The following is a 115,343-nucleotide window of genomic DNA, read 5'->3' on the forward strand; positions in this document are numbered from 1 at the left end:
CCTCATACCCAAGTTGTCACTTGAATTCTGTTCAAATGAGCAGAGTGTTGTCTTTTAAATCTTTGTGCAACAAAGCCACTTTAATTTAATGCATTGTTTTATAAAAATACTGGAGATCGAAATTAATATTTCATTATTTTTTGTACGCATTTGCTTACGTCAATTCAGGTACTTTGCATCTATACGAGCTGCCCATCATTTCCTATGATGAAGTCATCAGGAACAGGATGTTCCATAGAAGAATAACCAGAGATAAATACAAGGAAAGTAAGGTACGACAGGAGTTATACCAAGCAAACCAACACGGAAAACCCCTGGCAGGATGCTGGGGGTTTTTCACTTTTATCTTTTTATAAAGTCCAACTCAGAACAGCAGTAACTCAAAATTATTTATCTTCAAAGCTAAAAAAAGCACCTTCAGGTGCTTTTTTTCATTGTTGGGCTAAATTATAGCGCAACGATATTGATCGCATTTGGACCTTTTTGACCATCAACTACGCTAAAAGAAACACGTTGACCTTCAAACAAAGTTTTGAAGCCAGAACTGCTGATTTCTTTAAAGTGTGCAAAAACGTCAGGACCTGATTCTTGTTGAATAAAACCAAAACCTTTAGTTTCGTTAAACCATTTTACTGTACCGGTAACTGTAGTAGACATAATATAAACCTGTTAAATTTTTAATAATTTTAGTCATCGAAATGACTATGGATAACTTGGAAAAACAACAAGAATTGAAATAAAGATCTGAAAAAACTGAGGATTATAAATAATACTGCGGCACTTAAAGAAGTTTAACTAAACAACGCTTTTTTCTAGTTAAAGACAGCATAACCTAAATCATAAAATATTCAAGTTTTTTATATTTATTATTTATTTTTCTTATAAAAAAAGACTCGAATTTTTTGCTTTTAAATTTTGTCCTGATCCGTTTGCGCTTTATGCAGAGCATTTCAGCATCAGCGAATTAAATCCCCTAAATCTATGTTGTGCTTAAGTTGTTTTATGTTAATAAAAATCATTTTTTAAGTAACAATGTTTTTATAAGTATATGTAATTTATGAATTTGGTTGACATAAGGATTTTGTGTTTAAGTTAGTTATTGTCATTGCCGAGGTATAAGAATCCACCTATATTAAAAATTAATTGGAAAAATTAACTATAAGAATTTCTTAATTTTAATTTAAAACCATAACAAGAGTGAGTCTCATGGATTACTGGAACGGTGTGTTGCTTATATCCATCATCACCATGGTTGGGCTGGCCATGATCATCCTGTTTGTCGGATGTAAAATGTGGAAAAATCTGGTGGTGACTTTGCTGATAGCCACCTTGATCGGTTTTCTGATTATGTGTGCGATCAACTTTATCTTCGGTGACCGTCTGCAATTTCTTTGGGGTGTGCCTCAAAGTCACAATAGTAATTTCATGCTGGAAATGGGTCTGATGAGCCTGTTAATCGGTGGCGTGAGTACTTTTATCATTATGCTCGGCACGCTGGTAGCAAAAAGTAACAATAGAAATCAAAGTGATGAAGACTAGTTGTTAGCAAAATAACAGATATCGGCATAAGCGGGAGTGTACCGGAAAACCCAAAAAGTATAATGAGAATGCTTACAAAATCTAAAATCAAAACAAATTATCTTCAGCCCAAAACACAGCAGCATAGGGCTACGGAGTATGAATGTAGTTTCATCTTCCGTAGCGACATAATTAACCTGTAAAAAATTAAAGTTAAGAAAAACTTAGAACATCATTCTCAGGCCTGCCCCATAGATCCAGCCTTTTTCAGAGTCAGAGCTTTGCTGCCAGTCCGTCTGTTTGTTACCTTTACTATATTCATAACCCACTTCCAGATAAGGCATGAGCTTTTTGCTCAGCTCATAACGTGTTTCCAGACCCAAGGTTGCATGACGAAGACCGGTTTTTTTCGCATTCGCTGCCTGATCATTCAGGGTGAGATCCAGCTCGATAAAAGGCTGCATAATCAGTTTCTGCGTCAATAACAGGTCACGTTCCGTTTCCAGCTTTAATCCCACAAAGTCATCTTCACCGATATACAGATAAGCATCAGTTTCAAAAAAGTAGGGAGCCAGGCCATGCAGGCCAAATACCGCATCGAAACGCTCGTTCTGTTGTCGTATTGCAGCCCCAGCTAAATTTTCCTGACGGTAACGCACACCAGCCTGTACATCCCAGAAATCAGAAATATTTCGGCTATACAACACTTTGGCATCATATTCGGCCGAATGGGATTCATATTTGTCGGCTTCTAGCTTGAGGAAAATTTTATTTTCATCCGTGCCGACTCTGGCCTGGTTCTTGGACTTGAATGCTCCATTTCCCTCTGAACTATGCTGCCATTTCTGGTCCAGAATGATCTGGCTATAAATCTGTGCGCCATGTTCTTTACGGTGATCATGTTCGCTGGCAGAGCTGACTGAATTTTTTGGTGTGCTCAGCACCTGCTGTTGATGCAATAACTTTGGTGGCAGTTGATAGGATGCTTCATCTGTAGTTTCAGTATGCTGTGCGTGGTCATCAGCCATGTTTTGCATGGCATGATGCCCGCTATGATGCTGATGTTCATTATGACCCGTATGCTCGCTAGAAGCTGCCGCAAAAATACTCAGACTGCTTAGGGTAAGCGCACTGCTGAGCACTGACTTTACCAAAAGATTAGTGATGTGCATGGCTTTCTCCTTGAGCAGCTGCTGGCTTTGACGGTATTTTTTGTGAAGAAGGGTGAGATGCTTGATCTTCGTCAACCTGTGCCACAATCAGCTTGTTCATCATGCCGGCACTCATGTGATAGAGCAGATGGCAGTGAATCACCCATTCGCCCAGTTCGTCAGCCGTGAGCAGGGTGGTCACCGTTTTCCCGGGCGGCACAATGACAGTGTGTTTATTTGGCATATTTGCAGCAGACTGACCATTTTCCAGCTGCATAAACATGCCATGCAAATGCATCGGATGGGCCATCATGCTGTCATTGATAAATTTCAGCCGGATCCGCTCGCCATATTTCACTTGAAGTGGCTCAGCATCACTGAATTTTTTACCATTAATGGTCCAGATATAGCGCTCCATGGTTCCACCCAGACGAATCACCAGTTCACGTTCTGCTGCGCGGATATCGGGTTGTGGTGTCAGGGCTTTGAGGTCTTGATATTGCAAGGCTTTGTGCCCTGCAGGCGTAGACATATTGGCCCAGCCCTCAACCGGCTGATGAGGCTGATTGGTTCCGGACATGGCACTATGACTTGCATGCATGTCGTGCTGGGCATGATCATCATGTTTAGGCGTACCTGTTGCAGATTGTGTGGTCTGACTGCTGTGTGTGTCATGTGACATATAATGCTGCTCAGCATGTCCCATATCTTCCATGGTCAATAAGGCACGAGGGCGCGGTGTTGGTAATTGAACCGGCGCTGCGGTTTTGCTTGAATCAGTTGCCTGATGCAGACTGCCAATGGCAAAGCCTGAGCGGTCGATCGATTCCGCTTCAATCTGATAATGGGTCGCAGTCGGTTCCACAATCACATCATAGGTTTCAGCGGTTCCAATCCGGAATTCATCTACAGCGACCGGCTGCACAGCTTGTCCATCGGCGCTGACCACGGTCATTTTCAGCTGGGGAATACGCACATCGAAAAACGACATGGCCGAGGCATTAATGAATCGCAGGCGGACTTTTTCATTGGGCTGGAACTGGCCACTCCAGTTCTGTTGTGGTGTTTTTCCATTGACCAGAAAGGTATAACCGGTAACATCAGACAGGTCGGTTTTCAGCATACGCATCTGGTTCCACATCTTGCGATCTGACCAGGTGGCCTTGAGGCCGTCACGTTTCACCTGCTTAAATACATCACCCACGGTTTCGCGCTGATTCTGATAATATTCGGCCGATTTTTTTAAATTTTTCTGAATCTGCTGGCTGCCCTGTTCGTGAAAATCCGACAGCATCACCACATAATCCCGCTCGGTTTGTTCATGTGCAGGTAGCGATGTCTGGGCTTTGGGGCGAATCACCAAGGCGCCATAGAGGCCGTCCTGTTCCTGACCTTTGGAATGTGCGTGATACCAATAGGTGCCGTTTTGACGAACCTTGAAACGATAAGTAAAAGACTGTTTCGGTTTGATCCCCTGAAAACCGTTAAATCCGGGGACACCATCCATCAGCCCGGGCAGGAGCAGGCCATGCCAGTGCAGCGAGGTATCCTGATTGTTCAGGTTGTTTTGTACATGAATGACTGCATCATCACCTTCTTCAAATTCCAGCAAGGGTGCAGGGAATTTTCCGTTTACAGTGATTCGCTTGACCGTCTTTCCGGTGAGATTGATCGGGCTTTCATCAATGACCAGATGATATTCTTTTACGGCTGCAAACAGGGCAGACGACGAGATGAGACCGAAGCCCAGACACAGGCTTTGACTGATTTTAAGCAACATAACTTAATCCTTAATGAATAAAAAAATTTAAAAATTCAGGATCAAGCTTTGGGGGGGCGCAGGATTTCTTGCCAGTAACCGGCAAGGTGCTGGGCATGGTAAGCAGGGAGGAGGGTTTTTTCCGGATAACCGTGATCAGGCACGCTTAACTCGGGCGCTGCAATGGGCAGGCTGGTGATCAGGCTCTGACAGGCCATGGTGCCGCAATCCAGACAGTCTGGCGAATGCTGGGTGCTGTCACAATCCGGTTGTACCAGATTCTGATCTTGATGATGATCAGTCTCATGCAGAGAATGAGAGGCGGTCGGTTTTTTCATTTCCAGACAATGACTGCTCATTTTTTCAGTCGACATGACCAGATGCATGGTGTTTGCAGATGCGACAGACACACTGCTCCAGCCTATGGTAAAAACCATAAGCATCACCAACCAGATCTGTTTGACGAGCCGTGTGAGCAAAGTACACCCTGAAAAAAATGCGCTGCATGTTTGAGCAATAAAAGCATAAACGCAGTAACTCAAATTAGCAAATTCTGGACAGAATTATTTTTTAGGTCACCTACATACTACTTTTTTCATAGGTTCAGGTTTCAGTTTCGCACTTTTCACATTTTTTACAGTCTAGCAGTATCCCGAGTTTTTCTTTACGTCCTTGCTCGGTCATCACCCATGGGCGATTTTGCCAGGGCGGGGTATGCCGTACATGCTGGCCATGTCCGCAGGCCAGCCCTGCAACCCAATGCTGTTCTTCATCCAGATGAAAACTGATAATGGCCTGTTGCATGGTATACCTCCTGTGAGTTCAATCTGCCTCAGTATTGTTCTAAAAACCTATATAAATAAGTCATGCAAAATCACCATAAACAAAAGAATCCACACAAGCTATACTCCTTGCCAAGTCATTTTTTGAAAAAGAGCAGAGACACATGCGCGTACTTGTTGTGATGGATCCCATTGAAAATGTAAACCTGAAGAAAGACTCGACCATGGCCATGCTGTGGGCAGCAGCACGTCGCGGGCATGAACTCGGTTATGCATTGCAGCAAGATTTATATATCGATCAGGGCAAGGCCTTTGGTCTGATCGCGCCGTTACAGGTATTTGAAGACTACGACCATTATTATGAACTTGGCGAAAAACAAAAAGAGTCGATCGCTGCTTATGACGTTGTCTTGATGCGTAAAGATCCGCCTTTTGATATGAACTTCGTCTATACCACTTATATTCTGGAGCAGGCAGAGCGCGAAGGGGCATGGATCATCAACAAGCCGCAAAGCCTGCGTGACTGTAATGAAAAACTGTTCGCGACCCAGTTCCCGCATCTGCAAGTTCCGACCTTGGTGACTTCGCAGCAAAGCCTGATTCGTGAATTTCTCAAAGAACAGGTCGATGTGATTGTAAAACCGCTGGATGGCATGGGCGGCACCGGGATTTTCCGCCTGTATCAGGATGGCATCAACATCGGTTCAACCATTGAAATGCTGACCAATAATGGTACCCAGCCGATCATGGCGCAGCGTTATATTCCGGAAATTGTCGAAGGCGATAAACGCATCCTGATGATTAATGGCGAGCCAGTGCCGTATTGTCTGGCCCGTATTCCGCAAAATGGTGAAGTGCGCGGTAATCTGGCCGCGGGTGGTCTGGGCGAGGCGCGCCCACTGACTGAAACTGATAAGGCCATTGCAGCAAAAGTAGGGCCGTATCTCAGAGAGAAAGGTCTGGTTTTTGTGGGGCTGGATGTGATCGGAAATTATGTCACTGAAATTAATGTAACCAGTCCAACCTGTATCCGTGAAATTGATGCCCAGTTTGGTACTTCGATTGCGGATGATCTGTTTGCTGTGCTGGAAGCAGGTCAGGCCAATCAGGTTTAAAGGCAGCATTAGGTGAAAGAAGAGTCTGCTTGCAGGCTCTTTTTATCTTTTTATTTAGGGTAACGCTTAAATAAATATGCCGTCATTACCATGCCCAGCATCGAAAGGCAGACGGTGATAATGGCAAGATTGGCCCAGTATTGGGTGGTAGATATCAGCGCAGCGCTCAGGGTCGGTATAAAAAACTGTGCGCAGGCTGAAATTTGTAAAACCAGACCCACACTGGCCGCTGCTGCATAGGCGCGTGGTGCATAATGCAGGGTAATCGCAAAAACAGTGGTCGGGATCATCCCGCCAATCAGTGAAAACAGCACGGCACTGACAACCTGCAATTCAAATGAGAGCCAGGAATTTGCGGCAAATACCAAGCAACTGCTACAGAGCATTACCACAAATCCGGTACTCAATAAGGTGCGCGGTCTATAACCCTGTTGCAGCAACATGCCTGCGCCAAAAGTACCACCCAGATTGGCCAGAACGACCATCGAGACCAGCATCCCTGCGCGTTTTAAGTCCAGCCCCTGTTCAACATACAGCGTAGGCAGGAAGCCCGTGACAGTAATCCATTGACTGGTATAACAGGCAAAAATAATCGCCAGACAGATAATGGGAGGATGAGTCAGGGTAATTTGAACAATCTGCCAGAATGAGGTGTTTTCTGTAGCTGCCTGGGAAGAGTCTGGCTGTGTTACCAGGGCAGGTTCAATATTTAAATATTGTTTGATCATGCCAGCAATGACAAGGCACAGGCAGCCCAAAATGGCCCAGATCGTTTGCCAGTCCAGATATTCAAGCAGGAGAGGAATCATCAATACGGCCAGACTGACACCGATGCCCATATAGGAACTCCAGAGTCCCATCTTGAAATTCAGTGTTTCAGCGCGGCTGGTACGTTTTAAAATTGCTGGCGCACACAAGGAGATGGTTAAAAACCCGATTCCTTCCATAAAACGCAATACATATAAAGTGGCAGGCTGCGTAATCCAGAGCCCGGCAAGACTGCTCAGCCCTAAAATGATTAAGGCCATGATCAGGCAGCGCTTTAATCCCATTTTTTCCGAGAAGGCGCCAATGCATAGCGCAAACAGCATTCCGGCGGCCTGCACCAATGCTAACGAAAAACCAGCCTGAGTAAAACTCAGGTTTAAATCCTGCTGCAACACAGGAATCACGGCCGAAAGTTTGCCCACATGGATCGCAGCCAGATAACCGGCCAAGATAATCCATACATCACGCAATGAGATTTTTGACATCTATCCGAACTGAGTCCATTTAAAGCATCTGCTTGTACATCAAGCATCATTCATATATAGATATGAATAACATGAAAGTTTTATAAAATTTATAGGTTTTAAGCCTAAGCTCATTAGTCGATGATAAGACATGGATTGACCGGGAGTGAGCTGTAAATGGTTCTAAATAAAGCCCTATCCGGGGCAAGATCATTGATAATATAATGAAAAGTGAGTTTAAAATTGATATGATATGTCACTTAAGTCGAAGGAAAAGTGCAGACCTTATAAATAAAACGAGTCCAAACTTGAAATTTGCGTGAAAAAAACAATTAAAGCCTTGTTGAAATAAAGTAAATAAACTTTCATGGCCTGAGGTTTGTGATTACAATTGATTACTTAAATCAGATTTCCTGCTCCATTTTTAGTATTGAAGAATTAAACCGTGACCGACGCTCAGCAAAAACAGCCTAAACATGTCATGATGATGGCCGCAGGTACAGGTGGACATGTGTTTCCAGCGTTAGCTGTTGCCAAAGATTTACAACAAAAAGGTATACAGGTTTCATGGTTAGCCACCCCCACAGGCATGGAAAACCGCCTGTTAAAAAACCAGAATATTCCCATTTATCACATTGATATTCAGGGTGTGCGTGGCAATGGTTTCTTACGTAAAGCCTTGGCGCCTTTTAAAATCATGAAAGCCACCTTCAGTGCCATGAAATTCATGAAACAGCTTCAGGTCGATGCCGTGGCAGGCTTTGGCGGTTATGTGGCAGGCCCGGGTGGTTTGGCCGCGCGTATCTTAGGCATTCCGGTGCTGATTCATGAACAGAATGCAGTCGCCGGTTTTACCAATACCCAATTGTCGCGTGTGGCAAAGACGGTGTGTCAGGCTTTTCCAAATACCTTTCCGGCCCAAGAAAAAGTCGTGACTACAGGTAATCCGGTACGACAAGAAATTAGTGAAATTTTAAATCCGTCCTGGCGTTATCAGGAGCGTGACAAGGCAGGACTGCCCTTACGTATTCTGATTGTTGGCGGATCTTTGGGGGCGCAAGCCTTAAATGAACGGGTTCCGAAAGCTTTAAAGCAACTCAATGTGCCATTAAGCGTCTATCATCAGTGTGGGCAAAACCATGCCGAGTCGACACGGGCACGTTATGAAAATGCACCAGCCAGTTTGCAAGTTGAAGTACAGCCCTTTATTGAAGATATGGCCAAAGCCTATTCTGATGCCGATCTGGTGATTTGCCGTGCCGGAGCTTTGACTGTAACTGAAATTGCCACTGCCGGCGTAGCTGCGATTTTTGTGCCGCTTCCAAGTGCAGTGGATGATCATCAGACGGCCAATGCCGGTTTCCTGGCCAATATCAATGCGGCAAAGATTTGCCCGCAGGCCACAATGACCCCGGAAAGTTTAAAAACATTATTAGAGCCGATGCTGAATCGCCAACTGTTAATGGAAATGGCCGTGAAAGCACGCCGACAGGCTCAACCCGATGCGACTCAACATGTGGTCCGTTTAATTCAAGAATTGTAATCCGAGTAAACTATGTCTCCAACAACCCCAGCTGAACAAGCGAAAAAGTTAATTAAAGTGCCAGAAATGCGCCGTATCAAACACATTCATTTTGTGGGGATTGGTGGCGCAGGCATGTGTGGTATTGCGGAAGTGCTGAAAAACCAGGGCTATAAAGTTTCCGGTTCAGATATCAAGACATCCAATACCACCGCACAGCTGGAAGCGAATGGCATTAAAGTCTATATCGGACATACTGCAAATAATATTAAGGGCGCCAACGTGATCGTGGTCTCTACCGCGATTGATAAGGAAAATCCGGAAATTAAAACCGCGATTGAAAACCGTATTCCTGTGGTTCGCCGTGCGGAAATGTTGGGTGAACTGATGCGTTATCGTCATGGTATTGCCGTTGCCGGCACGCATGGCAAGACCACGACCACCAGTCTGATCACCTGTATGCTGGCTGAAGAAAACATGGATCCAACCTATGTGATCGGTGGTTTGCTGAACCGTACCGGTATGAATGCAGCCTTGGGCGCCAGCCGTTATATTGTGGCCGAAGCCGATGAGTCAGATGCTTCTTTCCTGCACCTGGAACCAATGGCTGCCGTGGTGACCAATATTGATGCCGATCATATGGATACCTATGGCGGTAGCTTCGATGTCCTGAAAGATACTTTTATCCAGTTCCTGCAAAAACTGCCATTTTACGGCTTGGCCGTAGTCTGTGGTGATGATGCCAATATCCGTGAAATCATGCCGCGGATTGCACGTCCATTACTGACTTATGGCTTCAATGAAGACAATGACATCCGCGCAGTAGATGTTGATCAGGATGGCATGCAAACCCACTTTACCGTATTGCGTAAAGAGCGTGAGCCATTGCGTGTAACGGTCAACCAGCCAGGTTTGCATAATGTGCTGAATGCCTTGGCTGCGATTGGTATAGCAACTGATGAAGGCGTGTCTGATGCTTCAATCTGCCGTGCACTGGAAGGTTTTAGTGGTGTGGGTCGCCGCTTTGAAGTTCAGGGTGAGTTTGCGATTGAAGGCGGTGACGTGAAACTGGTGGATGACTATGGTCATCATCCAAAAGAAGTCGAAGCGACGATTAAAGCTGCGCGTCAGAGTCATCCGGACCGTCGTCTGGTAATGATGTTCCAGCCACACCGTTATAGCCGTACCCGTGACTGCTTTGATGATTTTGTGGAAGTACTTTCGACTGTAGACCAGTTATTGTTGCTGGATGTTTATCCTGCTGGCGAAAAACCGATTGTCGGGGCGGACAGCCGTACTTTGGCCCGCAGCATTCGTCTACGTGGTGAAGTCGAGCCAATTCTGGTCGATGCGGCGGACGGCAACCTGAATCAGATCATGAGAAAAGTATTGCAAGCAAATGACTTGTTATTAACCCAGGGCGCAGGTAATGTTGGAGCAATCTCAGTCGAACTTGCACAAAATCACTTATATATAAAATAGTCATCTTGTGTGACTGAATTGAATTGACCAGATTGAAAAAAGTTTAAGGATATAAACGTGTCAAATGCTTCAAAATTCGGAAAAGTTGCCGTGTTGCTTGGTGGTAAATCTGCAGAGCGTGAGGTTTCTTTAGACAGTGGTACGGCGGTACTTGAGGCATTAGTGCGTTCAGGGGTCAATGCGGAAGCGTTTGATCCGCAGGAGCGTAGTGTCACAGAATTGGTGAATTATGATCGTGCATTCATTGTATTGCATGGTCGTGGCGGGGAAGACGGCCAGATTCAGGGTGTGCTGGAATGGTTAGACGTACCATATACCGGTACGGGCGTACAAGGTTCTGCCATCGGCATGGACAAGGTCAAGACCAAACAGGTCTGGCAGGGCTCGGAATTGCCGACAGCACCATATCGCATTGTCATCAAAGATTCCGATGCGGCTGACATTGTTAATGCTTTAGGTTTGCCTTTGATTATCAAGCCGGTACATGAAGGTTCCAGTATCGGTATGAGCAAGGTCGAAAAAATTGAAGACTTTGCCGAAGCGATTGCCAAGGCAACTGAACACGATGCCGTGGTGATGGCAGAAAAATGGATTACCGGTCGTGAATTCACCATTGTGGTTTTAAATGGTCAGGCACTGCCGGTGATTCGTCTTGAACCGCCTCAAGATGTTGCCTTCTACGACTATGAAGCTAAATATAACCGTAATGATGTGCAATATGGCATCCCGTGTGGTTTAAGCGAAGCTGAAGAGCAGCAGTTAAAAGCCTTGAGTTTACGCGCGTTCCAGGCAGTCGGCGCCAGCGGTTGGGGCCGGATTGATGCCATGCAGGATGAACAGGGCAATTTCTGGCTGCTTGAAGTCAACACCGTGCCGGGTATGACCAGTCATTCTCTAGTGCCAAAAGCGGCAGCTGCAGTCGGATACAGTTTTGATGAGCTGTGTGTTGCGATTCTGGAACAGACTCTGACCGGTTCGGCACACTAAATATGGCTCAGCTTCCTGTTTCCATGCGCCGTAAACGTGCTGCAATTACCTCGATTCACGACAAGCCGCCAACACGCAAAGAAAAGCTGGCTAATTTTGGTGGTTGGTTATTGTTGTGTATCGCGGTGCTGGTACTGGCCGCTGGAGTATGGGGTTTATATAAAGTCATGACCAATACTGATGTAGCAGAACTGGGCGTAGTAGGTACGCGCTCGGCTGCTGAACAGCATCAGGTCATGCAATATGTATCACCGATTGTGACCGAAAACTATTTTACTTCGGATTTGGAAGCGATCCGCGACCGTACCCTGGAATTGTCCTGGGTGGACCGGGTCGTGGTTTCTCGAGCGTGGCCAAATGGTATTCGGGTCAGGGTCATGCCGCATCATGCAATTGCACGTTGGGGAACAGGGCATTTATTAAGTGACAGTGGCGTGATTTTTACGGAAGTCACACCCAAGAATTATCAGGCATTACCGTTACTACATGGGCCGGCGAGCCATGCAGAAACCATGATGCGTCGTTATAATGAAATTAATCAGTTATTTTTACCACAAGGCATTCGTCTAAAAGAATTATACCTCACCGAGCGAATGACCTGGTTTATGCAGTTTGATTCGGGTTTAAGAATAATTGTGGATAAAGATCAGACCATGAGCAAATTACAGCGTTTAAGTCAGCTATCCCAGCGTGATTTGAAGCCGGTCTGGTCTAAAATCTCGGCTATCGACCTGCGTTATCGCAATGGATTGTCGATACAGTGGAAAAATTCAATTCCGCCTAAAATTGTAAATGGACATTTTATTGTAACCATTAATGACATGGGCGTTGAGAATAATGTAACAGTAAAGCCATAATGACCGGCTTTAAAAAATAGAGGCGTTTAAAGCCATAAATCTAACAAACACGTAATGGTAGTAGTGAATAATGAGTGAAGCTGTTCCCTCGGTTGTGGCGATTGACATTGGGACACACAAAGTTTCAGTTTTGATTGGCAAGGTACACGCGCCAGACAATATCCAAGTGATTGGTATGGCCACCGCTCGTAACCGAGGCATGAGTAAAGGGAAAATTGTCAGTCTCGATAAAGTTATTACTGCAATTAAAAATGCCGTTCAAGAAGCAGAAGATATGGCAGAATGTCGAGTACATTCTGCTTGGGTTTCTATTCCAAGTGCCGAATTAAAAAGCTTTTATGCATCGGGGCGTACCTCGATCGATAATAGCGAACATGCGATTACCACCAGCGAAGTGGTACGTGCACTGGAGTTAGCCAAAGCCAGTCATTTGACTTCAGATCATTATCTGGTCAGCGCTGTGCCTCTGGGCTTTGAGCTAGATGATTCACCGGAATGGGTGCTGAATCCGATTCGGATGTCGGCACATAGCATGACCGGACATTATCATCTGATGATGCTGCCGATCAGTACCATGCAGAATATTGACCGTGCCCTGAAGGGGGCCAATATCGGCGTAGAAAAAATGGTGGTGTCGAGTCTGGCCACCGCTGAAGCCAGCCTGCTCAAAGATGAAAAAGAATATGGCGTATGTCTGGTAGATATTGGTGCCGGCACGACCAACGTTGCAGTGTATGTAGATGGCCGTCTGGCCTTAACCCATACTTTCCAGCGTGGCGGTGAACATGTAACCCGTGATATTGCAGCAGTATTGCAAACCACAACTGAAGAAGCTGAACGTCTGAAATTGCTGTACGGCTGTGTTGACCTGAAAGTGGTCAAGCCTGACCATATGATTCAGTTCCAGGGCATTGATGGACCACAGACCATCAGCCGGATCGAGCTGACCGAAATCATTATGGCGCGTTATGAAGAAATTCTCGGACTGGTGCGTGATGAGTTGGTGAAAAACGGTGCTCTCCAGGGCTTATATCATGGGGTAGTACTGACCGGGGATGCCAGTCATATTGAAGGAATGGTGAGTTTTGTCCGCCGTACCATGGGAGTCTCGGCGCATTTAGGTAATCCGCCGACTCAGGTGTATGCGGATGAACCTCATCAGGCCGCTTTGCGTCGTTCGCAATATAGCACTGTGGCTGGTTTGTTGATGTTTAGTCAGAGTGATACCCAGGACACGATAGTGGAACAGGATGATGTAGAACGGTTGTCATTGGCTCAGCGGGTTAAAAGAGCTTGGTCTGGCTTTAATGACACCCTGAAATCCATCTTTTAAGTCGATTTTTATTGTGAATATTGTTGAGAAGATGTAGTTAATCGGGCTTGTACTTGACAAGTGAACGCATGAGCAGCATTCTTAAAAACAATTTTATCAAGATTAAGGCAGTATACGGGCTTAGTGACTGCCAATTATGAATTAGGAATTTTATAGGTCATGGCCTCATTTGAATTTTTCGAAGACGATCATAGCGATAGCAATGGTCAAGCCCGTTTCACTGTATTTGGTGTAGGTGGTGCGGGTGGTAATGCTGTACAGCATATGTTGCAGTCCGATATTCAGGGTGTAAAGTTTGTTTGTGCCAATACGGACAAGCAGGCACTGGATCGCATGGAAGCTGAATTTAAAATTCAGCTGGGCGAGCAGAGTACCCGTGGTCTGGGTGCCGGTGCAAATCCGCAAGTGGGCCAGACTGCAGCGGAAGAAAGCCGTGAACTGATCCGTCAGCAGCTTGAAGGCACAGATATGGTATTTGTGACTGCAGGTATGGGGGGTGGTACCGGTACCGGTGCTGCGCCAGTCGTAGCTGAAATTGCCAAAGAAATGGGTATCCTGACTGTAGGTGTGGTAACGACGCCTTTCAACTTCGAAGGAAAACGTCGTTTACAGTCTGCTGAAAAAGGTATCGAAGCCCTTGAGCAGCATGTGGACTCGTTGATCATCATTCCAAACCAGCGTTTATTGAAAGTCTTTCGTGATATTTCAATGAAAGATGCATATAAAAAAGCGGATGATGTGCTACTGAATGCAGTACGCAGTATTTTTGATTTAGTGGTACGTCCAGGTCATATCAACCTTGACTTTGCTGACTTGAAAACCGCCATGAGCACACGTGGTTATGCCATGATGGGTGTTGGTTTGGGTCGTGGTGAAAACCGTGCCCGTCAGGCAGCTGAACAGGCGATCCGTAGTCCATTGCTCGATAACGTAACCATCATGAATGCCAAAGGTATTCTGATCAATGTAACCGGTGGCGATGATGTGACTTTTGGTGAAATTGAAGAAATCACTGATGTTGTCAATCAGATTGTCGATTTAGATGAAGGTCAGGTGTTCTACGGTACCGTTTTTGATCCGGATGCACGTGATGAAATCAGTGTGACCGTGATTGCAACAGGTCTCACCCGCCATGCAGCCGATTCAGTTGAGCCGACCAAACGTACCAATGTACAGGCAACTCGTCCAGCTGCTGCACAGGCCGTGGTTGAAGATGACGATGTGCCGGCAATTCAGCGTCAGCAGCATGAAACAGGAGCAGCAGCGAACCCGGCAGCAGCATCAGTTTCTAGCCCGCGGCCAACGCCAATGAGCATTCAGGATTATCTTAAGAATCAACAACGTAAATAACATGTAACATGATGTGTTTACTTGGATTACACAGTAAAGGTGGCTTAAAAGCCACCTTTTTGTTTTTTATCAATGGCCAAATATGCTAACGTATAGCGGTTTTATAGATGAACAGATGATAAAAGCATGTTGAAACAACGCACCCTGAAACGTATCGTGAAAGCGAGCGGAATCGGTCTTCACAGTGGGCAGAAAGTCATGATTAACTTTGTGCCGCACCATGCCGATGGGGGAATTGTGTTTCGTCGTATAGACCTGAACCCACCAGTGGACATTCCGGCTGATGCCATGCTGATTCAGGAAGCCTTTATGTGCTCGAATCTGGTTCAGGAAAATGCCAAAGTGGGTACGATTGAGCATGTCATGAGTGCGATTGCCGGTTTGGGAATTGATAATCTGATAATTGAAGTCTCTGCCTCTGAAGTACCGATTATGGATGGCAGTGCAGGTCCGTTTATTTACCTGTTAATGCAAGGTGGATTACAAGAGCTGGATGCTGCCAAAAAATTCGTCAAGATTATTAAACCGGTTGAAGCACTGATTGATGACAAGCGTGCCGTTTTTAGCCCCCATCAAGGCTTCCAGCTTAATTTCACCATCGATTTTGATCATCCTGCCTTTAAAAAAGAACATCAGTCCGCCAGCATCGATTTTTCTACTGAAACTTTTGTTTATGAAGTCAGTGAAGCACGTACCTTTGGTTTTATGAAAGATCTGGATTATCTCAAAGCCAATAATCTGGCGTTGGGAGCCAGTCTGGAAAATGCGATTGGAGTGGATGAAACCGGGGTCGTTAATGAAGAAGGCTTGCGTTTCTCGGACGAATTTGTACGGCATAAAATTCTGGATGCCGTCGGTGATTTATATCTGCTCGGACATCAGATTATTGCCAAATTTGACGGTTATAAATCTGGACATGCCTTGAATAATCAACTTTTACGCAATGTGAAAAGTGATCCAAGCTGCTATGAAATTGTAACATTTGATGACGAGTCTAATTGTCCAATCATGTATGTGAATGTGACATAAGTCATTGTGTTTGTGTCTTTATGTTTTTATTACCGCGTTAATACTGTGATACAGGTCACATAATGGTTACTTTTTAATTTATTACATTTGATTGCTATGTTACTTTTTATTGCTTGCCAAACGTAGTAAAGCTTGGCTAAGCTTAGGGTCGCTTATAAAGTCAGCCGCACTACGAAGTAATTCCTGTGTTTCTGCATTTAAGGCTCTTTCAGGTGTTACTGGAGCAGGGGGCATTTGCGAAGGATTCCGCAAGCAAACTTGAATTTTAGTGAGATCTGTTAATTCATTTATTTGAGAGAGTTGTGAGATGTATTGCTTTTGAAGATAGGCCAGTTGACTGATCATGGCCTGGTTTTCACCAGTAATCGTTAACACACCATTTTGATAGCAAACAACTTGCCAGTGTTCCGGTTGGGGCAACAGCGGTTGTACGAGTTTCGTAAGTTTCTGCCAAGCGGCAACTTGTGATGAGAGAAACGAAAAGTTTCCTGTTTTTATCTGCTTTCTTGTTTGTTGAAAAACGTTGACAGGTTCAGACATACATTGTTCCTACATATTTATGTCTTAATCTTATGCGCTTCTTTTAGTGGATATCAAGGATAGAGATCTTCAAGAAACTCGATTAAAGCAGTTTAGAGAGGTTTTTTATGCATATGCGACGTATTTTGTTGGCATTTTCTTTGTCGGCTTCAGCTGCCTCGGTAGCGTTTGCAGATTTAGTCAATCTAAATCAAGAAAATGGTTCAACAGATCGTATCGAGCAATTGACACGGACTTTGGCACAGGGTGCATATACTCATCCAGATGATATCGATATCCCAGCGCAAACCAAATTAAATGTTCAACTGCGTGAGAAACCTGTTGAGCTTAACAATCGAACACTTGCTCAGAAGTATGCCAGTACTTCCTCTAACAAAGCGGCAGCAAACAGCACTTACTCTTGGTTGATTTCCCATCCTTTACCTAATTCTCGCATAAGTTCAAGTTACGGCGGGCGTACCATGGGTGGCCGTGCTGAAAATCATTCAGGCCTTGATCTCGCTGCACCAAGCGGTACACCGATCTATGCTACTGGTCCCGGTATTGTGACCAAGTCAGGTTGGGGTACAGGTTATGGCCAATATGTTGAAATCAATCATGGCAACGGCTATTTAACACGTTATGCTCATGCTTCACGACTTATTACACGTGTGGGAGAACAGGTGCAAGCGGGTGATCATATTGCCAATGTAGGCTGTACTGGTCGCTGTACCGGTCCACACTTACATTATGAAGTAGTAAAAGACGGTCAACGTAAAAACCCATCGACTTATTTGGCCATGTTACCTTAAATATAGTCTGGGATAGCGAGATATATCTCTATACATAAATCATCTCCATTAAGCAGTTTTAAACACTTAATCTGAAAGCTCTTCAAATCAAATTGAGGGGCTTTTTATTTAATCGCTTTTAAATATCATATTATCACCAACTATTATAATGATTGTATAATAAATCGCCTTTATTGGCTGTTTTTTGTTATGTAGTGTAATTATACGTCACCAATCATTTAGTTCCTAAATAGTACTGCCAAATCGCATTCAGCTAGGGCCATACCTGCTGAGGTCTCAAATATGGTACATATAGGCTATTAGATTAGGCTTTTAGGAACTGTAGATTATGGCGTTTTATGGTGATACAGACGCGCAAGAAACCCAGGAATGGCAAGATGCATTTGATTCGGTTTTGCAGCATATGGGCACTGAGCGTGCAGCATTTTTATTAGAAAAACTTTATCAACGCGCAATCGCAAAGCATGTTCCTATTCAGCGTTTAAATACTCCCTACTTAAATACGATTTCTGTTGAAGAACAACCTGCCATGCCGGGTGATCAGGATATGGAGCGTCGTATTCGTGCGCTGATCCGCTGGAATGCTCTGGCAATGGTATTGCGTGCGAATAAAACTGGTGATGACCTCGGTGGTCACCTGGCGAGCTTTGCTTCTTCTGCGACCCTTTACGATGTCGGCTTTAACCACTTTTTCCGGGCCAACAGTGACCACTTTGGCGGTGACATGATCTATTACCAGGGCCATTGTGCACCGGGTATTTACGCGCGTTCATTTTTGGAAGGCCGACTGACCGAAGAGCATCTGAATAATTTCCGTCGAGAAGTCGGCGGTAAAGGTCTGCCATCTTATCCGCATCCTTATCTGATGCCGGACTACTGGCAGTTCCCGACGGTATCGATGGGTCTAGGTCCCATCATGTCAATTTATCAGGCGCATATTCAAAAGTACCTGATGAACCGTGGCCTGATCAAAGAAGAAGACCGTAAAGTCTGGGCTTATCTGGGCGATGGCGAGATGGATGAGCCGGAAAGCCTGGGTGCAATTTCTCTGGCCGGTCGTGAAAAGCTCGATAACCTGATCTGGGTGGTGAACTGTAACTTGCAACGTCTGGATGGTCCGGTACGTGGGAATGGCAAGATCATTCAGGAGCTTGAGTCGCTATTCCGCGGTGCAGGCTGGCGTGTAATTAAAGTCGTGTGGGGCCGTCACTGGGATCCATTACTAGCGAAAGATAAATCTGGTGCACTGAAAGCAGTAATGGAAGAAGCGGTGGATGGCGATTTCCAGCGCTACCAGGTAAAAGGTGGTGCTTATGCACGCGAAAAGTTCTTTGGTAAATATCCAGAAGCCAAAGAGCTGGTGAAAGATTTAAGTGATGAAGATATTGATAATCTGAACCGCGGTGGTCACGATCCGTACAAAGTCTTTGCGGCTTATGCCGAAGCTTGTACTGCCAAAGGTCAGCCGACGGTGATCCTGGCGAAAACCGTGAAAGGTTATGGCTTGTCGGAAGAAATCGAAGCAGTTAACAAAACGCATCAAATCAAGAAGATGCAAATTAATTCTTTGAAATATGTGCGCGACCGTTTCAATCTTCCTTTCACTGATGAACAGCTGGAAGAAGTGCCGTTCTATCGTCCAAGTGAAAACTCTCCTGAAATCAAATATATGAAGGCTCGTCGTGAAGCGCTGGGTGGTTATCTGCCTGCACGTCGCAAGGACAGCGAGCAGCTGGCAATTCCTGAGCTGTCTGTATTTGATTCGGTCCTAGCGGGTTCGAACGGCAAAGAACAGTCGACCACGATGGTGATGGTACGTTTAATCTCGGCACTTCTTAAAGAGAAAGCGATTAAAGATCGTGTTGTGCCAATCGTGCCTGATGAAGCACGTACTTTCGGTCTGGAGGGCATGTTCCGCCAGCTGGGTATTTATGCCGCGCATGGCCAGAAATATACCCCGGAAGACCAAGAACAGCTGATGCATTACCGTGAAGCCAAAGACGGTCACATGTTGCAAGAAGGGATTAACGAAGCCGGCGCCATGAGTGCATGGGCGGCATTAGGCACCAGTTATTCAACCAATAACCTGCCAATGATTCCGATGTACATGTACTACTCGATGTTTGGTTTCCAGCGTATCGGTGATATTGCATGGGCTGCAGGTGATGCACAGGCACAAGGTTTCTTGCTGGGCGCAACCGCAGGCCGTACCACACTGAACGGTGAAGGCTTGCAGCATCAGGATGGTCATTCACACATCCTGGCCAGTACCATTCCAAACTGTGTCGCTTATGACCCATGTTTCGGTTATGAGTTGGCAGTGATCGTGCATGACGGTTTACGACGTATGTATGTGAATCAGGAACGTGTGTTCTATTACCTGACCGTAATGAACGAAAACTACGAGCATCCTGAAATGCCAAAAGGTGTTGAAGAAGGTATCAAGCGCGGTATGTACCTGCTTGAAGAAGACGAGAAAGCTACCGTTCAGTTACTGGGCTCAGGTGTGATTCTGCGTGAAGTGATCAAGGCAGCGAAGATCCTGCGTGAGGAATATCAAATTCACTCAAATGTCTACAGTGTCACCAGCTTCAATGAACTGGCACGTGATGGTATGGCATGTGAAGAATACAACCGCCTGCATCCACTGGCTGAGGATGTGAAAGAAGCATGGATATCGAAACAGCTACGCGGTACCGAAGGTATTGTAGTTTCTGCAACCGATCATATGCGTGCCTATAGCGAACAGATTCGTGCCTATCTTCCAGATGGCCGCCCATTTGTGGCACTGGGTACCGATGGTTATGGCCGTTCAGATACACGTGGTAATCTACGTAGCTACTTCGGTGTCGATGCTGCCCATATTGTGGTGGCAACTCTGAAAAAACTGGCTGATGAAGGTGAAGTTGATCCACGTCTGGTTAAAGATGCGATCTCGACTTTCGAGCTTGATACCGATCGTCCAGTGGCTTGGGCACCGCAAGAAACTCCATCAGTACATGCTGTTGCTGACTACAAAGAGGAGAACTAAGCATGCAAATTACGACTCCCGATATTGGTGTAGATAAGGCAACAGTGGCCGAAATTCTGGTCAAAGTCGGTGATACGATTGCGGTCGATGACAGCATCGTATTGCTTGAATCTGATAAAGCCTCTGTTGAAGTGCCTAGCACTTCCGCCGGTGTGGTGAAAAGCATTCTGGTCAGCCAGGGTGATGAAGTGGCTGAAGGCGCGGTACTGATTGAACTGCAAGCTGAAGACGGTAGCACTGATGTGGTCGAGCCACAGCAAGCAGATGCATCACAAAAAACTTCAGAAAATACGCCAACCGCATTGCCTGATCAGGAAATCATGCAGGAAATCGCTTCACATCAACCCAAAGCTTCTGCTGCTCCTGAAGCGCAAGCAGGCTCAAAAGTGGTCGATGTGCAAGTGCCTGATATTGGTGTAGAGAAAGCCACAGTGGGTGAAATCCTGGTCGCTGTCGGTGATGAAATTGAGGTAGATCAAAGCATCGTGGTGGTGGAATCAGACAAGGCGACTGTTGAGGTGCCAAGTACGGTTTCAGGCATGGTGGAATCCATCGAGATTAAAGACGGCGACACGATCAAAGAAGGTGTAGTCATTCTGAAAGTGAAAACGGCTGTTTCGGCAGCGCAAGCACCGACAGAAGCACCTCAAGCACCAGTTGCTCAAGCGGCGACCCAAGAGAAAGCAGTCGAAGCACCACAAACGCCAGCAGTACCTGCGGGGGATATTGAAATTGCCGTGCCTGACCTGGGTGTAGACAAGGCGGCTGTGGCTGAAATTCTGGTTCAGGTCGGAGATACGGTTGAAAAAGACCAGAGCATCATCGTGGTTGAATCAGACAAGGCGACTGTTGAAGTACCAAGTACTGCGGCCGGGGTGATTAAAGCCATTCATGTTGAACTGGGTCAAAATGTCTCTCAAGGTATTGCACTGGTGACAATCGAAGCTGAAGCGCAAGCAGAAGCTGCTCCTGTTGCAGCCAAGGCAGAAGTAGCAAAAGCAGCAGAAGAATCAAAAGTGCCTGCTACAAAAGCAGCACCGACACCTGCGGCATCTTCTAATCAGGCAGTCGCGACGTCGGATAATGTCGACAAGCTGACCAAAGAGCAGAATGCGGCCAACTCGAAAGTCTATGCCGGTCCTGCTGTGCGTAAACTGGCTCGGGAGCTTGGCGTCGTGCTGGCAGATGTCAAGGCCTCTGGTCCACATGCGCGCGTCATGAAAGAAGACCTGAAAGCCTATGTCAAATCGCGTCTTACTGCGCCGCAGGCGGCTCCTGTCGCCGCTGCTGCCCAAGTCGCAGGACTGCCAAAACTGCCAGACTTTAGCGTTTTTGGTGGAGTGGAAGAGAAAACCTTGACGCGTTTGCAACAAGTGTCCATTCCACAGTTGTCGCTGAATAATTTCATTCCGCAAGTGACCCAGTTTGATGCAGCAGATATTACGGAACTGGAAGCATGGCGTAATGAACTGAAAGGCAACTTCAAGAAAGACGGCATTGGTCTGACCATTATGGCGTTCATCATCAAAGCAGTTGCGCACTTGTTAAAAGAAGAGCGAGAGTTTGCCGGTCACTTGGCTGATGATGGCAAGTCAGTATTGTTACGTAACGAGATCCATATGGGTATCGCGGTCGCAACGCCAGATGGTTTGACCGTGCCTGTGCTGCGTCATCCAGATCAGAAGTCAATTAAACAGATTGCAGTTGAGCTGGGAGAACTAAGCCAGAAAGCGCGTGACAAGAAATTGTCACCGAAAGATCTGCAAGGCGCGAACTTCACTATTACTAGCCTGGGTTCAATTGGTGGTACGGCATTTACACCGTTGGTCAACTGGCCACAAGTGGCGATTCTGGGTATTTCACCTGCAACAATGCAACCGGTCTGGAATGGTGAAGGTTTTGATCCACGCTTGATGCTGCCGCTTTCATTGTCATACGATCACCGTGTGATCAATGGTGCAGATGCTGCTCGTTTCACCAACAAGCTGACCAAGCTGCTTAAAGATATTCGTACTTTGCTCATCTAAAACCTTATCTCTAGGCCTTTGTTTTTCTCTCTGAGAGAAAGACAAAGAGGATATAAAAAACCCTGCTTCGGCAGGGTTTTTTGCTGCTGCATTGAAAAATAATCTATTTGATTATATACTTGGCGCACTTCATTGGGGAGTAGCCGCCTTTTGCGCAAAGCAGAAGGGTGATGGTCAACATATTTGCTCAACCGGGCATGGTCATCATAGCAAAGAACCAAGTCAGCTTTTCCAAGCTTTCTTTTGTTGGCAAGACCTTTGATTTACCACTCTGCAGATTTTGGCTAGCAGGAGCGGTGAGTCATTGGTATTGGATGCTAGCCAGAGAAAAACCCCATGTATGAATTCCTACTGTCGACTGCAATCGTAGCACTGGCTGAAATGGGTGATAAAACCCAATTGCTGGCATTGCTGCTTGCCGCACGCTTTCGCAAACCTGTTCCTATTTTAGTTGCCATTTTATTGGCGACGGTGATTAACCACGGTCTTTCTGCGGTATTGGGACAATGGGTCACTACAGTGATTGGGCCAGAGGTACTAATGTGGATCGTTTCGCTTGGCTTTATCGCGATGGCTATCTGGATGCTGATTCCGGATGAACTCGGGGATGAAAATGCCAGCATCAATAAATGGCAAAAATTCGGGGTATTTGGTGCGACCTTTATTCTGTTCTTTCTGGCAGAAATTGGCGATAAAACCCAGATTGCCACAGTTGCACTGGCGGCACGTTTCGACAGCGTATTCTGGGTCATGCTTGGGACCACTTTGGGTATGATGCTGGCCAATGCACCTGCGGTCTTTTTAGGTGATAAACTCGCCAACAGATTGCCAATCAGCCTGATTCATAAAATTGGTGCGGCGATTTTCCTGGTGATTGGTGTGGCAACCCTGGTTCAACATTATTTCTTTTAAAGAATAAAATAATATTTATGTGAATCCTGAGCTAAAAACTCAGGATTTTTTATGATTAAAATGCTATCGAAATGTTGATAAATAGCGTGATATGGTCAGTTCTATTGATTGTAAGTTTGATTAATTCCATATATTTTATACGGGTATAAAAGTGTCATTTTTATTATAAATTGGGGAATTTACATGGCTTTTGAACGCACCACATCGCAGGTTCTGTTTGATAACGGGACGCATAAATGCATCAGCTTTACCAGCCTGGTTAAAGGTGAAGGCGTTCAGGCAAACCAGTTTCTGATCATTGATCATGAACGTGCTGCAGTGCTCGATCCGGGGGGGGATTTAACCTATGTGCCGCTGACCATGGAACTGAATAAATACACCCGTTTGACCAATCTGGATTATGTCATGGCCTCGCATCAGGATCCGGATATTATTACCTCGATGCCACGCTGGCTGGTCTATACGGATGCCAAAGTCGTCGCATCCAAGCTCTGGGCACGTTTCTTGCCTCACTTAAACTCTGCTTTTATGAGTGACCGGATGAAAGGTAACTGGCTGGACCGCCTGGTAGAGCTTCCTGATCACGGTCAGATCGTTCCGCTCGGTCAATCTCATATTGTGGCAGTACCGGCGCATTTCCTGCATTCGGTTGGGAACTTCCAGTTTTATGATCCGGTTGCCAAAATCCTGTTTTCCGGTGATATGGGCGCGTCCATGGTTGAAGATGCCGCAAAGCCACTGGAAAACTTTGCCGCGCATATTCCGAAAATGAAAAATTTCCATCAGCGCTATATGTGCAATAACAAGGTCATTCGTCTCTGGGTGCAAATGGTGCGCGGCATGGAGATCGAGATGATCGTACCGCAGCATGGTACGCCATTTATCGGCAAAGAACAGATTACCCAGTTTCTCGACTGGATTGAAACGCTGCAATGCGGTACCGATCTGATGGATGAAACGGTTTTTACCTGTCCTGAATAGTTCATCCAAAAGATAAAATTTTTCTTGTATGGAAAAACAACATTTTTTATATTTCTTCTTCAAAAAATTTTTTTGATGACGAGAACTTATAAGAAATGTTGTCTCAAATTCCAACACCGGATGCGTGTTTAAGCTGTGGGGCGTGCTGCGCCTATTTCAGGGTTTCTTTTTATTGGGCCGAAGGAATTCATATGCCTGAGCACTATACTGAACCTGTTAATGCAGTTTATTCATGTATGGCTGGAACCAATCAAAAAAATCCACGCTGTATCGCACTGGATGGCACCATCGGCCAGCAGGTCAGCTGCGGTATGTATGAGCTGCGCAGTTCATCCTGCAAAGAAGTGCAGATTGCCGATCAGCAATGCAACAAGGCACGTGTGGCACACAATATGTTGCCCTTTGTTCAGATTGAAACTGATGAAGCCGAGAATGATGACAGTTTTGAATATGTCAGTTAAATCCATCCAAAGCAGAGCTTAGGCTCTGCTTTTTACAGTAGTCTTGAAGGATCAGGGTATATATTAAGTTAGGAAACTTGATTATTAAGCATAAGGGACTGCCCCAGAACACAAATCGCTCTGCTGGTACAACGCTTGAAGAAAAAATAATTTTGCAATTGCAATGAAATTTAAGCCGATATTTGTTTATAATAGTGCACGGAAATTACCAGTGAGACTGTTATGTTGACCATCGTTCAAGACGCGTTAACCTTCGATGATGTCCTATTACTCCCTGCCTATTCTACTGTTCTTCCAAAAGATGTCTCCCTAAAGACACGTTTAACTCGTGGCATTAACCTGAATATTCCTCTTGTGTCCGCAGCAATGGATACGGTGACTGAGTCCCGTATGGCAATTGCAATGGCGCAAAATGGTGGTATCGGTATTTTGCACAAGAACATGGATATCGCTGTTCAGGCTGCAGAAGTGCGCCGTGTGAAAAAATTCGAAGCGGGTATGGTCAAAGACCCGATTACAGTGACTCCTGAAACCACAGTACGTGAACTGATTGCGCTGACTCAAGCCAACAATATCAGTGGTGTGCCCGTTGTGAAAGACGGCAAAGTGGTGGGTATCGTGACCGGTCGTGATACACGCTTTGAAACCAATCTTGAGCAGCCAGTCAGCAATATCATGACTGGTCAGGATCGTCTGGTGACGGTTCGTGAAGGCGAATCGAAAGAAAACATTCAAGCTTTATTACAACAGCACCGTATTGAAAAAGTACTGGTGGTCAATGATCAGCAAGAGCTGAAAGGCCTGATTACGGTAACTGATTTCCGTAAAGCTGAATTGTATCCAAACAGTTGTAAAGATGATCTGGGTCGTCTACGTGTTGGTGCTGCTGTCGGTACCGGTGCAGAAACGCCAAGTCGCGTAGAAGCCCTGGTTGATGCAGGTGTGGATGTGATTGTAGTCGATACTGCACATGGCCATTCTGCGGGTGTAATCGAGCGTGTACGTTGGGTGAAAGCCAACTATCCACAAGTTCAGGTGATTGGCGGTAACATCGCCACAGGTGATGCTGCATTGGCTTTACTGGATGCAGGTGCTGATGCCGTTAAAGTCGGGATCGGTCCTGGCTCAATCTGTACCACACGTATTGTAGCTGGTATTGGCATGCCGCAAATCTCTGCCATCGATAGCGTAGCTTCTGCACTTAAAGATCAGATTCCATTGATTGCGGATGGTGGTATTCGTTTCTCTGGTGATATGGCCAAAGCGATTGGCGCCGGTGCGAGCACCATTATGGTCGGTTCATTAATGGCAGGTACTGAAGAAGCGCCTGGCGAAGTTGAATTTTTCCAGGGCCGCTACTACAAAGCTTATCGTGGTATGGGTTCATTGGGCGCGATGGCGGGTGCCACAGGTTCTGCTGACCGTTACTTCCAGGATTCCAAGGCTGGTGCCGAGAAGCTGGTTCCTGAAGGTATTGAAGGTCGCGTACCGTATAAAGGCCCAATGGGTAATATCGTACATCAGATGATGGGCGGTTTACGTTCTTCAATGGGTTATACCGGTTCTGCAACTATTCAAGACCTGCGTCAGAATGCCAAGTTTGTGAAAATCACGGCTGCTGGTATGTCGGAATCGCATGTTCATGACGTGACCATTACCAAAGAAGCACCGAACTATCGCGTGGGTTAATTTCCTGTGATTTAAGAATTTAAAAAGCCGTCATGCAAATGACGGCTTTTTTATTTTGGTGTAAAGTGTGGCACAAGGAAAAAATGGGTGATATCAATCATCCGACAAGAAGTGAGATAAAGATGAGTTATTTTGGTACAGATGGTATTCGTGGCAAGTTTGGCGAATTGCCGATTACCCCTGAGTTTGCCCTGAAACTGGGATTTGCAGCCGGAAAAGTTTTAAAACGTCATAGCAAAAAATCCAAACCGCTGGTGGTTTTAGGTAAAGACACCCGTTTGTCTGGCTATATTCTGGAAGCGGCCTTGCAGGCAGGTTTAAATGCTGCCGGTGTGTATGTTCATCTCTTGGGTCCATTACCGACACCAGCGATTGCCCATCTGACTCGTGCCCTACATGCCAGCTTGGGAATCGTCATTTCTGCGTCACATAATCCTTACTTTGACAATGGGATCAAGTTCTTTTCTGCGGAAGGCAAGAAATTGCCAGATGCTATACAAGAAGAAATTAATCAAGAACTTGATAAAGAAATGGTCATTGAGGATACTGCGAATCTGGGTAAAAGTGTCCGGGTCAAAGATGCCAACGGCCGTTATATTGAATTCTGTAAATCGACGTTCCCATATCACCTGGATCTGAATGATTTAACTATCGTGGTGGATTGTGCCAATGGCGCGGCCTATAACGTCGGACCTGCGGTGTTCCGTGAACTGGGTGCCAAGGTCATTGCCATTCATGATGAACCGACCGGTTTAAATATTAATGATAATTGCGGTTCAACCCATCCTGAAAGCTTGCAACAGGCAGTACTTGAGCATAAAGCGGATCTGGGGGTTGCGTTTGATGGCGATGCCGACCGTGTGGTCTTGGTGGATCAATACGGTAAACTGATTGATGGCGACCATATACTGTATATCTTGGCAACTCAAAGCTCGAAAAAACCGGCCGGAATTGTGGGTACCTTAATGAGCAACATGGCACTGGAACTAGCGCTAGAAAAAGCGCAAGTACCCTTATTGCGTGCCAAAGTGGGCGACCGTTATGTATTGCAGGGTCTGGAAGAAAATGGCTGGACCATTGGTGGTGAGCCTTCAGGCCACATTCTGACTTTGGACAAGAGCACCACAGGCGATGCAATTATTGCAGCATTGCAGGTCTTAACGGTGATGGTGGAACAGAAAAAAGCCCTACATGAACTGGTAGCTGACTTTAAACTGCTACCAAATGTCCTGGTCAATGTACGTTTAGATGCCATGTTTGATCCTTATTCAGTGCCGGCACTGGCAGCTGAATTTGAAAAAGCCGAACAGCAGCTGAAAGGCCGTGGCCGTTTGTTGATTCGCAAATCAGGCACAGAACCAGTCATCCGGGTGATGGTCGAAGGTGATGATCTGGCTGAAGTTACCACACTTGCAAATAGCTTGGCAGATGCTGTACGTGCCAATGCTGCTTAACGGGAGCATAAATGATGAGTGATCTGATCAAGGATCTGAGTGAGCTACGCCTGAATTATGAAAAAGGCGAGTTGCAGGAACAGCAAGTCAATCCGAATCCGCATATGCAGTTCCTGCAATGGTTTAACCATGCACTGGAAGCGAAATCGCATGAACCCTATGCCATGTCGCTGGCGACTGCCAATGCACAAGGGCGTCCGCATGTGCGTACTGTGCTGTTACGTGGTGCCACTGAAGCGGGCTATGACTTCTATACCAATTATGACAGTCAGAAGGGTCTGGATCTTGCTGAAAATCCGTATGCCGAACTGTTGTTTTACTGGCAGGATCAGGAGCGCCAGATTCGTATTTCGGGTCGTGTAATGAAAATCTCGGAAGAAGAATCCACCGATTACTATCATAAACGTCCACGTGATAGCCAGATTGCCGCACATGTCAGTACGCCGCAAAGCGGGGTGATTGGTAGCCGTGAAGAGTTGCAACAGCGTTTCTGGGATTTACATCATCAGGTTGCGAATCAGCAAGAGCTGGACAAACCGGTCTTCTGGGGTGGCTATCGTCTCGAGCCAGATTATTATGAATTCTGGCAGGGTCGTCCCAACCGTTTACATGACCGTCTGAGTTATCGTAAAAGCGATGATGGCTGGACTTTAGAGCGTTTAATGCCATAACCATGCAAAAACTGGAAATCAAACAGCGACCTTTTGTAACCCGTCCTGAAAACTTATCGGGTGTTCCTGCATTTGTAGCCGAGATTCTGGCCCGGCGTGGGGTGGCATCTGGGCAGGAGCTGGAACTCAAGCTGAAGCATCTGCTGGCACCGACCATGAAAGGATTGCCTGAAGCCATTCAACTGATTGATCAGGCGATTGATCGTGGCCAGAAAATCGTGATTGTCGGTGATTATGATGCTGATGGCGCGACCAGTACTGCTTTGATGGTGCTGGCACTTCGGGATATGGGGGCAAAGGTCGATTATCTGGTACCGGACCGTTTTAAATATGGGTATGGACTGACACCTGCAATTGCAGACCTGGCCTTTGTCAATTTTACTCCTGATTTACTGATTACCGTGGACAACGGCATTTCCAGCCATGACGGAGTAAAACAGGCGCAGGATCACGGCATGCAGGTGATCATTACCGATCATCATCTGACGACCAAGCCGACACCTGAAGCTGAAGCCGTAGTTAATCCCAATCAGCTGGGTTGCAACTTTCCAAGTAAAGCCTTGGCCGGGGTCGGGGTGGCTTTTTACGTTCTTGCTAATTTGTCCACACATCGTAAAAAACTGGGAAAATCCACCACCTCAATTATTAACTATCTTGATCTGGTGGCGCTCGGTACTTATGCCGATGTCGCGAGCCTGGACTACAACAACCGGATTCTGGTCGATGCAGGTCTGAAACGGATTCAGCAAGGACACTGTCGCGCAGGAATCAGTGCGCTACTTGATATTGCCAAACGTGACCCAGCTGGTCTAAAAGCTCAGGATTTGGGCTTTGTGCTGGGCCCGCGGATTAATGCCGCTGGACGCATGGAAACCATGGACATTGGCATCGAATGTCTGCTGGCCCCTGATCTGGCCACGGCCTATCCACTGGCTGAACAACTCAATCAGCTTAATGTCGAACGCCGTCAGGTGGAAGGAAAAATCAAGCAGGAAGCGCTGCTTGAGCTGGATAAAATTCAGTGGGATGCAACTGAACTGCCTGCTGCACTGATCATGTTTGAACAGCATTGGCATCAGGGCGTCATCGGGATTGTAGCAGGACGTTTGAAAGAGCAGTTTCATCGTCCAAGTATTGTCTTCGCTGCTGATGAAGATGGCATTCATATTAAAGGTTCGGCACGCTCGATTGAAGGTATTCACATTCGGGATAGCATTGAACGGGTTGCGGAACAGTATCCGCATCTGGTCAGCCACTTTGGTGGACATGCAGCTGCGGCAGGTTTGACGATAAAAAAACAGTACTTTTCTGAATTTAAACAGGTTTTTGAAAATCTCGTTGCACAGATGGATGAGGATTTATTCACTGCAACTTTATGGACAGATGGGGAATTGCCAAGTTCTGCTTTTCAGATTGAAACAGTCGACTTGTTGCAAAACTTAAGTCCTTGGGGGCAAAAATTTCCCCAGCCGACTTTTGAGGGTGTATTTAAAATTATGGACTATCGCTGGCTCAAAGATGTCCATCTGAAATTACGCGTGGCTTTGGAGAATGGTCAGGTGGTGGATGCGATTGCCTTCAATGCAGCGGATAAATATAGTTTTGACCCGATGAAAAATACCCGGTTGGTCTATGAGCTGGATAAAAATATCTTTAACGGCAATGTCAGCCTGCAGATGCGGATTATTCATTTAGAACAGTAGCTAATAGGCCATAAAAAACCGCTCACTAGAGCGGTTTTTTCTTTTCAAAGGAGAGATTAGAAGCGGAAAGTACCGTTAATTCCAAAAGAGTCAGCACCGTCAGTAGTCGTATAATTTACGCCAGCTGCAATAGCAGGGGTAAAGAATTTTTGTGCGCGTACTGAGAAGACAGTATCAAAATCTTCTAAAGTTGCATCGTTGATAGATACACCAACGCTTAACGTTGGATCAATATAAAGATCAGCAGCTACATCATATGCTGTTTCATCACCGAAAGCAGTTGACGCTTCAAAGTTAGCGTAGTGGTTGCCAATGAGAGTTACATATTTAGCACGTAGAGTAAAAGCAGTATCATCTGCTAATGCAGAAGCAGAGCTAAAAGTATTGATAAAGCCTTTTTTGCCTGCTTGATACGCATCGATATTTTCTTTTGAAATACCAACAGCTAAAAGTAGGCCATTAATCGGTAAATAACCAGCTTCAACAGCGTAACCTGTATTGTCATCAGACACTTTACCAAATTCATTTTCAACAGTTACTTCTGCACGGTTTAAGCTACCAGCAACGTAGAATTGCGAATCTGGAATAAAGAATTCACCATTGATGCCCACAGTATCAATTTTAAGCTCAGCGCCTTCATCGTCAGTATTCGCATGAGCATAAGCTAAACCAATATTACTTGCTCTACCTAAAAAAGCTGCTTCAGCAAGAGGTGAATTTTTAACTTGCACTCCGTTTAAATAATATTTTCCACCTATAGAAAATGTATTTACATCATCACTAAAACCATCAAGATCTGTGTTCTCATATCCAGCATTGAGTTCAGCTTGATAAGCATGTGCAGTTCCTAGGCTAGCAATAAGTGCTGTAGCAAGTGCAAGTTTCTTAAGCATTTAGATTTCTCTCTTTGTTATAAAAATATAACTGTTTGATTAACAGTTGTAACAAATTGTACGGTTTATATTTGATCCGTCAACGTGCAAAAAATACCTAAATGCCTGTTAAAAGTGCAATAAAAAAACCCATCCGAGGATGGGTTTCTTTTGAATGAAAAGTATCGTGGTTTAAATTAGAAGCGGTATTTCGCAGCTACACCAAATTTGTTGTAGTCATTATTCCCTACTTCACCAAAACCTACGCGACCTTCCAAGCTTACTTGCTGGTTAATGAACTTACGTGCACTGATACCAAATTCATTGGTATCTGCAAAACCATGATCTTTACTATAATAATCTACACCAACACTGAGAGTTTTATCGATGAAGTAGTCTGCTGCCAGATTCCATTCATCTAGATCACCAAATCCTGCACCTGCTTCCAGGTTAATATCTTTACCATTGCTTAATGTAGTCACATATTTAGCGCGAAGTGTTGGATCTACGCCATCATCGTAGTCATTATCATAACCTTTCAGACCCGCAGCAATTAATAAGCCTGGTGCTGGAAGATAACCGATTTCGGCGCCATAGACAGTTTCATCAAAATCACGGCCGTTGTCGCGTTTGATATCATCACGACCCACGTTACCACTTAAATAAAAATCGGAATTTGGTACAAAGTATTCAACGCCTACACCATAACGATGACGATCATCATCACCCACTTCATCATATTGGTATTGAGCGCTTACATTGCTAGCACGGTCAAGGAATGCCGCTTCTGCTAATGGGGCATTACGAGTTTGAACTGGATTGAAGTAATATGTACCATCAACACCGAAAGAACCGCTGGTTCCACCGTTGTCCGGATCAATTACTCCCGCTGATCCACCAATTTCAGCCTGGTAAGCATGTGCTGCTGTTCCAGTCATGGCTATTGCTGAAAGTAGTGCTGAAGCAATCGCTAATTTTTTCATGGTTAATACCCCTCAAATCGTGAGTTAAAATATTACACTTTTTGTTACAACTTTAAGTGTAGACCAATTCCAAAGATCGTCAATCACAAGAAAGTTACCGCAATGTGAATAGCGTAATCTTATGTAATTTTATCTAAATAAGTCACTGAATAATAAAAGTAAATTTATAATGTAGTGTTTTATTAAAACTGTGTAGATATTGTGGAATGTATTGAAATTGCTACTTTTTATTTTTTTTAGTATGCTTTTTAAAAAAGAAAAAAAGATCCACAGTCTTCAGAGACTAACTGAATAAATAGCAGTAAAAAATAATAGAAACCATTAAATAAAAAATAACTAATAAGGGGATTTTAGGGCGGTGCTGAGTGTTACAAAGTAAGTCCTAAGAAATAATCATTTGAACTTTTAGCCAACACTGAGGACGCGCAAACTGCAAAAAAAGACTGTGCTATAATCGCGGGCTAAATAATTTGTGCCTAATTCTGATTGAGAGTAATTCACGTGGAAATTAATCCGTATCTAAACCAATTAAAAGATTTAAACGAACGTGGTCAGACACTACGGGGGTATCTTTGACTACGATCTGAAAAAAGAGCGTTTAGAAGAGGTCCTGCGTGAATTAGAAGATCCAGCCATCTGGAATGACCAGAGTCGTGCCCAAGCCATGGCTAAAGAAAAAGGCGAGCTGGAAAACGTATTAAATGTACTGGACGGGTTAGAGACCCAGCTGGAAGATGCGCAAGCGATGCTTGATCTGGCCGTTGAAGCAGATGAAGAAGCCATGCTTGAAGATGTGCAGGCTGAGCTGAATGCTGCTGAAGAAGAGCTGGCCAAACTTGAATTCCGCCGCATGTTTAGTAATCCGATGGACCCGAATCCATGTTATGTGGAAATTCAGGCAGGTTCAGGGGGTACGGAAGCACAGGATTGGGCGTCCATGCTGCTGCGTATGTACTTGCGCTGGATCGAACGTCATGGCTTTAAAGCTGAACTGATGGAAGAGTCTGACGGCGATGTAGCCGGGATCAAGTCTGCCACGATTCGTGTAGAAGGCGAGTATGCTTATGGCTGGTTACGTACTGAATCTGGCGTACACCGTTTAGTGCGTAAGTCGCCATTTGATTCGGGTAACCGCCGTCATACTTCATTTTCTGCCGTGTTTGTGTCACCTGAAGTGGATGACAACATCGAAATTGAAATCAATCCTTCAGATGTGCGTACCGATACTTATCGTGCCTCAGGTGCCGGTGGTCAGCACATTAACAAAACTGATTCTGCGGTGCGTTTGACCCATATTCCGACCGGTATTGTGGTGGCCTGTCAGAACCAGCGTTCACAACATGCTAACCGTGACCATGCCTGGAAACAGTTACGTGCCAAGCTTTATGAGCTGGAAATGAACAAGCGTAATGAAGCTGCCCAGGCGCTGGAAGATTCCAAGTCTGATATCGGTTGGGGTAGCCAGATCCGTTCTTATGTACTGGATGATTCACGTATCAAGGATTTGCGTACTGGCGTAGAAAATTCCAATACGGGTGCCGTACTGGACGGTGATCTGGACAAATTTATTGAAGCAAGCCTGAAACAGGGCTTGTAACAAGTCGTTTAAAGCTGGCGTAACAATGCTTTAACAGTTTGTGACTTTTATATCTAAATTTATCGATATATAAATCGAAAAAATACGATATAATGATTGCAGATGCTGAATGAAGTTTCGTTGCGCCACTGATTGTGATGTGCTTATGGACCTTGATCTAATTTTTAAAGCCTTGGCCAATCCGACCCGTCGGCAGATTCTGGAATGGTTGAAATCTCCAGAACAATATCTGTCTGTGGAGGAGTGTGGCGGCTTTCAGCGTGGTGTCTGCGCGGGCCAGATTGAAAAATTAGGACAAGTTTCTCAATCCACCATGTCCAACCATTTGTCCGTGTTGCAACAGGCGGGTTTAATTACCGCCACCAAACATGGGCAATGGTCGTATTTTTCCCGCAATGAAGCTTTGATTCAGCAATTTATCGAACATTTACAACAACACCTTTAACCGGTGGGAGTAACGATGGCTGAATTAAATTCTCCTTTAACGCTCGGTGCGTTAGAACTCAAAAACCGTGTCATTATGGCGCCGCTGACCCGTAGTCGTGCTACTGCTGACCGTGTGCCAACGCCAATGATGGCTGAATACTATGCCCAGCGTGCAAGTGCAGGTCTGATCATCTCTGAAGCAACTGTTATTTCTGAAGAAGCCAATGGCTATCTGAATACGCCAGGACTGTTTAGCGATGCTCAGGTAGAAGGCTGGAAACAGGTGACAAAAGCGGTTCATGAGAAGGGCGGCCTGATTGTTGCACAGCTTTGGCATGTCGGCCGTGTATCGCACCCAGATTTGTTAAACGGTGAAACACCAGTATCGGCGAGCAGCGTACAACAGGCTGGTCACGTCAGTCTGTTACGTCCAAAACGTCCATACGTCCTACCACGCCCATTAGAAATTGCTGAAATTCAAGCAATTACCGAGCAGTATAAACAGGCTGCAATTCGTGCCAAAGCAGCCGGTTTTGATGGCGTTGAGTTGCATGCAGCCAATGGTTACCTGATTGACCAGTTCCTGCAAACCAAAACCAATAAACGTGAAGATGAATACGGCGGTTCAGTTGAAAACCGTGCGCGTTTCCTGCTAGAAGTCATGGATGCACTGATTGAAGTCTGGGGTGCTGATCGTGTGGGTGTACATCTGGCACCACGTGGCGATGAGCATGATATGGGCGATAATGATCCACGTGAAACCTTCGGTTATGTCATGGAGCAGCTGGGCAAACGTCAGATCGCATTTTTCTTTACCCGTGAGTATCTGGCAGAAGACAGTATTTCCAAGTATATGAAACAGCGCTCACATGGCGTACCGTACATTGCAAATATGCGCTTGAGCCGTGAAGATGCGATTGAACTGTTAGCGTCTGGCAAAGCTGATGCAGTATCTTTTGGCAAAGCCTATATTGCCAATCCGGATCTGTATGAGCGACTGCTTGAAGATGCACCATTGAATGAACTAAAACTGGAAAACATGATCGGCAGCCAGGCAGCTGAAGGATATATTGATTATCCAACCTTGGCTGAAGCAGAAGCTTTAAGCACCGCAGAATAATCTAAAATTGAGCCACATTGATTAACATGTTGATGTGGCTCTGCTATATTCTGCCCATTGAATCTTTGGACAGGGGCGCAAAGTGGCCACTCCATTTTGGTACAACGCAGCCTTGGCGCTGGTTAAACCCTTATATCAATCGCGTATTCGTAAACGTACGACCGAGCCGGAACAATTACAACAAGAAATGACAGAACGTTTCGGTCCATTTCAATCCCCCAAAAACCTGCATGCCATCTGGTTTCATGTAGTGTCGGTAGGTGAAACCAACGCGGCCCAACCTTTAATTGAGCATTATTTAAAACTCGGTCATCCGGTGCTCGTCACCAATACCACCAAAACCGGTCAGGCCCGGGCCAAATCGCTGTTCTTAAAGCCACCCTACTTAGATTTATTCCAGGCCGTGTATTTGCCTGCTGACCAGAAAACACTGATTCAGGATTTCTATCGGAAATATCAGCCTAAGCTACTGTTGTTAATGGAAACGGAACTCTGGCCGAATCTGATTGATCAGGCACCGGATTTTAAGGTGCCCTGTTTACTGCTGAATGCCCGACTTTCTGAAAAATCCGCCAAAGGCTATGCCAAGGTCAAAGGTCTGACCCGTGGCATGCTGAAAAATTTAACTGGCCTTTTGGCACAGGATGCGGCTACCCGGCAACGCTATATCGAACTGGGAATTGCAGCGGGGAAAACCCAGGTTTTGGGCAATATCAAGTTCGATATTACTGCGCCTGAGCACTTTATCCAGCAGGCAGATCAGTTAAAACAGCAATGGCCTTTAGCAGGTCGTCAAGTGATCACGCTGGCCAGCACCCATGCTCCTGAAGAAAAAGAAATTCTGAGTGCTTTAAAAGCTGCTTTGGAGGCTGATCCTAAATTGGTCTGTATTGTGGTGCCACGTCATCCGGAACGTTTTGATGAGGTGTTTCAGGCGACACAGTTACTAGGTTTAACAATCCGGCGCCGTAGTTTGGGGCAACATATTGAAGCAGATACCCAGGTTTATCTGGCCGACTCTATGGGTGAAATGTGGCTTTGGTATGCTCTGAGTCAGGCATGTTATGTTGGTGGTTCTTTAAATGAACCAGGTGGTGGACATAATATTCTGGAGCCGATTGCGCTGCATGTACCTACCATTTTGGGCAAGAACTATTTTAACTTCCAGACCATTGTGAATGAGTTTTTAGAAGCTCAAGCTGTAGAAGTGGTCGAAAATGCTCAACAGGCAGCGACGACTTTATTGGAGCTTTTAAATAATTCAGAAAAGGCTGAAAGTTTGAATACGGCTGCGGAAAAGATTATGCAGCAAAATCAGGGTTCACTGGCTAAGCATATTCAGGTGATTGATCAGTATCTTTAATTTACATTGATAAGTAACAGATATTGGATTTCCCAAGACGGCAGGGATGCCGTCGTTAGGCTGTGTGATACAAGGAAGTGTCATCAGCCTAACAAAAGCCTTTTGCAGCGCTGAAGGGACGTCCTGTCCCTCAGCACTGCAGGCGACATCCCTGTCGCCACCCTCTAGCCAATAGAGGGATATATCATATTTTTTGGTCTTCTTTTTTATGAACATCGTCCTGCTTGATCCCCGTCAAACCCAATCTGAGATTTGGACGATCAGTGCCAAACGTCAATTGGAACATTTGCAGACACATTTGGACATTCAAGTCGGTGATACGCTCAAAGTGGGTATCCGTGAAGGCAAGCGTTATCTTACAGAAATTGTTGAAATCTCTGAAAAATCAGTACAACTAAAACCGCTTCAAGAGGAAGCTGTTCCAGAAAAATTACCTGTGACCTTAATTGTGGCTTTGCCACGACCCAAAGTCCTGCGTCGTCTGATCATGGATGCTGTCACGATGGGAGTAGAAAAAATCATTTTACTGCACAGCTATCGGGTAGATAAAAGCTACTGGCAGACACCGTTTTTGCAGCAGCTGGATCATTATGTTGAACTGGGCCTGGAGCAGGCAGGGGATACGATCGCTCCAGAAATAGTGCTATATAAACGCTTTAAACCTTTTGTGGAAGATGTCTTGCCGGGTTTGATTAGTACGGATTGTCCAGCTTTTGTGGCTCATCCTTATGCAGAACAGCCTATGCCATTTGCGCTTCAGCATCCTTGCAGTATCGTGATTGGCCCAGAAGGTGGTTTTATTCCCTATGAGATCGATCTGCTCATAAAAAACGGCTGTCAGGCAGTGAACCTTGGCAACCGTATTCTGCGTACCGAGACGGCAATTCCTTATGTTTTAGGTCGGCTGTTTAGCGCGAGCTGAGGCATCGTCATGACCATCCCCACGATAGATCTTCACTTCCTGAACGGGATAAGGGATTGAAATACTGTGTTCTGCAAACGCCTGAATCACGCGTTCCTGCACCGCACTGATCGAAGTTCCGGTTCCGGTATCTGTGGTGTCGACCCACCATAAAGCTTTCAAGGTAATCGAGAAGTCTGCCAGTGCAATGACATTGACGCTAAAGGCAGGTTGACTCAGGATGGTTGGATCCTTATCCAGAATTGCAGTAATAATATCCTTGGCTTTCTGGATGTCATCTTCATAGCCAATACCGACCAAAAATTCACAGCGGCGACGGGTATAGGCAGTATTTACAGTCACTGCACTGGTGTAGACCGTGGCATTGGGAATGACGATACGCCGGCCATCTGGTGAGCGTAAAAAGGTCGCGCGAATCTGGATATCTTCAACTGTACCTTCCATGCCATTCACGATAATGTCATCGCCAATCTTGAAGGGTTCACTCAGTAAAATCAGTACGCCGGAAAGCAGGTTCTGGAAAATATCCTTGAAGGCGAAACCGATGGCCACTGAGCCAATCCCGAGGGCACTCATCAGCTGAGCTGGAGTAAAGCCAGGAATTGCGATCACCAGCCCGATTAATACACCGAAAAATATAATAAAAGTACTGCCTACACGGTTCAGGACCAGCACCAGATTCTGCCGGGTATAAGAGCGGTTTTCTAAAGTCTTGCGAATAAAAAACTTGAATATTTTGGAGAGTAACCAGAAAATCGAAATCACCACCAAGGCAATACAGAAATAGGGCACACGCTCCCAAAAGCCTTCTATGATCTTGTCAATGGCACTATAAGCATCATTATACTTGGCGGTATGTTCAATTACGGTCTGTGCTGTTTTTTCAGTTGCCTCGTGCAACAGCTCAGTCGTGCCTTCAGTGACCTGATTCAAAGTATTTTCTTTTTCTGCCACGAAATTTCCCGCATTTAAATTTTGCCTATTTTGCCTGATGTTCAGCAAAAAATTAACCAGGGTTTGCCAGCATGGCCAGGTATTTCTTCCAAGGCTAAAGTCAATATTAAAAATATTTTGTGGTTTTCTGCATCATTTCCGTCGGAGTCTGCGGCTGTTCTCCACCACTCATATAGCCGAATAAAGCCAGTGAACCCAACAGGCTAAGCAGAGTCAGGATAATCATCAGCCAAGCCAGGACCTTTTCCCAGAACAAGGTGATCCGTGCCGGACCATAGTGATTTATGCCACGATCACCCGAACCAAAGATTATATAAAGCCATACAAAAATGTTAACTAAGGGGAGTAATAATAACAGCACCCACCAGCCGCTCCTGTTTAAATCATGGAAACGGCGAACAGTAACGACTAAAGCAAAATACAGGTAGGCCAGAACGATGAGCAGTACACCAATGCTGCCCAAGCCTTGTAATGAAATCAGCCAGTTCGGGTCCATGGAAGGTGTGGCAATATTTACAATATCAATACTAAGGCCCAGTGCGAGGGTGCAACATAAAAAAATGAAATGTAGAAACGCCGACCAGGCAATAAAGCTCAAGCGCCCGAAACGCCCTTTCATCGACAGGGGATGATCTGCTAGAGGCAGATCAGGCGGACTAAAGTAGGGAGATTCAGGCGATGTCATAAAGAGAGTGTCCTGCTAAACCAGACCCAATGAGAGGGCAATTTTATTTTAAAGGGAATTACTACAGATCATACACAGTTGTGTAGAAAATTCTGTACTGTAAGTTGTGGTTTATTTTGATTGAATTTGTATAAATAATCTACGACGAAAGCATGATTGCCGGATTTGAAATAAGCAGGCCATACTGCCATTATGCATAAAAAACAATCAACCACGCCGCATTAACCTCTCGTGATGAGATAGAACAAAATCAAGGAAGTGAATTATGCAAGAGATCTATCCAGTACCTGAAGAATTTAAAAAAACAGCACGTACGCTCGAAGAGCAGTATTTTGAGCGTTATCAGTATTCTATAGAACAGCCAGATCAATTTTGGGCAGAGCAGGCGCAACGTCTGGACTGGATTAAACCCTTTACCCAAGTCAAAAATACCAGTTTTAACAAAGATGATTTTAAAATCGAATGGTTTGCCGATGGCCAGCTGAATGTCAGTGCCAACTGTCTGGACCGGCATCTGAAAGAACATCCCTATAAACCGGCGATTATCTGGGAAGGTGACCATCCTTCAAGGCACAAGATTATTTCCTTTGCCGAGCTGCATGATGAAACCTGCCGTTTCGCCAATGTGCTGAAGAAAAATGGCATCCAGAAAGGTGACCGGGTCATGCTGTATATGCCGATGGTTTCTGAAGCCGCGATTGCCATGCTGGCCTGTGCCCGGATCGGTGCGGTTCATTGTGTAGTATTTGGCGGTTTTTCGCCAGACTCCTTAGCCAGCCGGATTGAAGACTGTCAGGCCAAAATGGTGATTACCGCTGATTCTGGCATGCGTGGCGGTAAGGCCATTCCACTGAAAGCCAATGTCGATGAAGCACTGAAACTTGCAGGTACAGAGTCCATTCAGAATGTCATCGTGGTACATCGCACCGGTAACCCGATCGAAATGCAGGAAGGACGTGATCTGTGGTATCACATGGAAATTATGTCAGTGAATGACATCTGTCCACCCGAACCGATGAATGCCGAAGATCCGCTGTTTATCCTGTATACCTCAGGTTCTACCGGCAAGCCCAAGGGAGTATTGCATACCACTGGCGGCTATCTGACTTATGTGAACTGTACCTTCCGTGAAGCGTTCGATATCAAGCAGGATGATGTGTTCTGGTGTACTGCAGATGTCGGCTGGATTACCGGGCATTCCTATGTGCTGTATGGTCCGCTTTCAAATGGTACCACCACTGTGATGTTTGAAGGGGTTCCGCAATATCCGAGCTGGGCACGTACCGGGCATATTGTCGACAAGCATAACGTGACCATTCTCTATACCGCGCCGACAGCGATCCGTGCCATGATGCGCGAGGGGGATGCTTTTGTACGGGAAAGTGACCGTAGCAGCCTGAGAATTTTAGGATCAGTGGGTGAGCCGATTAATCCGGAAGCCTGGAACTGGTACTACAGCGTGGTCGGTGAAGGTCGCTGTCCAGTCATTGATACCTGGTGGCAGACCGAAACCGGCGGTTTCATGATTACGCCATTGCCGGGTGCGACTGCCTTAAAACCGGGTTCGGCGACACGGCCTTTCTTCGGCGTACAGCCGGCCATTGTCGATGCTGACGGCAAGGAACTGGAGGGAGAAGCTGAGGGTAATCTGGTCATTAAGGATTCCTGGCCGGGTCAGATGCGGACCATCTGGGGTGATCCCGAGCGTTTTATCGAAGCCTATTTCTCGACCTATCCAGGCACCTATTTTACCGGGGATGGGGCACGTCGTGATAAAGATGGTTATTACTGGATTACCGGCCGTGTCGATGATGTCCTGAATGTGTCCGGACATCGTCTAGGTACGGCAGAAATTGAAAGTGCGCTGGTGGCGCATGAATCGGTGGCCGAGGCTGCTGTTATTGGTATGCCACATGATATTAAAGGACAGGGAATCTGTGCCTTTGTCACTTTGCAGGCCGCTGTAGTAAGTTCAGATGAACTACGCGGTGAGTTGGTGAGCTGGGTGCGTAAGACTCTCGGTCCAGTGGCCACACCAGATGCCTTGCACTGGGCACCGGCCTTGCCAAAAACCCGCTCCGGCAAAATCATGCGCCGGATCCTGCGAAAAATCGCAGCCGATGAGCTGGACAGTCTGGGAGATACTTCAACCCTCGCTGAACCGCAGGTGGTGGAGCATCTGATCGCAGAAGTACAGCGTAATAAAGTTTAAATTCAAGCGGTTCCAATACCGGCATTCTGCCGGTATTTTTATATCAGTCATAAGCTCTGCATGCTTTCGGATATAGGTCAGTACCCTGATCTGCTAAGCTGTTTCCATGCTGAACATGAGTTAAAATAATGAATGCACAATCCCCATATTTAAATCAGTCTCCTGTCGATATTGCCCAGAAACTTGCTGAAAATTTTGCTTTGACTGCCGCAGAGCGGGACAAACAGGGGGGGAATCCCAAAGCCGAGCGTGACCTGATTCGCCAGAGTGGCTTGCTTGGCCTGTCCATTCCAAAACAGTATGGCGGTCAGGAGGCAGATTGGCAGACCATTTTTAAAACCATTCAAATTATGGCCCAAGTGGACAGTTCACTGGCGCATGTCTATGGCTTTCACCATTTGCTGATTGCGACCGTGCAATTATTTTCCCAAGCGGAACAATATGGCCCGTGGTTTGAACAGACGGCCCAAAATAATCTGTTCTGGGGTAATACTCTAAATCCGCTGGACCGTCGCACCACAGCCACAAAAGTTTCAGAAAACGAATATATTTTTCATGGAGATAAAAGCTTCTGCTCAGGTTCGATCGATTCAGATATGTTGCTGTGTTCAGGCTATAACGATGCCGGAAAATTGCTGATTGGTGTGATTCCTACCCAACGCAAAGGAGTAAGTTTTCTGGGCGACTGGAACAATATGGGCCAACGCCAGACCGACAGTGGTACCAGTCACTTTGAGCAGGTCAAAATTCATGAAAATGAACTGCTGTTAAATCCAGGTCCACTGAGTACGCCGTATTCCAGCCTACGGCCTTTGATTGCTCAACTGATTTTCGTGCATCTATTTTTGGGCGTGGCAGAAGGGGCATTTGAAACTGCCAGACAGGGTGTACAAACTCAAAAAGCCTGGTCCAAATCACTGGCAGAAGATGCGGTGAATGATCCTTTTATCCAGAAGCATTTTGCCGAGTTCTATGTACAACTAGAAGGTGTACGCTTACTGGCAGATAAAGCAGTTCAGGCTTTACAGGCAGCTTGGGAGCTTGGGAATGATTTAAGTGCCGAACAGCGCGGTGAAGTCTCGGTTGCCATTGCCACAGCCAAAATTGCCGCAACCAATACCTCTCTCTATATTACCCAGAATATTTTCCAGGTGATGGGTGCGCGGGCTACCACGGCCAAGCTCAATCTGGACCGTTACTGGCGCAATGTCCGCACCCAGACCTTGCATGATCCGATCGATTATAAGTATCAGGAAGTGGGGGAATGGGTGCTGACCGGGAAAGTGCCTGATCCAAGCTTTTATTCCTGATCTGAAAATAAAACAGCCTCTTTATCGGAGGCTGTTTTATTCGGGATGAAAAAGTTTGGTTTTAAATTTGCTTAAACGCTTCAATCGCTCTTACACGAGAGGCTTTTAAATCCACAATCGGTTTTGGATAATCCAGTGCAAGATCCGGATTTTTGGCATAAGGTTCATGAATAAATTTAGCATCCAGATGCCCCAGTTCCGGCACCCAGCGGCGAATATAATCCCCATTCGGATCAAACTTCTGTGACTGGCTGACCGGATTAAAAATCCGGAAATAGGGCACGGCATCCATGCCGGTCGAAGCACACCATTGCCAGCCGCCATTGTTCGCTGCCAGATCACCATCAATCAGCTGCTGCATGAACCATCTTTCTCCCAGACGCCAGTCTATCAGCAGGTTTTTACACAGGAACATCGCAGTAATCATGCGCACCCGGTTATGCATCCAGCCAGTGGCTCGCATTTGCCGCATGCCAGCATCGACAATCGGAATCCCGGTTTGTCCTTGTTGCCAGGCAGCCAAATCATCTGGTGCATTGCGCCACTGGATTTTATCGGTATTTTCCTTAAAAGGCCGATGTCTGGATACACGGGGAAAATCAAACAGGGTATGCAGATAAAATTCGCGCCAGAGCAGTTCATCTAGCCAAGTCTGCTGACCGATATTATCAATCTGGAAATATCCGTCCTTAAACAGGGTCTGCATACATTGACGGATCGAGAGAATACCGATATTCAGATATGGTGACAGGCGGCTGGTACCATCGACTGCAGGTAGATCTCGCTCAGTTTTATAGTGAGCCATTTTCTCCCCGATAAAATCATCGAGCAGCTCAAAGGCAGCTTGATCTTTTGCAGGCCAGAGCTGGGCAGCATGATCGACCTCATAATCAGCCGCAAATTTTTGCAGATCAAAGCTGGTCAGCTGAGCGGGTAATTCAAACGGATCTTGAGGCTGAATGGCAGGATAGCAGCCCGGTATATTCTGAATCAGTCGTTCATAGCACTTTTTCTTGAACGCGCTATAGACCTGATAGGGCTGATTGGACTGATTGCGGATACTGGTCAGTGGAAACAGGCTGCGATCATGATACAGCTCGACCCGGATCTGCTGCTGTTCCAGCATCTGCTGTACCTGTGCATCACGTTGCATTTCATTCACGCCCACTTCAATATTGGCATGTAGCGTATCAATCTGCAGTTTTTGGCACAGGCTTCGCATTTCGGCAGGCAGGTCTTGCCATAAGGGAATATTTAAAATGATTAATGGAATATTCAGCTGCGTTAACTGCTGCTTTAAGACGTCGAGGCGGCGCAGATAAAAATCGATTTTAATCCGGGCATCCTGATGCAGCTTCCATTGTTCGGGAGAGAGCACCACTACTGCTATACAGGTACCTTGCTGGGTGGCATGCCAGAGCGCGGCATGATCATGAATGCGGAGGTCTTGACGAAACCAGATCAGTTGCATTGTTAAAATTCTTGGAAAGTCGTTAGTGCAGAATTTTAAGGAATTGATGGTTTTAAACCTAGCCAGACAACAATTTTATCACATAAAAAATCCCCCAAGCCGAGCCTTGAGGGAGGGAGGGAGTCTGCTGAGATTTATTGGAATAATTATACGGGCTCAGCTTCTTCTTGCTGCACAGGCATTGCCTGTTGTGCTTCAAGCTCACGAACCAAAGGCAATACCTTCTGGCCAAAATATTCGACTTCTTCAATAAAATGCAAGAAGCCTGACAGAATCAAATCAACGCCCACTTTTTTCAGTTCAATAATCCGTTCAGCAATCTGCTGCGGTGTCCCGATCAGATTGGTGCGGAACCCGTCATTGTATTGCACCAGATCTTCAAAGGTGGATTGGGCCCAGTTGCCTTCGCCTTCCTGACTTGCTGCGCCAGCTTCACGGGTCGCTTCACTAAAAGATTTCACCGCCTGCACATTGGCCTTGCTAATAATTTCCTGCAATACAGCCTGCGCTTCTTCTTCGCTATCTCGTGCAATCACAAAGGCATTTACACCAATTTTCACCGAGTGATGATTTGCCTTGGCTTTTTTACGAATATCATCGATCTGTTTTTTCAGCTCTTCCGGGGTATTGCCATTGGTGAAGTACCAGTCAGATACACGGGATGCCATATCACGTGCTGCCCGGGAACTGCCGCCCTGAAAGATTTCTATATGAGGCTTCTGTAATGGTTTAGGACTCAAGGTATAGTCTTTGAATTGATAATATTTACCTTCAAAATTAAAGTTGTTCTGGGTCCAGACTCCTTTCAGGCTACGGATAAACTCTTCCGAACGGGCATAACGCTCGTCATGTTCCGGCCATTCTTCACCAATCGCATCAAACTCACCGCGGAACCAGCCACTGACCACATTGATCGCGATCCGGCCATTGCTCAGATGGTCAATCGTCGCCAGTTGTTTGGCGGCCAGTGCTGGCTTCCACGGACCCGGTAGAATCGCGGCAATGACTTTCAGGCGTTCAGTTTTGGCCAGAATGCCATGACTGAAGCTCACCGATTCATGCTGGTTTTCTGCGTTATAGCCGGCAGTAAAACGGATCTGGGTCAGAGCATAATCAAAGCCTGCCTGTTCAGCTGTTTGTGCCAGACGCACGTTATAGTCATAGCTCCAGTCGGTGCGCTGCTCGATGTTACTGACCACCAGCCCACCACTGACATTCGGCACCCAATAGGCAAATACGATATTTTTATCATTCGACATGCTGATTACCCTCTGCGTGCATATTTAAGCCACTTGAGCCTTTGGTGCTTTCTTGCTGTGTAAACGCGATTCTGCTGCATCCAGGCTAGGTACCACTGCAGATGGTAATACTTCTTCCTGTTCAATCTGCTTGTTAATGCCCAGATTTTGACTGGCCTGAATGGTTTTTTCTTTAATCACTTCAGCACGCTGTCCTTTGGCAGGTGCCCATTCCAGAATAGGTAATGCCCGCGCCACAGCCAGGGTAATCCGGTCACGTAGCAATTCACTGTGAATGGTATATTCAGGGGTGAAATCGCGGTCGGTGGCATAAACACCAATCGGCAAAGTCTGCGCCTGAAAGAAGCTGAATAAAGGACGCAGTTGATGTTCAAGCACCAAGGCATGACGGTCACTGCCGCCAGAAGCTGCTAACAATACTGGCACATCGACCAGTGCCGTTTGCTCGACAAAGTCAAAGAAATGCTTGAACAGGCCGGTAAATGAAGCGCGGTAAACCGGGGTGCCGACAATCAGCGCATCTGCGGCTTCTACGGCTGCCAGATCATCCTGAATGCGTTGTGGCAGTTGATTGCGGTAAATCGCGCCGCCTAGCAGTGAACCAATTTCACTAAATTTAATAAAATGTACATTGATCGGTGTGGCTTCCCCCAGTTTATCCAGAATCGCCTGAACCAGGGCTTCGGTTTTTGAAGGATGATTTAAACCGCCAGATACGGCCACAATATTTAAGGGTTTTTGCGCATTAAAATTAGACATATTTAGAACCTGAAAATAGGGTTAATCTCGGAATGTCCTTATTAATCCTGATTCAGCGCAGGACTGTAAAATAACGAAAAGCAGAAAAGTTATCTGATTTTTTGATATACAAAAAAAGCCTGATTTATAAGTAAAAAATATTTAATAAACCTATGATATTTATACTTATATTGAATAAATATAAGCTTTTTCAGTGAGGAATAAGATATATATAAAAAAGTGATGAGAATTAAATAATTATTGAAATACTGCAAAAATGGGCAGTTTAAAAAGAAAAACTGCATATTATTTTAAAAATAATAGTGTCTTGCATATCCTTAAACCGGGTTGTGTGGTTAGAATAGGGCCTACCGTGCCAAGATCTTTCTCACGTTGCCTATGAATATTTTAATCGTTGATGATCATCCACTATTTCGTCATGCCCTGATTCAGGCTGTACGTTATAGTCTGCCCCAAGCCCAGATTCATGAAACTGCGGCAGTCAATGAATTTTATGAACGTCTAGAAAATGGCCCTGAGCCTGATCTTGTACTCTTGGATTTAAACCTGCCGGGCGCATCCGGGTTTTCTGCCTTGGTGCATGTTCGCGCACAGTATCCGTCTTTACCGATTATCGTCGTGTCTGCGCATGAAGAAGTCAGCATCATCCAGCGCGCTATTGCGCATGGTGCGATGGGCTATATTCCTAAATCTGCCCACCCAAGCCATATTGGTGAAGCGATTCGCGAAGTACTGGAAGGTGAAATCTGGTTACCACCCAATCTGTCGGCCAATATGAACTTTGATCCGCGTGCTGCCGATGAAACGGCTTTGGCCGAACGGATCCAGTCTTTGACACCGCAACAGTTCCGGGTGTTGATGATGGTAGCTGAAGGTTTATTGAACAAGCAGATTGCTTATGAACTGGATGTATCCGAAGCCACCATTAAAGCCCATGTCACGGCAATTTTCCGTAAGCTGGGTGTACAGAACCGGACGCAAGCAGTATTGGCCATTAATGCGCTGAATATTGAAGACCGCAAAATGTAGGCTTCTGCTATTCGAATTGAAGAAGACCTCATTGGAGGTCTTTTTTATGGAAAAAATTAAGTGAAAAGATATAAAGATATTAGGCGATATAATCCTGTTTGCGGGTAAAATCATCACAAAACAGTGGGTTTAAGGCACATTGCAGTTCATCAATCTGCTCTTCGGTGACATAACCTTTGGATTTTAGATATTCTGCCACGCGATCATCACGCAGACTCAGGAAGGTCGCGTCATATACTCCCAGATCTACAAACAGTGCCGCGGTTTCCAGACTGTTGAAACGGTCCAGATAAACTTCATTGTCATACATCAGGAAGATGTGATCGTCCGGTGCAGTCGGGTCAACATGTAAACGCTGCGCCAGCTCATGTGGGCAAGTTTTGATAAATAACAGATCGGACAGCTCGTCGAACTGGCTGGTATCCAGGCAATCTTCTTCATTTTTGACCTTGCCCAGCCACGCTTTAAATACCAGTACTGCACCACCACGCAGTAGCATGCTCCAGATCTGATGTCGGGTTGCTGCCGGGAGATCCCTGGCTTCAACTTCAAGAGACTGAATTAATTTATCTTCCTGTTCAGCAATCTTTTCAAATAAACCCAGACCTTGTGGCTTGTAGGCATAAGGTTCAAAGACATCAAAATGTAATTCATCAAAGACTTGCAGTGCCAGCGGGACTGCACTCTGATACAGCGTTTCCAGTGCCTGATACTGGGCATCATTCAGCTTGCTGTATTTAAAAATTTGTGTCCAGTCAATGTTTGGCAATAAGGCATTGGCACCATATTGACGGTGAAACTGCTGAGTCTGATTCAAGTCATGGTTTTGATCTATGTTCATGTGAAGAACTCCGATATACAGAAAAATAGATCAGCTGCCAAAGGAATCAAGGCATGTATATGAGATGGAAACTGATCGTTTCTTTTCCTCTATTTTTAAAGCCAAGTGCAGGGGATAAAACATACGACTAAAGTTATAGGAATAAAAAATCGATCTTTAATTTTTATAAAAAACATCAGCATAAATAATTGTAACTAAGTGTACACATGACCATTAATACATTCGTCAGTTTTTGCCATAGTGAATTGAAAAATGATCATTTTGGTCAATTTATTGAGCGATATTTTCGGAGTTTTTACTGCTTTTAGCACATTGGAATAAATTTTATGCAATTAAAGTAATTCTATGTAGCAGATGAGTATAAAAAATGCCCATTTCAGGAGCTGAAATGGGCATTGATCGCGGTCAAAATCTGCTCAGGTGTCAGAAATTTTCAGTCCGGATAGCCAAGAACGTAACGAGGCCGGTTTTAGCGGCTTTTTCAGCAGAACAATGTTCAGCTCTTTGAGACGCTGTGGCAGTTCCGGATCGGAATCGGCCGTAATCAGGGCGACCGGAATATCGCTACGCCGATGTTCCAGAATAAAATCCAGACCAATTTTGTCTTGGTTAAGATGTTGATCTATCAACCAGACCTGAATATTTTCCTGTTCAATCAGCTGCTGTGCCTGTTCCGGTTCAGTAGCCTTGAAGACCTGATAGCCCCATTTACTTAATAAGGTGGACATGCCTTCGAGGATGGTTTCATCATTGTCCAGACACAGAATCCTAAAAGCTTTGCTCTTTAAAGGAACAGTCTGGATTGGTGCTGCCACAACTTTCGGTGCTTCAACCACAGGTACTTCAATCATAAAGCAGGAGCCTTTACCCAACTCGGAGAAGACATATACCGGATAGTCCAGCATGCTGGTCATACGCTGTACGATCGCCAAGCCTAAACCAAGCCCCTGTTCACCCCAAGGCGAGGTATGGCCGCAACGTTCGAATTCCTGAAACAGCTTGATGCGCTGTTCTTCAGCAATCCCCGGTCCGGTATCCCAGACGCCAATGCGGATATGATCTGGCTTGCTACCCGAACGTAACACGCCGACCACGACTTTACCTTTTGCGGTATAACGCAGGGCATTACTGACAAAGTTCTGGATAATGCGGCGAATCCATTGCGGATCGGTATCAATCCAGAACTGCACATCATGCACACTGAACTGGATGCCACGCTGTGCAGCAATCGATTTGAACTGGAGTTCCAGATCGCGCAGCAGGTCATGCAGCGGATAAGCCTGACGTTTAGGCTGAATGGTGCCGCCTTCCAGTCGGGCAATGTCCAGTAGGGCCGACAGCATGCTTTCGGCACCATGCAAGGCACGATCCAGTTGCTGCAAGGTCTTGCGGTCTTCGTCATTCTGTACACTTTGTTCAAGTGCGGTACTGAACAGTCGCGCAGCATGCATCGGCTGCAACAGGTCATGACTGGCGGCGGCAATGAAGCGGCTTTTTGACATATTGGCCTTATCTGCCTGTTCCCGTGCCAGTTGCTGCTCGGACAGGGCATCGGCGAGCTGCTGGGTACGGTCCTGAACCCGCGCTTCAAGTACGGCTTCATTTTCACGGAAAGCGGTAATATCGGCAAAAGTAGTAACGAAACCGCCCCCTTCAATCGGATTACCGCGCATCTGAATCACCCGGCCATCTTTACGAATCCGTTCAAATTCATGGGCACTACCGACCTGCATCCAGTGAATCCGCTTACGGACATGTTCTTCCACCGAACCCGGACCACATTCACCACGTTCAGCGTTATAACGAATCAAGTCGGCGATCGGACAACCGACATAGACAATATCAGTGGGATAATCAAACAGTTTCAGATACTGATTGTTCCAGGCCACCAGACACATGTTTTCATCGACCACGCTGACCCCTTGGGTCATGTGATCAATCATGGTCATGATCAGGTTCTGGTTAAAGCGTTGCCATTGTGAGGCCTGATCGAGAATATTGGCGACCTGACCCAAGGCCAGACCATTGTTGACCATGGCGGTAGTAAGCAGGGTACGTGCTGAAGCTGCCCCGATGGTTCCGGCCAGATACTGTTCAGTAAAACGCCACCACATACCATTGGCACTGCTGTTTTCATTCAGCTCAACGCTGTTTTGGGTACAGAACTGCTGGAAAGCACGTGTGGTTGGGCCTTCACCAGTAATTCGTTTGGCCAGGGTAATCAGGTCACCGACTTTTAAACGTGCGACATCCTGATGGGAATAGCTGACTTCGGTAGAAGGACTCTGTGAGGGTAAGGGCTTGGTTTCATAATAGAAGAAACTTTCCGCCTGAATCTGCTCGGCCACACTTGGACGGAAGATACGGGAAATCCAGATATACAGCAGGGTGTTTAAACCCAGCGCCCAGACCACCCCATGCGTCAGTGGGTCAAAAGATTCAAAACCGATCAGGGCTTCTGGTCGTAACCAGTTCCAGCCAAAAGGACCATGAGTGAGCAGGCTTTGGCTGAAGCCTTTATAGGCTTCAGGCAGGCTGCGCAAAATGGTTGGAAACAGCAAAGTATAGGCCCACAGGGCAAAACCAGTTAACAGTCCGGCATATACGCCCTGTTTACTGCCACCGCGCCAGTACAGGCCGCCAATCAGGGCAGGAGCGAATTGTGCCACCGCACTAAACGCCAGCAGGCCAAAAACCGAGAGCTGATCAATATCATTGAAGAAGTTGAAGAACAGAAAGCCCATCAACATTACACCCAGAATGCAGACCCGGCGGGTAAATTTCAGTACCAATGGTAAGCGCTTGTCATGCCGTGAAATCAGTTTTAAGCGCCATAATGCCGGCATAATCAGGTCATTGCTGAGCATGATCGACAGGGCTACGGAAGACACCAGTAGCATGCCGGTAGAGGCAGAAAAACCGCCCAAGAAGGCGAGTAAAGTGAGCCAGTCCTGATTATAGCTGAGTGGTAAAGACAGTACGGCTACATCCGGAATGGCCAGATATTGGGGTGCTGCATGCAATGCCCAGCTGGCAATTGGAATAATCGCCAGGGTAGTTAAAATCAAATAAACTGCGAACCAGCGCCGTGCACCGCGGATATGTTTTTCATCGCGCAGTTCCACCACCGCCACATGGAATTGGCGTGGCAGGCAGATAATTGCCAGTGCCGCCAGAAGGGTCTGAATCCAGAAGCTTTGTGGTACGCCAAACAGTTGCACCTCACGAAAAGTGGTGCTGATATCATGACTGATCTGTGCCATATTTCCTGGTGCTTCAAACATGAAGAAACAGGCCACAGCCAGTAAGGCAAAGAGCTTTACAAACGACTCAAATGCTACAGCCAGCATCAGACCGCCATGCTGTTCAGTATTGGCAATCTGACGGGTACCAAACATCATCGCCAGTATTGCCAGAACCCCGGTCAGAAACAGTACGCCATTGGTCGTGCCGGTTACACCTGCGGAAGGCTCCAGAATGACGGCGGCACTCAGGGCAATCGCACGTAACTGTAAGGCCAGATAAGGCACAATCGCCACCACCGCCAGAATGGTCACCAGCGAGGCGAGGGGGCCACTTTTACCATAGCGGGCAGCGACAAAGTCTGCGATTGAAGAAATAGCATGATGCTGCCGAACCCGTCCCAGACGGCGCCAGATGTCATAGCCGACAGCAACAAAGAGCAGCGGACCCAGATAGATCGGCAGGAAAATAATGCCTTCACGTACCGCAGCACCCGTGGCGCCGTAAAAGGTCCAGGAGGAGCAGTACACTCCTAAAGTTAAACTAAACAATAGCATGCGCCCACGGGTACTCAGCCGGCTGGCATGTTTTTCCCCGTAGAAAGCGCAGATAAAGAGTAATGCGATATAGAGGGCGAGTACCCCTATGATGAGCCAACTGTTCATATAGCCTGATGTGTACTGAGCATGCCGCTATGATAACGCATCGTGAACGCTACAGTTTAAATTGATCATTTTTTAACGACCAAAGTCTAAATTACAAGCACCTACGATTATTGTTAACTTGCAACAGTGATAATTCGAATTAAAAAATAGGCAGCCCAAGGTTGGGCTACAGGAGTAGTAATTATGGATGAGGTACAAGTAGATCGTATTCTACAAAATCCAAAATTCAAGGAAATGGTCCGCAAGAAAAGTATGCTCAGCTGGACGTTGACCGGCATTATGCTATTTGTCTATGTGGGTTTCATGTTGCTGGTTGGTTACAACAAAGAATTTCTATTGTCTTCAATTTCAGGTGGTGTGACCACGTGGGGTATTCCACTTGGTCTGGGTATCATTGTCCTGTCGTTTATCTTGTGTGGTGTGTATTCCTACATTGCCAATAACAAACTTGATCAATTGACTGAAGAAGCAATCCGTGAAGTCGAAGCGATTGCGCATGAAAAAGGACACCACTAAGATGAAATGGAATTCTCTTATTGCCCTGGCGACCACGATAGTGGCTTCAGGCGTTGCATTGGCTGGTCCTGATCTGGGTGCAGCAGAACAGCAGGCGACCAACTGGCACGCGATTATCATGTTTGTGATTTTCGTAGGTGCTACGCTGTTTATTACTAAATGGGCAGCGAAACAAACCACCAATACCAAAGACTTCTATACTGCCGGTGGCGGTATTTCCGGTTTTCAGAATGGCCTGGCGATTGCCGGTGACTATATGTCAGCCGCATCTTTCCTGGGTATTTCCGCGATGGTGTTCCTGTCCGGTTTTGATGGCTTGCTTTATTCACTGGGTTTCATGGTGGGCTGGCCGATCGTATTGTTCCTGGTGGCAGAACGTCTGCGTAACCTGGGTAAATACAACCTGTCAGACGTAGTGTCTTTCCGTCTACAGGAAAAACCGGTACGTACCTTGGCTGCTTTAAGCTCGCTGGTTGTGGTCGCGTTCTACCTGATTGCACAGATGGTGGGTGCAGGTCAGCTGATCAAACTGCTGTTCGGTCTTAACTATAATATTGCAGTGGTCATTGTGGGCTTGTTAATGATGGCCTACGTAATGTTCGGCGGCATGTTGGCGACCACTTGGGTACAGATTATCAAGGCGGTGATGTTATTGTCTGGTGCAACCTTTATGGCATTTATGGTCATGAAAGGTGTAGGCTTCAGCTTTACCAACATGTTTGAACAGGCCATTGATGTCTATGCAAAAGTGCATGACTTGAGCCTGGCAGATGCGACCAAGATCATGGGGCCAGGTAGTCTGGCGTCTAACCCGATTGATGCGATCTCTTTGGGTCTGGCATTGATGTTTGGTACGGCAGGTCTTCCACATATCCTGATGCGTTTCTTCACGGTAAAAGATGCGAAAGAAGCACGTAAATCAGTAGTGGTAGCAACAGGCTTTATTGGTTACTTCTACCTGCTGACCTTCATCATTGGTTTCGGTGCGATCCTGTATGTATCGAATAACCCGCAATTCCTTGATGTTGCGAAAATGGCAGTGACTGGCAAGCTGGAGCTGGTCGGTGGTAATAACATGGCGGCGGTTCACCTGTCTGATGCAGTCGGTGGTGACCTGTTCATGGGCTTTATTTCTGCAGTTGCATTTGCCACGATTCTTGCAGTGGTTGCAGGCTTGACTCTGTCAGGTGCCTCGGCTATTTCGCATGACTTGTATGCCAACGTCCTGAAGAAAGGCCAGACTACGCCTGCCTCTGAACTACGTATGTCTAAGATTGCGACTTTAGGTCTTGCGATCTTCGCGATGATTCTCGGGATTCTGTTCGAGAAACAGAACGTAGCCTTCATGGTAGGTCTGGCGTTCTCGGTTGCAGCATGTGCCAACTTCCCGGTACTGGTATTGTCCATGTTCTGGAAAGGTTTGACGACACGTGGTGCCGTGATTGGCGGTGTGGCAGGTCTGGTGACTGCTGTAACCTTGATTGTACTGTCTAAAGCAGTATGGGTAGATACTTTGGGTATTTCCGATACACCAGTGAATCCGTTCAATGGCCCAGCAATCTTCGCGATGCCATTGTCATTCTTCTGCTGCTGGTTGTTCTCTGTGACGGATAGCTCGGCACAGGCTCAGGCAGAACGCAAAGCCTTTGATGCCCAGTTTGTACGTTCACAAACCGGTCTTGGTATCTCCGGCGCATCGGATCACTAAGATTGGCGTTACACAAAAAAAGTCCCGTGAGGGGCTTTTTTTATGGGGGCATGATTATATTTCTTGTTAAAAGAAGTCCCGTATTGGAATGGATGAGCCAGATTTCTATAGTGTGCTATTTCAGTAATTTTCATACAAATCGCATATCTGCAAGCTGGTTTGAACATGCTATGTTAACGCTGCTTATAACAACAATGCGTTCCCTGCATGACAATAGCAACTAGAAGGTCATTATGAAGCAAACTTTACAGCAGTTCTGGAACAGCTTTACACAGCTGCCTTCTGCATGGCTGTTATGTCTGCAATTGCTGATCCTGATCTTGTCCGTTTTAAGTTATGAAAGTGTGTCTTACCGGGCGGGAACCTGGGTGCTTGGTGTGCTGGTATTACTGGTGATTGCTCGGGTCATTCGCCAGACCCCGATGTTTACTATTCTTGGACTCAGCTTTGTCGCCGGCGCGATTTTATTTTCCTCCCTGATTGTACTGGGGCTGCGTTATACCTGGATCCATGTTACCGCCAACCTGTTTGAAGCCGGGGCTTATTTCAGTGCAGCCTATGGCCTGCTGCGTTATATGTTTCATGATCGCTATCTGACCAAAGATGAACTCTTTGCTGCTGGTGCAGTATTTACCTTGCTGGCCTGGGGCTTTGCCTTCCTTTACAGTATTTGCCAGCTTCTGGTGCCCTACAGTTTTTCGGATCCTGACCTGCACGCCTATCAGCCTTGGCCGGACCTGCTTTTTCTCAGTTTCAGTGTACAGTCTGCAACAGGACTGTCCGATATGATGCCGGTCAGTCCGGTCGCCCGGATGCTGGCCATTGTCCAGATGTTTGTCGGGGTGATGTATCTGGCGCTGATTGTGTCACGCTTAATTGCCTTGCAATATATCTCGCGCCTGCCGCATAAAAATAACGTCAAAGACAGAGAGCACCCATCTGAACACTAAACCTTATATTTTTTATTTTATTTGTTACAGGAACTTAACGGCTTTATTTTTTCTAACCTCCTAAAATAACAGCAGATCTTGCTCTCATAGACTGAATCTGTTCCCGTATTTTAACTTTCTTAATAATTATTTGACGCTGTTTGTCGATCCAATTTTAAAAATGGAGGATGTATGCCTTCTGCGAAACCATCCTGGTTTGCCAATATCAATCCAAATGTTTTTATCAGTACTGTAAGTATTATTGCGATATTTCTAGCGCTGGTCATATTTGCGCCTGATGCTTTTTCACTTCTCACCCAGCAACTGAACCAGTGGATTACTACGTCCTTTAGCTGGTTCTATGTCTTGTCTGTGGCGATATTTCTGATCCTGCTCATTTATATTGCCCTGTCAGACATGGGTAAAATCAAGCTGGGACCTGACCATAGTCAGCCTAAATATAAAAATACCTCCTGGTTTGCGATGTTATTCACCGCAGGGATGGGGATTGGCCTGATGTTCTTTGGCGTAGCTGAACCGGTGATGCACTATGTCACGCCGCCGGCCGGAACGCCTGAAACGGTGCTGGCTGCACAGCAATCTATGCGGGTTACTTTTTTCCACTGGGGTCTGCATGCCTGGGCAATTTATACGCTTGTTGGCCTGTCGCTGGCTTATTTCGCTTACCGGCATCAATTACCCTTAAAAATCCGTTCGGCCCTATATCCGCTGATTGGTCAAAAAATCTATGGTCCGCTTGGAGATGGGGTCGATACGTTTGCCACCATTGGTACGGTATTTGGTGTCGCCACAACACTGGGTTTCGGGGTTACTCAGATCAATTCAGGTTTGAATTACCTGTTTGGTATTGAACAGGCACCTAGCACTCAGGTGATCCTGATCATTGTGGTGAGTGCCATGGCAGCGACTTCTGTGTTTTTTGGATTAGATAAAGGAATTAAACGCTTATCTGAACTAAATTTAGTGCTTGCACTACTGTTGCTGATCTTTGTCTTTGTGGCAGGTCCAAGTATTTACCTGTTGCAGACCACTATTCAGAATGCCGGACAGTATGTTTCAAATCTGTTCAGTATGACTTTTAACCTGTATGCCTATCAGCCAAGTGGCTGGATTGGGGGCTGGACCATCATGTACTGGGCCTGGTGGATTTCTTGGTCGCCATTTGTCGGCATGTTTATCGCCCGGGTTTCAGAAGGACGAAGTATTCGTGAGTTTATCGTTGGCGTACTGCTGATTCCCACTGGATTTACCCTGATCTGGATGGGTTTTATGGGCAATGCCGCACTGTACAGCATTATGCATGAAGCCAATACCAGCTTGCTAGAAGCAGTTCAGCGTGATTCTTCAGTTGCCCTGTTTGAGTTTCTCAGTCATCTGCCTTTCAGTTCAGTGACCAGTATCATTGCGACGGTGCTGGTGATGCTATTCTTTGTGACTTCTGCCGATTCAGGAGCATTGGTGACTGATTATCTGACAGCAAAAAGTGAAAATTCACCGACCTGGCAGCGTCTGTTCTGGACCGTACTCATGGCTTTACTGGCGATCATCCTTTTACTGGCAGGCGGCTTAGAGGCACTGCAATCGGCCACGATCATGAGTGCCTTGCCATTTACCTTCATTATGCTGCTGATGTGCTGGGGTTTAATCAAAGCTTTGCATCTGGATGTCACCAAAATGCATGCACTGCAAGCAGCACGGATCACCCCGCGTGCCATCCAGAATCCGCGTAGCTGGCAACAGCGCTTAGGTCTAATCATGCATTATGCGCATAGCCAGGGTGAAGTACGTGATTATATTGAGACCACGGTCAGCAAAGCATTTAGCAGTTTTCAGGCTGAACTGAAACGGCGGCAGATACAGGTAAAAATTGCTCAACTGGAGGACGGTCTTGAGTTGCGGGTCGATCATCAGGATGAAATGAACTTTATCTATCAGGTCATTGCTACGCAGACTGTAGTACCAAGTTTTATGCCGGATGCTGACTCTCCCCAGTCTTATCAGGCAGAAGTCTTTTTAAGAGAAGGCGGGCAGGGCTATGATGTGATGGAATGGACACAAGAAGATCTGCTTCAGGACATCATTGATCAGTATGAACGTCATCTGCATTTTTTAAGTCTGGTGCGCACACCTGAGTAAACAGCTTCATAAAACAATAAAAAGGACGCATATTGCGTCCTTTTTTACTTCAGTATCTAATCAGAAATTAGAAACGGAATTTCGCATTAAGCGCACCTAGGTGTGCATCATTCGCACCGTATTCACCATCAGCATAAACGTAGCTTGCGCCAAGTGATACTGCTGGAGTCACAAAGTAACTTGCATTCACGCCAACTGCAGAGGTCGGCACGGTAGAGCTCTTGTAGCTGCCATCTGTATAAGAAACACCTAGACCCAGTTTAGGCGTTACATAAAGATCTGTTTTCAGTTGATACATCGTATCTTCGCCAGAAACTAAACCAGCTTCAAAACCGATAGCCATGTCAGTACCATCGATTGGACCTACATATTTAGTTCGTGCGGTGACTGCATCTTTCTTTTCACGGATCGCGCGCGATTCCATAGTTGCACTCATCAGACCATTATTTAAAATGTTGAAAGTATCTAAGGATTCTGTAGCAGCAATATTGGTATAACCTACCGCCATCAGGAAGTTTGGTAAAACCATGGCACCCAGCTCTAGTGCATAACGATCGCCAGAATCATCATTTTGAATTAAAGCAGTGAAATCATTTTTAGCGTCAGTTTTAGAGTGGTTATAAGATGCGCTTGCATATACTGGCACAACACTTGTAGGAATATAGGCTTCACCCTTAATGCCATAAGTGTGTTGTTCTGCATCAAACTCTTCATTTATCGTAACTGGATTACCATTCACATTAACTGTGCGGTTAATATCGGCAGTCAGCTGGCCAAAATTGTAGCCAGCAGAAATGCTGCTTGCTTGATTCAGGAAAGCAGCTTCAGCTAATGGCCCTTTAGAAGCGTCGACATCTTTAAAATAATAAGTCCCTTGTACCCCAACGTTATAGTTACCATCGTTAAGTTCGGCATCGTAATAGCCTACAGTACCTTGTACTTCAGCTTGGTAGGCTTGGGCACCTGTCACAGCAAGTAATAATGCTGATGCTAAATAAACCTTTTTCATACGCATTCCAATTAAGTTAATGAAAAAACATTTGAATTTTCATGAATAAAAGTCAAAAGGTCAACCTTTAATCAGTAGTAAATTGCTAACAAAAAAGGACGCATATCGCGTCCTTTTTTATTTTCAGCATCTAATCAGAAATTAGAAACGGAATTTCGCATTTACACCGATCGTCTGTGTATCACGAACTTGAGCAGTTTTTGCAAGATTCGCTTCATAGTTAGCATTTACATAAGATGCGCCAACTGCAACAGCAGGGGTGATGAAGTAGTTAACGTTCGCGCCCCATGCTTTGTCTGGAGAACCCGTAAAGCTAGATTCCATATAAGAAGCACCTACGCTTAACTGCGGGTTAAGGAAAAGAGTTGTACCTAAGTTGTAGGCAGTGTCTTCGCCATAAACCAGACCGCTTTCAAAACCAACTGACATGTTGGTTCCGTCAATCGCGCCTACGTATTTAGTACGGGCAGTGATTGCATCTTGGTCTCCATTGATTGTTTGAGACTCTAAGCCTGCTTTAATAACACCGTTATTAAACATGTTGAACGCGTCATAAGACGTTTGGTCTGCGACGCTGGTATAACCAACAGCAACCAAGAAATTAGGAATCGGTAATACACCTACTTCTAATGCATAACGGTCGCCATTGTCATCCGCTTGACCACCTTTACCATCAGTAATGGTATGGCTATAAGATGCACTTGCATAAGCAGGAACAACTTGAGTCGGGATGTAAGCTTCACCTTTCACACCAAAAGTATGAGAAGTCTGGTCTTTGGCATCAGCGTCTACATCGTATTCGCCATATGTATAAGCAGCAGAAACGTTTGATGCCTGATTAAGGAAAGCAGCTTCAGCTAAAGGACCTTTAGTCGCATCAACATTTTTAAAGTAGTAAGTACCTTGAACAGCACCAGTGAAATCTTTGTCATTTACAGTATTGTCGATGAACTCTGACTGACCTTGAACTTCGAATTGATATGCTTGAGCACCGGTCATGGCTAATAATAAAGCAGTGGCTAAACCGAGTTTTTTCATGATATTTACCGTTTTGTTACAAGATGTGTACAGCTTGGAACATATTGTATTGTAACAATTTATTAAGTCAATCTGGTCTGCGATAGCTATTTTTTTAAGCTAAATAATTGTATTATTTTTGTGTAAATTTCATGTTTTTGATGAATCTCCTCTTTGTAGAAAAAATTCTTTTATAACAAAAGGTAAACTTTAAAATTAAAATCAAGTTCTAAAATTAAGGAGAAATTATGTTGATATTTTTATTTCTTAATTCAATTAAATTTAAAATTTAGATTGGTAAAATCAATTAATGGGAGGTGGAATTTTCCATAAATATGTCAACAAACTTAAACTATTCAGCTCATCAAATCTTTGATTGGGTTGATTATTTTTTAGCCTAAATAGGTCGGATGGCATGGTGGATGCCTATTTTTTAAGCCAAATAAGAATGTTTTATAATCTTGAGCGAAGCAATCGGCTTTACTTTTTTAAGAGAATTTTACATAATATAAAAATCAAGTTAGAGTTCACACTTTCAGGGTGATTTAGCCTGATTCTCCACAATTTTTTGTTTTATCGGCCCAGCTTTCCCCAAGGTTGGGCTTTTTTTTGCCCCGAATTTTTAATTTTAACGATCCTCGATTCCTGAGTTAAAACACTCAAGACAAAAGCAGATATATTAAGAATTGGATGGCACTAAAATGGTGCAATTTGAAAAGTAAAAATAGAATGAAAAAACTTAATAGTTAAAAAAAACCCCAATTTTCATAGAAAACTGGGGTTTTTTCGCCAAAATTTGCGGGTAAACTAAAATATCTGCTGAGGAATAATTTAACTCGCCCTAATGCGGTGCATTATGCACCTCTTTGTTGCATGTGTAAATAGTGCAGAAAGCAAGTTTTTATATTTTTTTAACTATAAATATTTTCTTATTTTGATATGCGTTTATGTGGGGCTGTAGATATAAAACTCTGCTGTATCGTCTGAAAGGAGCAATAGTACAGATTTTAAGAAGTTTAGATTAAAAAAATTATGAAAAACATAAGCTAACTAAGACTAAAGACTTTAAGAAAATCTGTTTTTATTTGTATAATAAACATTCTATTTGGATTTGTTTGTAATATTGGGGCGTAATACAACAGCATGAATACATTACGCTCTGAGTGGATCAGTAAACGTTTATACGGGTCGATGTCGATTATTATTTTGTGCTTACTCTGCATCTGTATTCCCTTGATCGTCAGTAGCAGTCAAAGCTATTTAAAATCCAGACAAACTTATCAACAACTTAATGCCTTGCAACAGGTCGCTGATCTGGCAAATAAAATTTCGCGTGAGCGCGCACCTGCCAATAAAGCCATGTCCAGTTCGGTGCAAGAATTTGCCAAGCATCAGCAAGAGTTAATCCGCTATCGGCAGCAGGTAGACCAGCAATTGTCCCTGACGACTGAAGTATTGGCAAAAGTCGGTTTTAACGATCTGAATCAGCAACTTTCACAGCTTGAAATCAGTCTGAAAAAAGGATGTGCACAGGTTGATGCTTATACCCGGATGCCACGTCAGCAACGTAATGCACAGGAAATGGATCAGGCAATTCTGGCGATGTTCGCTGCCTGGGAAAGTTGCCGCGAACTTTTGCGGGGTGTGGCAATGACTTCAGATAGCTCATCAACTCATCTAAAGAACTATATTAGCCAGATTCTATTTTTATCTGATTTGCGCGATCAGGCGGGGCGGGTTGCCTCGTCTGTCATGGCGCATGTGACATTTGACACCCCGCTCCCGACAGAAAATATTACCCGCTCTTTACAGACCCAGCATCAGGTGCGTTATCTGTGGTCATTAATTGATACCCTTCAACCTGCTCAAGATAAGACCGAGGAATTCATCCGTTTGCATCGGCGGGTAGAAACCGAGTTTATTCAGCAAGGTTTACCGATCGTCAGCGAGCTGATCGATGATAGTCTGGAGCAACGTGATTACCATTTAAGCGGAACCCAGCTGACTGAAGCGATCGTAGACAAATTTGCGACCGTGGTGGATCTGCAAAATTACCTGCTGCAATACAGTAGAGATGCAGCGATCCGGGAAATGAACAGCAATATGCAGCGTTTGACCTGGAGCATATTGTTGTCGTTGATTTCATTGCTGACCGCTATTTCTACCATGGTCTTTGCACGCAAACAGGTTTTTCTGCCGCTGATTCAGGCGCGTCGCCTGCTGTTGAATTTATCTAAAAATTCGGGTCGTCAAAAAATTGATATGCCGCTGCGTGACACGAGCCATTCGGATTCTCTATTTGCAGCCATTCAGAAATTGCAGCAGATGTTGCAGGAACGCGATGCCCTGGAATTTCGTTTAAAGAATATTGCCCACTCCGATTCTTTGACCGGATTATCCAACCGTTTTGCCCTGGAAGAATATATCCGCTTTCTGGAAAATCAGCCGGGTCAATTGAGCCAAACCTGTCTGATGATTATTGATATTGATCATTTTAAACAGGTAAATGATCAATATGGACATATTATTGGTGATCAGGTCATTCAGCTGGTGGCCGAGCGTTTAAAAGCCAATGTCCGTGCTACAGATTTGCTAGTGCGTTATGGGGGTGATGAGTTTCTGGTACTGATTGAAAATATCCAGATGCAGCAGGCACTGATTGTGGCTGATAAAATCCGTGCTGAAGTGGCTGAGCGTCATATTGTGACTGCAACAGGAGATGAGATTAAGGTTTCGGTCAGTATTGGCGTAGCGATTGGTGCTGGCTCTTGGATAGCTTTATTGTCAAATGCAGATGATGCTTTGTTTGCGGCAAAGGCCAAAGGACGCAATGCGGTGGCTGAGGTTTAAATACACTGAATAGAATATTTAAAATTAATGTTTTGAAAGCAATCATCCTTAGATTTGGTAATGATAAAAATAGAATAAGTATCGTCCATTTAAATGATTGAAAATTATAAAATTCAGAAAGGTTTAAAATGAGTGAAAATTGTATCTTCTGTCAGATTGTGAAAGGTGAATTACCTTGTCATCTGATCGATGAAAATGAGGATTTTTTGGCTTTCCTCAGTATTTATCCAAATACCCTGGGCGTAACAGTTGTTATTCCAAAACAGCATTATTCTAGTTATGCATTTGAACTGAGCAATCAGGTTCTGGCAAATCTGGTTCTCTACACCAAACAGGTGGCATTAAGGCTGGATCATTATTTTGAAGATGTGGGTCGAACCGGCATGGTATTTGAAGGTTTTGGTGTTGATCATGTGCATGCCAAGTTATTTCCGATGCATCAGACTCAAGGCCTGCATAAGAATTGGCAACCTGTGAATTCGTCAATCGATAAATATTTCGATGCCTATGAAGGATATATTTCATCGCATGATGCGCAAAGAGCAGATGATCAAGAACTGGCGCAATTGGCTAAAGCAATTCGTTCAATAGTCTAGTGAAAGATAAAAAACGGTGAACGAATCACCGTTTTAGCATACTTATTACCTGAATAAAAAATCTCCCTAGCCCTAAGTCCTATATGACGTCAGATAAAGAAGAAAAATCCCTCCTTTTTCAAAGGAGGGTTGGGGAGGATTTAAAAAACTAAATCACTTCAACAACGGCTTCAAGAATTTACCTGTATGTGAAGCTTTGACTTTCACTACTTCTTCAGGCGTTCCTTCCGCGACAATCATACCGCCACCCGAACCGCCTTCAGGTCCCAAATCCACCACCCAGTCGGCGGTTTTAATTACGTCCAGATTATGCTCAATCACCACGATGGTATTACCCTTGTCACGGAGCTGATGCAGGATATCCAGTAGTTTGGCAATATCATGAAAATGCAGACCCGTGGTCGGTTCATCCAGAATATACAGGGTTTTACCAGTATCACGTTTGGCCAGCTCGCGTGCCAGCTTGACCCGCTGTGCTTCACCACCAGAAAGAGTGGTAGCAGACTGACCCAGACGGATATAACCCAGACCCACCTGATTCAGCGTTTCCAGACGACGGTGAATCACCGGAATGGCATCGAAGAAATGCATAGCATCTTCAACGGTCATTTCCAGTACATCGGAAATGTTCTTGCCCTTATAGTTCACTTCCAGCGTTTCACGGTTATAACGCTTGCCATGACAGGCATCACATGGCACATACATATCCGGCAGGAAGTGCATTGCCACCTTGATCATACCGTCACCTTCACAGGCTTCACAGCGACCGCCTTTTACGTTAAACGAGAAACGACCGGCGGCATAACCGCGTGCCTTGGCTTCCTGTGTCTGTGAAAATAGTTCACGAATCGGGGTAAATAGACCGGTATAAGTCGCTGGATTGGAACGTGGGGTTCGTCCAATCGGACTCTGGTCAATATCCACAACTTTGTCGAGGAATTGCAAACCATCAATCGATTCAAACTTTTCCGAAGTTAAAGTAGTGGCACCATTGAGCTGGGTTGCCGCCAAAGGTAACAAGGTGCGGTTGATCAGGGTAGATTTACCCGAACCGGACACCCCGGTAACACAGGTCATAATACCTAAAGGAATGGTCAGATCGACTTTTTTCAGGTTATGTCCGGATGCCCCCATCAGCTTGATCTGTTCCTCAGGCTTAGGCGGTTGAATCCGTTTTTTCGGCACTTCGATTTTTAATTTGCCGGATAAATATTTTCCGGTCAGCGAGTCAGGATTCGCCAGAATTTCATCATAAGTCCCTTCGGCAATCACATGCCCGCCATGTACGCCGGCACCTGGACCAATATCAATAATATGGTCAGCGGCACGAATCGCATCTTCATCATGCTCGACCACCAAGACGGTATTGCCCAGATCACGCAGACGGATCAGGGTTTGTAACAGACGGTCGTTATCACGCTGATGCAAACCAATCGACGGTTCATCCAGCACATACATGACGCCCATCAAACCGGCACCGATCTGTGAGGCCAGACGAATCCGCTGCGCTTCACCACCAGATAAAGTTTCCGCAGAACGCGACAGGCTGAGATAGTTCAGGCCCACCGAAACCAGAAAGTGCAGACGTTCACGGATTTCCTTGAAAATCTTGTCGGCAATTTCACCCCGTGCACCTTCCAGATGAATGCCTTGATAATAGCTTTCAGCATCGCCAATCGACATGCGGGTAACGTCGGCAATGGTCTTGTCCAGAATTTTCACATTGCGTGAAATTTCATTCAGGCGTGAACCATCACAGGCATCGCAGGCGGCATTGGACAGATACTGTGCCAGATCATCACGCACATAATTACTTTCGGTTTCACGATAACGGCGTTCCAGATGCGGCAAAATTCCTTCAAAGGGAATGACCCGATTATGGCGACGGCCACGTTCATCGATATAACTCAAATCAATTTTTTCTTTGCCGGTGCCGTACAGAAATTTTTTCTTGGTATCGGCATCCAGTTCATTCCACGGCGTTTCTAGAGAAAAACCGAAATGCTCGGCGACTTTCTGGATCATGCTGTAATAATATGGACGCTGACGGTCCCAACCACGAATGGCTCCCTGACTGACGCTAATCTCAGGGTTGGGAATCAGTTTGTCGGCACTGAAATGGCTGCGGGTCCCCAGACCGTCACAGACCGGACAGGCACCAAAGGGATTGTTGAATGAAAACAGGCGTGGTTCCAGTTCAGCCACAGCACGGTCACATTGCGGGCAGGAATGCTTGGCTGAAAACACGCGATCGTTATGTTCGCCTTTCATCCAAGATAAAATCGCGATATCGCCACCGAGACGTAGCGCGGTTTCAAAACTTTCGGCAATACGGTTACCCAGATCATCACGTACTTTAAAGCGGTCGACCACCACTTCAATGGTATGTTTTTTCTTTTTATCCAGCTCAGGTGGTGGATCAATTTCCATGATCTCGCCATCCACACGGGCGCGGACAAAACCCTGACTTTGTAGCTGTTCAAACAGCGCTGTATATTCGCCCTTACGTTCGCGCACGACCGGTGCTAACAATAACAGAGCAGTGCCTTCTTCCAGTGCTTTGACTGCATCGACCATTTCAGTGACTGTTTGTGCCACCATTGGCAGGTCATGTTCCGGACAATAAGGCGTTCCGACCCGTGCATAGAGTAGACGTAAATAGTCATAAATTTCGGTAATAGTGCCTACAGTCGAACGCGGGTTATGACTGGTAGATTTCTGCTCGATCGCAATCGCTGGGCTTAAGCCTTCGATCGAATCGACTTCCGGTTTTTCCATTTGGGAGAGGAACTGGCGGGCATAGGCTGACAGCGACTCGACATAACGGCGCTGACCTTCGGCATATAAGGTATCGAAGGCCAATGAGGACTTACCTGAACCAGACAGTCCCGTAATCACCACAAACTTGTCGCGTGGTATATCAAGGTTCACATTTTTCAGGTTATGGGTACGTGCGCCTCGAATACGGATGTGGCTTTGGCTCATGCAAGAATCCTAGAATATTCATCAAAAACTCTTATATGATACCGGATGAAAAATGTTCAAGTGCAAATAAAAGTATTTTAAACGTCAAGTTATGTCGGTGATTGGTCAAAAGATCAGTATAAAAGCAACTATTTAGAAACGGATGATGTATTTTTCCATTGAAATTCTGGCCAACCTTTTTATCAAGACGTTTAAATATGGATTCGACGTCTGCAAAAGGTTGAGTGCATGGAAGTGCAGAGTATCAATCAAGATGAATATTAAAACTATTTTGCATTATTTAAAATTTTTTAGAAAAAAAGCCCTGTATTGAACAGGGCTAAATTCAGCTTAAATTAATCCAGACCAGGCCACTGGCGTTGTTCATAAGCACTGTCCCAGAATAGCCATTCCAGGCGCGCTGCATGGGTATAAGCTGTATGCATTTTTTCTAGTGTATCGGCATCGACACGCGCTGCCACCCGATCCACGGTTGCAATCACATTACGCACGGCGGTATGGAAATCTTCCCCGGCATAGGTATCAATCCAGGCCTGATAAGGATTATTTGCTGCAGCATTGTCGACAATATCCTTGCCGACTTCTGCATAAATCCAGAAACACGGCAGCAACGAAGCCAATACCACCGGATAACTTTCGGCCCAAGCCGTCGCCTGCAAATAAGAAGTATAATGATGGCATGCCAGCGTCAACGGTGTCTGCTCAAATTGCGCCTTGCTAATACCAAAATCCTGCATAAAGCCATCATGCAGGCTGCGTTCTACCACAATTGCAATTTTAGCTGCTTCACTAAACTGGATAACGTCATCTGCCTCAAAAGCTTTGGCTGCACAGACTGCCAGCGCACGACCATAGGCCAGCAGATAATGCGCATCCTGAATCACATAATGGCTAAAGGCGTCACGGCTTAAGGTGCCCTGTGCCAGCTGCTGGTTAAAAGGCAACGCCAATGTCTTCTGATAAAGTTCGAGATTACGTTGCCATACATCTTGAGAGAAACTCATACTAAAATCCTGAGCAGTTGAGGTCTAAGCATGCAGCACTATAGCAAAGAACGCCCTGTTTAAAAGATCAACAACCTGGAAAAGCAGAAAATACTCAAATATGGCTCAGGAAGTGCTTTGGTTTAGATGACAAAAGTTTCATAATTGAGACAACTTCTGGTTTTAGTATTTCCCTGTAATTAAAGAAATACATTCAATGAAATTTATCTAAGGTCGATATGTATGTTGAAACATTTTGGTTTCTCAATTGCATTTTCGATTGTGTGTCTTGGTTTGTCTGCTTATTGGGGTTATACCCACGGTCCGGAAGCGGGCCTGCAAACCATGTTCACAGCACTGACCATCACCGCTATTCTGGCGATTATGGAAGTGTCGTTATCTTTTGATAACGCGGTTGTCAATGCATCTGTCCTTCGCGGCTGGGATCATTTCTGGAAAATGCTCTTCCTGACGGTCGGAATTTTAATTGCCGTTTTCGGGATGCGTCTAATCTTCCCGGTGGCCATCGTCGCGGTAACCGCAGACATGGGCTTTATGGAAGTAGTCCAGCTGGCCCTGAATGATCCAAAAGAATATTCAGCGCGTTTGATGGCGCATCATCCTGAAATTGCGGCATTTGGTGGTGCCTTCCTGTTGATGGTATTCCTGAATTTCTTCCTGGATGAAGAAAAGGATACCCACTGGTTCAGACGAGTAGAACGCCGTTTATCCAACCTGGCCAGTGTTCCGGCGATGTCGGTCTTTATCGCCCTGGTGGCGCTGCTGATTATGGCGGCCAATGTGGTAGAGGCCAAGCGTCTGGTCGTGACGATGGCGGGGATCTGGGGTATTGTGATCTACATCGGGGTACAGGTCCTGAGCCATCTATTGGGTGGTGAGCCGGAAGTCGATGAAAATGGCAATGCAGTTCGTCATGACGAAAATGGCGTGCCTACTGGCGTGGTAAAAGCCGGTATCGGTGGCTTTCTCTACCTCGAAGTTCTGGATGCTTCCTTCAGTTTTGATGGCGTGATTGGCGCCTTTGCGATTACCTCGGATGTGGTGATTATCATGCTGGGTCTGGCGATTGGTGCGATCTTCGTGCGTTCCATGACCATTTATCTGGTCGAAAAAGGTACACTGGATGCTTATATCTATCTGGAACATGGCGCACATTATGCGATTGGTGCCTTGGCCTTTATCATGATCGCCAGCGGGACTGGCGTGCATGTGCCAGAAGTCGTGACCGGTCTGATCGGTGTGGCCTTTATTGTCTGGGCTGTGATTGCCTCGATCCAGTATAAAAAACGTCAGGCAGCTTTAGACAAATAAAATGTTGCTCTTGACTGAAAAGCGTGGCTCCGGCCGCGCTTTTTTATTTTTAGATCGGCATCATCTTTATTTCAACTAAAATTCTTGTCTTATTAATGAGCTGAATGTCCTATAATCTGGGCTCCAGATTAATTAACCCAATCGCCATAATTTATGATGAATGCTTTAGAACGTCGTTCAACCTTTGCCCTGAGCAGTATTTTTGCACTGCGCATGCTGGGGTTGTTTATGATTATCCCGGTATTTTCGGTGGCAGGGCAGGCATATCAATATGCGACACCTGCACTGATCGGTTTGGCGGTCGGGGTCTATGGTCTGACCCAGGCACTGTTACAGATTCCATTCAGCCTGATTGCGGACCGTTATAGCCGTAAGCCGCTGGTGGTTTTAGGGCTGCTTTTATTTGCATTAGGTGGGGCAATTGCCGCCATGTCGGACACCATTTATGGTGTCATTATCGGCCGTGCGATTGCTGGAGGCGGGGCAGTATCTGCTGTGGTGATGGCATTGCTGGCAGATGTGACCCGTGAAGAAAACCGTATGAAAGCCATGGCAATCATGGGGATGAGTATCGGTCTGTCTTTTGTGGTGGCCTTTAGTCTGGGGCCTTGGCTCACAGGTCTGGTCGGCATCTCGGGATTATTCTGGGTGACTACGGTGATGGGCCTGGCAGCGATTGCCATGCTGCTGATGGTGCCTAAAGTCACGCGCCATCATCAAAACTTTCAGCAGGGCTATCTGGCACAGTTGAAACAGGTACTCAAAATCGGTGATCTGAACCGGCTGCATGTATCGGTCTTTACCCTGCATTTATTGCTTACCGCCATGTTTATCTATGTGCCTTCGCAGCTGATCGAATTTGCAGATTTGCCACTAGCCAGTCATGGCTGGGTATATTTACCGCTATTGGTGCTCAGTCTGTTTTTTGCTTTTCCAAGTATTATCCTGGCAGAAAAATACCATAAAATGCGCGCGATTTTTCTGGTCGCCATTACTGGCATTATTCTGGGTTTAATGGTGATGGCATTTGGTTTTGAATCCAAATATGTCTTGCTGACCGGTCTGGGCCTGTTCTTCATCGCCTTTAATGTGATGGAAGCCCTGTTACCATCCTGGTTATCGAAAGCGGCACCGATCCAGTCCAAAGCGACGGCAATGGGCGTGAATGCCAGCAGCCAGTTTTTAGGGGCGTTCTTTGGCGGTATGATTGGCGGACAATTGCTGCTGCTCAATAATACCTCAATGGGCTGGAGTATCCTGACAGGGATCGCGATAATCTGGCTGCTGATGAGTTTTGGTCTGGCTCAGCCGCGTTATCTGTCCTCATTGGTACTGCGATTGCCGGAAAGCAGACAAACTGACGAATGGACTTCTCAGCTTTTGGCGATTCGTGGTATTGAAGAGGTCGTGGTGATGTCTGAACAGCAAGTTGCCTATGTAAAAGTCGATAAACAGCAAATAGATGATGCTTCGCGACAACAATTAACGCACTTGTTAGGTAAAGAGGTAGCCATTTAATCATAACTCTTATAAAGTAAAATACAGAAATATATAGGAAGTAGACGGCAGATGCGTGGTGTAAATAAAGTTATTTTAGTGGGTACTTTGGGTAAAGATCCGGAAACCAAAACTTTTGCAAATGGTGGTTCTCTCACTCAATTTTCGATTGCAACCAGCGATTCGTGGACAGATAAAAGTACGGGTGAGCGCAAAGAACAAACGGAATGGCACCGTATCGTGCTGCATAACCGTTTAGGTGAAATTGCACAGCAATATCTTCGCAAAGGCTCAAAAGTGTATATTGAAGGTTCATTACGTACCCGTCAGTGGACTGACCAGAATGGTCAGGAACGCTATACGACGGAAATCCGTGGTGAACAAATGCAGATGCTAGACTCTAGCCGCCCTCAAAACGATCAGGGTGAGAGCAGCTTTAATCAGCCACGGTTTAATAATAATCAGGCGAACAACAACCAGGGTGGTTATGGTAATAACCCGCAATCTGGTTATGGTTCAACGCCACAGCAAGGTGGCTTTAACAACAATAATCAAGGCGGTGGCTATGGCAACAATAATCCGAGTGGTTTTGCGCCGAAATCTGCACCTGCTCCAACAGCAGCGCCTGCAGCAGATCTAGATGATGACCTACCGTTCTAGATCAGAAGGTAAATCATCATTAAAACCCACCTGAATATGGTGGGTTTTTTATGTCTTGAATATTTGTATTAAGTTTGAATAAAGCACTGATTTATTAAAATATTAAGAAGTCTTAAAGCATGACGTTGCTTTTGATCAGAACAACTCTGCATCGAGAAAATAAATGAGATAAGCAATACCGATAGAAATTTATGATCTAAAAAAGCGATCATTTTTATAAAAACTTACGGTTTTACCTATTTGAAGATTTTTCGTATTCTAGCTTCACAACATAAGCAATCCCAGAAATAAGCGAGAGGAAACATCTCATGAGTTTAATCAATACTGAAATCAAACCGTTCAATACAACTGCTTATCACAATGGTCAGTTCATCGAAGTTTCTGAGCAGGACCTGAAAGGTAAATGGTCAGTGGTGTTTTTCTATCCTGCAGATTTTACCTTTGTTTGTCCAACAGAACTTGCAGATTTAGCTGATCAATATGCCGAATTCCAGAAAATGGGCGTAGAAATTTATTCTGTTTCTACCGACACCCATTTTACTCATAAGGCTTGGCACGATACCTCAGAGGAAATCCAAAAGATCCAATATCCAATGATCGGGGATCCGACCTGGACATTGTCTAAAAACTTTGAAGTATTGATTGAGGCTGAAGGTCTGGCAGATCGTGGTACTTTCGTGATTGATCCAGAAGGTAAAATCCAGATTGTTGAAATCAATGCGGGTGGTATCGGCCGTGATGCACAAGAACTTCTGCGTAAAGTGAAAGCAGCACAATATGTCTATGCACACCCAGGTGAAGTTTGTCCGGCAAAATGGAAAGAAGGTGAAGCAACACTTGCACCATCCATCGACCTGGTGGGTAAAATCTAATTCATACCTACTTTTTTGCAGCAAAAGATCCAGCACAAGTTGCTGGATTTTTTAATTCTTAATTCAGCTATTTGCGCCTCATTTGAAGATAAATCAAGAAAGGTAGAATTTGACTATCTGCCTTTCAAGTTACTTATTCCGGTTAATCAAGTGAGTCCAATACCACGCCACGTGATTTATAAAGTATGAAAACAAAGAAGCCTCTGCTTTCGCAGAGGCTTTAATTTAAAAGGCGCTGTAGTTTCTTGTCGTTTTAAATAATTTCGCATAAACCCATCTGAGTCTAAGCAGATAAGTTTAAGCTTTTATTATGCTGCGAATCATAGGTATTCTAAAAGTATTTGTCAACCAAAGGTTATAAAAATGGTTAACTAAATTAGTTGTTTTTAAAGTGTATTTTTATTTAATTAGGCAAAAATATGAGTAAAATCCTAGATTTGATGGAATTTTAACTAATGCAAGAAATGGATAAAAAGCAAGGTGAAATTGAACAAAAAGGCCTTTACGAAAAACATATATTCTGGAAGATTTTAATAACCTGTTTGACTGGCGCATGGTACATAATTTCTGTAGTTTTTCAATGACGGATGATCAGTTTGGATATTGCAGTAATAGGTAGTGGCATGGCCGGACTGGCTACAGCCAGAATGCTCCAAGATGCAGGGCATCACATCACGATTTTCGAAGCACTTCCTGGTCGCGGCATGGACAGTCATAGCCTTGAATTTGAAGGGGGGCTGATTGATGCACCTTTACGTGTGATGAACCCCTATCTGTGGAAAAACACCCTGAGCTTGGCCACACATCTAGGCATTAAAACTTATCCGGTGCGGACTTATATGGCCTGCAGCTGGTTATTTGAAGATAAAACTGAAACTTGGCTGACCACATCGCGCAGCCGTATTGGCAATATCCCGATTATCAACAACCGTAAAGGCTTGCAGCAGTATGGCTGGCGTTTGGTCAAAGGCCTGTTGCAGTTAAAAGTTGCATTGACTAAATTCTTTAAATCAAAAAATCAGGACATCAGCCTGGCAGAATTTATCAACCGCAACGAGATTGAAGAAGTATTTTGGCATGGTGCGGTGATGCCGGTGCTATATACCATCTGTACTTGTAATCCGAAAACTATTGGTGAATGGCCAGCTAAACCCTTGTTGATTTTCCTGCGTCAATTAACCGATGGTGATGCGTTACTGCGTCTGCAAGGCGGTACACCGGCGCTGGTCGACAAGCTGATTGAAGGCATTCAGATTGAAGACGGTTCAGCGATCACATTGGTACAAGAGCAAGGCGATCAGGTCAGAGTGGAAAATGCAGCCGGTTATTCAAAACTGTTTGACCGGGTGATTGTCGCGACCCCGACCACCAAAATTGAGGAGTTCCTGGATGCAGAACAGTTTGCCAGTGAAATTGAGTTATTGAAGAAATTCAAATTCGAACAGGGCGAACTGGTGATTCATACCGATGCCAGCGTGATGCCGCCAAAACGTAAAGACTGGGCCGTACTCAGTTATATGATGGACCGTAAATTTACCCGTCAGCAATTTACCGTGTGGCTCAACTCGATTGAGCCTTCTCTGGTTGGCAAATCGGCCGTATTTCAGACCTGGCGTCCAGTGACTGACATTGATCCGAAGAAAGTGATCAAATCGGTAATGCTGACGCGTGCAGTTGTTGATGCTAATACGGTGGCACTGAATAAAGAATTGCAGCAACGTCATCTGGAAGCCAATCGTAAGGTCTTCTTCTGTGGCTCATGGTCATGTGATGGTTTACCGATTCTGGAGTCGGCGGTGACCTCAGCGATGAAAATTGCGGAAATTTTTGGTGCACCTTTACCATTTCAAGGTTTAAAACCTGTGGTCGAGGTTGCACCGCAACTGGGTTATTAATCCATGCAATGGCTTCAGGCAATTCGTCAGCGTCTTCCCCAGCACAAGTATGCGATTGATGCCGCTACGTTGGGCGATCACGCCCAATTGGCTTGGAGCAATTTGGGGTATTGGCAAGCAGGTCAGCAGGAGTATGTGGCTGCCTGTCGAATGCTCGCCGATCACCTTGCACAATCTGTAAATTTAAATTCAAAAGATAAACTGCTGGATTTAGGCTGCGGTCAGGGTGCCAGTTTGCTGTACTGGCAACAACACTATCAGGTGCAATATCTGGCCGGGGTTGAGCTGCAAGCTGCCTGTGTAGCCAATATTCAGCAATATTTACCAGAACTGAATGCCATTTATCAGGCGTCATTTTTGCGTTTAAAAGAATTGCCATTTTCCCAGCGTTTTGATGTGGTGTTATGCCTGGATGCAGCCTATCACAGTCCTGTGCCTGTATTCTTAGAGCAGGTCCGCAGTGTTTTAAATTCAAATGCGCGGATTGGTTTCCATCATCTGGTTTTGTCCGAGCGCTGGGAAACTTTAAATGCATTACAACGACGTAAGTATCAGTTCTTATTGAAATCTGCCGATGTGAATTTAAAAGATTTAATGACAGTAGGTGCGTTATATGCCTGTCTGGATCGTTTTAAATTTAAAAATATTGAGATTCAGGATCTGTCCGAACCGGTATTTTCCGGCTTTGCTGATTATGTGCAACAGACTTTGAATTCAAAGTCATCAGATGCTCAGGCTCAAGGCTCGAAACTGGATCAATTTAAGATTCAGATGACAGCAAAACTGTGCCAGAAATTATATCAGGAAGGGATCGTTAGATATGTGCAAGTGACGGCACAATCGAAGAATGAATAAAGCGCTGCAGACCCCCACTTACTTATAAAAACCCCAGGTCCAGAAACATCAAAGCCTCACTAAAAAGCGAGGCTAAGATATGGTGCCGGCACACGGATTCGAACTGTGGACCTACTGATTACAAGTCAGTTGCTCTACCAACTGAGCTATGCCGGCATGGTGGAGTGCATTTTACAGATTTTTGATAGCCACGCAAGCCAAAAAATAACCGTTTAATCAGTTTCGGCAGAATTTGCTTATTTCAATCTGATGATTGAAAAGTTCTGTGTTTGGGCATGTGTAAGGAAATTGCCCATATATCAAAATATGGGCGAGGGTGAAATTATAGGATTTGCTATGGATATGAGTTCGTTAAAAGGGTTATCTGTTTTTCAGGATGCGATCTAATTCTTGTGCACATTCCTCTAAAGTAAAGGCCATATCAAACTGCATTTGAGGTTTGAGTTCTTGAGCGAGGCTTCTCCACTGTTCGATGAGTCTTAAGGCTTTTTGAATTTTATGTTTATTGATGTCCTTGGCAAGGGTTGGGGTATAACCGCCACGTTTTGCATTTTTAATCTGTTTTGCATAGTTTGCGCTGTTATTCATGTTCACTCTCCGAATAGCAGTGTATCTATTTTTAACTTTAACTTTGAATGGCTCGGTTCACTTATTGATTTCTTTCTATCCTGTGGTTTTTATTCTCCTTTTAGTTGATTTACCAGCAACATAACATAGCTTTGATGACAATGAAATTAAGCTATTTCTGTGCCAGTTATTTGCCTGAATACATAAATAACAGGCTGAAATGGATAAGGTATAGAAACTGTACGGTTCATTATATTTTGTAGCGGAGGGGGATGAAGATTCCAAGACCATCATTTCATTTTAAATGCTGATTCACTGTAGGCTTTTAGGAGAAAAAATATTTGTTATTTCAATAAGTTGGCTAGGATGAGTTATAGCTATATGTGATGCAAGAGCAGATAAGTTTTTGATTAATACAAGAATAATAGAAAAATTGAATACAAAAAAACCGAATCATGGGATTCGGTTTTTTAAAATTTTGGCTGAGAGAGGGAGTCATATTTGTTTTATAAGTAAATGAAATATAATTAAATAAAAATATATATTTTTAATTATACCCACATTTATACCCCCAACTATATAAGGGTGCTGTTATGTCATCTGATGGTTATTATTAAATGAACAAATAACAACCAGTTGCTATATCTGAATTATTTTATTCACACTGAATCGATTTTGGTAGTAATTGAACGTTCAGGCTATGCGGGACGAATAACCACACATGGTTTTAGATCTTTGTTCAGTACTATCGTAGTAAATGAATCGAATCTTTTTAATCCAGATGCAATTGAACGCCAGCTTGCTCATGTACCTCAGAATAGGATTCGCTCGGCCTATAACCGAGCACAGTACTGGGACGAGCGCGTAAGGATCATGGAGTGGTATGGGGAGCAGGTAGAAGGATGGATGGTTCAGTATTGAGCCTCTTCTTTCTAGTTACTTATAGTCTCTATATTCTTCATACTCCCTATTAATCAATTTTTCTAGAAGTTCTGATTCAGAAATATTGTCAATTGCTGCTAATTCTTTCAATCGAACTTTTGTATTTTTTCTTAAAGGTAAGTGGAATTTCTTTTTAAGATTATCCTTATTTTTTGATCTAAAAACATTTTGCTGCCATGATTTTTTAAGTTTGTTTAAATCATTAATGTATTTTTCTTTATTATTAATATATAGATCATCAAAGTATGCATGAATATACTCTTGATTTGATTTTTCTTGTTCAAATTGAAACTTAGGAAAAATATCATATTTGAAGTGCTTATCAATATATGATTTACTCCAATTTATGAATTCTTTATTATTAATATATCTATTTAAATTGACTTTTTCTTTTTTGATTTCCTGAAATTCAATAATATATTTTTCTAAGTCTATATTTCTCTGGTGTGGCTTATTTGCTATATTGGGGCTTAAGTAAATGAGAGCTAAAATAAATACTTTAGGGTTATTAATGTATTTTTTTGATTTTGGAAAGTTTGTTCTCTTTTGAAATTTATAATTGTTAATCAAGTTATTTTCTTTAGCGACATTGAGTTGCTTATATGCTTTTTCTTTAGTATATAATAATATATTGTAGTCGTCTAAAAATCTATTAATTAAGAACCAGTACAGTCTATTATCATTTGGAAGTGAATTAATATCTAGGTCTAAAAGGTATTCCTTCTTTTTCTCCCATAAAGTATTAATAAAATTATTTAAATTAGCTTCTTCAAGATTAGATAAAGTAATTTTGATATAACTTCTAAGCTCATCAAAAGAAGAGTTCTTATTAAAAAAATCTAACAAATATCTAGGGGTACAATTCAGGTTGCTAGCCACATTCCAAGCCACCCATACGTACTCATGCTCTTTAAAGCTTCTTAAAAGTTTGTTAATCAAAAGCTCTTTACTGATATGAGGATCCTTAGAAGTTAAGCTCATTTTGATTAATTATCCGTAGTATTGTTGGTAGTATTTACAATAGTATTTAAATGAGTATTTTTCAATACTAAAATTCTGATGGATCTATGGACATAGTAGCTTACAGCCATTTTCAATTAGTAATTACCAAGTATTACCTTAACTCTAGCTTTTTTAAGATAAGTATCTATATGAACATAGACGTAAAACAGGGAGGAAAGATTCTTAATGTGGGGAGGGGATGCTGTACTACAGGAGAAATTTAGATTCTCTAGGGCATTGGTTATTTATACTATCTTTTATTAGCTAACACTCTATTGAGAAGTAAATGTAAACATATACTGAATTCCCTATCTCTTATGTAACTATTACACACATAGGTTTAAACATGAGAGATTCAATTAATCAGGCAAAACTTACACTTGAGATTGAGAACTTTTTAAAACGCTTAAAAAGAGAACGTACAAAATGGGATGGATTCTATTCACAGCTTACTAATCTGTTATTAGACTTTGATGATATATATGACCCTGATGAGGAATACACAGGTTATCTCCAGTTCTTTGTTATCTTGATATATGACTTACAGAGAATAGACTGTGATTATTTCGGTCTTATGGATGAGCTAAAGATAATTGGATATAGAGAGATGAGAACATGGTTTTTAGATATGTCTGATGTTGTTGAAAAAGGTTATAAGACTATTGAAAAGCAAAAAGATGAAAATAAAGGAGAGTTAAGGAAATACTGTGAATCGATTATTGATAAATATAGTCGGGTATTAGTGATACGTGTGGATTTGGGTTATTTGCAAAAATATTCTAGTCGAATCAGAGTTGATGATATTTATAATGATTTGGATGTACTGCTTAATCGTATCCAGAATAAAGATGGCATATTTAAGCATGTGATTGGATTTGCATGGGGAATAGAACAAGGAGGTAGAAGTAAAGGTTTTCATTGCCATTTAGCAATTATCTATAATAGTGCCTATCGTGATGGAAGTGCAGCATATTGGGGAAATAAAATTATCGCGCTTTGGAAGGAGATTACTAGAGATTATGGTCAAGGCTATAATTGTTGGAACCGCGAACGCGTAAAGGAGCTTAGAAGTAGAGATGGGCTAGGGATCGGTTTGATTTATCGTCGCGACTCAACCCAAGTGGAAAATTTTATTAGAGCAATGGAATATATTGCTGATCATCACAAACGTACTCCTCAATACTTACGCGTTAAGCCAAAAGGACGAAGAGTATTTGGTAAAGGTCAGTTAAGAGTGCAGTATGATAGACGCTAAATGAAAATAATCTCAGATACAGCAGGTAAATAGCCACCGATTTTATAGATACCTTTTAGTTAGATATGGACTGTCACTACTCTCCTAGACAAATTTAGTCTATTCTTTTTGCATAGGAGAGAATATTGTGAGTGGGCAACGATATACTCCAGAATTTAAAGATGAAGTTGTTAAATTGATTAATGAACGTGGATATTCTGTCACTGATGTAGCATAGCGTTTAGGTGTATCACAGCACAGCATTTATAAATGGCTAAAGGCGGTACAGCCTTTACGTAACAACTCTGATGAACATGAACTAATGAACTACGCGAAGCAAAGAAAGAAATCCTACGTCTTAAAAGTCAGCTTAAATAGACTGAAGAGGAACGGGATATCTTAAAGTGAAAGCACTGCTTTCACGCCACTTTGCAAGCCTGCCCGAGTGAAGTATCAGTTTATCCTGGAATACAGCCATCAATTTAAGATTAAAACGATGTGTCGGGTCCTTAAGATCGCTCGTGCTGGTTACTATGCCTGGTTGCATGAACCCGAATCAGGCAGGACGATTGAAGATAAGCGGTTATTACAGCTCATCCATTCTTCTTATGAGGCCAGTTATGGCATCTATGGTTATCGTCGCAGTACGCGGGATCGTAAGCGTCCGCTGAGTTATTTATGGGAGGATTATCATCCAAGCAGATAAAATTATAAAGCACTGATTTAATTGCATATAACAGAAAGAATATGAAATCTGTTTTAATCTCCATATATGATGAATATCATTTAAAGCATCGTAATAAAATAGAGACTTTATTCAGCTCATTAAAAGGGTAATATAATTTAGTCCTCAGTAAAGCGAGAAGCATTGAAGTGTACTTAGCTGGAATTTATGCATCTTTATATGCTTACTAATGATGTTATCAAAATAAGCTAAACATTCGAGTAATGGAATCCTTGGCTTAAATAGGTTTCGGGTTATTTTTAGCAAGTAAATGAAAAAGTAGTTAAATGTCATCTTATTTAAATATCTGCGGCGTATGGTTCAGCCATCTTTAGATGGGTTGATGCCATGCTCGGTTCTCTTGAAAAATTCCAATTAAAAACAATCAGCGTGGTATGTATAAGTTTCAGCGCTTTATTGCTTACCGCTTGTCAAACTACTACGATAACGCGAAATCAACAAGCCAATACAGAGCAACGGCTCCAACAAGAAAAAGTCCAACAACCGAAACGTGTGGTCTTTTTTTTGGGTGATGGTATGGGCATCACCACGCTTACCGCTTCACGTATTTATGCTGTTGGTGAAGATGGTCAGTTGGCGATTGATCGGCTGCCTGAGTCTGCTTTTGTTCGTACCTTTTCTGAAGATGCGCAAGTCACGGACAGCGCACCTTCGATGGGCGCGTACATGACCGGTGTGAAGATGAAAAACGAGGTGATCTCGATGCAGACAGGGACGATTGCGGTTGAACCTGACTCAGTAGGGAATAACCAGTGCGTTAGTAACCCACAAAACAAAAATAAGCAAAACACACAGACTTTACTTGAATTAGCCAAAGCAAAGGGCTGGGGGACAGGGGTTGTGACCACAACGCGGATCACGCATGCCACACCAGCATCGACTTATGCGCATATATGCCACCGTGATGCTGAAAATGACATTGCATCACAGTTGGTCCCGAGCTCAAAAGGCGATGATTATCAACGCTATAACCTCAAACTCAAAGATGGAGTCGATGTGGTTTTAGGTGGAGGTAAGCGTCAATTTTTGCCTAAAGATGCAGGTGGAGAACGTACTGATGGGCGCAATCTAATTACCGAGATGCAAAAGGCAGGCTACCGCGTGGTTTTTGATGAAAACCAACTGTCCCAAGTGCAACTGGCGAAAAATGAAAAATTATTGGGTTTATTTAATCACAGCCATTTAAATTACGACTTGGATCGCACCAAGAAAAACTTGGCAGAGCCGAGTCTCAAGCAAATGACGCTGTCTGCTTTAGACATCCTGACGCAAAATAAAAAAGGTTTTTTCCTGATGGTGGAGGGCGGGCGTATAGATCATGCGCTGCATGACACCAATGCCAAACGTGCTTTACAAGACACGATTGCCTTAAATGATGCTTTAGAAGCAACCATTCAAAAGCTTAAACAAAGTGATCCTGAACTTAAAAATACACTGATTGTAATCACAGCCGACCATGATCACACCTTGGTTTTAAATGGTTATGCCAAGCGTACAGGAAAATACGTCGAAGGTAAGGAAACCAGTGTGCTTGGATTGGTAAAAAACTATGATCAAGCGGGCTTTGCTCAAGATATTCATGGTCAACCTTATCCGATTATCGGTTTTGGTACGGGCAAAAAACGCCCCACTCAAAACCGTATGGATGACTTGGTACTGAACTTAAAAGACACTGATGTCTGTCATCCTTTACAAGGGCCAAAGGCACCACAAGGTGAAAAATATAGTTTCACCTATCCTTTGGCTGAAACGGGTTGGTGTACGGGCACTGCTGCGGATGATTTCCAACAAGAAGCTGTGATTCAAACGGGCTATAAAGATAAAGAAACGCATGGCGGTGCAGATGTGTTTTTAGGTGCGATTGGTCAGGGAGCCGATCAGTTCTCAGGTAGCCTTGAAAATATTGAGGTCAATCACCTCATTCGTAAGATCACAGGCTTATAGCAGAGGGATATCACATGAAACATACTTTAAAAACCATCCCATACATGATGCTTCTGCTTACAGCGTCGATTTCTTCAAGTGCTTTGTATGCTGCGGACACCACAGTTACACCGACGAAAAGCGTTATATTCTTTTTAGGCGATGGCATGGGACCAACCACAGTGACGGCAAGTCGTATTTATGCTGTGGGGGAAAATGGCAAACTGGCCATGGACCGCATGAAGCACGCAGCACGGATTAAAACCTATTCTGAGGATGGTCAAACCACAGATAGCGCTCCCTCTATGGGCGCCTATATGACTGGGCAGAAAAATAAAAATGAAGTGATTGCCATGACAACAGGAACGGTTGCGGTCGAACCTGAAGAAGGAAAATTGCCGAATGGCAAAAGCTTAGCGAAAGCCATCAACCGTTGTCCAGAACAGGGCAGTAGTATGGTCGCAGGGATGCCTGCGTTAAGTATTTTAGAACTGGCAAAAAAGCAGGGTAAAGCGGTTGGCGTAGTGACGACGACCGAACTCACCCATGCCACACCTGCGGCAACCTATGCACATATCTGTCACCGTGATGCGCAATACGATATCGCGCTTCAAGCTGTTCCAAAAGGTAAAGCTTATAATCCAAACTTATTGGATGGCATTAATGTCCTTATGGGAGGCGGCTTAAATCATTGGACGCCTTATGATGCAGTCTCTAACCCCAAAGGGCGCTTGGATGGTCGTGATTTATTGGCAGAGTTTAAACAGCAGGGTTATCAAACCGTTTTAAGCCAAAGTGATTTGGCACAGACGGTCAATACTCAGAAAATTTTCGGCGTATTCTCCACACAGTCGCATTTAAATTTTGATTTGGACCGACTCAAGAAGAATATAGAGACTGAACCGAGTCTGGCGGCGATGACCAGTAAAGCGATTGATGCACTGCAAGCACAGAGTCATGGACAAGGCTATTTCTTGATGGTTGAGGGTGGGCGTATTGACCATGCGCTACATGCCAATAATGCCAAACGGGCATTGCAGGAAACCAAGGCATTTAATGATGCAATTCAAACTGCACTGGATAAAGTGGATTTGAGCAATACCTTGATTGTAGTGACGGCAGACCATGACCATGTGATGACCTTTAATGGTTATGCCGCACGAACGGGTCAAACGACGGAAACTAATCCAGGTATTTTGGGGCTGAGCTATGACTATAATATTGCAAAAGAGCAAAATGCTTACAGCAAAGTGCTGGCTGATGGCCAAGTACATAATCCATACCGCGATGTAAATGGGGCAACAGGAACGACGCTTGTTTTTGGAAATGGTACGGGTAAACGTTTAGATATTCGTGACAGTATTAGCAACGAGCAAGCCTTTGCTGACGACTATAAACAAGAAGTCGGGGTACAACTGACGAAAAGCGAAACACATGGCGGCGGAGATGTGATGCTGTTTGCTGAAGGAAAGAATTCAAATCTATTCAAAGGCACACAAGAAAATACATGGGTATTTGAGCAATTGAAAAAGGCGTTTGGATTCTAATGGATACAAGATTTATACGGCCGTTCAAATTCAAAATGAAATTCTTAGCATTGTCTTTCAGTTTGCTCAGTCCATGGGTATGGTCGGCCGATGAATATCGTATTGATTATCAGATTGAACGGTTGGATGCCAATGGGGTCACGACCATTCAAAAATACAGTGAGAAAATAATTCGAGATGAGCAAAATATTTGGATTGAACGTTTAAACACACAAACGCATGCTGACGAAGCCCAGACACATAGCAACGCTCATGTGTCTGCCAAAACAGACACCCATGAGCATGTGAGTTTTGACAGTGCAATTCAGTGGATGCAGCGCAAAGATGTAGTCGGGCAAGCAAACGTAGAAAGTCCGTTTCAGCGTTTTTATATTTTGCCAGATGAAAAAATGCGGGTGCAATTGCAGGATGTCGATCAAGAAATGCTAGGGATGAAAAACTGTTGGCGCTGTGAATATAGTTTGATTCATCCTGACATTTTAAAGCGAGCACAATTGATTCAACGTGATCCGAAGTTAGCGCGTTATCAAATAAGCAGTGCTGGGCAAACGTTGAATATTATATGGAGTGAACAAGATCAACTGGTTCAAAAATATGAATTGCTCAAACCGACCTCAGGCTATGCCAAAACCTTTACCGTGCGCAAAATTGGCCAACATGTTGCTACACCTTGGACACAAACAGAAAAATACAGCGAACGTGACTATGCGGACTTTAGTGATTAGCCGATGAGTTTTTGACTTTTAATTTCGACGTTACAATAGAAATACCCGTGATTTTTTTTGGAAAAATAAGCGCTTAGGACTGTGCCGCTTGTACAGTTAAACCACTCCAACGCTTAAACGCACGTCGAAAATTGGTCGCATCGTTAATTTGTAAATACTGAGAAATCTGTTCAGTTTTAAAACCATGTACACGATATAAAATTATGGCAGTATGCAAACGACTTTGATCGAGTTGCGCCTGAAAATGGGTCTGATGCTTTTTCAGTTTACGTTTTAAGGTGGCAGAACTCATTTGAAAATAGTCAGCGGTTTGTTCAAGTTGAATATTATTTTGAATATTCTGCATGAAGTATTGATGCAAACTGAGCAAAAAACTCTGTTGAATATTTTGAGCTGTCATTTCTTTCAGCGCATGTTGATAACTGATTGCAGCTAAGGTCGAAGAGGCATTGGGAAGTTTTTCATGGACCAAGTCACGAGGCAGGCTCATCATGTTGATCGGCCGATTAAACTCTAAAGCACTGCCTAAATGCGTCCAATATTGTTCAATATAATCCGGTTCAGAAAAATTAAATTCGAATTTCCACGCTAACTTGGTTTGATACAGTTGACGGCTAAATGCTTGTATTGCACTCATTGCGCTTTCGATTAAAAAGCGATTTTCAAGCTTGTTTTCATCTAACCAATAAATATGAATATGGCTTTGACTATACATGAGTCGAGGGCATAACCACGGTGAAACAGATGCGGAAAATGTTAAATAACGGCTAAGCGCCTCATCGAAGGTCGATGCATACAGCATGGATTTAATGGCGTCATTAAAGGGGGTGGTTAGGCTGCGTTGACCGAATAAAAAACTGATGTCCTGATTGCGAAAACACTGCTCAGCATTTTTTAAAACCTGTTGTAACTGTTGCTGGCTAATCAGCTTTTGCCCTGAAAAGATATCTTCCAAGAAAATACCGCTACCACTGAGTAGGACGTGATGTTCGACTTCATGGCTGACTGCTAAATCAATTAAAATAGACAATTGATGATGCGCAGGAATGTAGCTGTAGTCGCATTCAAAGCTCATACCATGACTCGCTTTGGTGAGTAGTATTGCTTCACTTGGAGCAATTGCTGATTTAAGGCACTCAAAAGTTGCTGAGCAGTTTGGTATTGCCCGACTGAACAGCAGGTCGTGAGTGCTTTTAAAGGAATGTGCACGGACAAATCACGTTGATAATAAGCACTGACCATAAGCATGCGCTCAAGCTGAGCTGCCATTTTTTCAGCCTGTTGTAGCTTCGTCTCTGGTAACAGCATAATAAAACGATCTCCTGCGAAGCGGCAGAGCAGGTCTTGTGGTCGTAAGTTTAAGCTAATCAATTGTGAAACATGCTGTAAAATAGATGTGCCTTCATCAAAGCCATGTGTTTGATTAATCTGATTAAAATTATGCATATCTAGCAGTATGACGGACATGTCGCTGGGTTCATGCAAGTTTTGCTCGATTGCGGCTTTGAGCTGTGTTTTAAAATAATGAGCATCGGCCAAAGGGGTGAGTGCATCGAATAAGCGATGATCCCGATAAATACGTTCTCGTTTTTGCATGTGTTTAGAAATTGCCTGTTCTTCTTGATGCCAAAAATAAACCCCGATGGTAAATAGATACAGTCCAATTGGAAAAGGAATGGACTCAAGCCATGCATCCCACATGATTTCTTTAGGCAGGCGAATAAACTCATCTAAGCTGTCCATCCACATGTGGAAAAAAATAAAGCACAGTCCATAAAAGATATAGTTGGTTACACGGCCCAAAGGACGGCTTTTAATAATAAAGAAAATCCAAATACCAATAAAAACAGTTGCTCCCCCTTCACCTAAAATATCGACCCAGTTCCATTCAGCAAATGACTTGCTCTGCCCAAGTAAGATAAACAACCAAAGGGATAAGCTACAGGCAGTCGCTACACATAATAAAGGCCAGCGGTAGTAAGCAAAGTATTTAGGCATAGCATTTTTTGAAATGATTTATTTTCGCCCAAGCTAAACAGATTTAGATGACAGTTTGATGGCAATGGCTAGGGTCAAAATAGATCAGGGTATTTTTGATTTTTGAGAATAAAAATGCTGAAAAACCCTATCTTTGAGGTGAATATGCATCATTCTGTATGCTCAGTATTTTCTCTATACAGATCAAATTAGCTCATTTTTTGCTGAAAAAGGCCAAAAACAAATAAAAAGGGCAGATCGTAAAAGGCACTGTCACATCATGTTCACATTCAATTTCTATTGTGCGTTCAAACCATGCCACTTTGGCTTGAGGGGAAGAACATAATGCAAAATAATCAGAGCCGTTTCATGAAACATAAGCGTGCGGGTTTTCAGCTCAGCACACTGGTCCTGTCAATGCTGAGCATGACGCATCTACATGCCGAAGATAACACGGTGGAATATGTACAGGTCATTGGTCAAGCTGCAAGTATGGATAAAGCACTCAAAGAACAAAAACGTGCCGACCAAATCAGCAGTGTGGTACATGCCGATGGCATTGGACAATTACCCGATGACAATGCCGCAGAAGCGTTGCAACGGATACCAGGTGTATCTACAGAGCGTGACCAAGGCGAAGGACGTTTTGTTTCCGTTCGTGGTTTAGGCGCTGACTTAAATGCAGTAACCATCAATGGTACTTTGGTTCCCGCGCCTGAAAGCGATCGCCGTGGCGTAGCATTGGATGTCTTACCTTCAGAGCTAGTACAGTCATTGGCTGTGGTGAAAACGCTGACACCAGACATGGATGCCAACTCATTAGGCGGTACGGTGCAAGTCGAAAGTTTATCGGCCTTTGACCATGACGGTTTGTTTTATACGGGAACGGTTGAAGGTGGTTATGATGAAAAACGGGAAAAATATAGCCCTAAAGCATCGGGTGCCATCAGTAACCGTTTCAGTGTTGGTGAGGGGCAAGACAACCTTGGGGTAGCGCTGGCACTGAGTTATCAAAACCGAAAATTTGGCTCGGACAATGTTGAAACGGGTGGGGCTTGGGATGGCGACGTACTTGAAGAAACCGCAATGCGTCAATATGACATCGAGCGTGAGCGCATTGGTGCGGGTTTAAACTTTGATTACCGTCCGAATGACACAGGCGAATACTATTTAAGAACTTTATATAGTCGCTTTAAAGACACTGAATCACGTCAGGAAGTGGCGGCTGAATTTTCTGATCCACAACTTGCAGGCCAGCGTGGTGATGCAGAAGTGACTCGTTCACTGAAGAGCCGTGAAGAAACACAAGAAATACAGTCTTTTGTCCTCGGTGGTAAGCAAGGTTTTGGCACGTGGACGGTGGAAGGTCAGCTCGGTTATAGCGAAGCATCGGAGGAAAATCCAGGGGGAATTTCGGGGGCAAAATACCAAGGTGATTTTAGTAATGTTGGATTTAATAGTACGCAAAAACCTGTAATTACGGCAGACCAAGATTTTTATGATGCGGCCAACTATGAGTTAGATTCGGTGTCGTGGGAAAAATCTAAAACCACCGATAAAGAATACAACGGTAAATTAGACTTTTTGAAAGACTATATGCTGGGGAATTATGCTGCTGCATTGAAGTTCGGCGGAAAAATCAGTCAACGTGAAAAAACCAACAATACCGATGAATGGAAATATGAAGATCTCAGTACGTCAAGTTCAGATTTCAATTCAAACAGCCATTATGAACTGGGTCAGTTTGGTCCAACCATTAATAAAAACGCTATTAAAGATAAAATCAGTGGATTAAATCCAAATGATTATGTGGTTGCTGACGGTTCAATCATTAATGACTTTAAGTCGAATGAAGATATACAAGCGGCTTATGTCATGAATACCGTTGATTTGGATCAACTGCGTGTGATTGCAGGCTTACGTTATGAAAATACCAACTTTGAAGCACGTGGTTTTGAGTTCAACGATGATGTGATCACTGCGACTAAATATAAAAATGACTATGATCATTGGTTGCCAAGCCTACATTTACGTTATCAATTGGCCGATAACGCTTACCTCCGTGCCGCTTGGACCAATAGTGTGGTACGTCCAAACTTTGCGCAAAGTGCACCAAGTGTTTATATCGATGACGATGAAGCTGAGTTTGGTAACCCAATGTTAAAGCCTTTAGAATCTTCTAACTTTGATTTGGGGGTGGAAAAGTATTTTGGCAAAGCCAGTATGGTGGGTTTCTACGCATTTTATAAAGATATCGATAACTTTATTTATAACACCAATATTGCAGGAACAGGGCAATGGGCTGACTTTGATGAAGCTATAACCTATAAAAATGGTAATGAAGCAAAACTGTACGGGATGGAGTTTGCCTACTCACAAAAGTTTGACCATCTAGGAGCACCATGGAACGGGTTCTTGTTGGGTTTAAATACCACCTTTAGTAAGTCAGAGGCGGATATTGATTCGATGAAAGATGGCGAACTTCTGAGCCGTCGTATTCATTTACCAAACCAGTCGGATGTGGTCGGTAATGCCATGATTGGTTGGGAAAATGAGCGCTTTGGTGTACGACTTTCAGCAAATTATAAATCGAGTTATCTGTATGAACTTGGTGACATTGATACACCTGAAAAAGATATTTATACCGATGACCAAATCTTCCTTGATTTCAGTAGTCATGTGAATTTATCTAAAAACTTGCAATTGACGTTTGATGTGCAAAACATCACCGATGAGCATTATTACAACTATGCAGGTTCTAAGGCTTATAACGCTCAATATGAAGAATATGGCCCAGCATACAAACTTGCACTGACCTACACCCATTTTTAAGTCGAATTAAATTTAGTTCTCAGGTTTGCTCAGCAAAAGCAGACCTGAGTTTCCTTGCCCAATTATGAGTGTCTCTATGAAATTTTCATCTTTTAAATTGTCTGCTTTAAGCAGTTGCTTGCTGTTATTGAGCGCATGCAGTCAGCACAGCGTGCCCCAAGCTCCGCAAAATAGCCAGTCGTTAAGCTCGGCTGAAATACCAATAGATCAGCCTATGGCAGCGAAGTTGCAATTACGTGAAGTCGACATGAATGGGGCAAAAACTGAGGATGTGCAATGGTTAAGCTTGAGTGCATGGCCTGAAGTTGCCGCACTGTTGAGCAGTAAAAATAAAGGGCTACAAATCTTAGATGATCAACAAAATGTACTACATCAAATTCAAGGTCAGTTTGGGCGTTTTGATTATCGGATTGGTTCGGAGCGTTTATTGATTGCTGCGTCAAATTTGCAACAACAGCAAATTCAACTGATGAGCATGAACTTAAAAAATAAAGCATGGGACAAACCCAGCTTTATTCCAAAGCGTTCATTTAAGTCTGAAGATGTTTGCTTATATACCGATGCTCAAGGGCTGAGTTTTGCTTTTTTAGTAGGCGAAGAGGGGCTTGGTGAACAATGGTTGGTGGCTCAGCATGAGAAGGCTTTGAGTCAACCACAGTTGGTACGCCGTCTCAGTTTTCCACCTGCTAGTAGTGTATGCAAAGTGAATGATGCCACAGCAGAGCTGTTTATTAATGAAGCGAATGTTGGCGTTTGGGCATATCCAGCTCATTCCGAAGCAGACATGGTGCGTCAGGCGGTGGATCTCGTGCAACCCTTTGGTTCGATTCAAGGTTCACCTTCTGCAATTGCGATTGTAGATGATCATGTCGCTGTACTCGATGCGGAAAAACCTTTGCTTTATCGTTATCAAAAGCAAGATAAGCAATGGAAAGCACAGCCACCTTTACAATTAGACACGGTGAAAGAAGCAGAGACTTTGAGTGTTCAAGGTAATTTAACCGATAAATCCTTGCTGATTTTAGATGATAAAACCGTAAAAGTGGCGGATGCGGAATGGGAAACTCAGACCCAGACCAAAGCTCAGAATATCATCACCATTCCAGCAGAAGTGCAGACGGAGGGTGTGCCAAGTACAGGTGACGCGGCTGATGATCCTGCGATTTGGCATAACGCTACACAACCGAGTCAATCCCGCATTTTAGCGACAGATAAACAAGGTGGTTTACAGGTTAACGATTTACAGGGCAAAACCGTGCAGTATTTGCCAGTAGGGCGATTGAATAATGTTGATGTACGCTACGGTTTTAAATGGGGCAATCAAACGGTCGATTTGGCTGTGGCATCGAACCGAGATCATAACAGTCTGCATCTCTTTGTGATTCAACCCAAAACGGGCAAGGTTTCTGTGCTCGGCGAGCTAGCAACTACATTGGATGATATTTATGGCATTTGTATGTACCGCGATGCTCAAGGGGAAATCTATGCCATTCCCAACGATAAAAACGGGACTTTTGTTCAATACCACATCACGGCTGCACAGCAAAAATTACGGGCTGAAGAAGTACAACGTTTTTCAGTTCAAACCCAACCTGAAGGCTGTGTCGTAGACGATGCCACAGGACGTATTTTCTTGGGTGAAGAAGATGTCGCGGTGTGGGTAAAAGATCTCAATCCAAAAACTCAGCTCCCTATGCAGCAGGTGATAGGTGTAGGAGAGGTGATGCATGATGACATTGAGGGAATGGGACTTTATCACGGTAAAAAGCAAAGTTATTTGGTAGTTTCAAGCCAAGGCAATGACAGCTTTGTGGTGCTTGATGCCGCAGCACCTTATACGGTTCGTGGCGCATTTCGTGTAGGCATCAATATCGACAAAGGCATTGACGCTGTGTCTGAAACAGATGGACTAGATGTGAGTTCCCTAAATTTTGGTGGCAAATGGAAGCAAGGCATGTTGGTGGTGCAAGATGGACGTAAACGGATGCCTGAAACCAATCAGAACTTTAAATATGTGCCGTGGGAAAAAATCGCTCAAGCCCTGCATTTGGACTAAATAGCGCTTTAGTACATAGGCTGGGGCAAAGAGTCACAGCCCATTTTAAAAATATACATGTACTGCACCATGCAGTAAAAAATTGGAGTGCGTTATGCAAGCAACAATGGATCAAATGTCGGTTTGGATGTTGATTAGCCATGCCAGTGTGTTGGTGAAAGTAGTGATGTTGATTTTGGTTTTATCCTCAGTCGTAAGTTGGTATTTAATCGTGCGTCACGGTATGTTACTTCGTGGACAAGAGCAGCTTTGGAACCGCTTTTTAAAGAATTTTAGACAGCAAAAAGATCTCAATCTTTTACAGCAAGATTACCAACAGCCTGAACAACAGAAAGGCGTAGTCAGCATTTTTCAACATGGGGTGGATGAATACCATCAATTGATCAAAGATGAGCAACTCACTACAAGTGATGTGATTGATGGGGTAGAACGTCGTTTGCTCAGCAGCATCAGTGAAGAAGAAGAAAAGCTTCAGCAAAATCTGACCTTTCTTGCAACAGTCGGTTCAGTCAGCCCGTATATAGGCTTATTTGGAACGGTCTGGGGCATTATGAATGCGTTTATTGGACTGTCTGCCGTTGAACAGGCAACCCTCAATACAGTTGCACCAGGGATTGCAGAAGCGCTGATTGCGACAGCTATTGGTTTATTTGCCGCTATTCCTGCGGTCGTGGCGTATAACCGCTTTTCGGCACGTGCTGACAAGCTTTCCAGTCGTTATTACGGTTTTGCCAATGAGTTGCAAACGCGTATTTATCGTTTGTTGGGGCACACTGAGCGCACTTCGCGTTAAGGAGCAAGAACCATGATTAAGCGTCCTCAAAAATTAAAACCCAATGCTGAAATGAATGTGGTTCCTTATATTGATGTCATGTTGGTGTTGTTGGTAATTTTTATGGTGACTGCACCAATGTTGACGCAAGGCATTCAAATTGATTTGCCTAAAGTGGATGCCAATGTCATGCCCGCGTCACAACAGCAGCGTATTGTAACCTTATCTATTCAAGCCAATGGCCAGTATTACTGGAATATTGGATCAGAAGTGAATACCGAGAAAGTTACGGATCAGGCCATTGATTTAGCCACTATGCAACAAAAGCTCGTTCCGATTATTCAAAAAGATAAAAGCTTACAGTTTTATGTACGTGCCGATCAGGATGCTGATTATCAACTGGTTGCACAGGCCATAGCATCCTTGCAAAAAAGTGGGGTAACGAACTTGGGGCTAGTGACAGAGGAACCACAATCATGATGACAACTGTTTCCAAAATTAGGTTTCGTGATCAAGGCCTAGCACTTTCGGTCACGGCTGGATTGCATATTGCGCTAATTGCATGGTTATGTACGGTTGAGATGCATGAAACATTGGCGGAACCCAAGCCGAAAACCATTCAATTACAATTTGTGCAAATACCCCCTCCAGCCAAACAACAACCTGAACCTAAAAAGCCTGAGCCGATAGTCGAAGAAAAACCCTTACATGAGCCTGTCAAGAAACAGCTTGAGAAACCTACTGAAGTCCAACCGAAAACCACCAAGAAGTTTGTAGAGTCACAGAGCAACAAAATTGTACCTACAGCGTCTAAACCGACACAGCAAGTCGTGACGGAAAAGCAAACGGCAGTAGCGGAATCTCAGAAAACAGTAGATACGCAGTCTCAAGCGGATATACCAACTCAGACGAAGACCCAGAAATCAGTAGAACCTAAAGCACAAACTCATCCTGAATCATTTGATGTTAAAAATTATCAACCTGTTACAAAAATAGCACCAGCTTATCCTGAACAAGCTTTGGATCGTAAGCTGGAGGGGGATTGTACGGTGGTGTATAGCGTGAACGAAAAAGGACGGGTAGAAAATCCAAAGGCACAAGGCGACTGCCATCCGATGTTTGTACGACCTTCGATTCAGGCTGCTCTCACTTTTAAATATCAGCCTCGTCTCGTCGATGGCAAACCGACCAGTGTGTCGAATGTTAAAAATACCTTCCAATATCGTATTGAAAGTTAATCTTATTCCGTGGGTGCCATAAATTCTCTTTTAAGCTCTTTTCATTTCTATATTTTTCAATTGCCCGTACTCTTCTTGCCGATAATATTTAGTAGTAAATTCAATATACTATACGATTACATGGTTATTACTGCTCAAAAAAACAGTAAAAATATCATAGAAGCTATCTTATGGAGGCTATGTACGGGTGCGACATGGCATGATATTCCTCAAGAGCTCTGCCCTTTGCAAACTGCTTACAATCGATTTCATCACAGGCAAGTTAAGATACTTTTTTAACTGTCATGATCCTGAGCAGATCCAAGAATACACGGAATTGGGTATTTTAGGTGTTGGTCGAATCCACAGAAATAATTCTAGTGAAGTAGAAAAAATGGCTAATGCTGTGCGCTATTTAGTACGGCCTGAAAAAGATGCGCAACATCTGCGTGTGAAATGCAAAGCCAAGATGCGTACATTTCAATGAGTTGAAAATAATCTCAAATATACATTATCTAGATGAAAACGAGGTTTTAAATACTTTGCAAGGCTTGCCAATCGGTGAGCCTTTGTCATTTCTAGAGGTATATATTATGAGTTTAAATTGTCCTTATTGTTTTTCGGATCAGGTTATTCAAGTGGTTAATCAGCAGGTGAGTGGATCTGATTCTACAGGTCTAGCCGCATCTGCATCGTTCGCAACTATCGGTGCAACCATTTCAAAGGGTTTACCTTTGCCTGTATCACCACTGCTTGGCGGGCTTGCAGGTGCAGTCATTGGTGGCCTATTCAGTAGTGTGTTTGATGAGCCTAAAAAGCCGATCACGCTGACCTATTATCACTGCAATCACTGTCAGCAGAATTTTCGTTGAATTAGCATAGGAGATAAGAACGATGGCACATCAAATCGAACAAATCGCCTATGTTGGCGAAACCCCTTGGCATGGTCTCGGTAATCAGCTGAGTCCGAATCAACCACTCGAAGTATGGGCACAGCAAGCCGGGATGGACTGGCGGATTGAATCCTCGAACGTCAGCTATATGGCACAAAATGAACGTGGTCAGAGCATTATCATGCCATTTGAAGAGCAGCGTGTCTTGTATCGTTCAGATACCCATGCACCTTTATCTGTAGTCAGTCAGCGTTATCAGGAAGTTCAGCCTAAAGAGATTCTGGAGCTCTACCGGGATCTGACTGAACAATCAGGCTTTGAGCTAGAAACTGCGGGGGTGCTGAAAGGTGGGAAGAAGTTCTGGGCTTTGGCACGTACCGGGCAAAGCACTGCATTAAAGTCTAAGGATGTCAGTAATGGTTATATCTTGCTGGCTACTGCGTGTGACGGCACGTTGGCAACGACGGCACAGTTCACCAGTATCCGGGTGGTCTGTAACAACACTTTAGCCATTGCTCTACGTGGACAGAGCAGTAGTGCAGGTGTAGTGAAGGTTCCACATAGTACCAAGTTTGATGCAGAGAAAGTGAAGCAGCAATTGGGTATTTCAGTTCGTGCCTGGGATGAGCACATGTATGAAATGAAACAACTCACACAGCGTAAGGTGAGTCAGCAGGAAGCCAAAGCTTACTTTGATGCCGTGTTTAATAATAGCACCATGTCAATTTCCGATCCTGAAGAAAACATCATTCAATTTTATCGTAATGTCGCGCAGCAAGTTCAGGAGAAAAAGCCTGAACCCAATGGTCGTGCCATGAATAAAGCTTTAGAGATGTTTAATGGACAAGGACGCGGTGCTGACCTGTCATCAGCGAAAGATACAGCTTATGGATTACTTTGTTCGATCACGGAATTTGTGGATCATGAACGACGTGCCATGAGTACCGACCATCGACTGGATTCAGCCTGGTTCGGTGCAGGTGCTGGTCTTAAACAAAGAGGATTGGAGCAAGCACTTGCTTTGATCGCCTGAAATTAACTGACTCACTCATGTCGAAATCAAGTCACCCCAAACAAATGCTCATCAGAGCACTCATGTAACCCCTCTCAATTAAAACAGCAAGCAAATCGCCATACCCGACCTCGTGTCGGGTATGGCTTTTTTATGCATTTCTTTTACAGAGATCAGAATTTATAAGGATAATTCCATGAATCAAATTGTATCTATTTCCCATCAGCCTACGACTGTAGGATCAAAGATCGTAGTCAATCCAACTATCACCACTAAACGCTCAACAGTAGCCAAGCGGCTGGTCAACACCAAAGATATGGCGTATCAAGATTGGCTTGAAGTCCGTAAACAAGGCATTGGCAGCAGTGATGCAGCAACAGCATGTGGCTTAAATCCATACATGTCCATGTTAGAGCTTTGGCTGATCAAAACAGGTCGTCAGACTCAATCCATTGAAGATGAAAGTTCAGGTATAGCACCTCTGTATTGGGGCAAACAGCTCGAACCTTTAGTGGCTGAGTATTACAGCATGCACACCAATAATAAGGTACGTCGAGTCAATGCCGTGTTACAGCACCCTGATCCCGATAAATACTTTATGTTAGCCAATCTGGATTACAGCGTGGTCGGCAGCGATGAAGTCCAAATTTTGGAATGCAAAACAGCAGGTGAGCATGGAGCAAAATTGTGGCGTGATGGTGTGCCTTTATATGTGCTTTGTCAGGTACAACATCAACTGGCAGTGACTGGTAAACAGGCAGCGCATGTTTGTGTCTTGATCTGTGGGCATGAAACCAAGATCTTCAAAGTGACACGATCAGAATCCGTGATTGAACATATTGTTCAAGCAGAACGATATTTCTGGGAATGCGTGGAAAAGGATACACCACCATCCGTGGATGCCAGTGAATCCGCAGCTAAAGCGATTCAACAACTTTATCCAGTGCATGTACCTTTAACCGTAGAGGATCTCTCGCAAAATGAAAATGCCAATTTGATGTTCGACCAGCTCATCAAAATGAAGGAAGAGATTCAGCATAAGCAGGAACGCTTTGACCAGCTTAAACATGAAATCCAGATGATGATGCAAGACAAGGAAAGGGCAGTCTTTGCTCATGGCTCAGTAGTCTGGAAGAAAGCCAAGGATTCTATCAGTCTCAATACCAAAGCATTGCTTCAGTACCAGCCTGAACTCATCGAGCTTTATCCACTTCAAAAGCAGGGCAGTCGTCGATTCAACATCTATTCCGACTAAGCCCTATTTACAGCACCAAATCAAAAATTCACAAAAATCGCTCCCCGCTCTCTACCCTTCGGTAGAGAGCAAATCGGTCGCGATCTCTGTAGCACTTTATCTGGCTCTACACTCTTTGGGTAACTTATTTGGTCCTTGTTCTGACCTACATACATAGACCCAAATTTGTAAGGTAATACATTAAGGAATATCAACATGATTAAAGGTTTAGCAATTACCCCACCAATCCTGGGACGGATCAGTATCGGTCGTATGATCGAAAAGAATGGCAAACGCCTACCGGAAAAAGATGATCAATTCACCATTACGTCCCAGATTCAAAGCAAAGAAGGCTGGGTTAAACATCCACTGGATGATCAGCTTCGAGCCAATACGCCTAATCAAAAGTTGCGCTCAATCCCTGTTCGCATGATCTTCAATGATCCTGATCTAAACTTACGGGCGGAATATACCTTATTTGATCGACAGACTGGCCGTCCAGTATGTGTCGGCAACGGTGAAACATGCCAGCGTTTAACCAATCAAGGCGTGGAGCAGCATCCCTGTCCATCCCCTGATTTATGTCCATTGGCTCAAGGAGGGAACTGCAAGCCCTATGGTCGTTTGCATGTGAACTTAGATGAATCGGATGAATTTGGAACTTTTATCTTTAGAACCACAGGCTTTAATAGTATTCGGACTTTGGCTGCACGGTTGAACTATTACCATGCAGCTTCAGGAGGCTTGTTGTCATGTCTACCCTTGCAATTGATATTGCGGGGCAAGAGTACGACACAGAGTTATCGTCAGCCAGTGTATTACGTGGATCTAACGTTAAGGGAGGGGATCAGTTTAAATGAAGCGATTATTCAGGCGAAGCAAATTGATGAGCAGAGTAAGCAGGCGGGGTTTTATCAGGAAGCTTTAGACTTTACCGCAAGGAAGGGTTTGGGGAATGGAAGGATGGACGTAGACATGGAGGAAGGTTTGGATGTAATTGAGGAGTTTTATCAGCCTGTTGAAGGCCAGCAGATTGAGGAGACTCAGACTGCATTTGATATTCAACAGGGATTGAAAGGATCAGTGACGGCTTTGAATTAAATCGAACAGGGTAAAACCTTACGAGATTGCCGTATCTCATGAGCGAGTTGCTCGAAATCATGAGATAGGAGTAAACATCATGAATGCATTTGTTGGTCAAACTTTCCCGATGAATCAAATCGTTAATATTAAAGATGTGGTTCAATTTACAAGTATTAGTCGAGCTAAAATCTATGAAATGATTAATGAGAAATCAAAATACTACGATCCTACTTTTCCAAAGCCTGTGCGACTAAGTGAATCTCGTATTGGCTGGTCAGCTTGGGAAATAAATCAATGGATTGAAGATAAGCTGGAAAATCGTGAATAAAAGTGGGGAGCTTCGGCTCCCTTATTTTTTGGTTTTCAGTAAACTATGGAAATGTTAAAAATCTAAAGAATAAAATGAATCAAGCCATTCACTACTACAATCAAAAGATGCTTTAAACGACATTTTCTGTCGCTGAGTGAAATCAATTCAGTGATTAATCACTATTTTTTCCAAAAGTTCAACAAAATTTCAGTAAGATAAAGGTAAGCAAGTTTTCAGTTGATGCTACTGCGTCAAATAAGAACCAGGATTTTTCAGAACACTATGACCAACAATAACTTTTCACAAATCGCTTCTTTCATCTGGTCGGTTGCCGACCTGCTGCGTGGTGACTTCAAACAATCGCAATATGGTCGCATCATTCTACCATTTACCTTGTTGCGTCGTCTGGAATGTGTACTGGAAGAAAGCAAGGCTGCGGTACTGGCAGAACATGAAAAAGTCTCCAAGCTGAATCTGCCAGAAGAAGCTCAAGAAAAGTTATTGCTGCGTGCCACCAACGGTCTAGCCTTCTTTAACACCTCCCCAATGGATCTCAGCAAAATGGGACAGAGTGACATCAAGGCCAACTTGAGCACCTATGTGCAAAGTTTCTCTAAAGATGCCCGTGAGATTTTTGAATACTTTAACTTCATCGAATTTGTGGGCCTCCTCGATGATGCCAACCTTTTGTATAAAGTCGTGCAAAAGTTTGCGACCACGGATCTGAGTCCAAAGAATGTATCCAACCATGACATGGGCTTGGTGTTTGAAGAACTGATCCGTCGTTTTGCCGAAGGTTCTAATGAAACCGCAGGGGAGCACTTTACCCCGCGTGACATCGTACGTTTGACCACTGCACTGGTGTTTATGGAAGATGATGACGTCCTGACTAAAGACGGCATTATCCGTACCATTTACGACCCGACAGCGGGGACGGGTGGCTTCCTGTCTTCAGGGATGGAATATCTGCATGAGCTGAACCCAAATGCGGTGATGCGTGCGTTTGGTCAGGAACTCAATCCGGAATCCTACGCCATCTGTAAAGCCGACATGCTGATCAAAGGCCAGGACGTGAGCCGGATTAAACTTGGCAACACGCTGTCGAATGACCAGCTTGCTGTGGATCAGTTTGACTACATGCTGTCTAACCCACCCTTTGGGGTGGACTGGAAAAAGATCGAACAGGACATCAAGGACGAACATGAACACAAGGGCTTTGATGGTCGTTTCGGTGCAGGCTTGCCACGGGTATCGGATGGTTCACTACTATTCCTAATGCACCTGATCAGCAAGATGCGTGATGCCAGCAGTACCGAGAGCGGTAGCCGCATCGGCATTATCTTGAATGGTTCACCGTTATTTACCGGTAGTGCGGGCAGTGGTGAAAGCGAGATCCGTCGCTATATTTTAGAAGCCGACTTGCTTGAAGCCATTATTGCCTTACCAAATGACATGTTCTACAACACCGGGATTGCCACCTATATCTGGGTACTCAGCAATAAAAAAGCCGCTGAACGTAAAGGCAAGGTACAGCTGATCAATGCCTCAAACCTCAGTACCAAAATGCGTAAGTCGCTGGGTTCAAAACGTAACTATCTGACTGAAGCTGAAATTGCCACCATTACCCAAAATTACGGTGACTTTGTGGCGGTAGATACCTTGGCGCAGGATGGTGAAACTGAACAGCAAAAACCATTTGCCAGCAAGATTTTTGATAGCCATGAATTTGGCTACCGTCGCGTGACCATTGAACGTCCATTACGCTTATCGGCACAGATCACAGATAGCGCGATTGCTGCATTACGTTTTGCGCCAAAACCGTTTAATGCTGTGATGCAAAGTATCGATGCGCAATTGGGCACAGCCTTTGGTGCAGCGTGGACAGCAGAAACTTATGGTCAGTTGCAGGACGTTGCGCTTGAAGTTCGTGCCCTGATTAAAGCCGAGTTCCCTGAGCTAAAAGAAAAAGACATTAAAGAGGTACTGGACAGCAAAATCTGGCTATTCCAGAAAGCCTTGATGGAAAAAGCCCAAGTGTTACAGAACGTGATAGGCACTGAGCAGTTTGATGATTTCAACCAGTTTGATGAAGTGCTGAAAAAATCCCTCAAGCAGACAGACATCAAGCTGGATGCCAAAGAGAAGAAACAGCTGTTAGATGCCATCACCTGGAAAAATCCTGAAGCAGAACCAGTGATTAACAAGGTCGTGAAACAGGCGGAAAATCCACTATATGGCCAGTTCAGCTACCAGGGTAAAGTGGTGGAGTTTGTGCAGGATGGGGATTTACGTGATGCCGAGAACATTGCACTGAATCCAAAAGTCAGCACCACAGAGTTGATTGAAGACTACTTTAAACGTGAAGTACAGCCACATGTGGCGGATGCCTGGATCAATGCCGACAAGCGCGATGAAAAAGATGGCGAGATTGGTATTGTTGGTTATGAAATTCCATTTAACCGTCATTTCTACGTGTACCAGCCGCCACGTGATTTAAGCGAGATTGATGCGGATTTGGATGCGGTGAGTGCCGAGATTATGCAACTGCTACAAGAGGTGCATTCATAATGGCAAAGTATAAAACCTATGCAGAGTATAAGGGCTCAGGTGTTGAGTGGTTAGGTGAGATTCCTTGCCATTGGGATTTAAAGCCGATCAAATATTTATTTGAAATTATAAATGGTTCAACTCCAAAATCTGGCGAAGAGGCTTTTTGGGATGGTGAAATTACATGGATAACACCATCTGATCTGAGTAAATTGCGTTCCCAGGTTATTGGGGAGTCAATTAGAACTATTACAAAGAAAGGATTAGATTCTTGTGGGACAAGTCTTGTTCCAAGTGACACGATTATTTTATCTTGCCGTGCCCCAATTGGTTCATTGGCTGTCACAAGTAAAGAGGCTTGTACGAATCAAGGGTGTAAATCTCTAGTTAAAAAATACGATTTATCTACAAAGTTTTTCTACTACTATTTAAGTATATCTACTAAACAATTGAATAACTTAGGTCGTGGTACGACATTCTTAGAGCTATCTTCAGATGAGCTTGGGAGCTATGCTTTAGGTATTCCAAATGCTGAAGAACAAACTCAAATCGCTAATTTCCTCGACCACGAAACTGCCAAAATCGATAACCTGATTCAACAACAACAACAATTGATTGAACTGCTGAAAGAAAAACGTCAGGCGGTGATTAGCCATGCCGTGACCAAAGGACTTGATCCAAATGTTCCGATGAAAGATTCGGGTGTGGAGTGGTTAGGCGAAGTGCCGGAGCATTGGATCGTTGCAGGATTTAAGAAATATTTATCATCTATCGTGGACTATAGAGGTAAAACCCCAGAAAAGGTAGATGAGGGAATATTTCTTGTCACTGCTAGAAATATTAAAAAAGGAAAAATCGATTACAGTCTTTCGCAAGAATATGTGTCTGACAATGACTATGACCAAATCATGAGTCGAGGTTCTCCTCTAATTGGCGATGTTTTATTTACAACAGAAGCGCCATTAGGAGAAGTTTCACAAGTGGATAGAACAGACATTGCACTTGCACAGAGAATTATTAAATTTCGTGGTCAGGACAACGTATTAGATAATACGTTCTTAAAATTTTTTATGATGTCTACCTCATTTCAAGATAGTTTGATGACGTTTGCTAGTGGATCGACAGCTTTAGGAATTAAAGCTGAAAGATTAGGTTATTTAAAACAATTAATTCCCCCATTAAATGAACAGCAAGAGATCGTTAAACATATTGAAAAGTGTGTACATCAATTTGATGGTTTAGAAAAAAAGATGCGTGATGCTATTTCTCTAATGCAAGAACGCCGAACCGCCCTGATCTCAGCCGCAGTCACTGGCAAAATCGACGTGCGCCACTGGCAATCGCCAACGGTTGCTGAGACAGACACGGAGTTAAGCGCATGAATCTAGACGCCACCCGTGAAAGCATTTTCCAGAACGACATCATTCAACAGATGCTGGCTCAGGGCTGGCAACTCGGTACGCCACAAGGCTATAACCGTGAAACTGCCTTGTATGAGCAGGACGTACTCGACTTTGTACAGCAGACGCAAAGCCAGGACTGGCAGAAATTCCAGCGTATCTTTCCGAATGATACCGAACGGCATTTTCTAGAAGCCGTGGTTGCCCAGTTGAAGAAAGCCGACATCAATGCCACTGATGAACAGTCACGTAGCTATGGTACTTTAGGTGTGCTGCGTCACGGAGTGAAAACCCGCAGCGCACGATTTTTCCTCTGTCAGTTTAAACCAGAACATGCGCTGAATCCCGATACCTTAGCCAATTACAAAAAGAACATCTGCCGCATTGTGCCGGAATTGGTCTATAGCCCGTATGCTACGGCTGCCGAGTTACAGGACACTGGCAAACAGGCCAAGAAATGGCGTATTGACTTGGTGCTGTTTATCAACGGCTTTCCGGTGGCAACACTGGAACTCAAGTCCGAGTTTAAGCAGGCGGTGCAGAATGCCATGTTGCAGTACAAACGCACCCGCTTGCCGAAAGATCCAGAAACCAACAAGCCTGAACCCTTGCTGATGTTTAAGCGTGGCGCATTGGTACACTTTGCCGTGAGTCAATACGAAGTCTATATGGCGACCCAATTGGCCGGAGAAGATACTTTCTTCCTGCCATTCAATAAAGGCACACATGACGGTGGCGCAGGCAATGATGTGCCAGAAGACCAGAATCAGTACGCTACGGCCTATCTGTGGAACGAAGTCCTCACGCCGGACAATTTGCTGAATATCATTGGACGTTTTGTCCATCTGCAAATTGAAGAAAAAGAAGACTGGGAAGGCCGCAAGTACAAAAAAGAACTGCTGATCTTCCCGCGTTACCACCAGTGGAATGTGGTCACCAAACTGATCAATGCCGCCTTAGAGGAGGGCACTGGACAGAAATATCTGATTCAGCACAGTGCAGGTTCAGGTAAGTCCAACTCGATTGCCTGGACAGCACATCAGTTGTCGACCCTGTACGATCAACACAATCAGAAACTGTTTGATTCGGTGATTGTGGTCACGGATCGTACCATTCTGGATGCCCAGCTACAGGACACCATCTACCAGTTTGAACATGCCGATGGCGTGGTCGGACGCATCAATAACAAAGAAGGCGATGGCTCCAAATCGGAAAAACTGGCCAAGGCACTGGAAACCTCACAGCCGATTATCATTGTGACCATCCAGACTTTCCCCTTTGTGTTGCGTGCGATTGAAAACAGTACCAACCTGAAACAGCGACGCTATGCGGTGATTGCCGATGAAGCGCATTCTTCGCAAAGCGGCTCTACGGCACGACAGCTGAAAGAAGTGTTGATGCTGGAAGAGCGCGAAGAGGATGCTGAACTGTCTTCGGAAGATATTCTGGATGCCGTGGTTGCAGCACGTAAGGGCAGTAATAACCTCAGTTACTATGCCTTTACCGCGACACCGAAAGACAAAACCCTGCAACTGTTTGGCCGTGTACCCAATCCTGAGCTACCGCCATCCAAGCAAAACAAGCCGGAAGCCTTCCATGTTTACTCCATGCGCCAAGCCATTGAAGAAGGCTTTATTCTGGATGTGCTGAAAAACTACACCAACTATAAAGTGGTGTATAAGCTCAAACAAAAAATTGAACAAGCCGACAAACAGGTCGATGCCAAAAAAGCCAAGATCAGGCTGAATCAATGGGTACGCCTGCATGACCACAACATTTCCCAGAAAGTGAAAGTCATTGTCGAGCATTTTAAAAATAACGTGATGGGCTTATTGGGTGGGCAGGCTAAAGCCATGGTGGTGACCAGTTCACGTAAAGAAGCGGTGCGTTACAAGCTGGCCTTTGACAAATACGTGACAGATCAGGGCTATAAGTCCATTCAGGCTATGGTCGCTTTCTCGGGTGAGGTTGAGTTTAATGACAAGGATACCGACAGCAGTGGTTTAGTCGGGCAGACCTTTAATGAACGCAACATGAACCCGGGGCTAAAAGGACGGGAAATGCGCAAGGCCTTTGACAGTGATGACTATCAGGTGATGCTGGTGGCTAACAAGTTCCAGACCGGCTTTGACCAACCGAAACTGTGTGCCATGTACGTAGACAAAAAGCTGGGTGGTGTTGAGTGCGTACAGACCTTGTCTCGCCTGAACCGCACCTATCCGGGCAAAGCGGAATCTGGCACCTTTGTCTTGGATTTCTTTAACGATCCTGAAGACATTCTTGGGGCCTTCCAGCCTTACTACCAAACCGCAGAACTGGCTGATGTATCGAATCCGGATCAGATCTTTGACCTGTTTGAAAAGCTGAAAGCCAGCAAGATTTTCTTGTGGACGGAAGTCGAGCAGTTTGTAGAAGCCTTCTTTACCAAGAACAAATCCAATGCTGCGATCAGTAATATCTGCAAACCCGCGGTTGAACGCTGGCAGAAACGTTATAGTCAGGCCATCGAAGCCTATAACACCACCCGTGACATGCTGGAACGCTGCAAGAAAACCAATGATGTGGTGCTGATTGCCAATGCTGACAATGCCTTTAAAGAGGCCAAGTTGGAAAAAGACAAGCTGGAAATCTTTAAAAAAGACTTGGGAAGCTTTACCCGTTTCTACGAGTTTATGTCGCAGATCGTGGACTACGATGACAAAGAACTGGAGAAGCTCAGTCTGTATGCACGTAACCTGCGTCCATTGCTGCGTGAAACCGCAACGAAAGACGATGAGGTGGATCTAAGTAATGTCAGTATGAGCCATTACCGCTTGTCCAAGATCCGTCAGCAAGACATCAAGCTGAAAGAAGATGCCGAAGATTTTAAGCTAGAACCCGGCAATGACCTCGGTGCAGCCAAGCCACGCGATAAGAAAGAAGAGTTCCTGTCACAGATTATTGAGCGTCTGAATGATGTTTTTATCACTGATAACCTAACCGATAAAGACATGCTGAACTATGCCTATACGGTACGTGACAAGCTGGCGGAAAATGAGATTGTGATGAAGCAGATTGCCAACAATACCCGTGAACAAGCCATGCTGGGTGATTTCCCGAAAGCGATGGATGATGCCATTCTTGGTAGCAGTGCCGCACATCAGGAACAGATGATGCAGTTGCTGTCTGATCCGGCGAAGGCCAGCATATTTGCACGGGTGATCTTTGATATGTTGAGCAGTCGATAATTTTTTAAACATTTTAGAATTAAATTTTTGAGTATAGGGGTGTATTGATATGTTGGCTTTTGCTGAATTTCTGCAGAATTATTTTATCATTCCTGTGGGAATGCTCATTTTTGTATTATGGATTGGGTTTAAATTCTATTCTAAATATATCAAACCTGCCAAAAAATTAAGTGGGCAATTATCAGTGCTAATTAATGACTTCAAAGGAATGGATAAAAACCCTAGTCGAAATAAGCATTCATTAGATGAAAAATTCGAAAATAATACGCCTTTAAAACATGCTTGGTTGAATTATAAAAAGTCTCTTCATGACATTTATGAAACTGTAGATGGAGAAGATGTACTAGGTTCCTCACGTGCAACAGTATCAAGTGATGTATTTTTTTCTCAATCAGTGATTGTGGATACCCCTTTAAGAGTTGAGTTTTATAAGCACTTGCCAGGTATTATCACTGGTGTAGGTATTATTGCTACATTTGCTGGCCTTCTATTTGGATTATTAGCTTTTGATCCTGCAGGTGATCCAGCAAAAGTTCAAGACAGTTTAGGCTTGTTATTAGGTGGGGTAAGTGAAGCATTCATGGCTTCTGCACTTGCGATAGGGACTGCAATGATTATCACTTGGCGCGAAAAATCGTGGTTGCGTCAGTGTTATGAACAGTTAGAAACTTTAACGACAGAAATTGATAAGCTTTTTGAAGCCGATTCTACTGGAGAAGAATATTTATCCAAGCTTGTTAAATTATCGAAATCGAGCGAAAGCACTGCCCGTCAATTAAAAGATAGTCTAGTGAATGAATTAAAAGTCATGATGACGAATTTGGTTGAAGAAAATAAAAAGAATCAGATTGCCTTTTCTGCACAGTTAAGTGAAAACTATGCGAAATCTAGTCAGGATATGGCGACTCAGATTGGTCAATCGATTACGGATACCTTGCAAGCACCTCTAGATAAAATTGCGTCTAGCGTACAACAAGTGAGTGGTGACCAAGGTTCAGCCGTCCAAGAACTCATGACTGATGTGCTTACAGCCTTTATGAGTAAATTGGAGTCTACGTTTGGCAGTCAAATGACGGGCATGAATGAGATGATGACTCAATCAGTATCCGCCATGAAGGAGATGCAATTAGGTTTTTCCCAATTACTGACAGATATGAAAATTAATAGTGAAACTTCGACGAAAACATTAGAAATACAGATGTCGAAAATGATTGAAGATATTCAACAAAAACAAAATGAGATGTCTGATCAAATGAATTTAATGGTGGATCATTTATCTCAAGGTGCCGCAAAAATTGGAGAACAAGGCCAACATGCGATTGAGCAGTTAAATGGCAAAGTCTCGGAGTTGATAGGGAATCTAGGCGGAACGATGTCTGAGTTAATGTCAGATGTCACGAAACAGCGTACGGAACAAGATCGTGTAATTCTAGAAAATCAGCAAAAATTGCACGAACAATCATCTGCATTAATTGATAATTTAGGAACTGAAATTAAAGATTTGATTGCACACAGTCAAAATGCGGTCCAAGTCTATAAAGAAAATATTCAGAAATTATCTCAAGTGACAACGGATAGTATTACGGGTATGAATAACGGCGCTGAAAAAATGCGCTTAGCTTCTGAACAGTTTAATACTGCGGGCAGTTCTTTGATTACAGTGACTGATAAGACATCACAGCTAATTGCAGAAGTAAGTACCACCTCTACGCATTTGACCAGCGCAAGCAGCAATTTAATCTCTCTATTAAAAGACTATAAAGACTCACAAGAGAGTGTTAAACAGGCAATCAGTACTTTAGACGGTTTAATTAAACAAGCTCAAGCCAAAGTTGGTATGAGCAGTGAAATGCTGAAAGATATGAATCAGATGACAACTGCACTCAATCAAGTGAAGAAAGAAATGCAGGATTATCTTGAGCAAGTCAGTGATGTGTTGGTGAAAAGCTTTGAGAGTTTTGGTTCCTCTGTAGAAACCAGCTTAAATCATTCTTTAGGTGCTTTTGATAATACACTTGATCAAGCTGTAAAACGCCTTGCAACGGGTGTAGAAGGCTTGGGTAGTTTTGTAGAAGATCTGGAAGATCTCGTACAACAAAAGAAAAACTAATTTTGGGGTACATGATTAATGTTAGGTAACAGGTACTCTAAGAAACCACGTTCTAAAGATGAAGGTGAAAAACCTTTTTGGATTTCATTTGCTGATTTAATGACAGCATTAATGACCTTGTTTTTAGTCGTAATGGCTGTGTCATTAATGGTCGTAACGAAAAAAATCAATGAAGCAACTCAAGCTGAAAATCAACGTAGTTCAGAGATTATGGATATTTGTACTAGTATTCAAAATGATGCCGCGTTGAAAAACAAGATTATTGCTGTTGATTGTAAGGACAATCGTATCAACTTTGGAGAAGCTGGTCGGTTTGGCCATAATGACTACCGGTTAAATGCAGCAGGTGTAGAGGCATTAAATACGTTAGTACCCATTGTTTTAAATGCTGCTAATAGTGAAAATGGAAAAAAATGGTTTAAACAAATTGTGATTGAAGGGTTCACCGATACAGATGGTTCATATCTTTATAACTTAAACTTAAGTTTACGTCGTTCAGAATGGGTTATGTGCAGTTTACTTGATTCAAAATTTAGTCATGGGTTAAGTCTGAGTGATGCACAAAAGAACCAAGTTAAACAACTGTTTTTGGCCGGTGGCGTTTCTTTTAATTCAGCTAAGGATAGTAAAGAAGCCTCACGTCGTGTTGAGCTACGGATGCAATTCTATGGTTTAAAAGAAAAGGAAAACGCTGAACCACAGCCACATTTCGTCTCATCTCCTGTTGAAACATGCCAATTGACACGGTGATAGTGATGAGTATTGCGAATCTGAAACGTCGTCTTGACGAAAAAATAAGTGTATTTTCTGAACCAACTCATATACAGACTAAATTTGTTAGACCTCAGCGTTTAATGAAAACATTGTCGATTATTGAGCATAAATTCGATGATCTTGAAAATGTACAACCATTAGAAGAAAAAATTATCAAATCAGTTCTAAAATTTGAACAACAAGGATTTGATGGTCTGACTAAACGAGATTGGAAAAATTTGGCTTGGTCTCTCAGTAAAAAGCTGCCCAATTATGAAGAAAAACTTTTATTCACACCTGTAGGTGTAAGATTAATTGATTATTTCAACCAATTGGGAATTGATCAACTTAAGTTTGTTTATTTTCCATTGTTGTATAGCTATTTTTCCTTTCAAGCAAAGGAATTAGAAAAACAACCTGATAGTTGGGTTAAGTTAAGAAATATATTAAATACGAACAAATCTTCCGTATTTAAAAATTCGACTCGACTAAAAAAATGGATGACGACTCTTATAGATAATTCAGAGGTTTTAACTACAGAACCTACGAAAAAATTTGTACGTGATTTTTTACAAGATAATGATGACAACAGAGTTGCTAATCAATTAGAAAGTTTAAGAATAGCTTCGGGTAGTTGGTTTTGGGATGATTTAATACGTTCATCCATTAAATCAATTAAAACAATGAAAGAGGATGAGTATTTTAAAATTATTCCACGTTTTTTAGTATTGCTTGAAAAAAATAAAATTTATAAAACTACTATTTTAGCTACACTTTTAGATCGTTATGCTAGTACTTCTCAGAGAGAGAAAGTACATGAGGTATTAAAACATCTAGCATTAAATCAATGGGGTAATCCTCAGTATGAATCATCAGCGGGATGGAATAACGTGAATGCAGACACCAAAAAAATGGTGATTCAGTGGTTTGTAAGGGCAGATTTAGAAGCTTTTTTCAATTTATTCAGTCGCGTAGCAGATATAGAGCGTTTTAATTACTGGATTAAATATATTGATAAGATTTCTTTTTCCCAGATTTTCTTAGGTCCTAATGCATTACACTCGACTCAGGCAGAGCATATTAAATTTAGAGAAATGAATAAAGGAAGGCTGAAACGTTTAACTCGATCGACTGCAAATAATAATGCTTTTATGCTCAAAATTGAAAATGTTTATGTTATGGATTTTTCGAGTGTAGGTAATGCTTGTTATATTACAAATTCAATACCTTATAGTGAAAGAGCAAGGGAGGTCAGTATTGATGAGCTCAAACCATGGCCACACTTATTAAAATTAAGTCATACACCAGGTTGGCAAATTCGATTTGATGAAAAATTAGCTGAATTAGGTATTTTCTCTAGTTCAGCTAATAATTCTAATTCAAGATATAAAAGGCATTATTAAAAGGTAATGGCATGAAGCTAGCATTCTGGAAAAAGAAAAAAAGTACTGACTGTGTTGTTGAAGATAACTTGGTGGCGAGTATAAAGTCTTTACAATATGACGAAGTTGGATTGATTTCTGCTTATCAACAAAATGCTAAAAATGACGCTGATTTTTATTGGGAAAGTCTAGAAGAAGAAGATATCGCGTATCTCCTGGATGATCAGTATGTATTGCCATGGGAGGAGCTGTTTCAGCTTCAGCAAGATCCCGAACATAGTAACGTACTTAATTTACTCAACCTACCTAGTCCAACAACTTTATATCCAGTGATTCGTAGTGAGGGAGGATTAAGTGATCCTGATTTTAAAATCATTCTGGATGGATGGTGTGATCAAAATAGGATTAAGTCTAAAGGCCTAATTAAACGAATAGGTGCGGTACTGAATGTTGATGGTCAAGAATATTTACTGAATGAAACGACTTGGAAACTTGTAGAAAAAGTTAAAGAATTTGCTCGTATTTCAAATAAAGATAATAAGCTCAATCAAAAGTATTGGGCTCAAATACGAAGTTTAGCCAATCGAAGTCAAGCAAATTTAGATGAGTTTCTTCGTAAGACCGTGGTACTTGCACCTGAAAAATTACAATTGAATCTACGTAAAAACTTGATTAGTCAGGAATCAGTTGTAGAAGTACAGCCCGACTTTGATGAGTCACCGTCAAATTGGTTGCAAACTTTTGATCGCTATAATCAGGTACAAGATCAATATAGCATTAGCCTACCAGATGGTGGAGTCGCTCATGTAGTCATTGATCCTCAAGTCAAAAATGTACTGAGTGAAATTAAAAAGATGCCGAATAGACGTGTATCTGGTGAACGCGCTCAAATATTTTTGCATAACCCCTTCGCGCAATTAGGAGATGACGCCACACAGGTGATCTCTCCAGAGGATTTCGAACAATCAAAGCAAGAAGCAGAAATCTATAGTTATAGCTTACAGCTAGATAAATTTTATAATGAGTCTGGGTATTATATTTCTGCTCAATTAACTCTCAACGAAAACTCAGGTCGTGAACAACAACCGATTCTGTTAGAACTTTCTAATCTAGAGCAAACAAAATATTTTATTACTGCCTATGAAAAGCCATCACCAATTTTCATGTGGGCGGGTTATACAATTGATAAAACAAGTTATTTAGATCATCAGGTTCAAGAATTAAAAAGTGATCTAACAGAAATCCAAAAATATGAAGATGAGTTACAAGCACAGCAAGTTTTAGATCTATCCAATTACAGTGATCGGGTCATTGGTATCGGTGAAGCACAAAAACTAAACTCTGAGTTTATTCAAAGAGATAGTGGTGAATCAGAGTGGTTGCCACAGCATCTCATTGAGTTGGAGCAACAATTCCAGGATCGCTTCTCCGATGAGGCAATAGAATTGCTTGAACAGCGTATCAAACAGGCTGAGCAAGAAGGTAAAGATCAGGTTCTAATTCCTAATGCGAATACTGAAGTCTCACTAGATGACGCTAAAAAATTATTAAATAGTCTGAGTGATTCAAATAGAAAAGAACCTATTGAAACATTAGAAGAATCTACGGTTAATTTACAGAAAAAAAAGAAAGATACATTACTCATTGCGAATAACATTGATAAAGCTGAGTTTACTAAACAACGAGCAGATCAATTGGTTTTTGATGAGAAGAACCATCCCCCAGCTAGATTGCCTTCAAGTTTCAGAAGTCAGGAATTCGGTTTAAAACCGCATCAGGAGTACGGAGTTGCATGGTTGCAGAATCTACATCAATATGCACCGGAACAGGTAAGTGGCTGCCTTTTAGCAGACGATATGGGATTGGGGAAGACCCTGCAATTGTTGTGCTTTATTGGTGAATACTTAGAAAATGCAAAAGATAAAAAACCAGTTTTAGTGGTTGCTCCAGTTTCATTGTTAGAAAATTGGGAGGCAGAAGCAAATCGGTTCTTCAGTGCTAAATTTGCTAAGATCCTAAGTCTATATGGTGAAAATTTAAAAGATCGAAAAATTCCCAAGCATTTAATATCTGCTCAATTAAGAGATGATCATGGTATTACGCATTTGCTTGAAGAAGATTGGCGAGGTGATGCGGATATTGTCCTCACAACCTATGAAACGATGCGTGATCTAGAGTTTTCTTTAGCGCGAGTTGATTGGGGGATTATGGTTTGCGATGAAGCACAAAAAATTAAAGTACCTACGGCTATGGTGACAAAAGCGGCTAAAGCTCAAAAGGCAGACTTTAAAATAGCATGTACTGGTACTCCAGTGGAAAATTCACTCACTGACTTATGGTGCTTATTTGATTTTATACAAGAAAATTTGCTAGGTTCATTGAATGAATTTGGAAAAACTTATCGTCGTCCTATAGAAAATATTGAGAATGTGGATAATGAAGTATTGGAACAATTACGGAATTTGATTGCACCACAAGTTTTAAGACGGATGAAACATGATGTTGCTGATTTACCAGAAAAAATTGAAGTAGATCATTGTAAAAATATTACGATTTCTTCACTTCAACGTCACTTATATGCCGATGTAATTAATCGCTACAGGAGGTTGTCTGAAGAAGGTAATCAAGGTGCGATGTTGGCATCACTGCACAGTATGCGAATGATTTGTGCACATCCATTCCTATTGCAACCGAATGCTTCAATTCACGAATCCCCTAAAGTAGATTGGCTGATCAAAACCTTGGAAGCAATTAAGGTAAAGAATGAAAAAGTTATTATCTTCACTGAATTTAGAGATATTCAAGTCTTTCTGAAACGGATTCTTCTAGAACGGTTCGGCTTAAATGTTACAACCGTTAATGGGGATTCAAATACAAGCAGTAAAAAAGGTTTAACACGGCAAAACCTTATTGATAGATTCCAAGCAACTAGTGGTTTTAATGTAATCATTTTATCCACCACTGCTGTAGGTTTTGGCGTTAATATCCAAAAAGCTAATCATGTTATTCATTATACGCGCAGTTGGAATCCTGCCAAGGAAGATCAGGCAACTGACCGTTCTTATCGAATAGGACAAGATAAAGAAGTTTTTGTTTACTACCCATCAATAGCAGCAAATGATTTTGATACTTTTGAAATAAAATTAGATCGACTTTTATCAAGTAAGCGGGCTCTGGCAGATGATATGCTGCAGCCGAGTAGAGAACTTAGCAAAGAATTGATTGAAATGATTTAGATAACTTATCAATTTTAATTGCTTAGTCTATTGATTTAAAATTAAGCCTTGTATAACAAGGCTTAATACTCATAATTAATAAAGTTTAGTTAGTTTTTCATATTCTTTAGAACCTTCAATCATTGGTACCATTTGAAGATTCTTGTATCTAAATAACGTTGGCATCTCATGGAAAAGATCAAAAAACAATGATACCGAATCTTTGTACATTTCCTGCTTTAGCTTAGAGAAGTTTGGTCTATAAAATTCACCTGAGCCAAGTACTGGCGTATAGAAAATTTTAATTTGATTGATGTGAAGCCCAGGTAAATGCTGGCTAATGAAATGATTAACCATGTCCTCAAAGTTAATTTCATCGATATCAATTTCAATCTCTTCATCATACTCATCTCTCACATTAGTAATAGTGAGCCATGTTTCTAATCCATAGGGATGATAAATATAAATATCAGATGAGATGTATTCGCCATTTTCATTTTCATAACCCGCAGGCAGTGGAGTATAAAATCCATCAAAGGCATTGGTTATAAGTTGAGCCTGTGATTTTTCTGAATCTTCAGCTAGGCTACGAATCGCATCAACAGTGTTTTGATGTAACTTAAATGCTTTATTTACTATTCCACGGCGTTCATTACTTTCTTGGTTGATTTCAGTTCTAGTTTTTACCATTAATAAAGTTCTCTATTTAGATTTTTAACATTGATTATTGTAGGGTATCCTACATTTTTATACAAGTAATTTCTAAAGAGGACTTATTTTTAAAACAAAACTTTTAACTTAGGCGCGTTTATGCTTAGGAAATGGCACAATTTTATTTCTCAAACTATCAATAAAATCAGACCATTCTTGCATCATCTTGATTCGATATTCTAAGTGTTGAGCATGGTTATAAGCTTGAGATACGGCATTACCGACTCGATGTGCTAACTGAATTTCAATTGCATCATGCATATAGCCCTGCTCATGAAGTGTCGTTGATGCAAGTCCACGGAATCCATGACCAGTCATTTTACCGTTATAGCCCATCGTACGGATCACACAGAGGAGTGCATTGCTACTCATGGGTTTTGCCGTGCTATGGTTATAGAAAACGTACTGCTTATTGCCGGTGAGAGGCCGTAATCCTTCAATGAGTTCAATTGCCTGTTTGGATAATGGAACAATGTGAGGCTGAGCCATTTTCATTTTCTCAGCAGGTATTCGCCATAAATGATTATCAAAATCAATCTCATTCCACTCCATCATTCTAAGTTCAGCTGTGCGTACAAAAGTCAGCGTCATTAGTTGAATGGCTGTTTTAATCATTGGATTGCCATGATAGCGGTCCATTCGCTCAAGGAAGGGTGGGAACTCAGAAATATCCAAACGTGCCATATGCTTCACTTTACGAGGTTTTAAAGCCTCATGAAGATGAGGTGTCGGATCATTCTCGATGAGACCCTTACGAATCGCAAAACGGAAAATACGACCTGCTAAAGGTATAGAGCGTTTAGCCATTTCCTGTGCGCCACGTTCTTCGATTTTTTTGGCGCAGGCAAGCACATCTTTACCTTTGATTTGATCAATAGGCATATTGCCTAAATCTGGGAAAAGGTCTTTTTCAAATACGGATAAATCACGTAAATAGGTATTTTCTTTAATAACAGCTTTACGGTCTTCCATCCATTCCATAGCAAGTGCTTTGAAAAGCGTATTTTCAGCAGCTTGTTGTTTCTTTTGCTTCTTCGCTTCGTTGGGATTAATCCCATCTTTTAACTTTAACCGAGCTTCGTCTCGAATTCTTCTTGCTTGAGCCAGTGAGGTTTCAGGATAGGTACCGATGCTGAAAATATTTTCTTTACCGTTAAAGCGGAACTTCATTCGCCAATACATACCGCCCGATGGTGTGACTTCTAAGTACATACCTTTCTCATCGGAATAACGAGCTTTTTTTTCTAGGGGTTTAAGCTTTCGTACTTTTGCATCTGTAAGCATTTTGAAGTTCCACAGAAATTGGGGGTATAAAAATTGAGGGTATAAATACGTACCCCCATTTATACCCCTAACTCGAACAGGGTTTCAATAGATGTTGTTAGATAACATAAGACAAAAAAAAGACCTAAACCATTGTGGTTTAAGTCTTTTAAGATCCCATAAGACATCATGGGAATGATATTTGGCGGTGAGAGAGGGATTCGAACCCTCGATACGCTATAAACGTATACACACTTTCCAGGCGTGCTCCTTCAGCCACTCGGACACCTCACCATGGCCGTGGATGATATAGAAAAAAAGCCAGTCTGCCAAGCTTGAAACAATTGATTTGCGGAAAAACTTTGAACGCAGTGCTATGATTCGCAAAAATGCTTGTTAAAAACGAAGACAATTTATGCAAAGCACTGCACAAAAGGCAGCTCTTCCGGTCATTACGCTGGCTGCGCTTGGAGTAGTTTTTGGAGATATTGGGACCAGTCCGCTGTATGCACTGCGCCAATGCTTCCTCACTGCACATCTCGCCATTAGCGAAGCTTCAGTACTCGGCATCCTGTCCCTGATTTTCTGGTGCATGATGCTGACCATCAGTTTTAAATACGTCACCATCATCATGCGTGCTGACAACAATGGTGAAGGCGGGATCATGTCACTGCTGGCATTGAACCTGCGTACCACACGCATTTCCGATCAAAAGAAAATTTTCCTGATCGCCTTGGGCTTTATCGGGGCATCACTATTTTTTGGTGACGGAATTATTACTCCGGCAATCTCTGTGCTCTCAGCCATCGAAGGCCTGAGTATTGCGACACCCATTTTCAATCAATGGCTGGTGCCGTTATCGATCGGAATTCTGGCTGGACTGTTTATAATTCAGCGACATGGTACGGCGACGATGGGCAAGTTCTTCGGGCCTTTAACCCTGCTCTGGTTTCTGTCCATTGGTGGCTTTGGTTTATGGAGCATTATCCAGACCCCATTTGTACTCTGGATGGTAAACCCTTACTGGGCCTATCACTTTGTGGTTGATCAGCCTTATGTGGCTTTTCTGACCATGGGGGCGGTGATCCTGACCATGACCGGCGGTGAAGCAATTTATGCCGATATGGGGCATTTTGGCCGTCTGCCGATTCGTCTGGCCTGGTTCATTATTGTCTTGCCGTGTCTATTGCTGAATTATGCCGGGCAAGGAGCATTGTTGCTGCGTAATCCTGAAGCACTAGAGAACCCTTTTTATATGCTGTTACCTGAGTGGGCCTTGTTCCCGATGATTGGACTGGCAACGGCAGCAGCGGTAATTGCTTCACAGGCGGTTATTACCGGGGTGTTTTCTATGGTCAATCAGGCCATTCAGTTGCGTTATTTGCCGCGCCTGTCAGTCAAGCATACTTCGGCAGTGGAGCGCGGTCAGATTTATCTGCCTTTCATTAACTGGATGCTGTTTATCTCGGTCCTGATCCTGATTTTACTGTTTGAAAATAGTGCCAGTCTGGCCAGTGCCTATGGTGTTGCAGTGACCATGACCATGCTCTGCGGCACAATTCTGATCTCAATTCTGGCGTATGGCTTCTGGCGTTGGCCGGTATGGAAAGTGGCTTTATTTGCTGTGCCATTTTTGGCACTGGATTTGATCTTTGTTGCTTCAACTTCCTTAAAAATCGCTTCAGGAGGTTGGGTACCAATTCTGATTGGTGCAGTACTGTTTACAATTCTCATGACCTGGAAAGACGGGCGTGCTTTGGTGCTGACACGGCTTGAGCAGGATGCTTTACCGATAGACTTATTTATTAAAAGCATCTCGATGGGGGACGGCACCAAGTTTGTACCAGGGGATGCTGTTTTCCTGACGGGTACACCCAATATTGTGCCACATGCCATGCTACATAATATTAAGCATAACAAAGTCTTACATGAAAGAAATATCATGCTCACGGTAATTACCCGCGACATTCCTTTTGTCGACAGACAAGATCGGATTGAGGTAGAAAAACTGAGTGAACACTTTTACCGGGTATTTATCTATTACGGTTTTAAGGATCAGCCGAATATTCCGGATGCGTTACAACAGGCCTATGAGCAATGGAATTTTGAATATGACCTAATGCAGATCAGTTTCTTTATTTCACGTGAACGGATTATGCATACTGTGGGTGAGGGCATGGCACCCTGGCGGGAAAAGCTGTTTATTTCCATGCAGCGTAATACCAGTCCGGTCAGCGATTTTTATCAGATTCCAACCAACCGTGTAGTCGAGCTGGGCACCCAGATCCAGATCTAAGTAAGATGAGAAATCAAAAAAACCAGAGCCATACTCTGGTTTTTTTATACAGAAAACAATAAACCGGCGAGTTTGGTTTATTGCTCAAGCTCTACCGCAGCTGGCATTTCAGGTGCCGCATTCAAAGGTTCTTCCATCTGTACTGGCTCTGCATCCGATTGCACCGCAACTTCAGCCTGTTCATTGCTTACCTCTGCTTCAATCACAGCGGCTTGCTGTTCTTCCTGTGCTGGTTGTGGTTGAGGCGCAGCCATAGACATGTTTGCCTCTACACCTGCCTCATTCATGCCAGGTTCTACCATAGCTGGTTGAGGAACAGTACCTGAATTTGGTGCCTGAGTCATTGCTGGATCATTAGACATTGGGGCGGGTGTATTTGGCATTGCGGGCTGTGGTGCCACTGTACGCGGGTCAACTAG

Annotated in this window: 89 protein-coding genes, 2 tRNA genes, 3 pseudogenes and 1 riboswitch (1 of these 95 running past the window's edge); of the genes and pseudogenes, 65 read left to right on the forward strand and 29 right to left on the reverse strand. The window is 43.8% G+C overall.

The genetic code is table 11. From position 1 onward, the window contains the following. Window positions 1–447: 447 nt before the first annotated feature. Window positions 448–657: a cold-shock protein gene (locus VXP95_RS03640; protein ID WP_004281299.1), complete on the reverse strand. Its 210-nt coding sequence runs from the start codon at window positions 655–657 to the stop codon at window positions 448–450. A 549-nt stretch (window positions 658–1,206) separates the two neighbouring features. Between VXP95_RS03640 and VXP95_RS03645 the strand changes: the two genes are divergently transcribed. Next, a complete protein-coding gene (locus tag VXP95_RS03645; RefSeq protein WP_416681480.1) occupies window positions 1,207–1,539 on the forward strand; it encodes a hypothetical protein in 333 nt (110 codons plus the stop codon). Between the two features lie 203 nt (window positions 1,540–1,742). Here the strand turns inward: VXP95_RS03645 and VXP95_RS03650 are convergent, their stop codons facing one another. From VXP95_RS03650 to VXP95_RS03665, 4 genes are all read right to left on the reverse strand, one after another. After that, window positions 1,743–2,690, reverse strand: a complete 948-nt coding sequence (locus VXP95_RS03650; RefSeq protein ID WP_416681478.1) for a copper resistance protein B — start codon at window positions 2,688–2,690, stop codon at window positions 1,743–1,745. After that, window positions 2,677–4,449 carry a copper resistance system multicopper oxidase gene (locus VXP95_RS03655; RefSeq protein ID WP_416711442.1) on the reverse strand — a complete coding sequence of 591 codons (1,773 nt, stop codon included), beginning with the start codon at window positions 4,447–4,449 and terminating at the stop codon, window positions 2,677–2,679. The genes VXP95_RS03650 and VXP95_RS03655 overlap by 14 nt, the downstream gene beginning before the upstream one ends. 41 nt (window positions 4,450–4,490) lie before the next feature. Next, window positions 4,491–4,865: a hypothetical protein gene (locus VXP95_RS03660; RefSeq protein ID WP_416711443.1), complete on the reverse strand. Its 375-nt coding sequence runs from the start codon at window positions 4,863–4,865 to the stop codon at window positions 4,491–4,493. A 166-nt stretch (window positions 4,866–5,031) separates the two neighbouring features. Beyond that, window positions 5,032–5,232, reverse strand: a complete 201-nt coding sequence (locus VXP95_RS03665) for a DUF3565 domain-containing protein (RefSeq protein ID WP_416711445.1) — start codon at window positions 5,230–5,232, stop codon at window positions 5,032–5,034. Window positions 5,233–5,374: 142 nt separating this feature from the next. On the opposite strand from VXP95_RS03665, the gene gshB reads away from it, so the two are divergent. Beyond that, the gene (gene gshB / locus VXP95_RS03670) at window positions 5,375–6,325 is read left to right on the forward strand and encodes a glutathione synthase (protein ID WP_004281308.1); all 951 of its coding nucleotides are present in this window, start codon (window positions 5,375–5,377) and stop codon (window positions 6,323–6,325) included. A gap of 50 nt (window positions 6,326–6,375) precedes the next feature. Here gshB and VXP95_RS03675 read toward each other — a convergent pair whose 3' ends face one another. After that, entirely contained in the window at window positions 6,376–7,578 is a 1,203-nt protein-coding gene (locus tag VXP95_RS03675; RefSeq protein ID WP_416711447.1) for a CynX/NimT family MFS transporter, read from the reverse strand. A gap of 424 nt (window positions 7,579–8,002) precedes the next feature. On the opposite strand from VXP95_RS03675, the gene murG reads away from it, so the two are divergent. From murG to lpxC, 7 genes are all read left to right on the forward strand, one after another. Continuing rightward, window positions 8,003–9,100, forward strand: a complete 1,098-nt coding sequence (murG, locus tag VXP95_RS03680; protein WP_416681468.1) for an undecaprenyldiphospho-muramoylpentapeptide beta-N-acetylglucosaminyltransferase — start codon at window positions 8,003–8,005, stop codon at window positions 9,098–9,100. Between the two features lie 12 nt (window positions 9,101–9,112). Beyond that, a complete protein-coding gene (gene murC, locus VXP95_RS03685; protein WP_064095069.1) occupies window positions 9,113–10,561 on the forward strand; it encodes a UDP-N-acetylmuramate--L-alanine ligase in 1,449 nt (482 codons plus the stop codon). Between the two features lie 57 nt (window positions 10,562–10,618). Next, window positions 10,619–11,548, forward strand: coding sequence for a D-alanine--D-alanine ligase (locus VXP95_RS03690; protein WP_416711448.1), 930 nt, complete (start codon window positions 10,619–10,621; stop codon window positions 11,546–11,548). A 2-nt stretch (window positions 11,549–11,550) separates the two neighbouring features. Next, on the forward strand, window positions 11,551–12,405 hold the full coding sequence (locus VXP95_RS03695; RefSeq protein ID WP_416711449.1) for a cell division protein FtsQ/DivIB: 855 nt from the start codon (window positions 11,551–11,553) through the stop codon (window positions 12,403–12,405). Between the two features lie 70 nt (window positions 12,406–12,475). Further along, entirely contained in the window at window positions 12,476–13,738 is a 1,263-nt protein-coding gene (ftsA, locus tag VXP95_RS03700; RefSeq protein ID WP_064095066.1) for a cell division protein FtsA, read from the forward strand. Window positions 13,739–13,897: 159 nt separating this feature from the next. After that, a complete protein-coding gene (gene ftsZ / locus VXP95_RS03705; RefSeq protein WP_064095065.1) occupies window positions 13,898–15,088 on the forward strand; it encodes a cell division protein FtsZ in 1,191 nt (396 codons plus the stop codon). A 126-nt stretch (window positions 15,089–15,214) separates the two neighbouring features. Beyond that, on the forward strand, window positions 15,215–16,117 hold the full coding sequence (gene lpxC, locus VXP95_RS03710) for a UDP-3-O-acyl-N-acetylglucosamine deacetylase (RefSeq protein WP_064095064.1): 903 nt from the start codon (window positions 15,215–15,217) through the stop codon (window positions 16,115–16,117). 99 nt (window positions 16,118–16,216) lie between these two features. Here the strand turns inward: lpxC and VXP95_RS03715 are convergent, their stop codons facing one another. Further along, the gene (locus tag VXP95_RS03715) at window positions 16,217–16,657 is read right to left on the reverse strand and encodes a DciA family protein (protein WP_416711451.1); all 441 of its coding nucleotides are present in this window, start codon (window positions 16,655–16,657) and stop codon (window positions 16,217–16,219) included. A 107-nt stretch (window positions 16,658–16,764) separates the two neighbouring features. On the opposite strand from VXP95_RS03715, the gene VXP95_RS03720 reads away from it, so the two are divergent. From VXP95_RS03720 to recJ, 10 genes are all read left to right on the forward strand, one after another. Beyond that, complete coding sequence (locus VXP95_RS03720) at window positions 16,765–17,448, forward strand: M23 family metallopeptidase (protein WP_416681454.1); 684 nt, start codon at window positions 16,765–16,767, stop codon at window positions 17,446–17,448. 328 nt (window positions 17,449–17,776) lie between these two features. Then, complete coding sequence (gene aceE / locus VXP95_RS03725; protein WP_416711453.1) at window positions 17,777–20,479, forward strand: pyruvate dehydrogenase (acetyl-transferring), homodimeric type; 2,703 nt, start codon at window positions 17,777–17,779, stop codon at window positions 20,477–20,479. Window positions 20,480–20,481: 2 nt separating this feature from the next. Further along, window positions 20,482–22,506 (forward strand): 2-oxo acid dehydrogenase subunit E2, encoded by a 2,025-nt coding sequence (locus tag VXP95_RS03730; RefSeq protein ID WP_416681450.1) that lies wholly within the window; start codon window positions 20,482–20,484, stop codon window positions 22,504–22,506. A gap of 122 nt (window positions 22,507–22,628) precedes the next feature. Beyond that, window positions 22,629–22,769: riboswitch (yybP-ykoY riboswitch) on the forward strand. Window positions 22,770–22,842: 73 nt separating this feature from the next. Further along, the gene (locus VXP95_RS03735; protein ID WP_064095059.1) at window positions 22,843–23,418 is read left to right on the forward strand and encodes a TMEM165/GDT1 family protein; all 576 of its coding nucleotides are present in this window, start codon (window positions 22,843–22,845) and stop codon (window positions 23,416–23,418) included. A gap of 183 nt (window positions 23,419–23,601) precedes the next feature. Continuing rightward, window positions 23,602–24,399: an MBL fold metallo-hydrolase gene (locus VXP95_RS03740; protein WP_064095058.1), complete on the forward strand. Its 798-nt coding sequence runs from the start codon at window positions 23,602–23,604 to the stop codon at window positions 24,397–24,399. Window positions 24,400–24,494: 95 nt separating this feature from the next. Beyond that, a complete protein-coding gene (locus VXP95_RS03745; RefSeq protein ID WP_081406316.1) occupies window positions 24,495–24,860 on the forward strand; it encodes a YkgJ family cysteine cluster protein in 366 nt (121 codons plus the stop codon). 222 nt (window positions 24,861–25,082) lie between these two features. After that, on the forward strand, window positions 25,083–26,549 hold the full coding sequence (gene guaB / locus VXP95_RS03750; protein ID WP_416711455.1) for an IMP dehydrogenase: 1,467 nt from the start codon (window positions 25,083–25,085) through the stop codon (window positions 26,547–26,549). A 122-nt stretch (window positions 26,550–26,671) separates the two neighbouring features. Next, entirely contained in the window at window positions 26,672–28,003 is a 1,332-nt protein-coding gene (glmM, locus tag VXP95_RS03755) for a phosphoglucosamine mutase (protein ID WP_144724154.1), read from the forward strand. Between the two features lie 14 nt (window positions 28,004–28,017). Next, entirely contained in the window at window positions 28,018–28,674 is a 657-nt protein-coding gene (gene pdxH, locus VXP95_RS03760) for a pyridoxamine 5'-phosphate oxidase (protein WP_064095054.1), read from the forward strand. A 2-nt stretch (window positions 28,675–28,676) separates the two neighbouring features. Beyond that, complete coding sequence (gene recJ, locus VXP95_RS03765; RefSeq protein ID WP_144724155.1) at window positions 28,677–30,377, forward strand: single-stranded-DNA-specific exonuclease RecJ; 1,701 nt, start codon at window positions 28,677–28,679, stop codon at window positions 30,375–30,377. Window positions 30,378–30,433: 56 nt separating this feature from the next. Here the strand turns inward: recJ and VXP95_RS03770 are convergent, their stop codons facing one another. Together VXP95_RS03770 and VXP95_RS03775 are read right to left on the reverse strand one after the other, a co-directional pair. Beyond that, window positions 30,434–31,270 carry a putative porin gene (locus VXP95_RS03770; protein WP_416705707.1) on the reverse strand — a complete coding sequence of 279 codons (837 nt, stop codon included), beginning with the start codon at window positions 31,268–31,270 and terminating at the stop codon, window positions 30,434–30,436. 176 nt (window positions 31,271–31,446) lie between these two features. After that, window positions 31,447–32,232 carry a putative porin gene (locus tag VXP95_RS03775; protein ID WP_064095051.1) on the reverse strand — a complete coding sequence of 262 codons (786 nt, stop codon included), beginning with the start codon at window positions 32,230–32,232 and terminating at the stop codon, window positions 31,447–31,449. 501 nt (window positions 32,233–32,733) lie between these two features. Between VXP95_RS03775 and prfB the strand changes: the two genes are divergently transcribed. The 5 genes from prfB (at window position 32,734) to VXP95_RS03800 (ending at window position 37,660) form a co-directional block, all read left to right on the forward strand. Continuing rightward, window positions 32,734–33,829 (forward strand): peptide chain release factor 2 gene (gene prfB / locus VXP95_RS03780; protein WP_144724157.1). Its coding sequence is split into 2 segments (ribosomal slippage): window positions 32,734–32,805 and window positions 32,807–33,829, totalling 1,095 coding nucleotides; the frame shifts between segments, so codons are not numbered across the junction. A gap of 145 nt (window positions 33,830–33,974) precedes the next feature. After that, window positions 33,975–34,274, forward strand: a complete 300-nt coding sequence (locus tag VXP95_RS03785) for an ArsR/SmtB family transcription factor (protein WP_064095178.1) — start codon at window positions 33,975–33,977, stop codon at window positions 34,272–34,274. A gap of 15 nt (window positions 34,275–34,289) precedes the next feature. Next, window positions 34,290–35,375: an alkene reductase gene (locus tag VXP95_RS03790; protein ID WP_416681436.1), complete on the forward strand. Its 1,086-nt coding sequence runs from the start codon at window positions 34,290–34,292 to the stop codon at window positions 35,373–35,375. 82 nt (window positions 35,376–35,457) lie between these two features. Then, window positions 35,458–36,738 carry a 3-deoxy-D-manno-octulosonic acid transferase gene (locus VXP95_RS03795; protein ID WP_416711457.1) on the forward strand — a complete coding sequence of 427 codons (1,281 nt, stop codon included), beginning with the start codon at window positions 35,458–35,460 and terminating at the stop codon, window positions 36,736–36,738. Between the two features lie 208 nt (window positions 36,739–36,946). Next, window positions 36,947–37,660 (forward strand): 16S rRNA (uracil(1498)-N(3))-methyltransferase, encoded by a 714-nt coding sequence (locus VXP95_RS03800; RefSeq protein ID WP_416681432.1) that lies wholly within the window; start codon window positions 36,947–36,949, stop codon window positions 37,658–37,660. Here VXP95_RS03800 and VXP95_RS03805 read toward each other — a convergent pair. After that, window positions 37,634–38,614, reverse strand: coding sequence for a mechanosensitive ion channel family protein (locus VXP95_RS03805; protein WP_416711458.1), 981 nt, complete (start codon window positions 38,612–38,614; stop codon window positions 37,634–37,636). The two genes, VXP95_RS03800 and VXP95_RS03805, sit on opposite strands and share 27 nt — an antisense overlap. Window positions 38,615–38,720: 106 nt before the next feature. Next, window positions 38,721–39,299 carry a DUF805 domain-containing protein gene (locus VXP95_RS03810; RefSeq protein WP_144724161.1) on the reverse strand — a complete coding sequence of 193 codons (579 nt, stop codon included), beginning with the start codon at window positions 39,297–39,299 and terminating at the stop codon, window positions 38,721–38,723. A gap of 265 nt (window positions 39,300–39,564) precedes the next feature. Between VXP95_RS03810 and acs the strand changes: the two genes are divergently transcribed. Both acs and VXP95_RS03820 read left to right on the forward strand, forming a co-directional pair. Further along, window positions 39,565–41,511: an acetate--CoA ligase gene (gene acs, locus VXP95_RS03815; RefSeq protein ID WP_416681430.1), complete on the forward strand. Its 1,947-nt coding sequence runs from the start codon at window positions 39,565–39,567 to the stop codon at window positions 41,509–41,511. Window positions 41,512–41,639: 128 nt separating this feature from the next. Further along, entirely contained in the window at window positions 41,640–42,821 is a 1,182-nt protein-coding gene (locus VXP95_RS03820; RefSeq protein ID WP_416711460.1) for an acyl-CoA dehydrogenase family protein, read from the forward strand. A 61-nt stretch (window positions 42,822–42,882) separates the two neighbouring features. On the opposite strand, the gene phrB is transcribed toward VXP95_RS03820, so the two are convergent. The 3 genes from phrB to msuE all read right to left on the reverse strand — a co-directional run bounded on the left by phrB (window position 42,883) and on the right by msuE (window position 46,310). Continuing rightward, window positions 42,883–44,292: a deoxyribodipyrimidine photo-lyase gene (phrB, locus tag VXP95_RS03825; RefSeq protein ID WP_416711462.1), complete on the reverse strand. Its 1,410-nt coding sequence runs from the start codon at window positions 44,290–44,292 to the stop codon at window positions 42,883–42,885. Between the two features lie 146 nt (window positions 44,293–44,438). Beyond that, the gene (sfnG, locus tag VXP95_RS03830) at window positions 44,439–45,551 is read right to left on the reverse strand and encodes a dimethylsulfone monooxygenase SfnG (protein ID WP_416711463.1); all 1,113 of its coding nucleotides are present in this window, start codon (window positions 45,549–45,551) and stop codon (window positions 44,439–44,441) included. Between the two features lie 24 nt (window positions 45,552–45,575). Next, window positions 45,576–46,310 (reverse strand): FMN reductase, encoded by a 735-nt coding sequence (gene msuE, locus VXP95_RS03835; RefSeq protein WP_064102621.1) that lies wholly within the window; start codon window positions 46,308–46,310, stop codon window positions 45,576–45,578. Window positions 46,311–46,688: 378 nt separating this feature from the next. Between msuE and VXP95_RS03840 the strand changes: the two genes are divergently transcribed. Next, the gene (locus VXP95_RS03840) at window positions 46,689–47,339 is read left to right on the forward strand and encodes a response regulator (protein WP_064095039.1); all 651 of its coding nucleotides are present in this window, start codon (window positions 46,689–46,691) and stop codon (window positions 47,337–47,339) included. Between the two features lie 79 nt (window positions 47,340–47,418). Here VXP95_RS03840 and VXP95_RS03845 read toward each other — a convergent pair whose 3' ends face one another. After that, window positions 47,419–48,180, reverse strand: coding sequence for a hypothetical protein (locus VXP95_RS03845; protein ID WP_416681421.1), 762 nt, complete (start codon window positions 48,178–48,180; stop codon window positions 47,419–47,421). A gap of 416 nt (window positions 48,181–48,596) precedes the next feature. Then, entirely contained in the window at window positions 48,597–52,088 is a 3,492-nt protein-coding gene (locus tag VXP95_RS03850) for a PAS-domain containing protein (protein ID WP_416681418.1), read from the reverse strand. Window positions 52,089–52,271: 183 nt separating this feature from the next. Here VXP95_RS03850 and VXP95_RS03855 point away from each other — a divergent pair, with 183 nt between their 5' ends. The 4 genes from VXP95_RS03855 to VXP95_RS03870 all read left to right on the forward strand — a co-directional run bounded on the left by VXP95_RS03855 (window position 52,272) and on the right by VXP95_RS03870 (window position 57,398). Continuing rightward, on the forward strand, window positions 52,272–52,604 hold the full coding sequence (locus VXP95_RS03855) for a DUF485 domain-containing protein (RefSeq protein ID WP_004281374.1): 333 nt from the start codon (window positions 52,272–52,274) through the stop codon (window positions 52,602–52,604). A 1-nt stretch (window position 52,605) separates the two neighbouring features. Next, window positions 52,606–54,312 (forward strand): cation acetate symporter, encoded by a 1,707-nt coding sequence (locus VXP95_RS03860; protein ID WP_416681415.1) that lies wholly within the window; start codon window positions 52,606–52,608, stop codon window positions 54,310–54,312. A gap of 233 nt (window positions 54,313–54,545) precedes the next feature. Continuing rightward, entirely contained in the window at window positions 54,546–55,262 is a 717-nt protein-coding gene (locus tag VXP95_RS03865; protein WP_416711465.1) for an ion channel, read from the forward strand. A gap of 171 nt (window positions 55,263–55,433) precedes the next feature. Further along, window positions 55,434–57,398, forward strand: coding sequence for a BCCT family transporter (locus VXP95_RS03870; RefSeq protein WP_064095033.1), 1,965 nt, complete (start codon window positions 55,434–55,436; stop codon window positions 57,396–57,398). Window positions 57,399–57,465: 67 nt separating this feature from the next. Here VXP95_RS03870 and omp33-36 (VXP95_RS03875) read toward each other — a convergent pair whose 3' ends face one another. Continuing rightward, window positions 57,466–58,407, reverse strand: a complete 942-nt coding sequence (gene omp33-36 / locus VXP95_RS03875; protein ID WP_064102622.1) for a porin Omp33-36 — start codon at window positions 58,405–58,407, stop codon at window positions 57,466–57,468. 141 nt (window positions 58,408–58,548) lie between these two features. Beyond that, window positions 58,549–59,445: a porin Omp33-36 gene (omp33-36, locus tag VXP95_RS03880; protein WP_064102623.1), complete on the reverse strand. Its 897-nt coding sequence runs from the start codon at window positions 59,443–59,445 to the stop codon at window positions 58,549–58,551. Window positions 59,446–60,567: 1,122 nt separating this feature from the next. On the opposite strand from omp33-36 (VXP95_RS03880), the gene VXP95_RS03885 reads away from it, so the two are divergent. Together VXP95_RS03885 and VXP95_RS03890 are read left to right on the forward strand one after the other, a co-directional pair. Next, on the forward strand, window positions 60,568–62,274 hold the full coding sequence (locus VXP95_RS03885; protein WP_416711467.1) for a diguanylate cyclase: 1,707 nt from the start codon (window positions 60,568–60,570) through the stop codon (window positions 62,272–62,274). 128 nt (window positions 62,275–62,402) lie between these two features. Beyond that, entirely contained in the window at window positions 62,403–62,870 is a 468-nt protein-coding gene (locus VXP95_RS03890; protein ID WP_064095029.1) for an HIT family protein, read from the forward strand. A 153-nt stretch (window positions 62,871–63,023) separates the two neighbouring features. Here the strand turns inward: VXP95_RS03890 and uvrA are convergent, their stop codons facing one another. Next, window positions 63,024–65,855: an excinuclease ABC subunit UvrA gene (gene uvrA, locus VXP95_RS03895; protein WP_416711469.1), complete on the reverse strand. Its 2,832-nt coding sequence runs from the start codon at window positions 65,853–65,855 to the stop codon at window positions 63,024–63,026. A gap of 335 nt (window positions 65,856–66,190) precedes the next feature. Next, window positions 66,191–66,859 carry a thiaminase II gene (gene tenA / locus VXP95_RS03900; RefSeq protein ID WP_144724791.1) on the reverse strand — a complete coding sequence of 223 codons (669 nt, stop codon included), beginning with the start codon at window positions 66,857–66,859 and terminating at the stop codon, window positions 66,191–66,193. Window positions 66,860–67,081: 222 nt separating this feature from the next. Here tenA and VXP95_RS03905 point away from each other — a divergent pair, with 222 nt between their 5' ends. From VXP95_RS03905 to VXP95_RS03930, 6 genes are all read left to right on the forward strand, one after another. Further along, window positions 67,082–68,170 carry a DUF475 domain-containing protein gene (locus VXP95_RS03905; RefSeq protein WP_416711470.1) on the forward strand — a complete coding sequence of 363 codons (1,089 nt, stop codon included), beginning with the start codon at window positions 67,082–67,084 and terminating at the stop codon, window positions 68,168–68,170. Between the two features lie 153 nt (window positions 68,171–68,323). After that, window positions 68,324–69,688 (forward strand): MFS transporter, encoded by a 1,365-nt coding sequence (locus tag VXP95_RS03910; RefSeq protein ID WP_064095025.1) that lies wholly within the window; start codon window positions 68,324–68,326, stop codon window positions 69,686–69,688. Window positions 69,689–69,739: 51 nt separating this feature from the next. Continuing rightward, window positions 69,740–70,327 (forward strand): single-stranded DNA-binding protein, encoded by a 588-nt coding sequence (gene ssb / locus VXP95_RS03915; protein WP_416681405.1) that lies wholly within the window; start codon window positions 69,740–69,742, stop codon window positions 70,325–70,327. Window positions 70,328–70,635: 308 nt separating this feature from the next. Then, window positions 70,636–71,199 (forward strand): alkyl hydroperoxide reductase subunit C, encoded by a 564-nt coding sequence (gene ahpC, locus VXP95_RS03920; RefSeq protein WP_416711471.1) that lies wholly within the window; start codon window positions 70,636–70,638, stop codon window positions 71,197–71,199. Between the two features lie 587 nt (window positions 71,200–71,786). Continuing rightward, on the forward strand, window positions 71,787–73,094 hold the full coding sequence (locus tag VXP95_RS03925; protein ID WP_064102628.1) for an FAD-dependent oxidoreductase: 1,308 nt from the start codon (window positions 71,787–71,789) through the stop codon (window positions 73,092–73,094). 3 nt (window positions 73,095–73,097) lie between these two features. Then, window positions 73,098–73,949, forward strand: a complete 852-nt coding sequence (locus VXP95_RS03930) for an SAM-dependent methyltransferase (protein ID WP_191731065.1) — start codon at window positions 73,098–73,100, stop codon at window positions 73,947–73,949. Between the two features lie 80 nt (window positions 73,950–74,029). On the opposite strand, the gene VXP95_RS03935 is transcribed toward VXP95_RS03930, so the two are convergent. Together VXP95_RS03935 and VXP95_RS03940 are read right to left on the reverse strand one after the other, a co-directional pair. Next, window positions 74,030–74,105: transfer RNA gene (locus VXP95_RS03935), tRNA-Thr, on the reverse strand. A gap of 204 nt (window positions 74,106–74,309) precedes the next feature. Continuing rightward, complete coding sequence (locus VXP95_RS03940) at window positions 74,310–74,537, reverse strand: hypothetical protein (RefSeq protein WP_004729215.1); 228 nt, start codon at window positions 74,535–74,537, stop codon at window positions 74,310–74,312. Between the two features lie 642 nt (window positions 74,538–75,179). On the opposite strand from VXP95_RS03940, the pseudogene VXP95_RS03945 reads away from it, so the two are divergent. Then, window positions 75,180–75,437, forward strand: a pseudogene (locus VXP95_RS03945) (tyrosine-type recombinase/integrase); the annotation flags it as partial. Between the two features lie 15 nt (window positions 75,438–75,452). Here VXP95_RS03945 and VXP95_RS03950 read toward each other — a convergent pair. After that, entirely contained in the window at window positions 75,453–76,439 is a 987-nt protein-coding gene (locus tag VXP95_RS03950; protein ID WP_416711473.1) for a hypothetical protein, read from the reverse strand. Between the two features lie 367 nt (window positions 76,440–76,806). On the opposite strand from VXP95_RS03950, the gene VXP95_RS03955 reads away from it, so the two are divergent. The 6 genes and pseudogenes from VXP95_RS03955 (at window position 76,807) to VXP95_RS03980 (ending at window position 82,634) form a co-directional block, all read left to right on the forward strand. After that, the gene (locus VXP95_RS03955; RefSeq protein WP_416711475.1) at window positions 76,807–77,715 is read left to right on the forward strand and encodes a YagK/YfjJ domain-containing protein; all 909 of its coding nucleotides are present in this window, start codon (window positions 76,807–76,809) and stop codon (window positions 77,713–77,715) included. A gap of 127 nt (window positions 77,716–77,842) precedes the next feature. Further along, window positions 77,843–78,337: pseudogene (locus VXP95_RS03960) on the forward strand (transposase); the annotation flags it as partial. Window positions 78,338–78,414: 77 nt separating this feature from the next. Continuing rightward, window positions 78,415–78,609 (forward strand): annotated as a pseudogene (locus tag VXP95_RS03965) (IS982 family transposase); the annotation flags it as partial. Between the two features lie 157 nt (window positions 78,610–78,766). Then, window positions 78,767–80,383: an alkaline phosphatase gene (locus tag VXP95_RS03970; RefSeq protein ID WP_416711476.1), complete on the forward strand. Its 1,617-nt coding sequence runs from the start codon at window positions 78,767–78,769 to the stop codon at window positions 80,381–80,383. A gap of 14 nt (window positions 80,384–80,397) precedes the next feature. After that, window positions 80,398–81,909: an alkaline phosphatase gene (locus VXP95_RS03975; protein ID WP_049590879.1), complete on the forward strand. Its 1,512-nt coding sequence runs from the start codon at window positions 80,398–80,400 to the stop codon at window positions 81,907–81,909. Between the two features lie 35 nt (window positions 81,910–81,944). After that, window positions 81,945–82,634 (forward strand): hypothetical protein, encoded by a 690-nt coding sequence (locus VXP95_RS03980; protein ID WP_252725842.1) that lies wholly within the window; start codon window positions 81,945–81,947, stop codon window positions 82,632–82,634. A 73-nt stretch (window positions 82,635–82,707) separates the two neighbouring features. Here the strand turns inward: VXP95_RS03980 and VXP95_RS03985 are convergent, their stop codons facing one another. Both VXP95_RS03985 and VXP95_RS03990 read right to left on the reverse strand, forming a co-directional pair. Further along, on the reverse strand, window positions 82,708–83,709 hold the full coding sequence (locus VXP95_RS03985; protein WP_163168543.1) for a helix-turn-helix transcriptional regulator: 1,002 nt from the start codon (window positions 83,707–83,709) through the stop codon (window positions 82,708–82,710). Then, a complete protein-coding gene (locus VXP95_RS03990; RefSeq protein WP_416711479.1) occupies window positions 83,706–84,632 on the reverse strand; it encodes a diguanylate cyclase domain-containing protein in 927 nt (308 codons plus the stop codon). The genes VXP95_RS03985 and VXP95_RS03990 overlap by 4 nt, the downstream gene beginning before the upstream one ends. A 324-nt stretch (window positions 84,633–84,956) precedes the next feature. Between VXP95_RS03990 and VXP95_RS03995 the strand changes: the two genes are divergently transcribed. The 18 genes from VXP95_RS03995 (at window position 84,957) to VXP95_RS04080 (ending at window position 110,675) form a co-directional block, all read left to right on the forward strand. Continuing rightward, the gene (locus tag VXP95_RS03995; RefSeq protein WP_416711480.1) at window positions 84,957–87,443 is read left to right on the forward strand and encodes a TonB-dependent receptor; all 2,487 of its coding nucleotides are present in this window, start codon (window positions 84,957–84,959) and stop codon (window positions 87,441–87,443) included. Between the two features lie 76 nt (window positions 87,444–87,519). Continuing rightward, the gene (locus VXP95_RS04000; protein WP_416711481.1) at window positions 87,520–89,499 is read left to right on the forward strand and encodes a phytase; all 1,980 of its coding nucleotides are present in this window, start codon (window positions 87,520–87,522) and stop codon (window positions 89,497–89,499) included. Window positions 89,500–89,593: 94 nt separating this feature from the next. Further along, complete coding sequence (gene tolQ / locus VXP95_RS04005; RefSeq protein WP_049590884.1) at window positions 89,594–90,292, forward strand: protein TolQ; 699 nt, start codon at window positions 89,594–89,596, stop codon at window positions 90,290–90,292. 12 nt (window positions 90,293–90,304) lie between these two features. Continuing rightward, the gene (tolR, locus tag VXP95_RS04010; protein ID WP_086208627.1) at window positions 90,305–90,751 is read left to right on the forward strand and encodes a protein TolR; all 447 of its coding nucleotides are present in this window, start codon (window positions 90,305–90,307) and stop codon (window positions 90,749–90,751) included. Next, window positions 90,748–91,509 (forward strand): energy transducer TonB, encoded by a 762-nt coding sequence (locus tag VXP95_RS04015; RefSeq protein WP_218954028.1) that lies wholly within the window; start codon window positions 90,748–90,750, stop codon window positions 91,507–91,509. The genes tolR and VXP95_RS04015 overlap by 4 nt, the downstream gene beginning before the upstream one ends. 120 nt (window positions 91,510–91,629) lie before the next feature. After that, the gene (locus tag VXP95_RS04020) at window positions 91,630–91,788 is read left to right on the forward strand and encodes a transposase (RefSeq protein WP_163170403.1); all 159 of its coding nucleotides are present in this window, start codon (window positions 91,630–91,632) and stop codon (window positions 91,786–91,788) included. 293 nt (window positions 91,789–92,081) lie between these two features. After that, window positions 92,082–92,360, forward strand: coding sequence for a hypothetical protein (locus VXP95_RS04025; RefSeq protein WP_131273872.1), 279 nt, complete (start codon window positions 92,082–92,084; stop codon window positions 92,358–92,360). A gap of 22 nt (window positions 92,361–92,382) precedes the next feature. Then, window positions 92,383–93,414, forward strand: coding sequence for a DUF932 domain-containing protein (locus VXP95_RS04030; protein ID WP_416711483.1), 1,032 nt, complete (start codon window positions 92,383–92,385; stop codon window positions 93,412–93,414). Between the two features lie 175 nt (window positions 93,415–93,589). Beyond that, the gene (locus VXP95_RS04035; RefSeq protein WP_416711485.1) at window positions 93,590–94,648 is read left to right on the forward strand and encodes a YqaJ viral recombinase family protein; all 1,059 of its coding nucleotides are present in this window, start codon (window positions 93,590–93,592) and stop codon (window positions 94,646–94,648) included. Between the two features lie 195 nt (window positions 94,649–94,843). Further along, window positions 94,844–95,728 carry a hydrolase or metal-binding protein gene (locus VXP95_RS04040; RefSeq protein ID WP_416711487.1) on the forward strand — a complete coding sequence of 295 codons (885 nt, stop codon included), beginning with the start codon at window positions 94,844–94,846 and terminating at the stop codon, window positions 95,726–95,728. 79 nt (window positions 95,729–95,807) lie between these two features. Continuing rightward, a complete protein-coding gene (locus tag VXP95_RS04045; protein ID WP_168400537.1) occupies window positions 95,808–96,038 on the forward strand; it encodes a helix-turn-helix transcriptional regulator in 231 nt (76 codons plus the stop codon). 264 nt (window positions 96,039–96,302) lie between these two features. Further along, window positions 96,303–98,588: a type I restriction-modification system subunit M gene (locus VXP95_RS04050; protein WP_416711489.1), complete on the forward strand. Its 2,286-nt coding sequence runs from the start codon at window positions 96,303–96,305 to the stop codon at window positions 98,586–98,588. Next, complete coding sequence (locus VXP95_RS04055) at window positions 98,588–99,949, forward strand: restriction endonuclease subunit S (protein WP_416711490.1); 1,362 nt, start codon at window positions 98,588–98,590, stop codon at window positions 99,947–99,949. The genes VXP95_RS04050 and VXP95_RS04055 overlap by 1 nt, the downstream gene beginning before the upstream one ends. Further along, window positions 99,946–103,194 (forward strand): type I restriction endonuclease subunit R, encoded by a 3,249-nt coding sequence (locus VXP95_RS04060; RefSeq protein WP_416711491.1) that lies wholly within the window; start codon window positions 99,946–99,948, stop codon window positions 103,192–103,194. Before VXP95_RS04055 ends, VXP95_RS04060 begins: the two co-directional genes overlap by 4 nt. Before the next feature lie 49 nt (window positions 103,195–103,243). Next, window positions 103,244–105,304 (forward strand): anti-phage ZorAB system protein ZorA, encoded by a 2,061-nt coding sequence (gene zorA / locus VXP95_RS04065; RefSeq protein WP_416711493.1) that lies wholly within the window; start codon window positions 103,244–103,246, stop codon window positions 105,302–105,304. Between the two features lie 18 nt (window positions 105,305–105,322). Continuing rightward, window positions 105,323–106,054 (forward strand): type I Zorya anti-phage system protein ZorB1, encoded by a 732-nt coding sequence (gene zorB1 / locus VXP95_RS04070; RefSeq protein WP_034669816.1) that lies wholly within the window; start codon window positions 105,323–105,325, stop codon window positions 106,052–106,054. A gap of 5 nt (window positions 106,055–106,059) precedes the next feature. Next, a complete protein-coding gene (locus VXP95_RS04075; RefSeq protein WP_286862786.1) occupies window positions 106,060–107,460 on the forward strand; it encodes an EH signature domain-containing protein in 1,401 nt (466 codons plus the stop codon). Between the two features lie 11 nt (window positions 107,461–107,471). Beyond that, the gene (locus VXP95_RS04080) at window positions 107,472–110,675 is read left to right on the forward strand and encodes a DEAD/DEAH box helicase (RefSeq protein WP_416711495.1); all 3,204 of its coding nucleotides are present in this window, start codon (window positions 107,472–107,474) and stop codon (window positions 110,673–110,675) included. A 75-nt stretch (window positions 110,676–110,750) separates the two neighbouring features. Here VXP95_RS04080 and VXP95_RS04085 read toward each other — a convergent pair whose 3' ends face one another. The 3 genes from VXP95_RS04085 to VXP95_RS04095 all read right to left on the reverse strand — a co-directional run bounded on the left by VXP95_RS04085 (window position 110,751) and on the right by VXP95_RS04095 (window position 112,922). Further along, window positions 110,751–111,344 carry a hypothetical protein gene (locus tag VXP95_RS04085; protein WP_034669821.1) on the reverse strand — a complete coding sequence of 198 codons (594 nt, stop codon included), beginning with the start codon at window positions 111,342–111,344 and terminating at the stop codon, window positions 110,751–110,753. A gap of 108 nt (window positions 111,345–111,452) precedes the next feature. Continuing rightward, window positions 111,453–112,649 carry a tyrosine-type recombinase/integrase gene (locus tag VXP95_RS04090; protein ID WP_125278590.1) on the reverse strand — a complete coding sequence of 399 codons (1,197 nt, stop codon included), beginning with the start codon at window positions 112,647–112,649 and terminating at the stop codon, window positions 111,453–111,455. Window positions 112,650–112,831: 182 nt separating this feature from the next. Continuing rightward, a tRNA-Ser gene (locus VXP95_RS04095) sits at window positions 112,832–112,922 on the reverse strand. Window positions 112,923–113,043: 121 nt separating this feature from the next. Between VXP95_RS04095 and VXP95_RS04100 the strand changes: the two genes are divergently transcribed. Next, window positions 113,044–114,924: a potassium transporter Kup gene (locus tag VXP95_RS04100; protein WP_064095020.1), complete on the forward strand. Its 1,881-nt coding sequence runs from the start codon at window positions 113,044–113,046 to the stop codon at window positions 114,922–114,924. A gap of 77 nt (window positions 114,925–115,001) precedes the next feature. Here VXP95_RS04100 and VXP95_RS04105 read toward each other — a convergent pair whose 3' ends face one another. After that, a protein-coding gene (locus VXP95_RS04105; protein WP_416705690.1) for a hypothetical protein crosses the window boundary here: on the reverse strand, window positions 115,002–115,343 show its 3' portion. Its footprint extends 189 nt past the window's final position; 342 of the gene's 531 nt are visible here — the last part of the coding sequence; its start codon lies beyond the right edge, outside the window; the stop codon is at window positions 115,002–115,004.

The organism is Acinetobacter sp. 226, from assembly GCF_048147925.1.
GTDB classification, from domain to species: Bacteria; Pseudomonadota; Gammaproteobacteria; order Pseudomonadales; family Moraxellaceae; genus Acinetobacter; species Acinetobacter pecorum.

Excerpts from the sequence above, each read along its gene's own strand:
- VXP95_RS03640 (WP_004281299.1), bottom strand. The coding sequence starts at position 657 with ATGTCTACTACAGTTACCGGTACAGTAAAATGGTTTAACGAAACTAAA.
- VXP95_RS03645 (WP_416681480.1), top strand. The coding sequence starts at position 1,207 with ATGGATTACTGGAACGGTGTGTTGCTTATATCCATCATCACCATGGTT.
- VXP95_RS03650 (WP_416681478.1), bottom strand. The coding sequence starts at position 2,690 with ATGCACATCACTAATCTTTTGGTAAAGTCAGTGCTCAGCAGTGCGCTT.
- VXP95_RS03655 (WP_416711442.1), bottom strand. The coding sequence starts at position 4,449 with ATGTTGCTTAAAATCAGTCAAAGCCTGTGTCTGGGCTTCGGTCTCATC.
- VXP95_RS03660 (WP_416711443.1), bottom strand. The coding sequence starts at position 4,865 with ATGGTTTTTACCATAGGCTGGAGCAGTGTGTCTGTCGCATCTGCAAAC.
- VXP95_RS03665 (WP_416711445.1), bottom strand. The coding sequence starts at position 5,232 with ATGCAACAGGCCATTATCAGTTTTCATCTGGATGAAGAACAGCATTGG.
- gshB (WP_004281308.1), top strand. The coding sequence starts at position 5,375 with ATGCGCGTACTTGTTGTGATGGATCCCATTGAAAATGTAAACCTGAAG.
- VXP95_RS03675 (WP_416711447.1), bottom strand. The coding sequence starts at position 7,578 with ATGTCAAAAATCTCATTGCGTGATGTATGGATTATCTTGGCCGGTTAT.
- murC (WP_064095069.1), top strand. The coding sequence starts at position 9,113 with ATGTCTCCAACAACCCCAGCTGAACAAGCGAAAAAGTTAATTAAAGTG.
- VXP95_RS03695 (WP_416711449.1), top strand. The coding sequence starts at position 11,551 with ATGGCTCAGCTTCCTGTTTCCATGCGCCGTAAACGTGCTGCAATTACC.
- ftsA (WP_064095066.1), top strand. The coding sequence starts at position 12,476 with ATGAGTGAAGCTGTTCCCTCGGTTGTGGCGATTGACATTGGGACACAC.
- ftsZ (WP_064095065.1), top strand. The coding sequence starts at position 13,898 with ATGGCCTCATTTGAATTTTTCGAAGACGATCATAGCGATAGCAATGGT.
- lpxC (WP_064095064.1), top strand. The coding sequence starts at position 15,215 with ATGTTGAAACAACGCACCCTGAAACGTATCGTGAAAGCGAGCGGAATC.
- VXP95_RS03715 (WP_416711451.1), bottom strand. The coding sequence starts at position 16,657 with ATGTCTGAACCTGTCAACGTTTTTCAACAAACAAGAAAGCAGATAAAA.
- VXP95_RS03720 (WP_416681454.1), top strand. The coding sequence starts at position 16,765 with ATGCATATGCGACGTATTTTGTTGGCATTTTCTTTGTCGGCTTCAGCT.
- aceE (WP_416711453.1), top strand. The coding sequence starts at position 17,777 with ATGGCGTTTTATGGTGATACAGACGCGCAAGAAACCCAGGAATGGCAA.
- VXP95_RS03730 (WP_416681450.1), top strand. The coding sequence starts at position 20,482 with ATGCAAATTACGACTCCCGATATTGGTGTAGATAAGGCAACAGTGGCC.
- VXP95_RS03735 (WP_064095059.1), top strand. The coding sequence starts at position 22,843 with ATGTATGAATTCCTACTGTCGACTGCAATCGTAGCACTGGCTGAAATG.
- VXP95_RS03740 (WP_064095058.1), top strand. The coding sequence starts at position 23,602 with ATGGCTTTTGAACGCACCACATCGCAGGTTCTGTTTGATAACGGGACG.
- VXP95_RS03745 (WP_081406316.1), top strand. The coding sequence starts at position 24,495 with ATGTTGTCTCAAATTCCAACACCGGATGCGTGTTTAAGCTGTGGGGCG.
- guaB (WP_416711455.1), top strand. The coding sequence starts at position 25,083 with ATGTTGACCATCGTTCAAGACGCGTTAACCTTCGATGATGTCCTATTA.
- glmM (WP_144724154.1), top strand. The coding sequence starts at position 26,672 with ATGAGTTATTTTGGTACAGATGGTATTCGTGGCAAGTTTGGCGAATTG.
- pdxH (WP_064095054.1), top strand. The coding sequence starts at position 28,018 with ATGAGTGATCTGATCAAGGATCTGAGTGAGCTACGCCTGAATTATGAA.
- recJ (WP_144724155.1), top strand. The coding sequence starts at position 28,677 with ATGCAAAAACTGGAAATCAAACAGCGACCTTTTGTAACCCGTCCTGAA.
- VXP95_RS03770 (WP_416705707.1), bottom strand. The coding sequence starts at position 31,270 with ATGCTTAAGAAACTTGCACTTGCTACAGCACTTATTGCTAGCCTAGGA.
- VXP95_RS03775 (WP_064095051.1), bottom strand. The coding sequence starts at position 32,232 with ATGAAAAAATTAGCGATTGCTTCAGCACTACTTTCAGCAATAGCCATG.
- VXP95_RS03785 (WP_064095178.1), top strand. The coding sequence starts at position 33,975 with ATGGACCTTGATCTAATTTTTAAAGCCTTGGCCAATCCGACCCGTCGG.
- VXP95_RS03790 (WP_416681436.1), top strand. The coding sequence starts at position 34,290 with ATGGCTGAATTAAATTCTCCTTTAACGCTCGGTGCGTTAGAACTCAAA.
- VXP95_RS03800 (WP_416681432.1), top strand. The coding sequence starts at position 36,947 with ATGAACATCGTCCTGCTTGATCCCCGTCAAACCCAATCTGAGATTTGG.
- VXP95_RS03810 (WP_144724161.1), bottom strand. The coding sequence starts at position 39,299 with ATGACATCGCCTGAATCTCCCTACTTTAGTCCGCCTGATCTGCCTCTA.
- acs (WP_416681430.1), top strand. The coding sequence starts at position 39,565 with ATGCAAGAGATCTATCCAGTACCTGAAGAATTTAAAAAAACAGCACGT.
- VXP95_RS03820 (WP_416711460.1), top strand. The coding sequence starts at position 41,640 with ATGAATGCACAATCCCCATATTTAAATCAGTCTCCTGTCGATATTGCC.
- phrB (WP_416711462.1), bottom strand. The coding sequence starts at position 44,292 with ATGCAACTGATCTGGTTTCGTCAAGACCTCCGCATTCATGATCATGCC.
- sfnG (WP_416711463.1), bottom strand. The coding sequence starts at position 45,551 with ATGTCGAATGATAAAAATATCGTATTTGCCTATTGGGTGCCGAATGTC.
- msuE (WP_064102621.1), bottom strand. The coding sequence starts at position 46,310 with ATGTCTAATTTTAATGCGCAAAAACCCTTAAATATTGTGGCCGTATCT.
- VXP95_RS03840 (WP_064095039.1), top strand. The coding sequence starts at position 46,689 with ATGAATATTTTAATCGTTGATGATCATCCACTATTTCGTCATGCCCTG.
- VXP95_RS03845 (WP_416681421.1), bottom strand. The coding sequence starts at position 48,180 with ATGAACATAGATCAAAACCATGACTTGAATCAGACTCAGCAGTTTCAC.
- VXP95_RS03850 (WP_416681418.1), bottom strand. The coding sequence starts at position 52,088 with ATGAACAGTTGGCTCATCATAGGGGTACTCGCCCTCTATATCGCATTA.
- VXP95_RS03855 (WP_004281374.1), top strand. The coding sequence starts at position 52,272 with ATGGATGAGGTACAAGTAGATCGTATTCTACAAAATCCAAAATTCAAG.
- VXP95_RS03860 (WP_416681415.1), top strand. The coding sequence starts at position 52,606 with ATGAAATGGAATTCTCTTATTGCCCTGGCGACCACGATAGTGGCTTCA.
- VXP95_RS03865 (WP_416711465.1), top strand. The coding sequence starts at position 54,546 with ATGAAGCAAACTTTACAGCAGTTCTGGAACAGCTTTACACAGCTGCCT.
- VXP95_RS03870 (WP_064095033.1), top strand. The coding sequence starts at position 55,434 with ATGCCTTCTGCGAAACCATCCTGGTTTGCCAATATCAATCCAAATGTT.
- omp33-36 (WP_064102622.1), bottom strand. The coding sequence starts at position 58,407 with ATGAAAAAGGTTTATTTAGCATCAGCATTATTACTTGCTGTGACAGGT.
- omp33-36 (WP_064102623.1), bottom strand. The coding sequence starts at position 59,445 with ATGAAAAAACTCGGTTTAGCCACTGCTTTATTATTAGCCATGACCGGT.
- VXP95_RS03885 (WP_416711467.1), top strand. The coding sequence starts at position 60,568 with ATGAATACATTACGCTCTGAGTGGATCAGTAAACGTTTATACGGGTCG.
- VXP95_RS03890 (WP_064095029.1), top strand. The coding sequence starts at position 62,403 with ATGAGTGAAAATTGTATCTTCTGTCAGATTGTGAAAGGTGAATTACCT.
- uvrA (WP_416711469.1), bottom strand. The coding sequence starts at position 65,855 with ATGAGCCAAAGCCACATCCGTATTCGAGGCGCACGTACCCATAACCTG.
- tenA (WP_144724791.1), bottom strand. The coding sequence starts at position 66,859 with ATGAGTTTCTCTCAAGATGTATGGCAACGTAATCTCGAACTTTATCAG.
- VXP95_RS03905 (WP_416711470.1), top strand. The coding sequence starts at position 67,082 with ATGTTGAAACATTTTGGTTTCTCAATTGCATTTTCGATTGTGTGTCTT.
- VXP95_RS03910 (WP_064095025.1), top strand. The coding sequence starts at position 68,324 with ATGATGAATGCTTTAGAACGTCGTTCAACCTTTGCCCTGAGCAGTATT.
- ssb (WP_416681405.1), top strand. The coding sequence starts at position 69,740 with ATGCGTGGTGTAAATAAAGTTATTTTAGTGGGTACTTTGGGTAAAGAT.
- ahpC (WP_416711471.1), top strand. The coding sequence starts at position 70,636 with ATGAGTTTAATCAATACTGAAATCAAACCGTTCAATACAACTGCTTAT.
- VXP95_RS03925 (WP_064102628.1), top strand. The coding sequence starts at position 71,787 with ATGATCAGTTTGGATATTGCAGTAATAGGTAGTGGCATGGCCGGACTG.
- VXP95_RS03930 (WP_191731065.1), top strand. The coding sequence starts at position 73,098 with ATGCAATGGCTTCAGGCAATTCGTCAGCGTCTTCCCCAGCACAAGTAT.
- VXP95_RS03940 (WP_004729215.1), bottom strand. The coding sequence starts at position 74,537 with ATGAATAACAGCGCAAACTATGCAAAACAGATTAAAAATGCAAAACGT.
- VXP95_RS03950 (WP_416711473.1), bottom strand. The coding sequence starts at position 76,439 with ATGAGCTTAACTTCTAAGGATCCTCATATCAGTAAAGAGCTTTTGATT.
- VXP95_RS03955 (WP_416711475.1), top strand. The coding sequence starts at position 76,807 with ATGAGAGATTCAATTAATCAGGCAAAACTTACACTTGAGATTGAGAAC.
- VXP95_RS03970 (WP_416711476.1), top strand. The coding sequence starts at position 78,767 with ATGCTCGGTTCTCTTGAAAAATTCCAATTAAAAACAATCAGCGTGGTA.
- VXP95_RS03975 (WP_049590879.1), top strand. The coding sequence starts at position 80,398 with ATGAAACATACTTTAAAAACCATCCCATACATGATGCTTCTGCTTACA.
- VXP95_RS03980 (WP_252725842.1), top strand. The coding sequence starts at position 81,945 with ATGAAATTCTTAGCATTGTCTTTCAGTTTGCTCAGTCCATGGGTATGG.
- VXP95_RS03985 (WP_163168543.1), bottom strand. The coding sequence starts at position 83,709 with ATGAGCTTTGAATGCGACTACAGCTACATTCCTGCGCATCATCAATTG.
- VXP95_RS03990 (WP_416711479.1), bottom strand. The coding sequence starts at position 84,632 with ATGCCTAAATACTTTGCTTACTACCGCTGGCCTTTATTATGTGTAGCG.
- VXP95_RS03995 (WP_416711480.1), top strand. The coding sequence starts at position 84,957 with ATGCAAAATAATCAGAGCCGTTTCATGAAACATAAGCGTGCGGGTTTT.
- VXP95_RS04000 (WP_416711481.1), top strand. The coding sequence starts at position 87,520 with ATGAAATTTTCATCTTTTAAATTGTCTGCTTTAAGCAGTTGCTTGCTG.
- tolQ (WP_049590884.1), top strand. The coding sequence starts at position 89,594 with ATGCAAGCAACAATGGATCAAATGTCGGTTTGGATGTTGATTAGCCAT.
- tolR (WP_086208627.1), top strand. The coding sequence starts at position 90,305 with ATGATTAAGCGTCCTCAAAAATTAAAACCCAATGCTGAAATGAATGTG.
- VXP95_RS04015 (WP_218954028.1), top strand. The coding sequence starts at position 90,748 with ATGATGACAACTGTTTCCAAAATTAGGTTTCGTGATCAAGGCCTAGCA.
- VXP95_RS04020 (WP_163170403.1), top strand. The coding sequence starts at position 91,630 with ATGGTTATTACTGCTCAAAAAAACAGTAAAAATATCATAGAAGCTATC.
- VXP95_RS04025 (WP_131273872.1), top strand. The coding sequence starts at position 92,082 with ATGAGTTTAAATTGTCCTTATTGTTTTTCGGATCAGGTTATTCAAGTG.
- VXP95_RS04030 (WP_416711483.1), top strand. The coding sequence starts at position 92,383 with ATGGCACATCAAATCGAACAAATCGCCTATGTTGGCGAAACCCCTTGG.
- VXP95_RS04035 (WP_416711485.1), top strand. The coding sequence starts at position 93,590 with ATGAATCAAATTGTATCTATTTCCCATCAGCCTACGACTGTAGGATCA.
- VXP95_RS04040 (WP_416711487.1), top strand. The coding sequence starts at position 94,844 with ATGATTAAAGGTTTAGCAATTACCCCACCAATCCTGGGACGGATCAGT.
- VXP95_RS04045 (WP_168400537.1), top strand. The coding sequence starts at position 95,808 with ATGAATGCATTTGTTGGTCAAACTTTCCCGATGAATCAAATCGTTAAT.
- VXP95_RS04050 (WP_416711489.1), top strand. The coding sequence starts at position 96,303 with ATGACCAACAATAACTTTTCACAAATCGCTTCTTTCATCTGGTCGGTT.
- VXP95_RS04055 (WP_416711490.1), top strand. The coding sequence starts at position 98,588 with ATGGCAAAGTATAAAACCTATGCAGAGTATAAGGGCTCAGGTGTTGAG.
- VXP95_RS04060 (WP_416711491.1), top strand. The coding sequence starts at position 99,946 with ATGAATCTAGACGCCACCCGTGAAAGCATTTTCCAGAACGACATCATT.
- zorA (WP_416711493.1), top strand. The coding sequence starts at position 103,244 with ATGTTGGCTTTTGCTGAATTTCTGCAGAATTATTTTATCATTCCTGTG.
- zorB1 (WP_034669816.1), top strand. The coding sequence starts at position 105,323 with ATGTTAGGTAACAGGTACTCTAAGAAACCACGTTCTAAAGATGAAGGT.
- VXP95_RS04075 (WP_286862786.1), top strand. The coding sequence starts at position 106,060 with ATGAGTATTGCGAATCTGAAACGTCGTCTTGACGAAAAAATAAGTGTA.
- VXP95_RS04080 (WP_416711495.1), top strand. The coding sequence starts at position 107,472 with ATGAAGCTAGCATTCTGGAAAAAGAAAAAAAGTACTGACTGTGTTGTT.
- VXP95_RS04085 (WP_034669821.1), bottom strand. The coding sequence starts at position 111,344 with ATGGTAAAAACTAGAACTGAAATCAACCAAGAAAGTAATGAACGCCGT.
- VXP95_RS04090 (WP_125278590.1), bottom strand. The coding sequence starts at position 112,649 with ATGCTTACAGATGCAAAAGTACGAAAGCTTAAACCCCTAGAAAAAAAA.
- VXP95_RS04100 (WP_064095020.1), top strand. The coding sequence starts at position 113,044 with ATGCAAAGCACTGCACAAAAGGCAGCTCTTCCGGTCATTACGCTGGCT.